Genomic DNA, 114,256 nt, shown 5'->3' with positions numbered 1-114,256 from the left:
GGGCGTCAACCAGTGGTTCGGGTGGGCAGTCCGGAGCATTGGGTGGTGGATCCTCCGGCGGAGGTTCGGGTGGTTCGGGAGGACTGCTTGCGAACGCGCGCGGCGGCGGGGGTGAGGAGAACCCAGGCGGCGAGTCGATCCAGGCCGATACGGCGACGAACTCGCTGGTGGTCACGGCGCCAGAGCCGGTGTACGAGAGCATCCGCAACGTGATCAGCCAGCTCGACGTGCGGCGTGAGCAGGTCTACCTGGAGGCGATGATTGTCGAAATGACCGCGACGGACGCGGCCAATCTGGGGGTGCAGTGGCAGGGGGCATTGCAGTCAAGCAACGGCACCAACTCGCTGATCGGCGGTACCAACTTCAATACGTCGACAAGCCAGGGGATTGTGAACCTGACGGCAAGCGGTCAGACCATCGGGCAGAACCTGTCGACGGCCGCGACCACGACGCTCCTGAATAACGGCATCAACATCGGTCTGCTGCACAACTTCGGCAAGTTCTTCGGCCTCGGTGCGCTGGTGCAGGCGCTGGCGACCGTGAGCAACGCGAGCATCCTCTCGTCGCCGAACCTCATCACGCTCGACAACGAAGAGGCGCGGATCGTGGTCGGTTCGAACGTGCCCATCGAGAACGGTTCGGTGTCTACTGCGACTTCTAGCACGTCGGGGCTTGCCGCATTCAACACGTTTGACCGCGAGGACGTGGGCATCGTGCTGCACGTGAAGCCGCAGATCGCGAAAAGCGGCGTCATCAAATTGCAGATCTACTCGGAAGACTCGTCGGTCGATCCGACCTCCGTCAACAACAATGGAGGCGTCACCATCATCAAACGCTCCGTGGAGTCGACGGTGCTCTCCGACGACGGGGAGATCATTGTTCTCGGCGGCCTGATCCAGGATGACTACTCGGACGGCAACAACAAGGTGCCTTGGCTCGGCGACATTCCGGTGATCGGGTCGCTTTTCCGGGCCGAGAACAAGAGCCGCACGAAAACCAACGTGATGGTGTTCCTGCGGCCGGTGATCATCCGCGACGCGACGACCCAGGCGGACATTTCGCAGAGCCGCTACAACGATGTTCGCCAGCAGATGTCGGGATTCCAGTCGGATAACCGGATCGAGCGGGATCATGATTCGCCAACGTTGCCGCCGGCGCCGCCGGGACCGCAGCAGGGTGTTCCCGCCGCCGAGGGCATCTTCGATCTGAACCGGATGACGCGCCAGAGGGTGGCCGGTGCGGCATCGGGCGTTCCGGCATCAGGCGCGCCTGCACCGGATGAGCCGCAAGGAACAGCAGCCCCGGGCATAACAGGCGGCGCGGCGAGCACCCTCGTGCCTGCGGACAGCGGCGCGACCTTGCCGGCGCAGCCGGTGCCGCAAACCGCACCAGCACCGCAGCCGCCGACATTGGTGCCCGATGCCTCACAGCCGGCGAACGTCAACCGGATGCAGCCATGACAGGTTCGGTGATCGCCATGAATGGAGCGCGTACGACGCAGCCATCCCCACCGCCGCCGATCCCGGTGGCGCGGTCCTCACCGTCGCCCGAATCAGTGCGGTTGCTGCCGTATGGGTTCGCCCGGCTGGGGCAGATCCTGATCGCGGATCGTCGCGAGCAGGAGTGCGAGGTATGGGTGAGCGAGCGTACGCCGGTCCCGGCACTCGCGGAAGTGGCGCGCACCTTCGGTCGGCTGGTGATCGTGCGGGTGCCCGCGGAGGAACTGGCCCAGGCCATCAACTCGGCGTATTCACGGGGGGATGGCACCGCCGCGCAGGTGGTCGGTGAGGTCGAGGGGGAGGTGGATCTTTCTCGCCTGATGCAGGACCTGCCAGAGGTGGAAGACCTGCTCGAATCGGAGGACGACGCGCCGATCATCCGCATGATCAACGCGCTGCTTACGCAGGCGGCGCGCGAGGGTGCGTCGGACATCCACATTGAGCCGTTCGAGAATGCGTCGGTGGTGCGCTTTCGTGTGGACGGCACGCTGCGCGATGTGGTGCGTCCAAAGAAGGCGCTGCATGGCGCGCTGATCTCCCGCATCAAGATCATGGCGCAGCTCGACATCGCAGAAAAGCGCCTGCCGCAGGACGGCCGCATCACCCTGCGCGTGGGTGGCCGTGCGGTCGATGTGCGTGTCTCCACGCTGCCGACGGGGCACGGGGAACGGGCGGTACTTCGGCTGCTGGAAAAGGACGCGCAGCGTCTGAATCTCGAGCGTCTGGGCATGGCAGCCGACACGCTTGTGCAGTTCGACAGGCTGATTGGTCGCCCACACGGCATCGTGCTGGTGACGGGGCCAACCGGCTCGGGCAAGACCACCACGCTCTATGCATCGATGTCGCGCCTCGAGACCGCGACGACCAACATCATGACGGTGGAAGACCCGATCGAATACGACCTGTCGGGCATCGGCCAGACGCAGGTCAACGAGCGGATCGGCATGACCTTCGCACGCGCGCTGCGCTCGATCCTGCGGCAGGACCCGGACATCATCATGATCGGCGAAATCCGGGATCTGGAAACCGCGCAGATCGCGGTGCAGGCATCGCTTACAGGCCACCTCGTACTCGCGACGCTGCACACAAACGATGCGGCCTCGGCCGTTACACGGTTGACGGACATGGGTGTGGAGCCCTATCTGCTCGCATCCTCGCTGCTGGGCGTCCTCGCGCAGCGACTGGTGCGGTGTCTGTGTTCGGCGTGCAAAGAGTCGCGTGTCGAGGGCGGCATCACGACCTGGCATCCGGTCGGCTGTGAGAAATGCGGCCGTTCCGGCTACGCGGGCCGGCGGGGCGTGTATGAACTGCTTCTGATGGACGGGGAAATCAGTCCACTGATTCACCGCAACGCCTCGGACGCCGAGATCCTGGCGGCCGGCCGCGCGGCCGGAATGCGTACGTTGCGGGAAGACGCGAACCGCTGGCTCGAATCGGGGCTGACCTCGCTCGAAGAAGTGCTGCGCGTCACAGGTGGGGACTGACATGCCTGCATTCCGGTACGAAGCGATCGATTCAGCGGGCAAGACGAAGAAGGGCGTGCTGGACGCCGACAGCGCGCGGGCCGGGCGGGGGCAACTGCGCGCCCAGGGTCTCACGCCACTGCTGGTCGAGCCGGCTTCAAGCCGCATGCGTGGCGAGCGCAGCCAGCGCCTGTCCATGGGGCGCCGGCTCTCGCAGCGCGAGCAGGCCATCCTCACGCGCCAGCTCGCGAGCCTGCTGATCGCGGGGTTGCCGCTTGATGAGACGCTTTCGGTCCTCACCGAACAGGCGGAGCGCGACTACATCCGGGAGCTGATGGCATCGATCCGGGCGGAGGTGGTCGGCGGGCACTCGTTTGCGAATGCACTGAGTGAGCATCCGCGCGATTTCCCGGAAATCTACCGGGCACTGGTGGCGGCCGGCGAACATACAGGCAAGCTCGGTATCGTGTTGTCGCGGCTGGCCGACTACATTGAGCAAAGCAATGGCCTGCGACAGAAGATCATGCTGGCGTTCACGTACCCGGCGGTGGTGACCTGCATTGCGTTCGGCATCGTGACATTCCTGCTGAGCTACGTCGTCCCGCAGGTGGCCAACGTATTCACGAGCACCAAACAGCAGTTGCCGCTCCTGACGGTACTGATGCTTGCACTGTCGGGGTACGTTCGGCACTGGTGGTGGGCGACGGTCGTTGGCGTCGCCGTGCTCGTCTGGATCATACGAAAGATCCTTGCGCAGTCCGGGCCGCGGCTTGCGTTTGACCGATGGGTGCTCACTGCGCCTCTTTTTGGAAAACTCGTGCGTGGCTACAACACCGTGCGCTTTGCGAGCACGCTCGGTATTCTCACCGCGGCCGGCGTTCCGATCCTGCGCGCATTACAGGCAGCAGCCGATACGCTGAGCAACAACGCGATGCGCGGCAACATTGACGATGCGATCGTCCGTGTGCGCGAAGGCACGTCGCTCTCGCGGGCGCTCGGCAATACGAAGACGTTTCCACCGGTCCTTGTTCACCTGATCCGCTCGGGCGAAGCAACGGGCGATGTGACGACGATGCTCGACCGCGCATCGGAAGGCGAGTCGCGGGAACTCGAGCGCCGGACCATGTTTCTCACGAGCCTGCTGGAGCCGCTGCTGATTCTCGCGATGGGCGGGATAGTGCTCGTGATCGTACTGGCTGTGATGATGCCGATCATCGAGCTGAATAACCTGGTGCAGTGATGAGCGCGGCGCGTCCGTCCGTGCACGAGTGGTCACGCGCAGCAAGCGCAGAGGGGATCCGCGGGACGGCCAGGTTTTCAGTGCATGAATGCACTCGGGCTCTGCGCGGCGGGAAGAGCGATTTCACGCTGGATGCCGTTGCGCTCGACGATGATCGAGTGGGCGCGAACCTCATGCAGGGTGGTGGCGTCGGCGACGGCGCCGTTCAGTCGTACGACGTGTGTGGCGCCGTCGCCGACACTGATGATGGCGGCGGCATGCTTCGGGTCGAATGCGAGGATGCCGAGCAGTTGCACCTGGTCGTGACGACCGCGGTCCGGTTCTGCACCGAACAGGGTGGCGCCAGCAGATGCGTCGATGGAGGGTGGCGGGGCGGGTCGTGCGGGCGCTTGTGGTGCGGGCGTATGGAAGATCCACGTCCACCAGGCGAGCACGGCGACGAACAGCACGATGGCGGCGATGGCAGCGAGTGTGGGCGGCGACTGGAACCGGGTGATGAAGGAACGGAACATGGTATGGGCCTGTTTGTAAGTGGTGGCGACCTGATCGGCAGTATGTCGCAGGGCGTGGCGTCTGTTGAATTCAATACCCCCAATTTTTGACGGAATGGTGAATCGATGCTGACTGATCTGAACAGGCTGACGATGCAGCGCCACAACGCCCGCTTGCGGCAGCGCCTGCAGCGAGGTTTTACGCTGATTGAAGTGATGGTCGTGATCGCGATTCTGGGTATCCTGGCCGCGCTCATCGTGCCGAAGATCATGAGCCGGCCGGACGAGGCTCGGCGTGTCGCAGCGAAGCAGGACATCGGCGCGGTTATGCAGGCACTGAACCTGTACCGGCTCGACAACGGTCGGTTTCCAAACCAGGATCAGGGTCTGCAAGCGCTGGTCCAGAAACCGACCGTGGACCCGGTGCCGAACAACTGGAAGGACGGCGGCTATCTGGAACGGCTCCCGAACGATCCGTGGGGCAATCCGTACCAGTACCTGAACCCGGGCGTGCATGGCGCGATCGACGTTTTCAGCTATGGCTCGGACGGCAAGGCGGGTGGGGAGGGCAATGATGCGGACATTGGGTCTTGGCAGTGAAGGCCTGCGTACCGGAGTCCGGCGACAGGGCGGCTTCACGCTGCTTGAAATGCTGGTGGTGCTGGTGATTGCGGGCATCCTGATTTCGATGGTGGAGCTGGCACCGACTGGCAACCGCCGCACGAACCTGGCCGAAGAAGCGCAGCGGCTGGCGACCATGCTTGAGTCCGCGGATGACGAGGCGCAGATCCGGTCAGCGCAGATCGCCTGGGAACCGGGCGATGGCGGATACAGGTTCTATCAGCGCGCGGAGAACGGAGCATGGCGACCGCTTTCAGATGACGTGCTCAAGCCGCACAACTGGGGCGCGAGCGTGACGGGTGTGGCGATCCACTACACCGGCAGCGGCGACAGCGTCTCGCGCGTCGTGTTTGGCGACGAGAATATTGACGTGCCCGTGACGGTGACGCTCTATTCGGGAGATGCGCAAATGCTGGTGGTCGGAACTGGCATTGGTAGCTTCGAGGTCCGGCGGCCATGACAACGGGCGCATTGAGGCACGTGCCCGCTTCCACGCGGTCAGACGGGCGACGATCGATGCCCGCAATCAACCAGGGCGGAGCCGGTCCATGTCGACGCTGATCGTGCTGTTGCCATCGGGCAATCCGGTCGTCGGGGAGAGCGCCGGCGCGAGGGATATGCCCTTCGCGGTATTCGGGCGCAGGGGCGAGCTGGAAGGGTCCGGCTGGTCGGGTCTTGAGGCACTGCCGAAGGCGGACGCGACCGTACTGATCGTGGCCGCGCGCGACACGCTGCTGCTCAACGTGAAGCTTCCACCCGTGACGGGTCCACGGCTCGAGCGCCTGTTGCCCAACGCTGTCGAGGAACATCTGATCCAGGACGCGCAACGCAGTCACATTGCGATCGATCCCTTGCCCTTTGCGTCGGGGGAACGATGCGTCGCGGTGCTGGATCGCGAATGGTTCGCCGGGGTCATCGAGCGGTTCAGTGCGGCCGGTCATCGCGGGCTGCGCGCGGTGCCGCTGACGCGGTGCATCCCGTTGCATGAAGCGGGCTCGAATATTGGGGAAGATAGCGCGTCTGCTGTCTCTCCGGTCGATGGGTCGCCGGCGAATGAAGCGCCGCTGGATGCTGCGGTGAAGGATGCGAAGGACGGCATCAGCGAAGCGGTCGGCGACACGGCCGTCGCTCCGGTGGAGGGCGCTGCCGATCTCGCGGTTGCAGCAACGCCCGCCGCGACAGCGCCGGCTGCGACCACGGTGCTGATCGTGGGACGTGAGCCGACGCAGGTATCGCGGATCGCCGCCGGGGAAGGGGATGCTGGCTGGGTGGAACTGGCGGTCAGTCAGGGGGCGCTCGGCTACGGCGTGAGCGTGAGCGCCACGGCGCTCGAGACGACGCTTTCGGGGATGGCGGAAGGTGAACTGCTTGCTGTTTATGATCTCGCCGTAGGGCAAGACGGTTCGGGGGTGCGCGAAGCGCCGCACATTGCAGCATGCCCAACCGGGATCGAAATACTTCCCTGGGAGCGCGTTGCCCGCGAAGCCCTCGCCTGCCGCTTCAATCTCTGCCAGTTCGCCTTCGCGCGTGCCGGGCGCGTGCGCCCAGGTGAGGGCGGGCTCAAGCGCTGGAGGGTAGCATTGGGGTTTGCGGGCGCAGCCTTGGTTGTGTCGGTCGTCGCCGTGAATGTGCAGTGGTTTCAGCTGCGTCACCGGCGCGACGCAATCAACGCGGAGATGACACGACTGGTGAAAGAGGCGCTCCCCGGGGCGACGGTCGTGCTTGATCCGCATGAGCAAATGGCGGCGGAACTGTCGCGCATGCGCCAGGCAGGTGGTGAGCTGCGTTCCGATGATTTTCTGGCGCTTGCTGCGGCGCTTTCGCGAGCATTGCCGCCCGTGCCGTCGGCGGCGCTCGCGGGGCTGGACTATAGCGATGGGGCGCTTGACGTCACCTTCAAGCCGGGCACCGAAATGGATGAGGACGCACTCACGCGCCGCCTGGCGGCGCAGGGGCTGTCAGCACTGGAGGACAACGGTAAATGGACGCTCAAGTCCGCGCGGCCTGGGCCGCGCTGAAAGAATGGTTCGGGACGCGGGCGCCTCGCGAACAGCGCCTGCTGGTGGGCGCGGCGATCGTGTTCATGGCCGTGCTCATCTACAGCGTACTGTGGGAGCCTGCGTTTGACGGTCGGGCGCAAATTGCCGGGAACCTGCCGCAACTTGAAATCCAGCTCGCCGAAGTTCGGGCAGAGGCCGAGCAGGTTCGGCGCCTGCGTGGCGCTGAGGCGGTACGCTCGCCCGCAGGTGCTGGCCTGCGCGACGCGCTGTCCGCGTCGCTTCTCACAGCGGGCGTCGCCAATGCGCAGTTGACCGTGATAGGCAAGGGCGTACAGGTCGACGTGAAAGGTGCACCCTTCAACGCATGGATGATCTGGCTCGACGCGGTGCGTCGGACAGCCCACGTGCGTGTGGTCAATATCCATGTGACGGCGGATACCCAACTGGGGCATGCGAGCGTGTCCGCCACCCTGCAGCCGGCCGCAGGATAGCGACACTGAGTGGTAGCGTGCTGATCATCCGGGGTTCGCCGGCCGTTGGCTCTCGCTTGCAGTCTGGCTTCGTAACGACTGCGCCGCTCAACGGCCCGGTAGCCTTTGCCCCGGGAATCCATGTGGCTCGTCAGAGGGAGGGCAGCGGGCCCCTTGCCTGTGAGCATCGCGCTTCGGGGTGGGAAGTACTGCGCCGCGCCATTCAGTGCGGCGCACGTGCGCGGAACTGAATTGTTGCGACCAGCCACCCATGCCAATCAACGACGTGCTTAGGAGCCCGGTCCCGTGGCGGACGACGCTCAAACCTGATTCGTGAGATTGGCCGGATTTGAGACGCGAACTAAATTGGGCTGGCTGGACGTTAAGATCAGCCTGTTTTGCGCCTGTCGCGTGGGGCTGCTGCGTGGGGCTGCTTTAAGGGCCCACGCCGTGTCAACAAGGACGCCGCTTCGGCTCAGCGCGAAAAGCGACGGCTTAGATTGCGCTATATCGGCCTCGTGGCACCTCGGGCGGGGTAGCGAGACGTCCTGAAACCCAGTGATTTTGCGTCTTGACACGGGATCGGCCAATCCGCCGTTGGTCTATCGTAAAACCGTGGTCGCTCGAACTGCCGTAGCACCCGAAAAAGCGGAACGTCGTCACGGCTTCGCATTGAAGCGGCGCTCGGATATGATCGTTGTCAACCGACCCCCGGGGCAGAGACATGATGGCGCGTGAACAGATTGTGGAGCGGCACATACAGCTTTGCTGGGGCTTCGCTCGTACGGCGCTCGTGAAGCGGGTGATGCATGAAGTCCTGCCGCAGACCCGCATCGATTTCTGGCGAATCATCCAGGGCGGGACACTGGACCTCGCCGTGATCGAGTGGTGCAAGCTGTTCGGCAACCGTGACGAAGACACCCACTGGAGCCGACTGATACCCGAGGCCGGGCATGACAAGTTCCGAACCGGCTTGCGCGCCGCTGTGGGGATGAACGAAGCCGAGTGGGATACATACTGGCAGTCAATGGTGGACTACCGTAACGAGGTCGCAGCGCATCACGATCTGGACCCAGGCAACGCACATTACCCCTCGCTCGATGCTGCGCTGGAGGCGGTCTATCACTACCACAATTCGTATCTCTTTTCCGAGTGGGCGGTCGTCAACCCGCAGACCAGGTACCCGGCCGACATGCGAGAGTTTGCGAACGGGTATCAAGAGGAACTACGAAGGGCTGCAGAGGTGGCCACCGACGCAACTAGGTCACTGGAACCGGGCAGAGCGGGATGAGTAATGACGAATGGGTAGTAGAGCAGTCGGAAATTTTTGGATAACGATATGTCAGTGCGCGAGCAATATTGGTTACACGTCCCACTCGAGACTACACCAGGCATGCTGCTTGACGCTCCCCCTGACGGGTTCGTCACCGCGCTGGGCCGAAAGGCGCGACTACTCGAGCGAGAACCATACATGTCGTTCATCTCGACGAGCGCGATGGTGATCAAGCAGTGGCTCCTGTTCGACCCCTTGTGCGAACTGGAAGCGCGAAGCCTGCTCGCCGACTTGCGAGCGCGAATCCCCGTTCTTTCGATGAACATGGGCGCCGACTTCCGCATTCCCGTCCACGAATGCCATGTATCTTCGCTGGCAACCTATGATGGCTCTGTTCCAACACTGATCCCGGCTCACCTGACACCAGCTCCGGAGTGGACCGATCCTATGGGGTCATGCAACTGGAAGGCAAAGGAAGTGCTGGAAGAAACGCTTGAGAACTGCCCTTCTGTGACCGATGCGAGGGTTCTCGCCGCCTTGGACCTGTTCATCGCATCCCAGTACGACGTTCTGCCGCGCTCGCTCTTTCTGGCGAAACTGACGATCCTCGATGCGCTGGCGACTCCTGCGAAACGCGACGCGGTCACAACGGCCTGGATCGGCGAGAAGCTCGCCGAAGCTGAAGCGTTCCGCGACCCGGGGCTGTTGAGTGCCCTGCGCAACCTGAAGTTTGAGTCTCACACGGCCGCGATACGGACGCTCGTGAGGCGAGCCGTAGTGTCGCTGGGTGGGACTCAAAACGAAGCAGAACGACAGGCGGCGGCCACGGGAAAGCTGTACGCGGCTCGATCCAGACTGTCACACGCCGGCACCGCCGTGGATGTGGAACTGGACCTGGGAGGAGCGACGCAGCTCACGCGGCTCGTTCTCAATGCGGTAGTTGGAAACCCTCCGATTCTCGATGTCGTCGGCGGCGAGGAGGCAAGCACAACGGGTGGGCTGCGGCAACGCAAGCAATGGATCGCTGAATCCGAGGCGGCGATTCGTTCCGTAGAGCCGGCCGGTGCTGCCGTCGTGGATGCCATTCGGCGTCCCCTGATACTTGGCCGACATGGCGCGCTTGTCGCACGGCTCGCTGACGGTAGTTCGTGGTACATCGGCCCTGGCACCGCGCGGCGGCTTTCCGACGAGGAAGCTGCCCAATGGGAAACATCGCCTGAAGCGTTCCAGTGAAACGGTGAAATTGGTCATCGGTCTTGCTACCTCCCACGCTTGATTATCCTCAAGAGGGCCGTTTTCAGGCCGCAAACCGGTCAAAGCGGCATATTAGTGGCCAATGCAGTTCGAAAGCGGCGTGAGAGCGAGCCGACACTGAGCGGCTGTTCAGGGCGGTGTGCCGCCGATCGTAGCCATTCGAGGTTCAAGCGGGGCATGCCACTTGCATCGATCATGCGTTTGGCCACTCACGGACTTCGGTTCAGGCTTCCACATAGACGTCGGAATCTCGGCGTTGATCACGGCATAGCGGTCACGCGCGCGCGGGTAGTACCAGTTGGGTTGGCGACCTCAGACGACTGACGCGCTTTGCGTGGCGATGTGCCGTCATCCGGTGGATACGTGTGTGTGTCCCGCGCTGCGGGCGACGTGATGTGGTCGTCTGCTGACGAGCGCAGGACGGGGCGAGCGCAGCTTTCGCACCAGGGCGCGCATGGGATGCAGGACATTGCGTGCGGCCGTCGGCGAGGTTGGGAACACAGTCCCGGATGCGCGTGGGCGCGTTGCAGCATCGCTGGGCAGCTCACGGCTGGGCGACGAGGCTGGGCGACGAGACGTGACGCACCTGTCTATAGGGTGATGTTTCGACAGGAGCCGGGCCATAGTGTGCCAGCGGACCACCATGCAGCGCGGCGTGGCGCTTCGTGAACCATCGTGGAGCGGCATCGACGTAGTTTTTGCGCGACGCACATCATTTTCTAATGCTCATAAAACAACCGCAGCTTCTGTGGAGCTTAGGACATCGAGAGATTATCCCGATTTGTTTTTGGAATAAAAACGAAAACCAGAAACAGCGTCTGCGAGGCCGCTCAGGAAGCACGTCACGGGATTATATTGATACCTGGAATCATAATATGTGACATGTAACAGACGATAAGAATTGCATTTTTTGATATTTAAAAAACTTAATCACAAGTGTGAAAGAGCTGTGACGCGAATCGCAGATTCGCGTCATCAAATCGTATACCCGACAAGGCTTGGCAGGATTTCGACAGTTTCATCTTCAGTGAAGCAGTATGATTCTTCGGGTGAAAGATGGCATTTAATAATTGGTAACATTGTGTGAAGAGCGAGTCTGCGGGATGGGCAAGGGTAAATCGTCACCCCTCCACAAAATCGGGTTGTGCAATCAGGGGTGTGAATATAAACTTGGCCATTCAATAAAGGCTTAATACGTTTATGCAGTTTGGGATCCGGCGTTACACAGTGGCGCCGGTGATCGCGTATGCAGTCAGACACGAGGGGATCAGACGTGAAGCACATCGAAATTCATCACCCGGTTCAAAAGACGTTGACGGAGTTCATCCGGGACCCCGTTGCCATGGGCAAAGAGTGCGAGGGGCATCCGGTTGTGCTCCTGCGCAGGAACGAACCGTTGATGTGCCTGCTTTCAATGGAACACTGGGGCAGCCTCGTACGGGAACTCGACGGGTACCGGCAGGAACTGGTCATCCGGCAGACGGAGGGGCGAGAGGTGAACGAAGAGCGCGGATGCGACTGTATCGGCTGACGTCTGAGGCCGACCGGTCAGGACAGCTTCAGCTTGCGAGCCGGTGCACCCAGATGACCGATGTCCAGCTGAAATCGCCGATGCCGTAGCGGGCGATCAGAGTATCGATACGGGTATTGATCCGCGCCGAATGGATTCGGCAGTGCACGATGAAGTAGCCGCTGTTCACGCCGGCAAGCGCCCCGGACGGAAGGCCGGTCGTGGTGGTCGCCGACGTGGAGCCCGCTGTCAGAACGGGCGCCAGAACGAGTGCGATGTCCATCGCGCTGTTGAAGTAAGCCGTACTGCGTCGTTGGGTCAGCATTTGCGCCTGCTCGTCTGAAAGGGCCGGTATGGCGGCAACGAGCGCCGGCGCTGGCGCGGTATTGGCGTTCACCAGTGTGTAGTCTGGCAGGACAGTAACGAAGTTCGACAGGATTCTTACGGTATCCTTATCATATCCGGGTACCCGGACCAGATCCTCGACGGACACCAGTTGCAGCGGCCAGCTTTCACCTCCGCCGATGCCGCGCGAGAGCAGGATGTAGTCTGCCGTCGTCTGTGCGAGCGCGGGACTCAGAGACAAATCGCTGAGCAGGCGTCGGTATGCCAGTACGCCGGAACCGTCGACCTGATAAGGCTGGCTCGGTCCGGGCCGGGAGACGAGGTCCATGACATTGAACTTGGCCTGCGCGTCCTCGACCTGCCCCGAGATGTAGGCGTCGGCGAGATCGCCATTGACTGCGATCGCCTCGCGCGGCAGAAAGTCCGCGAGCTGCACATCGCGCACGGGGCTGGACCATTGCTGGCCGTAAAATGCGACATTCGATGTGGCGGCCTGTTCGCGCAGCGCCGCTCTCGCCCATTCCACTGCGGCGCGTTCTACCCACATCATTTCCGTGTTCAGTCGCTGGTTGCTCACGTCGCGCACGGCCACCAGCTCGCGCCACACGACGCTCGCGGCGAGCGCCGCTACCAGCGCGACCACCAGCAACGCCGTCACGATCGCAATGCCCCGCTCGCGTGTAGCGCCTGGGCGCGGATACCGCATGTGGTGAGGACATTTCGCACTGCGCATCGCTGTTCCATCCCGTCTGGACGATGAACGGGATCGTACATCGCAGGCGCTCGTTCGTAGAGCATACAAGTTGAACTTTTCGTGACACGTATCACCGATTGCAGTCGCCAAAGGGACACGCACACGCACTACGATGCTGCCTTGTCGTCTGATACGTATAAATGTTGGTTCAGACATCGGGGGGGCGGTTACGGTTCCCTCACCAGATTCACCGTTTCGTTATATCTGCGTTGCACTCTCTTCCGGCGACATGCATCCACCGGTATGGTTTGTAAAGTGGACTGCCACCTGTGGCAGCGGGAAACTCATTTTTATTTACGATTCGTTGTACTTAGGATATGTCAGTCGCGATCGCGATGCGATGGGTGCATGACGCTGTGTATAAATCTTCCAGCCGTGCGTTACGGAGCTGGATCACCATTGAGCAAAGGGGAGTGGCGCAATGACGCCAATGCTTCACGGGGGAAGGATCAGGCGACGGCGGCACTGGGTCGGAGTAGTGCTGGTGGGCGGCGTCGCGCTGGCAGGTACTGCGCAGGCGCAGACGGCTGTACCGGATGCGGTGGGCGCACGCTCTTCTGCCGCTGGCGGTTCATCCGGGACATTCGACGTGAACGAATACATCGTACGGGGCAATACGGCGCTGCAGTCCATAGACGTGGAGAAGGCCGTGTACCCGTTTGAGGGACCTGGCAAAACGCTCGGCGACGTGAATGCCGCGCGCGATGCGCTCCAGAAAGTCTATCAGGACCGGGGTTTCCAGTCGGTTGTCGTGGAACTGCCCCAGCAGCATGTGACCAACGGTGTGATCGTGCTGCAGGTAGTGGAGGCGAAGGTGGGGCGACTGCGCGTGGACGGCGCGAAGTATTACTCGCCGCAGAATATCCGCGAGGCGGTCCCGGCGCTGGCAGAGGGTGGCGTGCCGGACTTTACGGCTGCGCAGCAGCAGTTGACCGATCTCAACAAGTCTCCCGACCGGCAGGTGATTCCGATACTGAAGCCGGGCGTGCTCCCGCAGACGGTCGACGTTGACCTCAAGGTCGACGACCACAATCCAGCGCATGGCAGCCTCGAAGTGAACAACGATCAGAGCCCCGATACATCGGTTCTGCGCACGGTGGCATCGGTCAGCTACTCGAACCTGTGGCAGCTCGGGCACGTGATCTCGGGTAGCTTCCTGCTCGCGCCACAACACCCGCAGGACGCCGAGGTCTATTCATTCTCCTATCTGGCGCCACTTCAGGGCACCAACTGGAGCCTGCTGGCAACGGCCTATCACTCGAACAGCAACGTCGCGTCGGTGGGTGGCACGAACGTGCTGGGTAAAGGGACGTCATTCGGGTTGACCGCGATCTATGCGTTGCCTTCGACCGACACGTATTCGCAGTCGGTGAGTATCGAGATCGATCATAAGCACTTCGACGAGAACGACACGATCGCAGGTCAGACATCCTCGGCGCCGCTGACCTACATCCCGATCACGTTTGCCTATAACGGGCAACTCAATCGTAAGAATTCGCAGACCTCATTCTCCGCATCGGTGACGACCGATATCCGCGGCATTGGCAGTGATGCGGACGCTTTCGACAACAAGCGTTTCAACGCGACCGCGGACTTTGTCTATGGAAAATTCGACGTCAATCACACGCAGGACTTCGATCACGATATCCAGTTGAACGGGCACGTCTCCGCGCAGTTCGCCAACTCGCCGCTCGTATCGAGTGAGCAGTTCGCCGCGGGCGGCATCAATACGGTACGAGGCTATCTCGAAGCAGAAGACACCGCCGACAGCGGTGTGATTGGCTCGGTTGAACTGCGCAGTCCATCGATCGCAAAGTACATCGGCAGCGCGGTCAATGAATGGCGCTTCCACGCGTTTGTCGATGCGGCGCATCTCTGGTTGCTCAGTCCTTTGCCGGAGCAGACGTCGGACTTCACCATGATTTCCGCGGGGCTGGGCACACGGTTCCAGGTTTTCAAATACACGAGCGCGGATCTGGAAATGGCGTTTCCGCTGAGGTCGGGAACCTTTACCCGGGCATATAACCCGCGGTTCGATTTCTACGTACGAGCGAGTTTCTGACGGTTTTTACATGTTGCGCCGGCGCCTCGTGATCGCGCTGGCCTATCGGGGGAGTGGATTGTGAAGCGAGCTTTTTTTCTTGTACTGACGGCAGCGTTCATGTGGCTGCCAGGTGTCGCCAACGCGTGGTGGCAGAACGACTGGTCGTACCGCAAGGCCATTACGATCGACACGAGCCCGAAGGGTGCCAATGTGGCGGAGTCGGCCGGCCGGGTGCCGCTGCTCATCCGCCTCCATTCAGGCAACTTCCAGTTCGACGGGCTCGAGGACAACGGCGCCGATATCCGCTTTGTCGGCGCCGACGACAAGACGCCGCTGAACTACCACATCGAGCAGTATGACCCGGTGCTTGGCGTCGCGCTGATCTGGGTCGACGTCCCACAGTTCCCCGCGGGTGCGGCGCAATCGATCTGGATGTACTACGGCAACAAGAAGGCCCCGGACGGCGGCAAGGCAGCCGAGACGTTTGATCCTGACTACACGGTGGTCTACCACTTCAACGATGCGGGTGGCACACCGTCCAAGGACCTGACCGCATACGGCAACAACGCCCAGAACGCCCCGGCACGCATCGTCGAAGACGGCATTATCGGCAAGGCCGCGCAGTTCAATGGCACGACGCCGATCAACCTGGCCGCGACCCCCTCGCTTGCGATTCCCGCCGGCGGCAACTTCACGTTCAGCGACTGGGTGAAGCCGAGCGCACTCGCACCGAACTCATTGCTCTACGGTCGCCGCGATGGCGCCAATGCGCTATTGATCGGTCTGGATAATGGCGTGCCGTTCGCGGAGGTTGACGGCGGTGCCACGCCAGCCCGCACGCCGGCGGGCCAGCCGGTGGCAGCCGGCCAATGGAGCGACATCGTTGTCACCGCTGATGGCAAGAACCTGACGCTCTATGTGGGTGGCAAGCAGTACGCTCAGGTCGCAGCGGTGTTGCCGGCGCTCAATGCGCCGGTGGCGATTGGCGGCGACGTGGCGAATGCACCGGCGGGCTTCGCCGGATTCTCCGGCGAGATGGACGAGTTGCGCCTCTCGAAGGTCGCACGCTCGCCCACCCTGATTGCGCTCGACGCGCTGAGCGAGGGTTCGGAATCGAAACTGGTCGCCTACGGCGCAGACGAGAAGCAGTCGGGCTTCGGCTTTGGCTACTTCGGCGTGATCGTCAAGTCGGTGACGATTGACGCCTGGGTCGTGATCGGGATCCTGCTGCTCATGGCCTTCATCTCGTGGGTCGTGATGTGGAACAAGGCGACCTATGTGGGTCAGGTCGACAAGGCCAATGGTTTCTTCGTCCGGCGCTTCCGTGAAGTGGCGGGCAAGCACCTGGTGGGACTTGCTCACACGGATGAGAAGACCGATGAGGGCCGCCGTCTGCGCCAGTCGTCGCTGTACCGGCTCTATCGGGTGGGCGTCGCAGAAATCCACAGTCGGGTAGAGAGTAATGGACGCACGGTGATCACGACGGAATCGATCGAAGCGATTCGCGCCACTATGGATGCCACGTTGGTGCGTGAGAACCAGCGACTGTCGAAGTCGATGGTGCTGCTCACGATTGCTATCTCGGGCGGACCGTTCCTCGGTCTTCTGGGGACGGTGGTCGGCGTGATGATCACGTTCGCTGCGATCGCCGCCGCCGGTGACGTCAACGTGAACGCTATCGCGCCGGGTATTGCCGCCGCACTGCTCGCCACGGTCACGGGCCTGTTCGTCGCGATCCCGGCCCTCTTTGGCTACAACTACCTGCTCATCCGCAACAAGAACGTCACCGCGAACATGCAGGTGTTTGTCGACGAGTTCGTCACGCGACTGGCCGAGGCGCATCGCAGCCCCGACCATTCGCTGGCTGCCGAGTAACGCGATAACGGGGAGCCAAAGCCATGCAGGTTCAGGACGACGAGAAGCCGTACGACGACATCAACATCACGCCGATGCTGGATCTGGCGTACGTGCTGCTGATCATTTTCATCATCATGACGACCGCCTCGGTGCAGGGCATTAAGGTCGACCTGCCGAAGGCAAGTTCCTCGGCGAGTATGGCGAAACCGCAGACGAAGGCGATCACCGTGTCCGATTCCGGCCAGATCTATCTGGATGCATACCCGGTGTCCATGGACGAGCTGGAGAACCGGCTGCGCACGATCAAGGCGACAACGCCGGACGTGCCGATCGTGCTCAAGGGCGATTCGACGGTCGCATACCAGAAGGTGATGGACGTGCTCGATCTGTTGCGGCGCCTTGACCTGTCGCAGGTGGGACTCGTGACCGGCAAGGGACCGAAGGGCAGCTAGGTGACCACCATGGAAATGACCTACGACAACGGGCACGGTGACGATCCACAGCACGGGTGGCGTCGCTGGATCAGACCGGCGATTGCGGTGCTCGTGCTGCTCGGTGTTGCTGCGGCGATCTGGCATTTCGCGAGCGACACGGCGGGCGTGAAGCGTGTTGAGGCGCCGCAGGTGACGACGGTCATTCCCCTGCCGCCGCCTCCGCCGCCCCCGCCCCCACAGCAGAAGCCGCCCCCGGAAAAAATCCAGGAACAGGTAAAGACGCCGGTGGAGAAGCCGACGGTGGCGCCGAAGCCGTCCGAGACGCCGAAGCCATCGGACAACCAGCCGAAGCAGATGACGATGAACGCACCGGCGCAGGCCGGTACGGACAGCTTCAACATCGGTGCCGGCGACGGCGGCGGGATGGTGGGCAGCGGCGGAGGCGGCCAGTTCGGCAACTCGACCTACCGGCAGTACATGGCGTACCTGCTGCAGCAGACCGTCGAGCATGACAAGCGGGTGCAGGACGCAGGCGGTGCACATTTCACGGGGAGTCTGAACCTGTGGATGGAGCCTTCCGGACGGATCACGAGGGTGACGGTTGCGCAGTCCACCGGCGATGAAAAGCTCGACGCCGCGGTGGTGAGTGCGGTGGAGGCGCTGGGTAAGGTGGACGAACCGCCGCCGCCATCGGCGAGCTACCCGGTGCTTGTCAGATTAGAGGGGCGCCATCCGGGTTGAAGCGGACCGGGACAGGTCAGCCAGACGGAAAGTGCCAGTAAAAATTCAGCGGTCAAGTGGAGAATCGGGAATGATCCGGAAGATAAATAGACGGGGTGGTGGCGGGATTGGCGGAGGACACCATTTTCGACGAACGCGAAGCAGCCTCGCGGTGCTCATGGCAGTCATGGGCTTCGCGGGCGCGGCCCATGCGCAGTCGCTCGAGACCCAGGCGGCCGACGCGGCTGCTGCCGGGAAGGTCTCGGGGGCTGCGGACGCTACGGCACCGAGCGAGAGCACGGTGATCAACCTGATCAACCTGCTGGTCAAGCGCGGGGTGCTCACGAAGCAGAATGCGCAGGACCTGATCGCCGAAGCGCAGAACGAGGCGACGCAGGCCAGGGTCGCGCAGTCGAGGGCGGTTGCGGCGGCACCGGTCGGGGGGGCAGCGGTCGTGAATGCACCGACGCAACCGGGTGATGTGGCCGTGCCGTATGTGCCGCAGGTCGTGCGCGATCAGATCCGCGACCAGGTCAAGCAGGAAGTGGTCGCGCAGGCGAAGGCCGAGAACTGGGCGCAACCCAATACGTTTCCGGACTGGGTTTCGCGCATCCACCTGAACGGCGACATTCGTGTACGGGACCAGTTCGATTTCTTCTCGCCGCGCAACGCACCGCTCACGAATTTTGCCGCGATCAATTCGGGTAGTCCCTTCGACATCAATCCGAATACGAATACGACCGTGCCTCCCCAGGTCAACACCCAGCACGACCGCGACAATGAGCTGAGTATCCGGGCGCGGCTGGGCGTCGTCGCGGATATCTCGAGCCAGCTCACGGCGGGCCTGCAGCTCGCGAGCGGCAACGACGATGGTCCGGTCTCGACGACGAGCCTGCTTGGCGGCGGTTTTGCCAAAAACAATATCTGGCTGAACCAGGCCTACCTGAAGTACCAGCCGGTGCCATGGCTGAACGTGACCGCAGGCCGCTTCGACAACCCGTTCTTTTCCTCGGATCTCGTGTTCTCGAACGACCTTGAGTTCGACGGTATCGCGGCGAACTTCCGCCATCTGATGCCTGGGCGGGACGACGTCACGCTGTTCGGTACGGTGGGCGCATTTCCGATCCAGTACAGCTCGGACGGCTTCCTTGCGGAGAATGGCGATACGCCCGGTGGCACCACGAAGTGGATGCTGGGCGCCCAGCTGGGTGCCGAATGGAAGATCAACGAGGCCAACAAGCTCAAGGGAGCGGTGGCCTACTACGACTTCATGAACCTGCAGGGGCAACTGTCGTCACCGTGCGCGCTGTACCTCGGTGCCGCGAGCTGCGGCACGGACAATGACGCACCGGCATTCATGCAGAAGGGCAACACGCTCATCGCGCTGCGCAACATTGTGCAGAACCCGAACCTCGCCCCTGGCACCACCCCTGAGCCGGAGCTTTTCGGTCTTGCCTACAACTATCGGATCTTCGACACGAAGCTTGAATGGGACACGAAGCTGACCGAGCGCTACAAGCTGCGCCTTGATGGCGAGTTCGTGCGCAATCTCGCGTACAACCGCAGCGCCGCGCTCAACGCAGCGTCGCTGCCGGTCAACAACTTCAACAGCACTGCGTCGAACCCGACAGCGGCCGACTACCGAAGCGGCGCGAATGGTTTCATGTTCAAGGCGACGATTGGCGATCCGGATACCGTCGAGAAGGGCCAGTGGAACTTCTCGGTCACCTACAAGTACCTGGAGCCGGATGCCGTGCTGGATGCGTTCACCGATCCTGACTTCGATCTCGGTGGGACAAACGCGAAGGGCTACATCATCGGAGCGCAGTACGCCGTGGCGAAGAATGCCTGGCTGCAGGCACGCTGGTTGAGCGCACGGGAAGTGTATGGGCCGCCGCTGTCGATCGACGTGCTGCAGCTTGAAATGAACGCACGGTTCTGATGGGGACAGCCATGAATGTGCGTCATTTCATTGTCGTCACGGGCGTCCTTGCCGGATGCCTCCTGATGGGCACGGATACGGCCTCTGCGCAGAGCATCGAGGATCGTCTGCGTTCGCAGTTGCGCGATACCGCGCAACAGTTGCATCAGCTCCAGGACAACCAGGGGCCGTTGCAGGCCCAGGTCACCCAGGCGCAGCAGGAGCGTGACAAGGCGCAGGCCGATCTGAAACAGGCACAGGCCGATCTTGCCGCGGCGCAGGGCAAATCCAGTGCACAGGTCGCAGCCGAGCGCTCGCTTGCTGCTGAGAAAGCGAGTCATGCCCAGGACGACCAGCAGCTCGCGAAGTACAAGTCGGCCTATGAGGATCTTCTCACCCTGTCGCGTTCGCGCGATGCCGAGCGTACGCAGTTGCAGACGTCGCTCAAGACCCAGCAGACGCAGTTGCAGACATGCGAGGCGAAGAACGCACAGCTCTATCAGGTCGGCCACGACGTGCTGGACGCCTATGAGCATGTCGGGCTGGGCACGGTTCTGAAGACGCGTGAGCCGTTCGCGCAGCGCACACGTGTGAAGTACGACCAGATCGCTCAGGACTATGGCGATCAGCTTTACGCCGGCAAGTTCGACGCACGGGTAGTTCCAGCCTCGGCGGCTGCGGCAGCGTCCGCGCCGGCGACGACGAAATAGCGCTGCGTGTAGTGGCCGCGTGTACGGCTACGTGAAAGCGCGTGGCTTGATGGGTCCAGCGGGATCCGAATTGCAAACTGAGAAGAGGGTACGGACATGGCAGCAAAACAGACGGAAACCACGAAGGGCGCGGACGAGGCGGCCGGTGTCGCGTCACTCCCGGTCGTTGAACCGGCGATGGTGGAATCGGTGAGCGTGGACGACGTCGCGGAACTCTTCAAGGCGGCCGGATACCGGATCACGCCGGCTGAACAGAACGGCCGGGTGCAGCTGATGAGCGCGAGTCAGGGCATCGGCTTCGCCGTGCGCTTCGGCAACCCGGTCGCCAACGCGGAGGACCGGTTCATCGACTACACGCTCAGTTGCGTCATGCAGGTGCAGGGCGAATTACCGCCGGAAGTGGTCGCGTCATGGGGCCGCACGAAACGGTTTGCGCGGCTGTCGGCGCAGGGTCAGTTCCTTGTGCTCGAGATGGACGTGGTCGTCGCGGGCGGTGTCAGCCCGCGTCATCTGAGTTCGCTGATCGAGCTGTGGGATCGTCTGATCCAGGAATTCCTGCTGCATCTGCGCAACCGTCCGGCGATGGCCGCATCGGCGCAGCAGGCAGCGGCCGACGAGGCGGGCAAGGGCGACGGCGCCACGCTGCAATGATGTCGTGTGCTGGTCCCGTTGCCATCGTGCCGCTCATTGGGCAACACCGACGGCGTTCGCGTGGTGCGGATGTGCAGCTCGGCCGGGCGGATCCTGCCCGGCCGTCGTGGCAGCACCCGCGCATCGTTCGCATGCAAACGCTTACGCGTCAGTTTCAGGCGGCGTTCGATCGTAGCGATCGGCTGGTGCGGCAGTGCGAAGCATTTTTTGAGGTGCGTGGCGTGTGGGGGCGCGATGCGGAAGATATGCGGCCGCGGCTCACCGTGAAGGCCTGGACGGACTGGACAGGCTGTGTCGATCGGGTCGAATTCGCAGGGCTGCGCGCGGTGTCGGACGATGCGTTGCGTGCGGTACTGCTGGCACGCCCGGTTGAGGCAGGCCTGCCAGATCGGGCGCGGCATGAACCGGTGTGGATCGGATTGCGTCTGGTCGGCGCGGGCTGGTCACCGGGTTGATATGAACAGGAGAGCGTCGTGGAGAAACTGAACACGCTATGGCGTCGACTGACTCTCGTGCGCGCGAGAGGGGCGCCAGGCGATGTCACACATGAGGTCACGCATGACCGGAGCTCCGGCAGTCCGCTGGGCCGGACCCGGCTAGGGCGGGTTCTGCTTGCGTGGATGGCGTTGTCGGGGACGTCGGGCGCGCAGGCGCAGCCAGTTTCCGCCGACCAGGCGCCGCAGGCCTGGGTCGTCTATGCGCAGCGGGTTTCGCTTTGCTTCCAGACTGCGCTTGCGAGTGACGATGCGCGAGCGCAGCGCTTCAACACGTTTTTTCAGCGCTGGGCCGATGCGTCGGTGAACCCGTCGTTGAACCCGCTTCCCGCGAGCAGCGCGGATGCGGACCATGGCACGGCGCCACCTGAGCCCGTACTGAAGGTGAGGGTATGGCTGGATCACGATGGGCGCGTGACGCGCATCGGGCTCGATCCATTCGGCGACGACGAAGCAGTGGCGTCCCTGCGCAGCCTTCTGCTTTCGCAGACGGTGGGTGCGCCACTGCCGCGTGGGATGAAACAGCCTGTGGTGGTGCGTCTGGCAGCAGGGGCGCAACTGTGACGGATGCTGGGGGGCAACGGCGATGGTCCGGTTGCCCGACATGAACGTTGGAACTGGCGGGAGTGTGCAGGATGAAAAAAGTGACGAGGGTGATGTTGCTGGCTGGGCTGATTGGAAGCGCTTCGTGCGGAGCCTGGGCGCAGAGCGATGTGATCGCGAGTGCGGGACAGGTATCGGTCACGCAGTCGGATATTGAAAAGCTGGTCAAGCCGCTGAGCGCCGAGAACCGCGAGCGGCTGGCAGCCGATCCGTCGAGGCTGGACCAGGTGGTCCGGGCGAACCTGGCTGAGAAGGCCGCGCTTGCTGAGGCCAAGGCGAAGGGGTGGGACAAGCAGCCCCAGGTGCAGGCCATGATCGAGCAGGCGCAGCGCGAGGTGATCATACGCAGCTATGTGACATCTGTGGCGGCCGTGCCCTCGGATTATCCGTCGGACCAGCAGATCCAGGACGCGTATGACAGCAACCCTGGCCAGTTTACTGCGCCGCGCATGGTGCACCTGGCGCAGATCTACATCGCGCTGCCGCCGGGTGGCGATGCCGCGGCGGCCGAGCGCACGCGAAAACAGGCGGCGGATATCGCAAAGCAGGCACATGCGGGTGGCGCCGACTTTGCGGCGCTGGCGCACGCGAAGTCCGACGACAAACCCGGTGCCGCGAATGGCGGCGACATGGGCTTTCTGCCCGAATCCGGACTGCTGCCGGAGGTTCGTACGGCGGTGGACAAGATGAAATCCGGTGATGTGTCCGGCCCGATTGAAACGCGTGATGGCTTTCACGTGATCCGGCTGGTGGACTCGCATGCACCGGGCCTGCGCCCGCTTGCCGAGGTAAAGGAACAGATCCGCACCGCACTGCGGCAGCAGAAACAGCAGCAGGACGCCCAGGCGTACATGCAGAAGCTGGCGGGTTCGGCACCGATCAACGAGGACGCACTGAGGAAAGCGCTGTCCACAGCGCAGTGAGCGAGGTGAACTATTACGCGGGATAGACAGGAGAAGCCGCCGCACCCGCTCGACGAGGGCTATATCGAGGCTTACGCCTCGGCGGCGCGGGGCAAACCGGACGACGAGGAGCCGCTGCAGAGATTTATATGTCCACTGTGCGAGGGGGTGCTGGTCCCGGAAGGGCATCGTCACGGACATCAGTATTTCAGGCATGAGAACAGTGCTGACGCCGAGCGGTGTCCGCTCACGACGTCGAACTATGAGCTTGCCGGGATGTCGGTCGGGCATGCGCGGGACCCGGTGGAGCGGGAGCACCGGACTCGCTTTCTCGAGCACTGGCAACGTCATTACCGGATCGCGAAGGCGGAGGCACCGTTTCTGGACATCGAACGCTTTACCCGTCTGATCGCGTACGCGGATGTCGTGAATCTCTGGTCATATCCGCAGCTTGATGAGCACGATATTCCCTACGTGCTGCTCGTGATGGCCGGGTTCATGACCGTGCATCGCAAGGGCGCCGAGACGACGCGTGAGCGCTTCTGGTTCGAGGGGAACGTGCGTCGCGCGGAGGATTTGTGGAAGACCGGGCGTAAGGCCAGGGCGCGGCTTTTCAAGATCGTGTATCGCGATCCGTCGCGCACCCCGTTTCCAGTTGGTGCGGACGTCCTGCGCTGGCAGCTGGTCGAACGGGTGTCGCGTGTCGCCGATGCCGGTGCGCCTCGCGTGAGCCGCCCGGAGATCCGGGAGTTTGAGCTGTTCATGGAGCGCCACGAGGCCTGGCGGCGCGATCGCGGCAAGCAGTGAATGGAGGGCAAATGAATGCAGATGCGCAGTGCAATGACGGGCGGCGGTCCGCGGCGAATAGGTGGAGGCGGCGGTGCAGACGCGTCCTGTACGGGCTGCTCGTGTTGATGCTGCCTGCCGCCAGCATGGCCCAGTCTGCGCCTGAGGCGGCAAAGGCGGTGACGGCTGCGACGCCCTCGAAGCAGGTGTGCGTCGATGCGGAAGTCGATGGCGAGCGGGCGCTCTCATACGACTGCCTGAACCAGCAACTGGCACCGGCTGCGGTCGCGGGCGGTGCTGTGGCGCCCAATGCCGCGCAGGCGTTGGCGACGGCGCCGTCGAACCGCGTTGGCACGTTTAACTATTCGGCCGAGAGCATCCGCTTTGGTTCGAACTGGGGCAAGTCGGTTTTCCCGCAGCGACCGGCGCCGGTGCAGCCGGTCCCGTTGCGGTGAACAGCAAGGGAGATGACGCGGACGTGGGACAGCAGATTGTACTCGTGGGTCGTGTGGCCGAGCGCGGGGTAGGTGGATATGGTGGCGCGCCGGCTAACGATGCGGGGTGCGATGGTGTGTGCGCCGGTTCGCTGACGCACAGGGATGCAATCGCTCCGTGCGAGATCCCGATGGCGGCCGAGGACGGCGTGGCCGATCTCGTCGCCGGGTCGGCTCACGCGCAGGCGTGCACGCGGTGGAGCGCAGTACACCGGCCTCCCGGAAACGTCATGGGGCCGGTGCGCCCGCGCAGCGGCATCCCGTTCGCCAGGTACCGCGATGTGGTTTTGTGGGACGAACTGTGAGTGCGAACGCGTGAGCTATCCGGGACCGCTTGCCGTGCGTAGCGAGGTGCGTCCGGGGTGCGTTTTTCGATAGAAACCAACGGGGAAGACTGATGATGACCATGAACAGAGCCTTGATCGCGGCAGCAATCGGAACCATCGTGACGCTGTCGGCACATGCCGCAGATATCACGGGCGCAGGTAGCACCTTCGCCGCGCCGATCTATGAGAAATGGGCCGACGCATACCAGAAGTCCGGGGGCGGACACGTCAACTATCAGGGCATCGGTTCGTCGGGGGGTATCAAGCAGATCATCGCGAAGACGGTCGACTTTGCCGGTTCGGACGTGCCGTTGACCGACGAGGAACTGGCGAAGGACGGTCTGTTCCAGTTCCCGACGGTGGTGGGTGGTGTGGTGGCCGCGGTGAACCTGCCGGGCATCCAGCCGGGCCAGCTGGTTCTGTCGGGCTCCGTGCTGGGCGACATCTATCTCGGCCAGCTCACGAAGTGGAACGATCCGGCAATCGTCGCGCTGAACCCGAAGCTGAAGCTTCCGGATACCGACATTGCCGTGGTGCGTCGTGCCGACGGTTCGGGGACGAGTTTCATCTGGACGAACTATCTGTCGAAGGTGAACCCGCAGTGGAGGGCGAAGGTGGGTGAAGGCGCAACGGTCAGTTGGCCGACCGGTACGGGTGGCAAGGGCAATGACGGCGTCGCCGCATTTATCCAGCGCCTGCCAGGTGCGATCGGCTACGTGGAGTGGGCGTATGCGAAGCAGAATCACATGACGTATGTTGGGCTGAAGAATGCGGCGGGCGCAACGGTCGAGCCGGGTACCGACACGTTCAAGGCGGCCGCTGCCAGCGCGCAGTGGCAGAAGACGTTTTACCAGATCCTGACCGATGAGCCGGGCCGCAATGCGTGGCCGGTGGTGGGCGGCACTTTTGTGTTGCTGCACACGACGCAGGACAGTGCGGAGAAGGGAGCCGCGACCCTGAAATTCTTCGACTGGGCATTCCGCAATGGCGAGCAGGCGGCCGATGATCTCGACTACGTTTCCCTGCCGGCTTCGGTTCTCAGCACGATCCGCGCGCAATGGAAGACGAAGGTCAGGGATGCGTCGGGCAAGGCGGTGCTGCCATGAACGCAGGCCACGAGGATTGATCCAGGCGGGCCGCACGCGAGGGCATTGCAGCACGCATGTGTGCCGTGACCGTGAGGTGGCCGCCAGGTGGCGTGACGCCGGGGTGCCTTGGACTGGGCCCGAGGGCAACCCGTGTTTCGTGACACGTTTGAGAGGTGGAACGATGCAGAACCGGACTGAGTTTGAGATGTACGCGAGGGGTGAGAATTTCGATCTCACAAGGCGCGGCGATGGGTATCAAAACGCGGTAACTGAGGGTGCCTGGCGGCAATGTCAGGCGCAGATACAGACAAACAATGCGCGCGTTCGGTATGCGTGGGGCTATGTGCTGGGCGATGGAGTGTGGCGGTACCAGCGCGAATGGTCTCCAGGCGCCCAGATGTATCCCGTCTATGAGCTGTCGCCTCAGGTGATGAAGGCTCTGGAAAGGGACAGTGGCATCTGATCCAGGCATGGCGTTTGGCGCACCGCTGGCGGCGTATCGGTCCTTGCGGAGCTGGAGCCCGCCGCGTTCGATCTCATCGGAGTCTTGCTACGCCGGGGGAAACCGCGATCCGGGTGTATCCCGGGCGCGGTACAAGGCGATGTTTAGGCACGTGGGTGGCGAGGGGACCGGTTGTGGGGGCCCAGCGTCATGATCCGTGCGACGGTGTGGCACGGCGGTGGATGAAGTCAATGAATGGGAGCAGGGGTGAATACCACGCTGCATCCGCTCGACGAGCGATGCGTCAGCGTCAATGCGCGCCTGGCGGCATATATGAGTGACGACGGTGCCAGCAGTCCGGCCGGCAAGGCTGGCTCGCGGTGTCCTGTCTGCGATGGTGCACTCGAGCAGGCAGGGGAGGATGGCGAGCCGCACAGGTTGGTGCACAGGTTTCGCGAGGACGCGACGCGGTGTCCGCTCACCACGCCTTCTTACCAGCCGGACGGGATAGGTGTTCACCAGCAGCGCGACGTGCGGCTCCTGGCTGCGCATCGCGATATATTTTTGCGCCACTGGTCGCTGCATTTCCAGGTGATGCGCAGGGCGGTCCCCGCGCTGACGATACAGCGGTTTGTGCATCTGATTGAGTACGCGGATGTGCTGAACCTGTGGTCGTACCCCGAGCTTGACGAGCGGGATGTTCCGTACGTGCTGCTGGTGATGGCGGGGTTCATCCGGCAGGTGCCGCAGCCCGCAGGGGATGAGGACGACGCGGAGGGCGAAGTGACATGGGTGCGGTTCTGGTTTGATAGCAGTGTGTCCGATGAGGGCGACCTCTGGCTGCAGGGCCGAGCGCGCCCGCAGCTGTTCAGGCTGATTTACCGTGACCCTGAGCTGACGCCGTTTCCTACCGGCGCCGAAGTATTGCAGTGGGAGACCGTGGTGCGCGATGAAGCATTTCTCGATAACCCGGTCGCATCGGTCGCATCGGTGAGCCGCGCGGACATGCAGGCATTTCATCGTTTCATGGGGATGTCACCTGGGCGTGACGGGCGGCTGATGGATGGTCGCGGTGCAGCCTGGTTCTGAGTCAATCCGCGGTGGACGGTGGCGGGTTCACGCTGGCAGGGAAAACGGCTGCCGCGTTCATGCGGGCGTCGCTCTGCGCAGGCAATAATGGCGCCTTCGTGATTGTATTGGTTGGAAAGGTGATATGTCGAAGCAGGTGTTTGAGCATGGAAAGTACTGGTTGAACTGTGAACCGTTGTGTATGCCCGATGGCCGGTTTTGCGCGATGGTCGTGGTGACGAGCAGGGCGAATGGCTCGTTTGTTACGAGCCGCAGGTTTCCCGACCCGGAGCGTTTTGACGGGCCGGATGCCGCAGTCGCGCACGCCAGGCGATGGGCTGGAGACTGGATCAATCGCTTTGGTTGAGAACACCGGCCGGTGCAGATGCCGTCTGTGGCGTGCGGCAGACGGTAGCCCCCGGGCAGGGAATCACTGAAGGTTGGAGCAGGCATGAAGTATTGCGACAGGACAGGGTTGAGAACGATGGTGCTGGCCGGAGTACTGGCCTGCCTCCAGATACAGGGAGGGCATGCAGGATGGTCCGCCGGCTTCGTCGCGTCCGCGATCGGCCAGGAGGTTGTCGCGACAGCGCCGCAGATGACGGTGCCGAATTTTGCGGCCCTGGTGAGGCGCTATGGGCCCGCGGTCGTCAATATCAGTGTGACGCATGAGGTCACGCAGATGGGTATCCAGTTGCCCCCGGGCGTTGCACCGGGCAATCCGCTCGCGCCGTTTCTCGCGAGACGCGTGATCGGCAATCGAGAGGAAGTGAGCCTGGGCTCCGGGTTCATCGTGAGTTCGGACGGCTACATCCTGACGAACCGGCATGTCGTGGGCGATGCTGCGTCGGTCGATGTGAAGCTCACGGACAAACGCGAGTTCAAGGGCAAGGTGATCGGCAGTGATGCGCTGTCCGACGTTGCGCTGGTGAAGATCGATGCGAGCGATTTGCCCGTGGTCGTGACGGGCAACCCGGATCGCACCGAGGTCGGCGACTGGGTGATGGCGATCGGCTCGCCCTACGGCTTTGCCAACACGGTGACGTCCGGTATTGTCAGTGCGAAGTCGCGTTCACTGCCAGGCGAAGCGTACATCCCGTTCATCCAGACCGACGTTCCGATCAATCCGGGCAATTCCGGTGGACCGCTGTTCGATCTGGCGGGGCGCGTCATCGGGATCAACTCGACGATTTACTCGAGGACGGGTGGATATCAGGGACTGTCGTTCGCGATCCCGATCGACATCGCGCTGGACGTGAAGAACCAGTTGCTGAAGAGCGGTCAGGTGACGCGCGGCAAGCTGGGGGTGTCGCTGCAGGAAGTCAGCCAGTCGCTCGCGCATTCGTTCGGATTGTCCAGGCCGGACGGAGCGCTGATCGTTTCGGTCGAGGCCGATGGGCCGGCGGCGCAGGCCGGGCTTCAGCCGGGCGACGTGGTGCTGGCGGTGAATGGTCGTGAGGTGGGGGATTCGGCCGACCTGCTCACGATGGTCGCAAAGATCCGTCCGGGTCAGACGGCGGATCTGACGGTATGGCGCTCGGGCACGGCGACTCATATGGACGTGACGGTGGGACAGCTGGAGAGCAGCAGCGCTTCGACGGGCATGGCCCAGACGCCGCCACGCCTGGGCGTGACGGTGCGCCCGCTCACGCCACAGGAGCAGCAGAAGCTGGGGGTTGATCACGGGCTGCTGGTCCAGCAGGTGACGGGTCGCGCGGCCACGATCGGGCTGAAGGTCGGCGATGTTGTGCTGTCGGTGAACGGCACGCCGGTCACGACGATCGACGAACTGGCCGAACAGTTGCGACAGGCGGCGGGCAATGCGGCACTGCTGATCCAGCGTGGCACGACACGGCAGTACCTGCCGATCGACCTGAGTTCGTCAAACGGGTGAGCGTAGCGCGATGAAGGGTATGTGCCGATGTCTGGCGAATGACGCGAGAGGTTGGGAGGCGATCTGGCCGGGAGGCGGGACTGCCTGGCATCGTCGGCAGGAACCCGGGTGCGGTGGAGGATGCCCTCCGCTTGATGTGCCGGTTGGCGCAGAGGGGAGAAGGCGGGAATCACGGTGCCTGTCTCACTGCTGCGCGGTGTGCTGTGCCTCGAGCCCACTCCGTATCCATCGTTTCAGATAGCAGGTCCTTCACTTTTGGGGAAAGACAATGCCTGATCAGACTGCCGTGCATGCGAGGCAGGTTTCGGAGGAACACCCGGGGATGTTGTTGCCGTGTGTGAGCCCCGCCTCGTTCTGGGCGCCACAACATATCGTGCCATCGGCATGGCTGGAGCATGCACCGTTTGGGTTCTGGCTGATGGACGCCCTGCGGCCTCGTGTTTTGGTTGAACTGGGTACGCATGCCGGTTTTTCGTTTCTCGCCCTGTGCCAGGCTGTCGAGCGGCTCAGGCTGCCTACTGCCTGTTATGCCGTTGATACATGGCTAGGCGACGAACACGCGGGTTTTTACGGTGAGGACATATTTCAGAATCTGTCCGGCATCCAGGCCCGGCACTATGCCGGATTTTCGCAACTGATCCGGGCGCGCTTTGACGAGGCGCGCGCGTATTTTTCTGATGGTGAGATCGATCTGCTTCATATCGACGGACGGCACCACTACGAGGACGTTGTGGAGGATTACTCCACCTGGTTGCCGAAGCTATCGGAGCAGGCCATCGTGCTGTTCCACGATATCAACGTCCGGGAACGGGGCTTCGGTGTCTGGCGCCTGTGGGAGGATCTGAGGGAAAAGCATCCCTCCTTCGAGTTCATCCATGGCCATGGTCTGGGGGTGCTGTGTCCCGGACCGAGTGTGCCGCCCGGGGTGCGTCCTCTGTTTGCGGCCAGTGAGGACGTGGGCGTGCAGATACGGCATCTGCATGCCCGGCTGGGTGCCGCAATTTCGCCCCAGTTTAAGCTGGAGCAGACGCTTGTTGAACTGGGTGGACGGGTTCAGGTTTTGCAACAGCAACTTGACGCGCAGCAGCAGAGCGAATCGGACCTGCGTACCCTGTTGTACGAAATGGAAAAAATGGCCTGCTTTCGAAATGATGCGGTGGCCAGCCAGCAGACAGTCAACCAGTTACAGGCTGACCTGTCGGCTATCGGCATTAGGTTTTCATCCGCACGCGACGAACTCGGGGCGATCCGGGCCAGTACCACATGGCGCATCCTCGGCATTGTCCGGTCTGTCGGCACGCATATTCCGCTGCCGGTACGACGTCAGTTGCGGCGCGGTTTAAAGGCGCTATGGTGGGCTGCCACGCCGTATCGCATGCCGGCGAGAATCGGCTTCCTGCGCGCGCGTGGGGCACAGCGGGCACACTGATTCTGGCCGCAACTGGCGGTGGTTGACCAAAACGAAGAGGCGGATTGAAGCGGATTGACGCGGATGAAACGGAATCGGAATGAACGATGGTTGCTGCCCCTGCGTCTGCTGGCGGGTAACGCGGCACTGTTGATCGAGCGCGGTACGACACGGCAATAGCCGTCGATCGACCTGGGCCCGTCGAGTGGGTAAGCCGCGCGGTGGGCCCAAAGAGGGCGGTGCTAAGTCCAGCAAGGCGGGTTATGGCGCGGTGCATGGGGGCAGTGCTTACGACTCACGATGACAGAACAGGAAGGGTGATGGAACAGCTTGTTAGTCCTCCTGAAAGGGTCGACGATTTTTATCGCGCGTTCGAAGATGTATTCCGCGGTCCGCGCGAACTCATCAAGAGCCGGCTGGCCGTGTATTTGCCATTCGTCGAACCGCTACTGTCTCACTTTAGCGGAGCGACGACCCTGGATCTGGGCTGCGGCCGCGGGGAGTGGCTCGAACTGATGCGCGAAATCGGGTTTAAGGCCCGAGGCGTCGATCTGGACGAGAACATGCTGACAGCGTGTCATCGGGCCGGACTGAACGTCGAAAACCGGGATGCACTGGAAGCGCTGCGGGCACTGCCTGATGAGTGTCTGGCGATTGTTTCTGCGTTTCACGTCGTCGAGCACATCGGCTTTGACGATCTTCGCACACTGGTCTCTGAGGCCAAACGCGTATTGTTGCCTGGCGGCCTTCTGGTACTGGAGACACCTAATCCGGAAAACATCGTGGTCGCCAGCCGGAAATTCTATCTGGATCCCAGCCACTTCAAGCCGATTCCGTCTGAACTGCTGGGGTTTGTCGCGCAGTATTCAGGCTTCGCACGCGTAAGAGCAATAGGACTTCAGGAAAACGAGGCGATAAGGAGTCCTAATGAACCGGTGAACCTGATGCAGGTTCTGGATGGCGTGAGTCCGGACTATGCCGTCGTGGCACAGAAGGCTGGCCCCGACGCTGTTTTCGAATGTAATGCCGAAGCCTTTCGGGCCGAGTATGGCCTGACGCTTCATGCATTGACCGAGCGTTATTCGAGCGAGCGGGAGGAGCGGACCCGATCGATCGAGCTTCGCGCGCAGCAGCTGGAGGCTTCCCTGCATTGGGTTGCGGTGACTGCGGCATGGGCCGTGACGGATCAGTTCGGAGTGAAAGTGCGGGAAGTGGAAGCAACGGCGCAGCGTGCAGAAGCGCGCTCTTGCGAGACCCGTTCGCAACTTGAGGCTCTGTATGGCAGCGCCTCGTGGCGCATCACCGCGCCGCTGCGGCGCGCTGAAGATACGGTACGTCATCGTTACGCCCAGGCCCAGAGCGGCGTCAGCCTGTTGCTTCAACATGCGGCGCTCTACGTGGGGCGTCGACCGCGTCTGAAGCGCGCCACATCAAGGGTGCTTGGGTTGACGCCCGGGTTGAAGGCGAGGTTGCAGAAGTCCGTTAAGGGCGTAGCCGCGCCAGAGATTTCGGCGCAGGACGATTCTCACGGAAGCAACAGGTAATTGCGCGGGGCTGATGGCCCGAGATGGGAGGTTGCACGCATTTACTGAACGGCTGTTTTACGGACCTGGGTCGCGCTTGATCGATCGGTGCAGGGTCGCGTAAAAGCGCTTGCGGCGCAGCGGGATGTCCGGCGAGCTGGTGACGGTTGACCAGAAAGGAGAGGCAGTTTGAAACGCATGAAATGGTATCGGATTGAACGATGGATGCTGTGCGTTTGCCTGCTGGGGGGTAACGCGCAGGCCGATCCTCCGGCGAGCCGGCCTGCAGCGGCGAGTGGCGCCTCGGGCACCAGCCATAGAGGATGCCCAGGCGTTAAGCAGGGCGCCTCGACGTTTCCCTACGACTGTCTGAACCGCAAGCTCGCCCCCAGGCCCGTCGCACGGGCGGCCAGCAGTGCAGGGAATCCGGCAGAGGGTCTGGTGACCCAGCCGCCGAACCGCACAGGTGCGCCCCCGGTGCGATAGTGCGGGACCATGCCCGGCGGGATGGACGGGGATAGGAAACGGTGGCGGGCATAGGCCAGCGACTGACTGGCTGGGGAGAACGGGGGACGTGTGGTCAGTGTGTCAGGTGTTGGGATTCACTTTGACTCACGGCGCGTATTGCCTGTCATACACGCCGGGGCAGACATTCGCAGGACGGTATGGCGCGACGGTCGTGATCATGCGGTGGGATAGGCATGGTGTGGTCTCAAGGAATGCGTGGCGGCTAAAGCCGGTCATGTGGTTGTTCATGCCCGCCATGTTTGTGGCGGTATGGACGCACTACGACTGGCTGACGCACTGCGACTGGCTGGGAACGGTACGGGAGCGGCTTGTGCCGACTGTAGAGGCGAGGGTGCCCGGATACCCGCTCGATGCGGCGAGACCGGAAACGCACGATGCCAGCGCGCTGCAGCCGCACGATGTCGTCCCCAGCGGGACCCGCGCGGCTGCTCGGGCCCGAGGCGGCGGCCAGCGAGCACCTGATGGCTGGGCAGGCCTCGATGAGGGCGTCGGGCATCCGGGTCTCGCCCGACAGGGTGGTGGCGTTCACGCGCAGGCACTGCCCCGTAGGGATGATGCCGGCGAGGTTACACGCGTGACGGGGCGCAGCGCGTTGGCCAGACGCAGCGCTGCATTGATTTACCGGTAAGCGACGTGCGCTCCAACGGTGGTCGCCGACGACGGCAATGGACAGAGCGGGGAAAGGCATGAGGAAAAGTGGAAAGTGGAGCGGTTTTGCGGCCGGGCTATTCGGGCTGGTGCTGAGCTGGACGGTGCCGGCGTGGGGACAGGCGAGTGCGATTCCCGAGCCGTGGATCGCGTACGCGCAGCTCGTGGGCCACCAGTTCCAGGTCTGGCTCGAGGCGGACGACGATACCGCGAACCAGTTGCACGGGTACCTGGAGAACCGGATCCTGAACGCGAAAGGCGATGCGCCACCACCGGCCATCGTGATCCGCGCGTGGATCGATCCATCGGGGCAGGTCAGCAGGGTCGATTTTGATTCGCTTGGAGATCCGAAGGCTGACGCGATCCTGCGCCAGTTGCTGACGACTCATCCAATCACCGAGCCGCCGCCGTCCGACATGCGGCAGCCCTTGCGTGTCAGATTGCACCTGGAGGCCAACCCGGATGCGCAGGCGCCCGCAAGCGGATTCTGCGGCGCGCGGGAGGGGTGCCCGGAGGAGCAGGCAGGATGAGACGGCGGGCTGCTACGGCGTTGGTCATTGCGGTGCTGACGGCGATCGCAATGTCGGGGGCGGCAGGGCAGACGACGCGCGAGCCTGTGATGATTGCTCCGTCGAAGAAGATCGATGCGTTCGCGCTCGAATCGAACGCGACGGGTGTCTTTGTGAACGATACCGACGTGCTGACTGCGCGGCATGTGGTTGAGAGCTGCCAGTCGCTGTTCGTGATCAAGGATGGTCAGGTTGCGCGGGCGACGGTCAAGGCGGTGAGCCCCGACCACGACCTCGCGGTGATCACCAGCAGGATCAGGCCCCTGCTTGCGGCAAGCTTTGCGAAAACGGACGACGTGAGCGCTTCTCAACCCGTATTTGCCGCAGGTTATGAAGTGCTGGGGCATATGACCGATCGGGCGGACACGATGTACAACGCGTTTACGCGCGACCGGCCTGCCGGATCTGCTGGGGAGTTTACGCTGATCTCCTCGGCGACCAACGGGGCAAGTGGGAGTCCGGTGCTTGACCAGGGAGGGCTCGTGGTGGGACTGGTGACCGAGCGGGCCAGCGCATCGGGCGATGATCCGCGAGCCTATGTGACGCGCTCCGGCGCGGCCAGCTACGTGATTGCGGTGTCGGGCGATCCGATCAAGGCGTTTCTCAGGGCGAGTCAGGTTCCGTTCAGCGAAACCGATATGGCACAGCTCGAACCGATGCAGGCACACGCGCCACGCGCGGCGACGGTGGAGGCGGGTGTGTTATGCGGTGGCTGACGGAGTGCGCGAGGCGCGCTCGCCGGACTGGCGGCAACGTTCCTGTGCGTAGCCTGCTGAAGAGGAACCAGGGGAATGGATATGAGAAGCTGCTGGTGCGGAAACGCCGGATTAACGCCATTCAACGCGCAATGTAGCGCATGCGGTGCGCTGGTTTGGACGGCCCGGGATGTCCGCCGATGAACCGCAGGTTCATAACGACGACACCGACTTCTACGGAGCCGGCTTCATTGTCGGATCGATTGGCGCGCGGCGAACAGATAGAGAAACTGACGAGGCTGATGCTCGAATCCGGGGATGACCGTAGCAAGCGGGCCGGGCAGACCGAGACGTTGACGAACCTGCAGAAAGAATCCGAAGCCGATCGTGCGGATCGGACCCGGCAAATCGAAACGTTGACTGCGATGGTCCGCGAGGCGCAGACATCCGGGGTTGTACCCGATGAAGGGTTGAGCGTCACCCCGAATGATGACAGACGTTGTTGCGGCTGCTTCGCGCAACCGTTTCTCCGCTTTTCTGCGCGATCTACGCACGCGGCTCAGGTAAGCCATCTTATGGAGGACATGCAAGATGATACTTCTCGGCGCAGGAATAGGCTTTCTTGTGGGGGTCCTGTTGATGCATTGTCTTGTTCGTACGCACCTGGCGACAGGTGCCGGTGTCGTTGCGGGCAGTGCGGCTGGCGCGACGTTTGGCGTCCATTCGTCGATGGCCGACGCGTGGCGCAATGCCGGCGTGCGTCGTGCAGAAGGCGACCAACGCACGCAGGAAATCGATCTCCAGTGGGAGCCCGGCCGGGCCGTACCGTTCATGTCAGATCCTCTGACACCGCCGGCTCAGGCTGGAATTTTTCGTCCGCGACGGGCGCGCCGCGCCGTGGCGCCGCTGGAACGTGCCGGGCGAGACGGGTTTATGAGTGCGGCGCGCCTGCGTCGGCGGCACGGTTCGACCGCTCGGGACAACACTCGCGCCATTGCGTCCGGTCGGTGGGTAGCGCACGAAAACACCAGATAGGTGCGCGCGTCAGCGGGCCGAATTCCGGATGGGTTCGGAGCCGGCAATCTGAATGGGATACGCCTGCGCATACGGTTGTTGGTTGAATGCTGCCATGACGGAGATCTGGCGGGAGCGACTGCGGACAATCGGATGGATTGTATCCGGCGTCCTGCTGATCGCATGCCTGTATCTACTACTCTCGAACGTCTCGCTGACCGGCGCCGTGCCGCGACGGCCCGACAGGACGTCCGTCACCCTGTTGCCACCACCTGCACCTGCGCCATTAACGCCCTCGCGTCCGCCAGTCAGGCGAAGCTTGCAGCAAACGAAAGGCGTGACCCGGGTCGGGCAAGCCCCAACGCGCACGGCCAGGCCGCTGCCAACCCGGCCGGCGCCCAAAGCACTTGCGCCCGCGGTAGCCCGGCCGTTGACGATAGATACACCCCCCGAGCCGAGTTCCTACCATGTCCCCCAAGGCGCCAATGAGGGATTCGTCATTGGCGGTGGCGGTGACGGAGGCAATGGCGGCGGAGGTGATGGCGCAGGCGGATGCAACGCCGTCAATGCCAGGTTCTATCCCACCATGATCAACTCACAGCTACGGAGCGTGTTCACACGTAACGAGAAAACGGATAACCGCACATTCCAGGTCGAGGCTCAGCTCTGGTTCGACTCGACGGGACACGTGCAACGAGCCCGGCTCACCGGCTCGACCGGTGACACCAGCCTTGATGCGGATATCTCGCACCTGCTCGGCGACGTCAATATCGGTGAGAGCGTTCCTCAATGTTTTCAACCAGCGACGGTCTGGGTGAGCCAGCCATGGAACGATTTGATCGCGCCCGGTGAAAAGCAAACCAGTCAGAAGAAGGTGGGATCGAGGGATGTTCTGATATGGCGAACTACACCGCGACAATGATGGTGTGTCTCGTGGAGAAAGGCACGTCCTTGAATCCCGAAGAGACAACGATTTCAACTCTGATTGGCGAGGTGCGTGACTGGATGCCTCATCGCAGAGCGAGCGTGGCGCGTGGCCAGCGACGCGCCGACCGCCGTAACGGCGGGCCCAGATCCCGGCGGCGTGGCGTTGCGCGCGCCATATGGGTGCCGCGCGTTCCGCGCGTAATCGTCGGGACAACGGGGCGGCACAACGCCGCCGCTCTCCAGTCAGTCCCTGCACGCGTTCGGCTTACTGGGACAGCTTCTGACGATCGGCTATACTGAATGTGTCACTGAAACAGCAGTGACCCGGGGTGACAGCCGGAATGCCAAAGGCGGACGACCGCCGCTGCGCGGTTTTTTTACGTCCGCACATCAAGAGCCTGCTTCAATGGTCGGGCCTTGGTGGGGGTGCGTTCGCGCACGCCGGTTTCCTTTGGCGCCGGTCTGTCAACCTCGCCTTGTGCCCGGCCACCTCGTTTGACAGCGGGGTGGCGGGTCTTAACCCAGCCAAAGGAGGCGCCATGCGTGCCGTGATATCTGCTCGCCCCGAGCAAACGTGTGTTTCGAACATCACCCCTGAAGTCATAAGCAACGTCTTGCGTTCAGTTGCGCCACTGCCGGTACGGAGGTGAGCCATGTTCACAAGGCGCAGTGGAACTGGTCTCACCGACAGGGAAGAATTGGTTGAGTTGATTGATCTGGCGCGCGGCCAGTTCGCGCATGCCAGCTGGTCGTTTGCCGATCTCGGTGCGATCTTCGATGCGATCGAAGCCGCAACCGCGAGCGGATCGCTGGCGAGCCGGCTCGCGCATCTCGGTTCGAACGTGTGCGAAGACCGCGATAACGAGTTCGACCGGTGGCGGTCTGAATATGGCAAACACGTCGAGCACTTCTGTGCAGTGCCCAGAGCGGCAAAGGGACGGCGTCGTGACCGGGACAAAAATCGATAGCCGGCAGCGCTCGGAGCAGGCCGCCTTGTAGCGGGGATGCGGGTGTGATCCACCGTCAGCACAAAACTTGTGGGACGATGTCAGGGCGCCTCGCTGGATTGCGGTCGCACCGTGCTGCCCACCCGGCAAGAGCTGTCCGGTCGCTGCGTATTCTCTCGCAGGGGGCGTCGTCGTGGTGCCCGCCTGCTGTTTTTCGTCCAGGCATCGTTAGCGCACCGGCAACCGGGGTCTCTCGTAGCTGCCTCGTGAGGGGGCTCGAGGACAGGGCTGCAAACGGTTCGCCCTTTAGTCAGCCGGGCGTGATCACGCGCGCTGCACCGAAGCGCAGTTGGTGAAAAATCGTCGGGTTCAGGACGCTGTTTTCTTCGTGCGCTTTTTCGCGGGGGACCGGGTTTCCGTGACCATGGTGATGGCTTCATCCAGCAGTCTTTCGAGCGCGTCCTGCTGCACGGCGGTGAGTGCCAGAAGCTTTTCGTGAATCCGTACTGCGCGGTCGGCCGGCGCCGTACCTGCTTCGCCAAAGAAGTCCACCAGCCTGCAACCGAGAAGAGTGGCCAACTGGCTGAGTCGCTCAAGACTTGGCGCGGAGACGCCACGCTCTATGTGGGAGAGCGACGCCTGAGCGAGGCCGGCCGCCTCGGAGAGCTGTTCCTGCGTAAGCCCCCGGGCACGGCGTCTCTTTGCAATTGCCTGGCCGACTGCGAGGGCGAGCTCCCGCTGTTCGCCGTTGTGGTCCTCCACCGGTACCCCCTCAAGCAAAGTACCGGAGTGTGCGTTTTCGTCATCAGTCGAAGAAGAACTTAATACTGATAATATGTGTAAAACGATATGAATATCGGTGTTATGTTGCCTGGGCATCTGTGAAACAGGTATCGCTGGGCCGTTTCTCCTTCGCCCCCGCACTCGCCACAAGGCAGGAATGCCGGCGTTTGCGTTCCGCAAACCCGGGATGTAATGGGTGGACTTGTCCAGGAGCGTCCAGGCAGAGCGACCGATGCGAGCCAACCCATGTTATTCACGATATGGCGTATGCGTCTGGGAGTCTGAACCCGGGCGTTCGGCCGACACGTACCACAACGGTGTTCGGAACCCTCCTCGTGAGCGTGCAAAAGTGGTGGCTCGAATGATGTCCTCCTTCATGCAGCGTCTGCGCGATGCCTGGAAGTAACGTATGTGTGGCCTTCGTGTCGCCCACTCACCCCCCGGTGAGGAGTAAGGATGGAGCGCAGGGCGGCACGGACCAAATATAGGCAGGAGGTCTTTGGTCCGCCGGTTCAATGCAGGCGCCAGTGTGTCGCCTGCCCTTTTACGGGACTTCCTTTGCGGTCGGCGGGGCGGTCCAGTCTCCGGACTCGGGTCGCTGGGTAATCCGTTCGAGGGGCTGTGCTGCCTGAGTTTCCACGAGTCCGCAAATGAGCTCAGCAAACGGCACAATATTTCCGTACGTGCTGGCCTGCTCGAGGGCTGCGAGGTATTGTTTTCGCGACTGCACGGTCACGATGGTCCACGGGTATCCGCCGGTCGTGAGCAGGGCGTTCATGAGAAAGCGACTGAGACGACCATTGCCATCCATATAGGGATGAATGAATACGAATATGAAGTGACCCAACACCGCGCGCACGCCCGGATGCACCTCGGTGGCCAGTAGCTCGAAAAGCGTTGGCATGCACTGTCGCACCGCTTCGGCAGACAAAGGCACATGCAGGGCGTTGCGGATAAAAACCTGGCTATTCCTGTAGCCTGCGAGGTCTTCGGGCTTGAGGATACCGGCGGCGACACTCGGGGAAAACAACGTCACGTACCATTGAAAGAAGTCTTTTTGCAGGGATTCCGCCGCATTTTCGGAGTTTTCGACAACCTGGGCGATCAGCGCGCGCACGCGCTTGTGCGTCTCCTCATACCCCTTCGCCGCCATTGCCTCCTGTGTCTGCCTGTCCTCAGGATTGGTGAGCGGGCTCCAATCTCCGGCGCGTACCTTTTCGATGAGCGCTGCACTTACGCGGTAGCCTTCGATGGAAAGCGAGTGATAAGCGTCGGCGACGTACCGTGCGCTGATATCACGAATAAGCGCGTCCACGTCGGTGGGGGCCTGGCGCGGTATGTCGGCGAAGCGGGCGACCACTGGCTCTCGCATGCTCGCCCACATCGCCCTGATACGCTGCACATATGGCGATTCGTCAAGGCGTCCTGCAATAGTCGCCAACGGCTTCTCGAAAGGATTTACCTCGGTGACAACGTAGCCGGCCGCCTTGAGCGTCGCAATCAAATTGTCCGCATCGCCCGCACGTCCAACCACCCGCAATGCCCCGGCCATCCGCCCACTGATGACGCTATGACCACCGACGAGCAGTGCGGCGATGAGGTCGGTGAGGTCAACCTGTCGCAGCACTATTTGAGCCGCGAGCGGTTGTTTTTCGAAAAATGCCGGGCCAACCCTGACGAGTGCTTCGGCCACTGAAATCAACAATAGCCCGGTGGGGCTGGTGGTACGCCGTGTTGCAAGTGCTCCCCGCTTTACCTGGTAGAGGAATACCGAACAGCCATGAGGCAGCTGCAATAGCTGGTTATTGGCTTTCAGGGCGTGAATGACAATCTGTTTGCCGACGCTTGTGTAGCCGCTGTGCCGAAGGAGCGAGAGCTCCGGGCTCACCTCCCAGTCGCGGCCGAAACGGCCCGTCGCGTACGCCGCGATGAACGCTTCCATGTTCGCATACCAGTGCGTGGAGTCTCCCTCGCCATCCGTCGGGTTGTTTGGCAGGTACCAGCCAGGGCTAATAAACTTGAGGAGATTTGCCTTGACGAGACGCTCCCGATGCACGCGTGTAAGCTCAGGATGAGCACTCGCCCGGAAGACCGTTATGCCTTGGTCCTGAAGTCCCTTCAGCACCGACAGCGATGCTGCCAATTTCTCGTTGGGCGTTGCCATAGTGGCCTGTCCAGAGTATCGCAATAGTTTGATGCCACACTATAGCAATAGTTTGATGCTCTGTCGGCGCAATAGTTTAATGCTGTCTGTCCGCAATAGCCTGATCGCAATAGCCTGATGCATTGACGGACTTGCGCTGGAGGGGCCGAGGCCCTGGACGTGGATTCTGCCCTTGGCCAAACCAGGCCGCCCGGCGGGCGTCTTCCGCGACCAGTCGGCGCTAGCGCACCGCACCGACGGACCGTTTGACTGCATATCATCAGGCTTCCAGTCCGGGCGTGCGTCTTCTACTTTCTGCCGTGTCCTGGACCATGGAGATCGCCTCGTCGATCATCCTTTCGAGCGACTCCTGTTGCGCGGGCGTGAGAGCGGCGAGTTTCTTGTGAATGCGCATCGCCCGATCGGCTGGACCAGTGGCAGCCTCGTCAATCAGATCGGTGAGGCGGCAGCCGAGAATCCCGGCGAACTGTGCGATCCGCTCGAGGCTTGGGGCGACGGTGCCCCGTTCGATGTGTGAAAGGGACGCCTGCGCAAGCCCCGCGGCCTCCGAGAACTGGTCCTGTGTGAGGCCACGCGCCTTGCGGCGCACGGCGATGGTCCTGCCAACCGCCCTGACCAGCTTCCTGTTCTTCTGCTCCTGATCCACCGCCCGTCCTACTTTCGACTGCAAAGCAGGGAGTGTGCTTTTACGGGAGTACTTGAAGAAGTACCTTATACATAATAATATGTGTAAAACGATATGGAGATTGATCGTTCGTGCATTGTGATCGTCCGGCGTGGGGTGCGGTTTTCCTGTAATTCCCCGGCTTTTCAGGCTGCCCGTTCGAGCTTCGCGGGAACACCGTTCGCGCGTGGGTGTGTTGCTGCGCGGGGTGGAGTCGCACGATGTCTGGGCGGGAGTGCGCGATGGACGACACCGTAGACAGAAGGTACGCGGTCCAGCGACCCGACTGGACGCAGGCGGTCGTGACCGTGTGGCCTGTTGCGCCACTCGACATGTCGGGGATGATTTCGGTCGCATGCACATGCTGCGCCACAGTCTTCGTTGCGTTCATCGTCACGGCGGACGTGGGGATCGTTGTGTCGGCGCTCTGGGCGTTTTATCTGGGCTGGCTATTTCTCTGGGGCAGGCACAACCGGGGACGGAGGGTGTTGCAGCTGACCGTGAGTCCGGTGGCAATTGTTTGTATGAGGCGTGGTGTACCCGTGGAGAGTATCGCGGTCGGGTCGATCGTCCGGATCTACCTAAGCGCCCCGGGTGCGAAGGAGATCGATGTTCACCCGTGGCGGGTGGGACGGGTCGATCCGGGCAGTCGCATTGCAACAGGACGCTCTGTTGCCGGGCGCTCGTGGCAGATGATGGTGGAAGGGGACGACGGCGCCAGACACTGTATGGCCGGTGGCATGGTGCTGACGGTTGCGTTGACGGTGGCGAAGGCAATCTGCGCCGCCGCGCCGATGTAGATCGGTGGATCTTGGGATGGCTTTCGGGGTTCCGCGATCCTCGGAATTTTTGGAACCCGCTCGCCGGCTGATGTCCGGCGAGTTTTTTTACTGGTCAGGACAAACGGGGCCGTGGCGGGGCAGATCAATGTGTGGCGGATGACGGCGAGCTGCCCGTCCGGCTACGCGGCATTTATCGGGGGCGGGCAGTGATGAACGATCGACTGGGTGAAGACAGAATGGCAACGTACCAGGAATTGCTGGCGACAAAGGCAGAACTGGAGCGGCGGATCATGCAGGCGCGCGAGCTCGAGATTGCACAGGTCATTGATGCGATCCACCAGCAGATGGCTGAGTATGGGATCACGATCAACGACATCCAGGATGACAACCAGCGACGTATCGGAAAGAGGCGCCGTCGACCAGCGAAATACCGGGATCCACAGACCGGTTCGACGTGGTCCGGGCGTGGCCGGCCGCCTCTGTGGTTCGACAGGCAGAAGGAAGAGATGTTTGTCATCCGGTGAAGTGAAAAACTGTTGGGGACCTGTGAGGAGGCTGCTCACGTCGCCGCAGCGAACGAACTTTTCGCCATGATGATGGCAGGCGTGTGTCCCCGGGCAAACACCCGCAATGAAAGTCGGATATCAGCCAGCGCACCCGCGGTGTGGCGGCTGCGCGCGTGTGTGACAAGCGCACGGGTCGACATCGCCTGCTCTCGCCGTAGCAATGTGCGCAGGCAAGGCAAATGTGGGAGGTGGAGCGGCTGGAAACAGTCGCTGCCAGGCTGAACGTGCGTCCCGGCACGCTTCGCCGCAGCGTGCCCGCACCACTCATTCATCGGCGTCCTTGCCCGCGCCCATCAAAGCAGATCTCACCCCAGGTCATCCTGAAATGCTGGCGCCCGTCTGGCCGACGTGCTGTACGACCCGCACTGGCTGATCGTCGATGTTACGGGTGGAGAGGAGCACGGCTGGACGGCGTCAAGCTGCCGTCGTGCATGGAACTGGACCAATACGTGCCCCGCGTGGCGACGCTGGTCGCCTGTGCTGGCAGTGCTTCGTGCGTCATCTTTACAGCATCCGGACTGAGGCGTCCGCGTGCCGGCAATGTTCATGGACCGGATCGTCTCGCGTAACACCGGGACCGGGTGGTCGTCGGCCTTACGCGGGACCTGCTAGTTCTTGCGTCACGTCCGTTATGGTCAGTGCCGGTGCTCAGGCGAGGTATGCCGAACAGCGCGATGTTGGCGCGGCGAGCGGTGATGCTGCTGGCGGTGAACGGTGCGAGCGCTGTTGTCGTCGCGATGCACCGGTTCAGCGAAGCTAAGGGTTGGAGCCGTGAGCGTTATCAGCAGCACACACGCCAGAACGACTTGCCTGTTCATATATTTCTCCAGCAGAGGGAAGGGGGTGGGGCCGCCTGGCTAGTCGTGATCGTGGTCATGCCCCTGGTCGTGGCCCTCGTGGTAATCGCCGCCACCGCGGTGGTCATCGTCCCTGCCTGGGAAAAAGCATCCGCTCAGACTGCTCGTAAGCGACAGCGCAATCAAAATCCAGATCAGTGTTCGCTTCGTCATGACTATTCCTTTGTGTTCGTTTCTATCCGGCCAATGTGAGGTCAGTCCCGGGGCGTGCAATTTCGCAGGTGCCCGGGATTCCTGATCCCGGTTGTCGGGGCTTGCGAGACCTCACGGGGTGTAACTGCAGCAATTACTGGTCCATGGTGTACGTGATGGTCCCGGACAGGCAGTGTAGTTCATACGGGGTTCGCGGCCAGTGAGGAGGACACGCCGCATATCGGTGTGTTCGTTTATGCACTCCACGACTATCGCAGGGTCCGGGATGCAACAGGCGCTCAGGCGGGAGTTTGCGATACCTGTCCTCGCGCGATGGATGCGGTCATCGCCGTCGCTGGGTGAGCGGGATGGCATTTGCCGGATCGGCGCACGGCAGCGGCCCCGATTCGGGACCCGTGGTGTTCGGATCGGACCGTAACCCGGTGCATTCCGGTGTCCAGGCGCGCCGGTGTTTCAATCAGACAGGATGCGGTTTTGGTAGTCCCATGGCGAGCGCTGCACCTCCGACGATCAGCAGGACGGCTAGCAGCAGGCTCCATGATGGGTCCGTATAGCCGAAGACGATGAGTAGCAGCGTGGAGAGTAGCGGTGTCAGATACGAGAGGGCACCAAGCAGGGTGAGCATGCCGTGCTTGGTTGCGTGGTCCCAGAACAGGAACGCCGCACCGACAGGACCCAGGCCGATTAGAAGGAGTACTGATGATTCGAGACTCGTCGGCCAGACTGTATTTTCCAGCAGGAAATGGCATGCCGCGCCCGCGATGGCGACTGCACCGCAGACGCCGACAACCATTGCGCTTGGGACGTGACCGAACTGTCGGTTGGCGATGGAATAGCCGGACCATATGATCGCGCACAAAAGCGCTGCCATGTAGCCCGTCAAGGCCAGGACACCGGTGCCGGTGGCTGCGGGCGCCGATCTGGCGAGCAGAAGTATCACGGCTGTGCCGACCAGGCCGCAGAGCGCGCCGGCAAGGTGGCGCACGCTCAGTCGCTCTCCCGATCCGGTTGCGGAAAACAGCACGACAAGCAGAGGCCACAGGTAGGCGATGAGGCTTGCCGTGGCTGGAGACACGGTACCGAGCGCATAAAAGTAAAGGGCGTGATATCCAAAGATCGCTCCGAAGGCGACCAGCCACGCCTTCTTTTCCTGACGCAATAGCCGGAGTGCTGCCGGGCCGCGCGCTGCAAGAAAGAGGAGGCCACCCAGGAAGGCGGCGCTGAAGGTCACCGCAAGGATCTCGAACGGTGGGAGGCATTTGACTGTGACCGTCAGGGCTGGCAATGCACCCCATAGTGCAAGCGCCAGCACGCCGATGAGGGTCGCCTTGAGGGTGGTCTGTCGGTCAGCGCCGTGGGTCATGGATCACGTCCGCAGAAAAAGTCGTGTCATGCGGCGGGCGCCGTGCACGAAGCGCGATTACGGCCGCCGCACAGACAAAGGCAGCGGGCTTTACACTGCGGACGATAAAATAAAGGGCGATGCCGTTTAAGTCCATATTTTTATCGCAGGTGCGATGACATGCATGATGATTTAATAGCAACGAGAAACACGGATTCGGGTCAAGAAATATTCACGATGCGGGTTTGCGAAGGGGCTAGCATGGTAATTCGCACCGCAACGATATTGCCCCGAGCGAAAATTCCGGGGTACTACCGGGGTGGCATCAGGCGTCTTCCTGACATGTACGTCCGCAGTAGGGCCTTGTAGGCGGCCTCGTCTTTCGGGCAGGGCCGCACGCCCGCTGCGACTGCGTAATCCGGCGCGAATGAGCCTCGAAAGTATTCCGAGGGTTGATGCGTGAGCCCGGCGGGATTTCGTTGTTTTTGATAAAAGCGGCCGAACGCCCCGTGAGGTTAAATCGCCATGGCATTTCCGAATCGGCCTATCGCTTTTGTTCTGGCTGCGAGTAATCATGGCAGCATGATTGTCAATCGCAACGATTACCATATGGTCGACGCAAGAAACGGATATGGCGTCGGATTCCAGATATTGGGTAATTCGTGTTTCGATCAGAATGAAATCCAGTTCGCACTGGTGCTGCTTGATTGTCGCCGGAAGCATTTCGGCGATGGCATCGTCGCGATCGATGGTGGGGCGAATATCGGTGTGCATTCCGTTGAGTGGGCGCGTCACATGTACGGCTGGGGGTCTGTCCTGGGGTTCGAGGCACAGGAGATTGTGTATTACGCGCTCGCCGGCAACATTGCGGTCAACAATTGCCTGAACGCACGGGTGAGGCTCTCCGCGCTCGGCGAGTTTCCGGGCGAACTGGTTGTCCCGCAACCGGACTACTTCCGTCCGGCAAGTTTTGGAAGTCTGGAACTGCGCCGCCGCGACCGGAACGAGTTTATCGGCCAGACCGTCTCTTATGAGACCACCTCGGGCAACGTTGTTCCGATGATCAATCTCGATTCGCTGCGACTGGCGCGTCTTGATCTGGTGAAGCTCGATGTCGAGGGCATGGAGCTTGAGGTTCTGCGCGGTGCGCGAAGGGTGCTGGAGAGATATCGCCCGGTGATGCTCATTGAAGTCATCAAGTCGGACCGTACCGCCATCGAGGCGTTTCTGATTGACCTTGGCTACCGCACGTTTCCGGCGGGGCTGAATGTGCTTGCCGTGCATTCGACGGATCCGACCCTGGAGCAGATCGCCTGTCGTGATGGAATGACCATGGTGGTGAGCGATTGAGCATGCTGTCCCGGCCGGTTGACTCTTGCGCTGCGCCGGCTTCGGGCGGCAAGCGGCGGCTAGCGCCGTCGATCCCGGTCGACGGGTCAAGGCGATGGGGCTGCGCGGCAAGACAGGCCGCCCGCATTGAATGCAGGCCGCCTTGTGCGCAGTCAGGATGCAATGGATGCGACCGGGTGACGGGAAGCGCTGCAGCCGTCCAGGCAGGGGAACAGGGTGATGAATACGCGGGAAGCACAGATTGAAATTGGGCGTCTCAATTCGCTCGGGATGTCCCGATCCGCAATATTCTCGCGGTTGACCGGCCGGGGCGTGAGGGACAGCAGACTGGCGTGGCTTGTGGCGTCACATGTTGATCCGCGTCGTCGCGCCGGGAACCAGCGACACATCAGGATCGTGATCGCCATTGCGCTCGTGCAGGCGGTCATCGGGTGTCTGCAGGCGTTTGGCATTGGCGAGCAGATTGTGCCCGGCACCGGCTGGGTGACAGGTGCCGTCACGCTCGCTGTCGGACTGCTGTTTGCATGGGGATTTTACAGGAATCAGGCCGGTACCTATAACGCCTACCTGTTGATGGCGATGGTGCAGTTGCCGTTCCAGCTGGACGGCTTCTCGGCCGCTCCCGCCGGGACCACCATTGGGGTGGCCACCGCGCTGGGATTGCTGGCGTATGTGTGGTGGGTGAGAACCCGGGTGTTTCCCGATTTCGCTTTCCTTTCCCCGAGGAGGATCAGGGGCAGCTACATTTTTTCTGAGTGACGGTATTCGATGCTGGCGCACCGGTGAACGATTTGCCCGCGGGGCCGGGCGATGGTGGTCGGCATAAAGTTAAACAGACAAATCCATAAAGGATGGCTCAACATGTTCTGCACGCGTGAGGCGGCTGTCTCGCGTAGGTCGTCTTGCCGGCAACGGCGGGTGATGTCCCCGCCGATTGTTCGTTCGGGGCTGGCACCGCGTTGTCATTGCGCTCGGGCCACTGCCCGGCCGCTTTCTCACAGGTGGTCTGCCGCGAAGGGCCTGAATCATGCACCTCTGCGATGAGCCGGGAGAAGCGTGCGGGCGGCCCATCGACATCGACGAACGAAAGGCCACGCAGCGCGAGGGATTTCAGGCGCTGAAGCGGTACGCGGGTGACATTGTCGCCTGCCTGCCAAACGGCCTCGCAGTGGCAGACGCCGACCTTCGCGTGCTTGGCTTCAACGAGACGTTTCGCATCATGTTCGGGATGCGGAGTGGAGCAGGGTATGTCGGGCGCAGGCTGGACGGCATTGTGCCTCTTATGGGGATACGCGATCAGGCCATGGCGATCCTTGATGGCCGGGCGAGCTCGGCGAGCATGGACTGCGCATTCGGGGAGACATGGTTGCGCATACGGCTGACGGCCATTCGGCCCGCACAGGAAGATGACGAAGAGCAACGGCTACTCGTCATCGCGGAGGACATCACCGGGGAGAAAGCACATGCTGCGCGTGTCGAGCAGCTTGCCTTTTACGACTCCCTCACCGGCTTGCCTAACCGCACGCTCTTCCTGGAGACGTTGCTCGCGACACTGGTGAGCGTCGGGGCAGGTGGCGAGTCGTTAGTGGTGCTGTACATGGATCTGGACCGTTTCAAGGAAATCAACGATACCCAGGGGCACGTCGTGGGCAATCAGGTCCTCCAGGAGATTGCGGACCGCTTCCGTGGCGTGGCACGCGCGGGGGAGATGGTGGCGCGGCTGGGCGGTGACGAATTTGCGATCATTGCACGGAACAGGGGTGTGCAAGGGGCGGTGCATATCGCCCGCCGATTGATCACGCTCGTAGCAGAGCCGCTGGCGTCAGTGGAGCGGACGGTAGGGATCAGCATCGGGCTGGCGGCTTACCCGGAGGACGGACAGACAGCCGACGACCTGGTCAGGCATGCTGATCTGGCGATGTACCGAGCGAAAGCGGCGGGCGGCGGTTATCGTCTCTATCATCCACAGATGAGTGTCAGTATGGACGCACGGGCGCAACTGGCCCGCCCGCCTGGGCGTGAAATCGATGGCAAAAGGCTGGAACTGTACTACCAGCCGCAACTGGATTTGCGTACGGGCGCGTTGATCGGTGTCGAAGCGCAGTTGCGCTGGTTCGACATGGAATCTGGCTGGGTGGATCCCGCCGGGTTGATTGCCGTTGCGGACGAGCGCGGCGGAAGTGGTGCACTCGCCGGCTGGACGATCGAGGCCGCCTGCAACCAGGTGAGGAGCTGGCAGCAGGCCGGGCTTCACTTGCCTGGTCGTCTAGCATTCAACCTGTCGGTGCGACAACTGGAAGACACGGCTACCACTGCCAGGATCGTGTCGGCTGTTGAGTCCGCGGGTCTGACGCCGGCAGCATTCGAAATCGAGCTGACCGGGAGCGGGCGCATCGGCAACGTGAACGAATCGATCGCGATCATGGAGGCACTTAAGGTGGCGGGTTTCACATTCGCCCTTGATGATTTCGGGGGCGCTTACTCGTCATGGACGCATCTGCAGCACCTGCCCGTTGACGGGCTGAAGATTGATACGTCGCTTGTGCGCCAGATACTTGTCGCGGCGCGCGGACGCACGATCGTGTCGGTTTTTGTCGACATGGCGCGATCACTCGGGATCCACGTAGTGGCCTCAGGCGTTGAGGCCCAGGCGCAGGTGCAGGCACTGATTGAACTGGGGTGTACCGAAGCCCAGGGCGGCTGGGTCGGTGAGCCGTTACCGGCCGCTGCTTTCGCGGAAAAATGGCTGAAGGCATCTGCGTGACGTCGGCTTCTGTCACATGTGCTCGCCGGGTAGGCAGCCAGGAGGGAGGGGCGTAACCGGTCGGGCGGGGATGTGGTCACAGAACCGGCTTGCCGGTCCATGAGGATGTCGGGCATCGGCGCGCAGATATTACGCAGGAGGTATGCTCGCCGGGTGCCTCCGTGGATCGGCTTGCCGCAAGGCGGTGTCATGTTCACGCAGGCAAGCCGATTCCGTGACATGGCCGCAGGTTGACGTGAGTCCACGCGTTCGGCCTCGTGCGCGCCACTGGGGTCGCGGTCACCGGGCGGGGGGTAAGGGCGATCGCAGGGAACCTGCAACAAAACGACTCAGGCGGTCGTCTGCCGACAGCACGGCGTGCGCGGGCGCTTTCGCGAGTTGCCGGTCGTGCAGGTTCACGATGGCTTCGAAGAGTGGGTAACCGGCGTCATCGAGCATCCAGATGCCGGTTTCGTAGCCCCAGCGGTTGGCCCGCTCCATGGCATCTTCGGCCTCGTGGAACTGGCTGAATGACGGGGTTCCGTACCCGGCTTCCTGGAGGAAATAGGTCAGGTACATGGCGCGAGCAAGATTGACCAGAAGCTCGGCTGTGCCGGCACCGCGGCGCACGCTGAGAAGCGAGAGATGATATTCAAGCAACAGGTTACGGACGGTAGCCGCAGGCAAAGGCAGCAGCATGGCCCGGTGCGAGGGGTGCGAGGGGTGCGAGGGGTGGCCTTCGATTTGGGCGACTTGCGGGGTTGTGCCATTCGGTGTGGTGTGTGAAGCGATGTTCGGACGTGCGGAGACGTGTTTGGGAGGGTTGGGCGAGGTGCGCGGCGCTATATGGCGGTGGCCAACTGGCAGCCGGGCTGCGCCGCCAGATACTGCCAGCGACGAATTCTACTCGTGGATCATCAGGTGCGGGTTCAGGATCGATGCCACGATGATCGCGGGCGTGTGGCTTGTTCGTCGGCGTGCGGCTAACCGGCTACATTGCTTTTTTGACGTGTCGGCTGAAAGGCCCGGACGGCGCAGCCAGGGGCCCCGGGCAGTTGCCGACGGACGCGGGAGAATACCCGCGCGGCGACCTGGATGAAGTTCGACCTACAGACCTATACAGTGACGGGTGATGGGAACATGGATTTCGATGTCGTGTGTAACGAGCGGGCAGAGTATTCGAATGGTCCCCACGCACATGCGGACGACATGCTGTTCGTGCCGCTCGATGGGGTGTTTTCCGTGTCGTCGGATGGGCGGGCCCGTGCAGATGTTCTGGCGAGCGGAAGTCTCTGGCTGGTCCCCGGTCACAGCGTTCACCAGGTGATGGCCAGTCCCGGGCAGCGGCATCTGTGCTACTACCTGGACATGGGGCGAATGCTCGCAGCGGGCCATACCGATGACGGCGCGTCATTGAGTGATTCTCGCAAATGGGGCGTGTCCTCGTTCCTCATGGACCTGCTGCGGTTGCGGGGGCATCTTGGACGCAAGTCGGTGGGCGCGTCCGGACTGCGGGATAAGGAAGTCGATCAGATGATTCTTCGCGAAGTGGGAAGAATCGTCACATCGGTGCCACCCGCACTGCATGGTGAGCCCGGGGCGGTGGTGCGTGAAGTGAAGTTGTTCATTGCGAACCACCTCGATGCCGATCTGTCGTGTGAGGCGCTCGCGCGCCAGTTTCGTACCAGCGAGCGCACGCTGGCGCGATGGTTTCACTCGGAGCAGGGGCAGCCCATCGCGCAATACGTTCACCAGACCCGTGTGGCGGAAGCCCGACGGTTGCTGGCCTCCACGACACTGACGATTGTGGATATCCAGGGGACCACCGGATTTTCTACGGCCTCGCATTTTGCCTATGCGATGCGCCGGGCGTTTGGCGCATCTCCCCGGCGCCTTCGCGAGGGTGACTGGATCTGGCAGGAATTCGACACTCGGCAGGAATTCGATACTCGGCAGAAATTCGACATGTCTGGCAGTTCTACGACATCGGGTACCAGGCAGGGCGGCTAGCCTGCGGGAGACGCTGGAAGGCCCGGCAGGAGCTGGCTTGAAGGGCCCGCACACGGGCCCAACTGGCCGGTCTTGCTGGGGGTTGTGCTCCGGCGTCGCGAACCGCGCCGGTGGCCATGCTGCTGGCGCTTCCCGATCTCACGCATTCCTTCTCCGCCCGAAAGCACGGAGCCACTGGATACGGAATGTGTCAGGAGGCTTCAGCCATGAACAGCATGAGAAAGATCGTCGACGCCGAGATTGCCCTTGTCTCCAACCCCGACGCCAGGCAGGCGCTGTCCGATTCGTACACGCAGGCCGCGGACGCAGCACAGTCAATCGAGCGCTTTTTCGAGGACTTCACCGCTCGCGCGTGGGGTGATCAGGCCCGGCGCGTGTTTTTCCGGAACTGGCGCAGCCCGGGTACGGGCGCGGCGAGCTTCTGCGCGCTGACCTTCCGCCTGCTCGAGGCTGCGGAAAAGTCTGCGCAGGGCTGGCAGCGCGAGCTGCTCTATCGTTGTGCCACCCGCCTCTCCGAAGTCTCGCATGAAGATGTCGGCATCGGAGGAACCGATCACCAGCGGCTCTACGACGACTTTGCAACCCGCCTGGCGGGTTCCGACGAGTGGAAGCTGGACCGTTATCACATCCCCGGTCTGAAGGCGTTCGTCGGCTTCTCGCGTTATTACAGGCAGAACGGCGACGATCTGGGAAGGGCGATGATCATTTCGTTACCCGAGGAACTGTACAACCACGGCGAGTTCAGTTTCGCGGCGGCGAAGTTCTCGAGATGGCATCGTGACGTGCTGCAACGCCCGGAGCAGTCGTGGAAGGAGGATCTCAAGTTTATTCACGACCATCTGGGCGACACCGAGCGCGGCCACTTCGCGTCGCTCGTTCGTGGCTTCGAGGACTACTGCTCGGCAGTGGCATTCCAACCGGACTGGAGTCTGCTGCGGGAGGCGAACGTCGGTCTCCTGGAAGACATGGCTGAGTACTATCGTGTGCTCTTCAAGCGCCTTGTCGAGGCCGATGCGCGCGACAGGAGCGTGGCACGCGAGCGAGCGATTGCCTGATTGAATACCTATCAAGGCGGGAGACGGCGGTTGATGCATCAGCGCTACCGGTGGTGGATCCTGGGCGTATCCACGCTCACGCAACTGGCCGCGGCCCTGGCAAGCCAGGGCATTGGCGCATGGGGCGTCTATGCCCAGGATGTTTTAGGGCTCTCGGCGCGGCAGATCGGCGCGCTCGCCACGGTGTCGAGCCTGGTGCCGATTGTCGGGCTTGCCCTGATCGGACCGGTACTTGACCGGGTTGGTGAGCGCATGCCGGTTTTCCTCGGCATGCTCGTACTCGCCCTGTCGATGGTGTTGCTCTCGGCTTTCACGGGCTACGGGGCGCTCACCGCTGCGATGCTGCTGATGGGAGCGGGATACAGTCCAATCCAGCCGGGCGGGAGCAAGGCGATCTATCACTGGTTTCCCGCGCAGGAGCGGGGCCTTGCGATGGGCATACGACAGGCGGCCTTGCCGCTGGGCGGCGCGTGCGCGGCGCTTTTTTTCCCGTCGCTGATTTCGCGTGCCGGCTGGTCGGCCGCCCTGGTCATAGCCGCCGGGGTGATCGCTGGCGCCGGGCTGATCTATCTGCTGGTGTTCCGCAACGCACCGGGGGCCGGCCATCGGCAGCGGTGCGCCGCGCCGGTGTGGAGCGCACTGGCCGGGCATTTCCGGGAGCCGGGACTACGGCGCATTGCACTTGTCGGAGCGATGCTCGTCAGCGGGCAGACAGCCGTCTCGGTTTTCTGGGTCCTGTTCGTGCGGCATCGTTTTGGCGTTGCCCCACCAGAGGCGACCTGGTCCCTGTTCGTCGTCCAGATGAGCGGTTCTCTCGCCCGCATCGGGCTCTCGGCGTTGAGTGATCACATCGCTGACGGGCGCCGCCGCGTTGTGCTTTTATGCCTTGCGCTGATGCCGGTCGCGCTGCTGGTTGGAGCACTGCTCCCCGCCTCGTTCCGCGGTTTGCCGGTCGTGGTCTGTTCGGTTGTCACGGGCGTGTTCTGCTTTGGCTGGTATGGGCCGTGGATTATCTGGCTGTCTGAGTCAACCGGCGATGAGAACGTGGGAGAGGTGATCGGCGGCGCCATGGCGATCAATCAGTTGGCGATAGCAGTTACACCCTTCATATTCGGGCTGGTTGCCGATGCGACGGGTACGCCGAGCGCGCCGCTGCTTTGCCTGTGTGGGACGCTCGGAACGTTCTTCGCCTGGAATCACCTCTATCCGGTTTCGCGCAGGGCGAGTCAGCAACGGACGTCCGCAGGTCGGCCAACGGAGTGCTCTGTCGAGACTTCGCCCCGTGGATGATGGTTCGCAAACGAGCGCAGTCGTAGCCCCCAATCCCGTGATCGGAAAGTCGAGCCTGATGGCGATTTCCTCAATACTCAACCGCGGTTACCGACCTTCAGGATTACTGGCCTGCAGCGTTCGCACAAGCTGCAGGGAACATTGCAAAAGGGGAAGCGACTGTAAGCATGTCCGCGCCGCCGTCCGTGTAACTACGCTAATACTGCTCCCCGGAGGGCAGGTCGTTGAGCGCAATCTGGCTACGTTGTGAGGAAAACCGGAATCATGTTGCGCGGCGCCGTGGCAACATCCAGGTACATGCTTTCACGAACGGACGCCCGATGGTGATTCTGCTTATCCGCGACTGCGGTTATCGACCTGCTCTTCGGGATTTCCGGTTTGCAGGAAGTTGGCAAACGCGATCAGTTCTTCCCGTTTTTTCTTCGAGATCCCTCCAAACATAAGGATCAGTCGGGAGAGGTCCCCGTCGTCGGCATAAAAGTATGCGACGGGCACACGCAGGACTTTGGCAAGACGGATCGCAAACGGATAATCAACCTCGTGCACGCCCAGTTCGTACCGGTTAATACGGGTGCTGGCGACGGACGGATCCAGCCCGGCCTCGATGCCGAGCTTTCTCTGCGACAGGCCGGCGTGAAGCCGCGCTTCTTTCAGGCGCGTCCCGAACACAGAAGATTCTGAAGCAGACATGCAGTGATAGCCAGGTACGAGCGAGGCTACGAATATCGTTGCAAATTTACGCACGGCATACTACGATATTCGTAGCATTGCCCGCGTGGTTGGTGACTTGCGCGCGGATCAGGGGGCGCGATGAACGGCGTACAGGCGGGTCTATTCGCCCCGCATGCTGTAGCACAGGCCGATTGGCTACGTCGACGGCGCCGACGAGTTTCAGAACGCGAACGGCCACGGCCGCTTTGAAACGACAGACTTCGGGAGACCCGACCGGCAAGAGCGTGGCTTTGAGCATCCGTTCGCGCTGGCTCGCGGCATTTCGGAGAAGACTGAAACATTCCTGAGCGCAGCCTACGACAGTACCCGGATATGTTTGAAGGCCTATGGTGCCTGGGCAGGGACAGATGGCAGGAAACATCGTGGAAACGCATCGACTCGACCAGAAGCATGTGGCGATCCTTTATCCTTCGGCATGGATAAGAGCCTGGTGCTTTCGCTGCCAGGTGTACGTCGCGTTGGCGACGGGAGAGCTGACCCAGTCGACGTTTGTTGGCGAGGGGAGATCAGGAAGGCAGGCCCGTGACGCGGCGATACGCAAAGCGCAGGAGGCCGTAAAAAGCCACAGGATCAGCTACTAGCCTGACAAGGTACCAACCCGCTGCCGCGACGAGGCGTGTCCACTTACTCCCAGGCGATCTTCGGAGTTACCCCTCACGTCGGCCGTGCTGTCGTGCCTAGCCTCCATCGGTGTGGTCGCCTGTCAGGCGGCGCCTGCTGCTGACCGGCGGGTCCGACCTGGCTGGAGATGGCATGGTGCGGCGCCTCCATGACCAGAAGGACATACAATGGGGCTGTCCGATTGCGCTGGTGGGACAACTGAACTGGGTCGGCGTGTAGCGGCCATCGCCCCAACGGTGGTGTTATTGCGGCGGGAGTTGGTGGCGGGCTATCTACACAGTCTGGAACCGACGACAAGCGGAAATCGTGGAAAGTCGCGGTAATCCCGAGGGATCCGGTTTCTCCGTCAGCGGACTACGGAGATTCCGGGTGACGATAGCAATCAAACGTGAGGCGCAGATCCGCTCCTGCCCCTAACAGGGCAGCGCGTCGAGTTCGCCGCAGTCGAACGGAGCGATCGCATCGTTGCCTCAGATACCCATCACGATACGGGCGTTGCCTGGGCCTGGATCACGCAGACAAGGCGGTTTCCGACAGCGACGACAGATCCATCGGTCATCGATCCGTCGATTACGCACGCCCGGAAAGCGCGACTACGTCAGGACCTGGGCACGAACACACGGCTGAACAGTTGAATCAACGTGTTGCCACCTGGTACGTACCGGCTCGTGAGCGACACCTTGGCAGCGATTTGGGCGTCGGTGCTCAACCACACGCGTTCGCCGCGCGCTAGGCGAATGACGTCGCCTGGCTCGAGCCAGTGGTCGTACGAAGAGATCGACCGGGTGAGCCATAGGCGTGCCTTGTCTGCTCGCAGATCTGAGTCCACAGCGATGCGCCAGGAAACGGTCTGGCCAGGCATCACGCGGAAGTGCACCACCATCTTCGGGGTGACGTCCTCACGGGTGTCGTGATGGGAGGTACCAGCAAAAGCGCGGCACGAGCTTATGGGTTTCATCTTCTTCTCCGTGATGTAAGCCGGCGGACGAAGACACCCAAAAAGCAAAAGGCCCCGTCCTGAGTCGGCGGGGCCTTGCGAAAGCTTAGATCGGTCTCACATCTTTCGCGCGCAATCGCCCCTGAATGCTGCCCACATTGGGCATACATTTCGGCTAATCGGAATCGCGATGAAGGCGGAGGTTTTCATAGACTTGAGTATCGCCACGATGAGCGTGACCTGTCAACATGATTCTTGATCCGGTCGCCGCGCAAAACAGCGGTAGTGGACGCATGCATGCAATGCTCATCCTGACGTAGCTGAACGCTGGCGGGGGTTGCGGCGCAGTGCGCCAACTACGATGCGGCTACCATCGCGCGAGGTGTGGGTCGGGGGCCGACGCGCCCGGCCCATTCAACTGAGATGATCAAGAATCAGCGAATGTTTCCGAGCTGGCAGCGTGTCAGGGGCCGCGGAAACGAGACCAATTTGCTCGCCCGTACGCCATCGCAACTGTGCGCGTTCTTCTCGATCCAGCGAAAGGCTGGCCTCTTCGAAATTCCGGTGTTGCTTTGGTTGCGACGTTATCGCGTCGATGGATTGCAGTGTCGTGACCGAGCGTTGAGCGATCCATAGCCAGTGGTGGACTCGATACCAGGGTGCATCGCTGGGTAGATCCAGCCGTCTGATTTCGGCGAGATGCCCTTCGGGCGAAAAGAAGAGGGAGAGGATTTCGTAAGCAGGAAGCATGGTTCGGTCCTAGCTCGTTATGCAAGTTCGCCTGAGCCCTGATCTGCAGGCTGTATCGCATAGGATTTGGTGTCGTCTGCCAAGCCCTCGTCCGTATCGGGCCCGATGAGGAAGGGCGCCGCCAGGCGAGAGGCTTCAGCCCGAAGGACAGATGCTTATCAGCCGTTTGAGTCGTATCTCGCGCGGCTGTCATGAATGGTTGCGAGATTCGCACGTGCCCATCGTGCCAACTGACGTACGGGCTCTGACAGCGATTGACCTAACGCCGTTAGCGTGTACTCGACCTGCGGCGGGATTGTAGGGTAGACCGTGCGCTCAACCATGCCGTCGCGCTCAAGCATTTTCAGGGTCCGCGTGAGCATTTGTTGTGAGATGCCGCCAACCTGGCGCTTCAATTCGTTGAACCGTCGCGGTCGGTCGCAAAGTGCCACCACCACCTGCATGGTCCATTTGTCCCCCACGCGGTTAAGAACCTCGCTGACCTGATGACAGTCAGGGGGAGCGTCGAGCGGGGCGGGTACTTCCATATGACCTGGTCCTGAAAATATGCGTTCTTGTGGAGTGATGGGCGGTCAACTACATTGCTTCGGTCAACATTCTAGACCGAGTCAAACTCGAACGTCTTTCCGATCGCGTCAATTCAGGAGACCATCATGATTCTCTACCACGCCCCTGGTGCCTGCAGCCTGGCCGACCACATCGCGCTGATCGAGGCAGGACTATCCTACAAGCTTGTCGCTGTCGGTCGAGACAAGCGGACCGACGACGGCCGCGATTTCTGGACGATTAATCCGAAGGGCTATACGCCCGCACTTGAACTCGACGACGGAACCGTCCTGACCGAAAACCTCGCCATTCTCGCCTACGTTGCCCATCTGACGGGCAGACTGCTGCCCGAGGATGGCTTCGGGCGCTGGCGCGCGCTGGAAGCCACTTCTTTCATGACCACCGAGATCCACGGCAACTTCAGGCCGTACTTCTACGATGCACCGCAGGCAGAGAAGGGCACGGCGCGGAAGATACTGGACAGGCGCTTCGCAACCATCGCCGAACAGCTCGACGACAAGCCATTTCTGGTAGGCGAGCGAATGACAATCGCGGACCCTTATCTGTTCGTCATGCTGACATGGGCGGCCATGTTCGGGGTCGAGGTGCCGGAACGGCTTGACGCCTATCTCGCCCGGATGAAGACAGAGCCATCGGTCGTCAAGGCTCTCGCCGAAGAGGGGCTTGCCTGACCAATCCATTTATACTGGAGCGCCAAATGGCCGGGGAAGCTTGCCCGATGGAACACGTAATCTCTGATGTTGAGCAACTGGAAGCGATTTACGGCACGCCGGGTGAACGTGCACTCTGGAAGGAAATCGACTATCTGAATGACGACTATCGTGCCGGCAGGGCGAACGTGTGGACGATGCTTATGCGGACCACGTGCTCGATCTGGTCGAACTGGGTCACGTGCGCAATCGTTATCCGCACGAGTTGTCGGGCGGCATGCAGCAGCGTGTCGCGATTGCGCGCGCGCTCGCGTCGAGACCGCGCTTCCTGTTCATGGACGAACCGTTCAGCGCGGTCGATGCGTTGAGCCGCACGCGCCTGCAGGACATCACGCTCCAGATCGCGACTGAGCTGGCGCTGACGGTCGCGCTGGTGACACACGACATCGACGAGGCGGCCTATCTGGCCGACCGGGTACTGGTACTCGCCCCGCATGGCGTGGGTGTCATCGAGGACCTCGAGATTCGACTGTCGCGTCCGCGCGCGCAAATGGAGACGCGGGAGAGTCCCGAATTTCTCCACTATCGCGGCGTCTTGCTGAACAAGGTTCTGGAGCGTCAATGAGCATAGGGACTAAAACGTCGGGCGGTCGTATTGCATCCCGGCGCACGCTGGCGACGCAGTGGCAGTTGTTCGTGGTACGTCATATCGGCTGGTTCGTCGTCGGGCTGCTGCTCGTTGTCTGGCAGGTGCTGGCCGGTACGGTCCCTGGCCTGGCGCAGGTGCTGCCGCCGGTGGACCGTGTCGTCGCGCGTGCGGCAGAGGTGTTCACGCAGGGTTCGCTGCCCGTGGAACTCGGTGACACACTGGCTGTCATGGCCGTCGGCTATCTGATCGGTAGCGTGGCCGGCATCGTGATGGGTACGCTGATTGGCCGCAGTCGCGCCGCGTATTATCGGTTCGAGCCACTGATCGAGCTGACGCGCCCGATTCCGATTGCTGCGATCGTACCGCTTCTCATGCTGTTTCTCGGACTGGGCGCAGGCCTGAAGATTGGAGCGGTGACGATCACCGCGTTTTTCCCGGTACTGATGAATACCTACGCCGCATTTCGCAGCACACCGCGCACGCTCGACGAGACGGCGCGGACGTTCGGCCTTCCGCCGCTGCAATCGCTGCTGAAGGTTGCGCTGCCACACGCAGTGCCGGCGATCCTGGTCGGCATGCGCCTGTCGCTGGCGATCTCGCTGGTGGTGACGGTCTTCACTGAAATGATCGCGGGCAATAGTGGCGTCGGATATTTCATCCTGAACAGCCAGCAGAACATGTCGATCGTGGATCTATACGTCGGTGTGCTGACACTGGCGATCGTCGGCTATTTACTCAATCGGGCGTTCGTGTTCGCCGAGCGCCGGATTGTTCCGTGGCATATCAGTAACCGCCGACCGGATTGACGGCGGACGGGCTGATTCAGTCAGCCTGTTGTTTCGATCTAATTAATTCGCATATCTAAATAATAAGCGGTGGAATGGCGCGGGGAATTGTGCTGCTCGGCCATGCTTTCAGGACAAGCCATGACAATAAAGAAAATTGCCATAAACATGATGTTTTCCGTGCCCGCAGCGCTAGGGGCAGCGTCCGCTTACGCTCAGTCGAGCGTGACGCTGTACGGTGCGATCGATAATTCAATCCAGTATGCGAGAAGCGGCGGGACGGGTACCGCCCGTCTCGACACGAGCAACGTGTTTCCCTCGAACTGGGGATTTCAGGGGAGCGAAGACATCGGAGGTGGCACCCATGTGATCTTCCGCCTGGAAAATGGCTTTAACGGCAATAACGGGACGACCGCTCAGACCAACAAGATTTTCGGCCGCGAAGCATGGGTCGGCATGGACGGTGTGTTCGGACGGTTTCAGGTCGGGCTCAACAACACGCCGGAGATGTATGGGCTCATTCGCTTCGAAACCGGTCTGCTCGGGCACTGGGACTGGGGGCATGCAGCAAATAACTACGATTTCTTCAATTCGACCAAGGTGGCCAATTCGGTGCTGTACACGTCGCCGAATCTATCTGGGCTTACGATTTCCGCCATGTACGCGGACACGGGGAGCGGTGATTCGACGTCGCCGTCGACGCTTGGGAACGTTGTCTCGGCTGGGCTGTATTATACGCACGGGCCATTTGCGCTCGAGGCCGATTACGAAAGCCAGGTCTACACAACTGCATCGACGTTAGCGGCGAGTTCACCGACGAGCACCGGCAACCATGATCTGTTTGGCGTGTCCTACGACTTTGGGATCGCGAAGATTGACGGTATTGTCGTGATCCACCGCGGGGCGTCGGCGGTTCAGTCGATTAATGCGACGACCTACGCGGTTCCAAATAATATTTATTACGACATTTCTGCTCAGATTCCGACTGGCCCAAGTGGCGCGTTCATGCTTAGTTTCGGCCAGTATAAGAAGCAGGGAAATTCGGATGGCAATTCCACGTCTTATGGGCTGCGATATGACTATCGCTCGTCGAAGGTGACGGGAGTCTATACCGGGGTTGCTGGTGTGAAAAATGGCCGGGATGCGGGTTTTACTGTAAATGGATCGCAGGGGGGGCGGAATTCCTGTCGCTCCGGGTAAGAATGAGCTTGCGTTCATTGCTGGTATCGTTCATATGTTTTGATACTGAAGATAACCTGGACGTTTCTGGGAATCAGGTTTGTTCTTCGATCGATGCAATCATTCAGCGAACGAGCGTGGCAGCAAACGGTTACGCGATCTATGCCAAGTTCGCGCGTAAGCTGTCTTCGGTTCTCACTAGCATCAAAACGACGCCTTAATTCGGCCTGCCGTGGAACTGCGCTCCTCAATCGCGGCTCGGCTATCTGCCGCCCGCACAGCTACGAGATTTGCACGTCCGACAGTCTCAATCCGTTCTTCGCCGGGTTTCGCTCGTTCACAGGAATCATAACGCCGAGTCCAGGACCGCTCGATCTTGCCGGTAGACCGAACGTCATGCTCCGGCTTAGGAAGGGGGCGGAGCCCTACCGGCAGATGTCATCTTGGCAGCCATTCACGTTCGTTGGGAAATTTGAATGCTTCTCATATTGAACGAAAGAATAATATGATTGAGGCTGCGTTGCTGACAACCGCGCTCACAGCGACTGCCTCATCCGTGAGTGTTGGAGTATCCGTGCTCTCCGAAATCGGAGGGTCTGCGACGGAATATGGATAACGTTGAGTTCGCGATGTGAAGGGCGATTGAAGAACGGGCAGCGTCATCGTGAGTTCCTGGTTGTATAAAGGTCGCCTGCCGGGTGGCGGACATGGAGATCTAGTGAGTCGTCTTGTCGTTGTTTCAAACCGTATTGCTGATCCGCGCAAGGCTGCCGCCGGCGGACTGGCTGTGGCTCTGAAGGAGAGCTTGCAACGCACCGGTGGGCTCTGGTTCGGCTGGAGCGGAAAAATTCGCGATGCGCCGGACACATCGGGCGGCCAATCGGATGTTCAACTGCAGGCCTCCGGCAATGTCACGCTGGCCACCATTGACCTGAACCAGCAGGATTACGATACGTACTACCTGGGTTATGCCAACGGCGTGTTGTGGCCGGTCTTTCACTACCGGCTCGATCTCGCGAACTTCGATACACACTTTGCCACGGCATACCGGCGTGTGAACCAGCTCTTTGCCCGCAGGCTGATGGCGCTGCTCAGACCAGATGACGTGATCTGGGTTCACGACTATCACTTGATTCCGCTGGCTGCCGAATTACGGGCAATGGGGTGTGGTAACCGGATAGGGTTCTTCCTGCATATCCCCATGCCGCCGCCGCTCATCATGGCGGCGCTTCCCGAACACGAATGGCTGATGCGCTCGCTGTTTGCCTACGACCTGGTTGGCTTGCAGACTGAAATCGACGTAACCCACTTCACGCATTACGTCGAATCGGAGGCGCATGCACAACGGGTCGGCACAGACGGGTTGCGCGCTTTCAACCGTACGTTGCGTATCGGGGCGTACCCGATCGGCATTGATGTCGACGAATTCACGGCATTGGCCAATGCGAAAGAAGGGCGCGACATGTTCGTGCGGATGCGTGAGGAGTATTCGCGAAGACGGCTTCTCCTTGGTGTCGACCGGCTTGATTACTCGAAGGGCCTGCCGCAGCGGGTCCATGCGTTCCGTGAACTGCTCGCCCACTATCCGGAAAATCACAATAGCGCGACGCTGATCCAGATTGCGTCACCCAGTCGCGGGGACGTCGGGGCGTATGAGGATCTGCGCCGACAGATGGACAGTCTGTGCGGCGCGATTAATGGCGACTATGGTGAGCTGGACTGGATGCCGGTTCGCTACATTCACCGCAACGTGGCGCGCAGACGCCTGCCGGGTCTGTATCGCGCGAGCCGGGTAGCGCTCGTGACGCCACTGCGTGATGGGATGAACCTGGTGGCTAAAGAATTCATCGCGGCGCAGGATCCTGCTGACCCTGGCATGCTGGTGCTCTCGCGTTTCGCCGGGGCTGCGGAACAGTTGAAGGAGGCATTGCTCGTGAACCCGTATGACATACAAGGTACGGCTCACGCCATCCAGAAGGCACTGACGATGCCGCTAGAGGAGCGGGTACGGAGACACGATGCGTTGCTCAGGCGGGTGCGCGAGCAGGACGTGCACTGGTGGTCATCCCGTTTTCTCGATGCGCTGGCGGATACATCGCACGGCGCGGGTGACTGAAGCCGGGTCATTTCTGAAACAGCATTGCCCGGGGCAACGTAGACCGCCATCCGTGCACCCGATTGGCCTCGGGAAGGGAGCGCCGAGTATGGATCTATCGATGTGGCTAACAGAACGGAGGATCAACGTTTGACCAGCGTGTTTGTGAGAAAAATCCGGCTGACGCTGTTTGCCCTACTGGTGTGCTGCGGATCGGGTCCGGCGGTTGCCCAGGAGTTCGGACTCTATACGGGGCCGTTGACCGGAGGCGGACAACATTCGTACTCCTGGGCAATGGATTATCAGGAGGGGTTCGGGAAGTATTTTGCGGGGAGTATTACGTGGCTTAATGAAGGCCATATACCGGGCCACCATCGCGACGGCCACCTCGCCCAATTTTGGGCCCGTCTGCCGCTCGCGAGCCGGCGCCTGGTTTTCGCCGTTGGCGCGGGGCCCTATCGCTATTTCGATACGGTGCCGGCCGAGCAGGGTGCCGCGTATGCCAATACGCATGGCTGGGGGATGGTCTACAGTGCCCGCGCCACGTATTACACGTCGCACCGCTGGACGATGAATCTGCAACTGAACCGGGTTCAGATCGCGGGCGGCCCTTCGACCAGTGCGGTCCTGGCAGGCATCGGATACCAGCTTGATGCCCCGGATACGCCTGGACCACGCGATTACGCGTTGCCACGGCAAGGCTTGGTGACCCAGAACGAGATCACGGCGATGGCTGGAGAAACGATCCTCAACAGCCTGCAATCCCAGAGTTCGGCGGCTGAGGCGATTGAATACCGGCGGGGCATCGGCCGCTTCACTGACGTGACGATCGGCTATCTGCACGAAGGTAATCAGATCGTGGCCCGTCGGGATGGGCTGACGGTACAACTCTGGCTGACGCGGGCGTTCCTGGATGAACGGTTGACGCTCGGTGTAGGCGGAGGCGCCTATGCGGCCATCCATCACGGTGAGGATCCTGATAGCCGTACTACAGGAGACGGCATCCTGTCGGGTATCGTGTCCCTCTCGGCGTCGTACCGGATGAGTCACCATTGGGCCGCGCGCGTGACGTGGAACCGGGTGGTGACACGGTATAGCCGCGACACGGATGTGCTACTCGGTGGCATCGGCTACAGGTTCTGAGGAAGTCTGTGAGTGGCGACGCTGGTGAACGTGATCGATTGAGCGCGCGGTCGATGGAAGCGAAATTGCAGACTGTCGGCGCTGTAGCGTCTATCCGTTGACAGTCGGGAAATCAAAGGCTTTTTAATGCCTTGCTTCTGCAACTGCGCCATTTCGCGTCGCGGTTGTGTTCGCCGGCAAGATGGGAAATCTGTCTGTTCAGCGCGGAGGCGTTGTTGTGCTCAGGTGATATCGCGCCATAATCGCGCTATTCTTCAGGCAGTTAGCGAGTGCTGGTTCATCCAGCCCTGGCCGGATACCGGGGCGCCACAGGTCTCATACAGATAATGATTTCGGTTCAGGACGACATTACGCAGCGGCTCGGGGTGCTGCCCAACCTCTTTCAGTCGGCGCCCGCAGACCCGGAGGCGGTCCGCCGCCTCTGGGCGTTCGCATGTGTGGCCTACCTCGATAATCCGTTGCCGGAACGCTTTAGGGAGCGCCTGTGTGTCTGGTTGTCGCGTTTCTGTGAGGTTCGATATTGTGTGGCGAGGCATGTGGGCTTTCTGGTCTCGCTCGAAAGCGCCGCGAACGAGCCCGGATCGCGCGGCATCGATAGCGTGCTGCCGCTGCTTGACACGGGCCTGCCCAGAGGGGCGACGTTGCGTGAGCATATCGGGCGTTGTGCGGCCTGCAGGGAGCCGTTCGGCACACTGCCGCCCGAGGACCCCGCACTGGAACTTTCGATATTTGCCTGCGCCACACATGTTTTCTTTCAGACGGAAGAGGCAGCCGGCTGTCTCACGGCACTTTCGCGGGCGTTGGGTCACGCGCGAACACAACAGGTCCTCCTGCTGCAGTCGTTCCTGCATCATGAACATGATCTCACCCGCATGCACCCCGAGTTGCTCCTTGACGACGATGTCGAGCAACTGTTGGCGACGTACCCGGAACTCGGACGGCGGCTGTTCGAGGATCCGGAGGTCCGGCTCGTGCAGAGCATCGGCTTTCGGCCGGAAGCCGGAAATATGTTGTGCAACGCGAGTGGGGAGGAGATCACCGAGACGGCAATGCGTTTGAAGCAGGAACTGGACGACAGCCGGCTACTGCACGAGATCAGCAACGAACTGATCCGCGAACAGCAGATCGATGCGCTGTACGGCAAGATCGTCGACGCGGCAACGCGGTTGATGCATTCGCAGTTCGCCACGATGCAGATGGTCGATATGTCTGAGGCGGGTGTCAGGGAGCTTCGGCTGCTGGCACACCATGGCCTCGTCCCTGACGCTGCTGAACGCTGGCGGCATGTCCGCCCGGACTCGGCAACAACGTGCGGTGCCGCGCTCCGGACCGAAAAACGCGTCATGGTGCCCGATGTCGAGCTGTGTGATTTTATCGTCCGTGGCTCCGATCGGCCCACCTTCCTCAGCGCAGGCATCCGCGCCGTTCAGACCACGCCCCTTTGTTCACGCGACGGAACCGTAGTCGGGATGATCTCGACGCACTGGAGTTACCCACACGAACCATGCGGGCGAGAGTTGCGCCTGCTCGACATACTTGCGCGGCAGGCAGCGGATCTGATCGAGCGGACGCGGATCGAGGAGATTGCGAGAAGAAACGATGACCGGCAAGCCTTTTTGCTGAGACTCAGCGACACGTTGCGGCCGCTGGCGGACGACGCTGCGATCCAGGGCGAGGCGGTTCAGATGCTGGGCGAATACCTCGATGTGACGTGGTCGTTTTATTACGAGGTCGAGCCGGGTGGCGAATATGGTGTAGTTCGACAGGACCACGTCCGGGGAGCCGCGCGAAGTGTGGCGGGACGTTACCGTCTGGAAGATACGCCGACCGTCAGCAATGCGTTACGCGCCGGGCGCCCGCTGGCGATTGCGAACGTGACGGCGAGTTCGGTGCTGAGCGATGCTGATCGTGCATTAGCGGCACGACTGTCGATTGGCGCATATCTGTGCGTGCCGCTGGTGAAGCACGGTAATCCGGTTGGCCTCCTGACAGTGGCGGACGTATCGCCAAGGTCATGGACCGCCGACGAGATCGCCCTGGTGGGAGAGGTCGGCGAGCGTACCTGGGTGCAGATCGAGCACGCACGCGCCGAAACATCCCTCATTGCGAGCGAGGGCCGATTGCGCGACGCCGACAGGATGAAGGACCAGTTTCTGGCCACGCTCGCACATGAACTGCGCAACCCGCTTGCGCCTATCCGCAGTGGGCTGGATCTGCTCCGACTAGCCGCTACAGCGACGGATTCGGCACAGGTGCTGGAGATGCTTGAGCGGCAAGTGGATCACATCATCCGTCTCGTGGATGACCTGCTCGAAGTGTCACGGATCACACGCGGCACTATCGAGCTTAAGCGGGAAGCGCTGGATCTCGGATCAGTGCTCAAGGCAGCTGTCGATGCCAGCCTGCCACTAGTCCAGCGGGCTGGACATCGACTGGATCTGAAGCTATCCGATGGAGTAGTTCCGGTGTACGGCGATGCGGTGCGGCTGACCCAGGTGTTCGCCAATCTGCTGAACAATGCTGCGAGGTACACCGATAATGGCGGCAGGATCGAACTCACAGCGCAGTGTGGTGGCGATGCTGTGATGATCAGCGTGAGGGACGACGGAATTGGTCTGGCGCCCGAACAGTTGCCCAGACTTTTCCAGATGTTCGTGCAGGTCGATCCTGGTGCAACCTACGCCCAGGGTGGACTGGGTATCGGCCTGTCGCTCGCACAGCGCCTGGTACAGATGCACGGTGGAAGTATTACAGCCGATAGTCCCGGCCTCGGTTACGGCAGCTGTTTTACGGTGACATTGCCCCTATCGAGTGCGGAAATTGCGCCCATAGTCGCCTCGCGGCATGCCGTATCGGCTGACCTTGGCAATCTGCGTGTGATGATCGTGGATGACAACCAGGACGCTCGGGACAGTCTTGGGATGCTGATCGAATGTTTTGGAGCGGCGGTGCGCATCATGGCCGATGGTGCCTCGGCGCTGGAGGCGATCGACGAGTACCGGCCGGCGGCGGTGTTGCTTGACATCGGGATGCCGACCATGGATGGCTACGAGGTTGCACGTCGTATCCGGGCCGACCCGTGCAACAACGCGATGGCGCTGATCGCGATAACCGGGTGGGGCCAGGCGCAGGACCGGGAACAGACACGTGCCGCGGGCTTTGACCATCATCTCGTCAAGCCAGTCGATCTGACCGTTCTCGAAAAGCTGCTCGCCGATGTGCAGGCGAAGCGCTGGGCGACCACGCACCGTTAGTCCTCGGGCGAGCGGGACTGGCTACCCGTGTGTATAGTTTGCCGTTGACGCAGGTCTTGTCTTGATGCGCCGACCATGAGGATCGCGTTGAGGAGGCCTTCCCTCTTATCTGTAACGTCCCGAAGCACAACTCGACTGGCTCGTGTGCTCATCTCATTCAGTTCTTGATTCAGCCGAACGCGTCGATCGTTATTATCAGTTCGGCCGGTGCCCTCGCGGTCGCTATGTTGCCCGGCGTGGGCTAGTCAAAAGTTTTCAACGCTGGCGCGTCGAGCTGCTGGCGATCGACGACGCGCCGTATTGAGTCGCGACAGCCGGCTCTGGGTCAAGCGAGCCATTGACTGGCAGACCGAAAGAGGTGCGTGTGACGAGTTTGCTGCTGCGTTTCCAGCTGCAATTCGCGGAAGAAGTGCGCTGGCAGTGTCGACTCAGGTACTGTTCCTGACTCGATTTGCGCTGTCTGGGTGGTGGTACGTCCTGGCGCGGACCGACTGCACCGAGACCGACTTCGGTGGCGCTCACGCCTGTAATGAGCGGGATCCCTGCGTACGCCACGTGAATGCGCGTTCGCGGGCGGAGCCGAGGAAGGAGCAGCCGGTGGCTGACTGTCAACGCCGCCCTTTAGATCGATGGACGCGGCGCACAGTCAAGCATTCGGGAGAGAAGACACCGTAACGATGCGCGCCCGACCAGAGAGCGTTTGGCCAGAGTGGAATCGGAGCAATGCCTCATTCGCTCGCGTTTCGACCGTGGAATCGAGGGCCTGTGAGTCCACGCGCCACATTGATTGCCACTCACCTGACGAAGCCGCTCGACATACGCCTGAAACGCGTCGCCACGGTGCGCCTCATTGCCAAGGACGCTGCGGCACCGGAAATCGCGAACGACTTTTCATATGCGGTACGGTGCCACGAGGCACGGTTGCATCTCGGTACTATGAGCCATCCCGTGCGGATGATCGGGCGTTGCCGGAAGGGCTGTCCGAAGCGATGATGGGTGATTCCTTTGTGCCGGACGGGTATGCCGCAAAGACGGCTTGCAGGCGTCGCCAGCGCTTCGCTTCAATTCTGGTTAGGCTTGTCCCGAACGTTAGCGATTCAGCGGAAAGCGGTCCTCCGGGGCCTTACATATTATTCAGGACGTGGTCTCCACGTCCAGGTGTGAGATTGGGGTGAACGTCACAGACAAAGGAGAACAAGTTGGCATATGACGTCAGGGTAACCGCTTTTCGCCACGTTGACGCCTGGCGTGACTCGCCAGCGAACAACAATGAGAGTCGGATATGCACGGGTTTCAACGGAAGACCAAAACCTTGATTTACAGATTATGGCGTTGGAGAAGGCAGGATGCACGCGTCTGTTTTCCGATCATGGCGTTTCGGGGGGACGCTTTTCTCGACCGGGCCTCGACTCGGCGCTCCAGGCGATAACACCTGGTGACACGTTGGTGGTATGGCGGCTTGACCGCCTTGGCCGCTCGCTACGCAAACTGGTCGAACTCGTCGATGAACTGGGCGGCAAGGGCGTTGAGTTTGTGTCGCTGAACGAGTCCATTGACACGACTTCTTCTGGAGGAGTGCTGATGTTCCATATGATGGCCGCTCTCGCGCAGTTCGAGCGTTCGCTGATCAGCGAACGCACTCGAGCGGGGTTGGCTGCGGCGCGCAAGCGCGGTAAAACATTGGGCCGTCGTCGGTTGTTGTCCCCGCAGCAGTGCGACGAGGCGCGGCATCTGCTTGAGATGGAAGGCGCGGACGCTGTCGCCGCCAGATTGAATGTCCATCCGAGTACGCTGCGGCGCAGCCTGCTGTTGGCTCAGGCGGACGCCGACGAGATCTGCGGGTGACGGGAGACGTTGCGGTGTGGTAGCGCGCCGCAACTGACGACAGTCACCGCACGCACTAACGCGATTGGTTTCGGCTGCTTCCCGGCTCGTGACGACGGGAAGCAGCACAGATCTCGTCGAGCAAAGATTTCAGCGGACCGAACGGCTCAAACGCGCATGTCTGAAACGTGGGCCGGAAGTCGCCCGGGACGAACTGGCGGAATCACGTGAGGTCTTCGGGCGAGGAGCGGTGACCGTTCGCCACAACCGACCGATCGTCGAGCCTACGTTGCAGGGTGCGGGGATGGATCTCGAACCGGGCCGCGACAACGGCAAGCGGGCTGGCTGCGAGCAGCACGCCAGCCTCGTCGCACTGGGCCTGCGTGAGAGCGCGACGCCGCCCAAGGTGCTGCCCTCGGGCGCGAGCAGCCGCCATCCCAGCGCGGGTTCGTTCGCTGATCAGCGAACGCTCGAACTGTGCGAGCGCCGCCATGACATGAAATACAAGAACCCCTCCAGAGGAGGTGGTGTTGATGCATTCATTCAGCGATACGAACTCGATATCACGTGCCCCAAGTTCGTCAATCAGTTCTACCAGCTTGCGCAACGTGCGACCGAGCCGGTCAAGCCGCCATACCACCAGCGTGTCGCCTGGCGCGAGGGCTTCCAATGCGCATTTCAGTCCGGGCCTCGAGAACTGTGAACCTGAAATGCCGTGATCAGAAAACAGGCGAGAACATCCTGCTCCCTCCAAAGCTGCAATTTGCAGGTCGAGATTCTGGTCTTCGGTTGAGACCCTTGCATAACCAATTTTCACGGTGACTTTCCTGATTGACGCAACAGCCTTTGCCTCAAGCAAATGAGGTATTTCTGACCGGTTGCGTAGAGCGATTGACAAAAACGTCCGGTTCTGCCAGACTTGAATCTACGGTGATACAGGCGGCATAACCGTCTGATACATAACAGTTTTCTTTCGGGGCGCAGGCGCATGGCAAAAGGGGACGATTTTGCATTCACGATCGGGCATCCGGAGGTTTCTGTGCGTCGTGCTGCATCCGGCGCTGACACCGGCGCTAGCTGCTGGTCATGCCGGATTGGTGTCAGGCATGTGAGGGCGACATGTCGGCGGCCCGATGTCTCTGTTGGCACAGTGGGGAATATCCGCATCCCTGGAACGGGAATGCGGATATGAATGACCACCTCTACCCGTCACCTCAATTGACGGAACTGCTCTCGCGGCTTGGCGTCCGGTCGTCGTCACAGTCAGCACCGGCCGATGCGCTTTGCATTGTCGCTTCCATCTGCAACCTGACTCAGATCGAACACGTTCACGGCGCGACGGTCGCAGCTACGCTGCGGCAGATCGTGCACGAGCGGGCTCGTCAGATCTGCGCATCCGAGCCGGGCATCGTGTCGATGAGTGGCGAACACATCCTTTTCGTCTTTGATATCCAATCGTGGCCCGAATTGTGGGATGGGCTGCGCGCGCCCAGAGTCACTGTCCTTCTTGAGCGGATCCTGTCTTCGCTCGGGGAGAGGCCGATTGAGACACCGGATGGACCCATACTCGCGGTCATTTCCGCAGCGGTCGCTCCGTGGACCGAAGAGCCATTCGACATCGCCGCAGTCGGGTCAAAGGCGATGGCCCACCAGCCAGGAAGTCTCGAGTGGCGAGACGGGTACGTTGCGGACATGAATGTTGCCGCAGCCCTGTTCAATGCTCTGGACGAGGATCGACTGGGTTTCGAATGGGAACCTGTCCGTGACGCGGGCAGCACGGGGCTCACCCGGTACTACGAAGCATTGCTTTGCGAGGCCGACGGCGGAGTTGTCACACGCGTGGGTAGTCTGGTGCCCGCGCTTGAAAGAGTGGGACTCGTGCGCAGGCTTGATCAGTGGGTCGTCGAGTCAGTCATCGATACCTTGCGGCTTAACCGGAACGTGTGCCTCGGCTGCAATGTCTCTGCTCAAAGTGCAAGGCTTGATGCATGGTGGGCGTTCATAGCGACGGCGTTGAGCGAGGAGCCCGACATCGCGTCGAGACTGATTATAGAGATCACGGAGACGGCGCCATTCCACGATATTGCCGCAGCGCGCGATTTTGTTGAGTCGCTCCAGTCACTCGGTTGCCGCGTCGCACTGGATGACGTAGGTGCGGGCCACAGCAGCCTGAGAGCGCTCATTGATCTCGGTGTCGACATCGCCAAGATAGATCATGCGTATGTGCGGCAGACCAGCGAGGACGCAGTGGCGGCCGAGCGTCTGAGGCAACTGATTGGATTGGCGAAAACATGCGCTGCAGATGTGGTCGTTGAGGGCATCGAAAGCGATGAGGATGCGGAAATCTCACGAAAAAGCGGCGCGACATGGCTTCAGGGTTACCTGTTCTCGCGCGCTGGTACGGCTAGCGTGAAACCTTCAGTAGGGCGGATCCGGGATCAACGGTAGACCCAACCGGTTCACCGGGTTGAATGTCGGCAAAAACAATTTGGTTTCGACTACCGCCCTCGGGCCGGCAGACCCAGGCGTGAATCTCCGGGCGGACGCATGCGCGTCTGTGAGTCCGATGGCGCGGAGACCCACGGTAATCGGTTATGCGATCGATGAAAGGAAGAACTGAGATATGTCGACGTACCGGCAGTTACTTGCCAAGAAGGCAGAACTTGAGCTTCAGATCGAAGAGACGCGCAGAGCTGAGATCCGGGAAGTGATAGTGGACATCAAACGCAGGATGCGTGAGTACAACCTCAGCGTCGCGGATCTGGACGAACGAAGTGACCGACGTAAAGCGAAGCCACTGCGCCGGCTGGCTAAATACAGGGATCCCGTTTCGGGCGCAACGTGGTCGGGACGGGGGCGAAGGCCTAACTGGTTTAACGAGAAAGACTCTGATTCCCTGGTCATCCGGTGATGTTTCGCCGCCGAGTGCTGACCGGGACGCGAAGGGGGCATATCGCAAGAATGCGGTGACAGAAAAGAGTAGGGGGTCGGGGATGGATGTGTTTGAGCGTCCTTGCGAAACCGCGCTGAGCGAGGCGGGGACTGTTGCGCAAAGGGGAGGATCTGGGCGCCCTGTTGATGACAGGAATGCTGCGGGCTCCCGAGGCGCACACGGGACTGAGGCGAGGTGCCATTCCGATATGGGTTCGGCGCGGCTATGCGGTACCGGGGAGGCGGAGCCAGCCGTATTGCTCTCGCACGCAGTTGACCCGATGCGATCGATCGGGCGGGGGACTGTCACCAGAGCCATGTCCGTTGCTGCCTGCGCGGAAGTTGCGGTCGCAACCGGAGGGAAGCCACCGTCTGTTCCTCGAACTCGCCGCGGGACGATCGGATTGACCGCGAAGGAGCTTTTCGACCGGCTTTCCTGTGCGAGCGCGCTCGTGGCTCTGTGTCCCCTGCTACTGATGATAGCGCTGGCGGTTAAGGCCTCGTCGCGGGGCCCGGTGCTTTTCACCCAGCGGCGTCGCGGACGGTTGGGGTGCGTATTCATCATCTACAAATTCAGAACGATGCATGTCCACTCGCGAGACGACGGTGCGCTCATTCAGGCGACCCGTCACGACGCGCGAGTCACCGGGCTCGGCCGGTGGTTGCGTCGTACCAGTCTGGATGAACTGCCGCAACTGTTCAACGTGCTCAAGGGCGAGATGTCGGTTGTCGGCCCGCGCCCTCACGCGGTCGAACATGACGACTTCTACGAACCGCTCATTCCTGGGTACAGCGAGCGCCAAAGCGTCAAGCCTGGCATTACGGGATGGGCGCAGATCCATGGGCTCAGGGGAGAGACGGAGCATGTTGAAAAGATGGCAGCGAGGGTCGAGTTCGATCTTTATTACGTCAGGCACTGGTCAATCCTGCTCGATATGCAAATCATTGCGCGCACCGTTCTCGGTGGTCTGGCTGCCAGAAATGCGTACTAGGAATCTGCAGGCCGGAAGACAACCGCGCGCGGGCCACGGTGCGCTAACTGGAAATGCAGGAAAGGGGACGTTGTGAGTTTGATGAAATTCCGTGAGGGCCTGCTCAGCGGCAGCCGCTGTGAGGGTCCGTGGCCTGTGATCGTGCTCGGCGCCGCGTTGTGTGCGTTGCTCGCCGCCTGTGGTGAGGTACCGGGCATGCAAATGGATGACGTGCAGATGGCACGACGGGATCACGGCACCCAGGCGCTATCCTCACGCCCGGTTCCCGTGCTGACCGATATCACGTTAGCGACGATCAACCGCATGTCGAGCGAACTGCGTCAAGCCAATGACAAGGCCGCGGTAGAACTCTCGGGCGCGAATCTTCCCTATACGCTGGGGCCCGCGGACGTGCTGCAGATTACCGTCTGGGACCATCCTGAACTCGCGATCGCCCAGGGCTCGCAGAATCAGACGGCCGCACGGCCATCCGACCCGCCCGCCGGCTTTGTCGTGGACCAGGCCGGAGACATCCAGTTTCCATTTGCGGGGAGCGTGAGCGTCGAAGGTCTGACGCCTGCGCAAATACAGAAGAAGATTGTCGCCGCATTGACGGTGTACTTCCAGGATCCCCAGGTGACGGTGCGGGTCGCTTCATTCCGGTCACGGCAGGTCTACGTCGACGGCGAGGTGCATGCACCAGGAATACAGCTGCTTAACGATGTACCGATGACCTTGGCCGAGGCTATCGGGCGGGCAGGCGGTTTCACGGACAACGCAGATCAGGGGCGTGTGCTGCTCACCCGCAGCGGACAAACGTACGTGCTGGATGTCGCCGTGACGCGCGGCGGCCAGGGCTTTCCAGACCTGACATTGCGGCGGGGCGACATGGTGCGCGTCATGCCGAGGGAGGAGAGCGGCGTCTTCGTGATGGGAGAGGTGAATCGACCCGTGACGGCGGTACCGCGCGAGGACGGACGGCTCATGCTGGCTGACGCGCTATCCCAGGCGGGCAGCTTCAATCCCGGTACGTCCAGTCCCCAGCAGCTTTACGTGATCCGGGGCGTGCAGGAGTCAGGGATGCCGCAGGTCTTTCATCTCGATGCGCGTTCGCCTGTCGCCATGATGCTCGCGAGCCGGTTCCCGCTTGAACCCAATGACATCGTCTACGTCGATGCGAGCGATCTGGTGAGGTTTAACCGTGTCCTGAGCCTGCTCCTGCCGGCGATCGATGCGGGCCTCACAGCGGCCGTGGTGACGAAATGATTGGCTCGGTCCTTACCGTCTGCACAGGCAACCTGTGCCGCAGTCCGATGGCGATGGGGCTACTGGGACAGACGTTGCAGGGTGTGCGTGTCACTTCCGCCGGCGTGCACGCGCAGAACGGCACGCCCGTCGACCCTGTCGCGGCACATCTTCTTCGTGAATGTGGGATTGATCTGTCTGGTCATCGCGCCCGGTGTCTGGACCGCGCAATGCTCGAAGGTGTCGACCTGATCCTTGTGATGGAGCACGTGCATCAACGGCACATTGAGCGCGAATTTCCCACCCTGCGCGGGAAAGTGCATCGGCTGTGGCGTGCGGACGACGTCCCGGACCCCTACGGGAAGGGGCTGGTTGCGTATGAAGAGGTGATGGGGCTCATCGCCGCCAGTGTCGGCGAATGGGCAACGCGGATCAATGCACTTCGGGGGAAGTTGCGTTCGGCGGCGCCGGATGCACGGCCGTCAGGTGGCGCAAGAGAGATGTGACGGTCAATGAAAGATGATGTGAGAGCAATGGCAGGCGGCGCGGGTAGCGATGATCAGATCGATTTGCGCGCAATTGCTGACCTGATGATACAGAACACGAGATCAATCCTGGTCTCGATGCTTGTCATGCTTCTGGTCGGGGCGCTGTACCTGGTCGTGGCAAGCCCGGCTTACCGCGCGGACATCATGGTCCAGGTCGAGGACAGCACCGACGACGCAACGGCGGCGGTCGGAAACGTGATTGGGAGTCTTGCTAGCCTGTTTGACGTCAAGTCGACGGACGACGGGGAGATGCAGATACTGCAGTCGCGTCTGGTCACAGAGCGCGCCGTTGATAACCTCAGGCTGTACATTGAGGCGGGTCCGAAGCGGTTTCCACTCATCGGGAGGTGGATATCGGGCTGGAATCGCAGGCCCGCCGCACCGGGCCTGCTGGGGTGGGGTGGTTATGCGTGGGGCGACGAACGGATCGCGGTATCCAGGTTTGACGTGCCGCGCGAGTGGGAGGACGACAGGTTTTTCGTCACCGCGTTTGATGACAACCGCTTCCTTTTGTCTGGCCCGGACCTGACAGATAACGTGACCGGTCGCGTTGGCGAGCCACTGGTAGTGAAGACGAACGAGGGCCTGGTCACCCTGCAGCTCACGCAGATGCGAGGACGTGCCGGAGTAATGTTCGAACTGGTACGCCACTCGCGCCTGAAGGTCATCAGCGAATTGCAGAAGAAGCTCAAGATTGTCGAAGAGGGTAAAGACCAGTCCGGAGTTATCGGTGTGTCGTACAAGGATGCCGATCCGAACCGGGCTGCGGCGATCATGAACGAGATCGCGTCGAGCTACGTGCAGCAGAACGAGAACCGTCGGGTCGAGACGGCAAACCAGTCGCTTGCGTTTCTCGAGGCGCAGTTGCCGCAAACGCGGCGCGAGCTGGAGGCGTCCGAAGACAGGCTCACCGCATATCAGAATCGCCATAAGGTCATTGACCTCACTGAACAGGCAAAGGCAATTCTGGAGCAGTCCGTTCAGCAGCAGGGGGCACTACTGCAGTTGCAGCAAAAGCGCACGGAGTTGCTGGCTACCCTGTCAGTCCGACATCCGGCTGTCGTAGCGGCGGACCAGCAGATCGAAGAGGCAAGGAAGAGTCTGGCCGGCTTTGACCAGGCCCTGCAGCAGTTGCCCAATGACCAGCAGGGGCTCGTGCGGCTCACGCGCGATGTACGGGTCGATACGGGGCTTTATGTGGGGCTGCTCAACAGCATCCAGCAACTTAGGCTTGCGAGGGCGGGCAGGATCGGCAACGTGCGCCTCGTTGACCGGGCTGTGGTCCCAGAGGAACCGGTGTGGCCGCGCCCGCTCATCGTCATGGCGGTGGCGCTCGTTGCTGGGCCGCTGATTGGCGTGGGATACGTCTTTGTGCGTACCGCGTTGGCGGGGGGACTCCTGACCGACCCGGTTGATGTTGAGCGCGAAACACTGCTCGACGTGGTCGCGGCTATCCCGGAAAGCCGTTCACAGCGACAACTGACGCGTCTGCACGACCGGGGGCTCGGACGCTCGACGTTGCTTACGATCGAGATGCCTAACGATCCGAGCGTTGAAGCATTACGTAGCCTGCGCACGGCTGTCCAGCTCGCCCAGCCCGATCCCAAGGTCAACAACGTCATTCTGGTGACCGGGCCATCGCCGGGGACGGGCAAATCCTTTGTTGCCGCCAATCTGGCGATCCTGCTGGGGCTTGCCAATGAGCGGGTGCTGCTGGTTGATGCCGATCTGCGACGGGGCCAGTTGCGACGCGACTTTGGGATCGCCGGTCCGGGCCTGTCCGACGTGCTGCGGGGTGGGATGCGGCTCGAATCTGCGATTTCGACAGAAGTGAGCGCGAACGTTGATCTGCTTTGCTCAGGGGGCCTTCTTGATCAGGCAGACGATCTGCTGATGAAAGGGCACATCGGCGAGGTCCTTGAGCGTGCCGCCAGAGACTACGACATGGTGGTGGTCGACTCTCCGCCCGTGCTGCCGGTTGCCGATACGACGATCCTGGCGGCGTCTGCGGGCACCGTGCTGCTGGTTGCGAGAGCGGGCGTGACGACTGGTGGTCAGATTCTCGAATCGGCCAAACGTCTGCAACGTTCGGGCGCACTTGTTGGCCGTGTCGTACTGAATGGATTTACGCCGGGTTTGCGGTCCAACGCCTACGGAAACTACGGTGGATATTACCGCCGCGACAGTACTGCGGCGCATACGGTGGAAGTGAGCCGGACGGGAGGGATAGCCAATGAACATGCCTAGGAAGGTTATGGCGGTGTTCGGGACGCGTCCGGAGGCAATCAAGCTCGCGCCGGTAGTGATCCTGTTGCGGGCGAGTGGGATACTTGAATGCAGCGTATGCGTGACGGGACAGCATCGTTCGATGCTCGATCAGGTGCTGGATTATTTCGGTATCACGCCGGATTTTGATCTTGGTGTCATGCAGCCCGGCCAGACGCTGGGCGGTCTTACGGGCCGCATTCTGGACAGACTCGGAGATCTGCTTATGGTCGAGCGGCCGGATGCAGTCATGGTGCATGGCGATACCACGACGACACTGGCTGCATCGCTTGCCGCCTATTACGCGCGCATTCCGGTCGCCCACGTGGAAGCGGGGTTGCGTACAGGCGAGCTCTATTCGCCATGGCCGGAGGAAGGCAACCGGAAGCTGACGGCGGCACTTGCACGATGGCACTTTGCGCCAACGAGCGTCGCACGTCTTAACCTGATGCGCGAGGGGGTGGAAGACGATTGCATCATGGTGACCGGAAACACCGTCATCGATGCGTTGCTGATGGCCGTGCGGCGACTGTCCGACGACGATGCCCTTTCGGCACGGTTGCGCAGGCGCTTTGCTTATCTCGAATCCGGGCGGCGCCTCCTTCTTGTGACGGGCCATCGACGCGAGAACTTTGGACACGGGTTCGAATCGATCTGCGCGGCGCTCGGGCAGATTGCGCACGCGTATCCCGACGTCCAGATCCTGTATCCGGTGCATCTGAATCCCAATGTTCGCGAACCCGTCACCCGCCTGCTCGGAGATATTCCGAATATTTATCTGGAAGAGCCTGCGGGGTATCCAGAGTTCGTGTACCTGATGACGAGGGCCTATCTCGTTATGACCGACTCTGGCGGTGTTCAGGAAGAGGCACCGGCGCTCGGTAAGCCGGTCCTGGTCATGCGCGAGACGACTGAGCGGCCAGAGGCCGTCACTGCCGGGACGGTACGGCTCGTGGGTACGGATACACCGCGCATTGTGGACGAGGTGCGGCGGCTGCTCGATGACCCGGTGGCTTACCAGGCGATGAGCCGTGCGCATAGTCCATATGGAGACGGCCTGGCCAGCGACCGGATCGTATCGGAACTGGTGCGCGCGCTGCATGCGAGCCTTGTATCGACGAACGGCCCGGCAGTGGTCGCGTGATGGAGCGGAAAGGATAAGGATCAGAGTCATGGGATTTGACGTTATTTCCATCATCGGGCTGGGGTACATCGGGTTGCCGACAGCCGCCGCCTTCGCATCACGCCGCAGGCATGTCATCGGCGTCGACATTAACGCTGACACGGTGAGTACGATCAACCACGGCGAAATCCATATTGTCGAGCCGGAGCTCGACATGCTGGTTCACGCCGCAGTGACCGAGGGCTATCTTCGGGCGACGACCGTGATCGAGCCCGCTGACGCCTTCCTGATCGCAGTGCCAACGCCCGTAATGGAAGATCATCGACCGGACATGAGCTACATCGAGGCGGCGAGCCGCGCCGTGGCCGGTGTCCTGAAAGTGGGGGACCTGGTGATACTTGAATCGACCTCGCCCGTGGGCACAACGGAGAAGATGGCGGCCACGCTTGCGGGGCTGAGGCCGGACCTTACGTTTCCGCAGGACGCGGGCGAGGAGTCCGACATTCGCATCGCGCACTGCCCGGAACGGGTATTGCCGGGCCATGTGATCCGGGAGCTCGTCGAAAACGACCGGGTGATCGGCGGGATGACCCGTCGTTGCGCCGAAACTGCGACAGAGCTGTACCAGATCTTTGTACGCGGCGAGTGTGTGCAGACAGACGTACGCACCGCGGAAATGTGCAAGCTCACGGAGAACTCTTTCCGGGATGTAAATATCGCGTTTGCGAACGAACTATCGATCATCTCGGACAGGCTCGATATCAATGTCTGGGAGCTGATACGGCTGGCAAACCGGCATCCGCGTGTAGATATCCTCCAGCCGGGCCCGGGCGTCGGCGGCCATTGCATCGCTGTGGATCCGTGGTTTGTCGTTCACTCTGCGCCTGAAGAAGCACGGCTAATAAGAATGGCGCGACTCGTGAACGACGACAAGCCGAATTACATCATCGAGCGTATCCGCCGGATGGCAGGCCGCTTCAGGGAGCCGGTGATCGCATGTTTCGGACTGACTTTCAAGGCGGATATCGACGATCTGCGGGAAAGTCCTGCCATGACAATCGTGGAGACCCTCGCCAAGGGTGGTTATGGGCGCGTGCTGGCGGTGGAGCCGAACATCGACGAGGTACCCGAGAGCCTCGCGGGCGAGGTCGAGCTGTGCGATGCGACGTCGGCGCTCAATCAGGCCGATATCGTCGCCCTGCTCGTGGACCACCGGGAATTCAGGCGCATTGACCTCCTCAGGCTGCACGAGAAGGTGATCGTGGATACGCGCGGAATCTTTCAGGTGACGCGTTGAACAGACCACTTCCGGCGACGGCAGGCGCTCATCGAACGGGGCTACGGACCATGGTGCTGCATGCAGGCCGACTCGTGGGCGGCAACCTTGTTTATCGGATCGCGTCGGCGTTGCTGACCATTGTGATCGCGAAGCTCGTTACCGCTCAGCAGTACGGCGCGTTTTCGTACGCCCTGGCGGTCGTATCCTTTGCGGGGTATTTCTGTGAACTCGGGCTGCAGAACACCTACCTCAGGGAGGTATCGGGGCGCACGGCCGGCTGGCGCGAATGCACGGTGACGGCGCTTTATATCCGGTGCCTGCTTTTGGTGGTGGTGATCACGACAGGACTCCTGTGGCTAAGATTCGCCGTGGCCGGGAGCGTGTCGCGCGAATGCATCGAATTGATGCTTGTTCCCGCGGTCGCCGGGACGATGCTGACGGTCTGGACGACAGGCGCGATGTTGTCGCGTTCTGACACCAAGGCGGTTTTCGGCACACGCACGCGCGCGGCGCTGGCACAGGTTGCCTGCGTGTCAGCCGGCCTGCTCGTGCCGGTTTCCGCGGCGCAGCGCCCAGGTGCGGTGGCGCTTTCCTACGGCTGTGGCCTGCTGTGTGGCGGCTTTTTCGGCATCCGCTCACTACAGCTTCGTTCACTGCGCGTCAGTGTGCGGCGTGCAAGGTACTTCACCGTTCGCCTGACTGCAGGACTTCACGCCTATCTGCTGTCAGGCTTTCTTTACATTCTGGCACCGAACCTCGGTGTGCTCGTTCTCGGAAAGACTTCGAGCCTCGCGGTGGTCGGTACGTTTGCACTCGCTTCGCGTGTTCCGCAGTTCCTCTACACCATTCCCGGCGCGGTCGGACAGGCTTTCTATCCGGCGTTGTTCGAGGCATATCGTGACCAGCATCTGACAACGTGGGCGGACCTGCTGTTCAGGGAAGCGATCTTCCTGCTCGCAACCGGCCTTGTGCTGTCGACGACCGTGGTCATCACGGCACCGCTCGTCGTACGGATTATCGGTCACGCACACGATCCCGCCTATCAATCCGGGTTGCGCGCAGCGGTGCTCGTCGGCGCGCTCGTGATCCTGATGCAGAGTCTGTCCACACCGCTCGGGCATGCGCTCGAGACGGCCGGTTTGCCGCACCTGAGAACTGTGGGACAGATTGTTTCACAGGGTACAGGTGTGATGCTCTTCGCTCTGCTCGGATCACGTTTCGGCGCCCCGGGTGCGATGGTTGCCGCCGCGACTTCCGAGACGATCGTCTACCTGTCGTGGTTACTGTTGCTGATCCGGTACGTGAAGCCGGCGAGGGTTACGCGCCTGCTCGGTCCGTCGTTCGGGGTGCTCGGATGCGTATCGCTGGCGGGGGCAGGGGTATGGTTGCTGGGATGCACGCAGATATGAAGATCCTGATTGCGTGCCAGCACTTCGCTCCCGAAACCGGTGCGCAGGCGTTGCAGGCCACGAAGGTGGCTGACGCGCTTCACGAAGCAGGTTGCCAGGTGCAGGTGCTTTGCGGGACACAACTTTTGCCTGTGGGATATCGCCGATATCCGGTCATGCACGTGCCCGCGCCGGTCCGGGCGAAGCCGGAAAGCCTGCTGCAACGGATGCGCTGGCGCGCCGGTCATGAGATTGAGTCGGTCCACCGGCGCGCAGCCTGGGTGCGGGAGATGGCCGGGAGGGTGGTGCGACTGGACAGCACATTCAACGCCGATGTTGTGATGACGCAGTCGACGCCGTTTCGTTCACACCTGATCGGCCTGGCACTTCCCAGGTCACTGCGGCAGCGATGGGTCGCGTATTTCAGCGATCTCTGGCCGCTGTCGCTGACACCGTATCCATACCGCACACGGCTCTCAATGGCGCTCAAGCCACTCCAGATGCACGCGTTGCACAGCGTGCTCTCGGCGGCCCGGGGTGTGCTGGTGAGTAGTGGGACGACCGCAGACAGGCTGGTTGACGAATGGCCCGCACATATGCGGCCCGAGTGCTGCGTTGTGCCGCATATCGGTACGCCGGCGCCTGTGGGTCCGCCCGACCCTGCCTTGCTGGAGCGCTATGGCTCTCGCATTGTGCATGTGGGGAAGCTGACGCGCGAGCGCGTCTTTCCTCAACTGATCGACGCTATCCGGCTCTACGGCGCAGAAGGTCGGGGCGACGGTGCCATCTCCGGATTCAGCTTCATTGGCGATGTCGATCCTTCTTTCCGTCTTGCCTGCGTGGACCTGGAGCAGCGGGGGCTTGTCGATTTCACTGACGAGGTGGGGCCGGACGTGGCGCAGGAAATCAGCCGCGCAGCGCGCGGCCTTGCGGTGATCGAGGCCCGCATGGAGGAGAGTCCATTTCTTCCTAGCAAGTTTGCTGACTACGCCACGCTGCGCAAGCCGATCCTGGCCGTCTCGCCGGCGGGACCTGTACGCGATTATCTGGCGCTCAATGGTGGCGGGGTAGCGGTATCGCACGACGCGAAGGAGATCGCTGACGCGATCAGACTCTTCGGCCGCAGCCCTCTTCTGGATGCCGGGAGCGAAACGCTGGCGACGCACTTCAGTGCGCAGTACGTAGCCGGTCGTTACGTGGAAGCGTTCAGGAGACTGATATGAGAATACTGCTCGTGACGAACATGTTTGCCGGGGCGAACCCGCTGCAGCCCGCCCAGGGTGTCTTCGTATCGGAGCAGGTCGATGCGCTGCGCCGTGTTGCCGATACGGAGATCGACGTTGTGGTCGTAAAGGGTTTCGCAAGCCGTCTTTATTACGCGATGTCTCTGCTGACTATCCTTTTCCGCCTGTGTAGCAAGCGGTATGACATCGTTCACTATCACTTCGGGTTGACAGCCTGGTCGGCGCCTCTTGTCCGGTTCCTGGCGAGAAAAAGAATCGTCATTACGCTGCACGGATCGGACGTGTTCGGCCCCCCGATGTTGCGACGGGTGACGAGGATGGCAATCCGCTTTGCTCACGTGTGCATTGCCGTGAGTGAGGAAATCCGGCGCGATGTGACACCACTCGCACGACACTGCGTGACGATCCCGTGCGCAGTCAACGATGCCCTGTTTTGTCCACCCACCGTACGGGTAATAGAGACCGCAAAGATCGTCGTCTTTCCGTCATCCACGCGCCGACCGGAAAAGGACCATGCATTGTTCACCGACGCCATCGAACGCGTGCGTCGCATCGTGCCCTATCCGGTCGCCGAACGTTGCATTGATGGACTGGATCGCGAGGGGGTGCGAGATCTGTTGCAACAGGCGGATGCGCTGGTGATGACATCGCGGCGGGAAGGCTCGCCCCAGTCGATCAAGGAAGCGATGGCGTGCGGGCTGCCGATCGTATCGGTGAACGTGGGCGATGTGGCCCAAGTGCTCAATGGCGTCGAAGGATGTCACGTGGTCCGCGGACGGAATCCGGCCGACATCGCCGGCGCCCTTGGCGAAGTGCTCGCCAGCGGTCAGCGCACGAACGGTCCGGCGCGCCTGGCGGAGCTCGGTTACCTGTCGACGCAGATCGCCGCACGCGTGAGTACCGTGTACCGCCGGGTGGCGCGAGCCGAACCGCCAGAAGCCGCCATGCCAACACCTGGAAAAGACTGACGGGGGGCGCCATGAGGAAAATCGTTCTGTGCCTGGTGCTGTGGTCCCGCGCGATACTCGCGCTCGCGCGCTGTGATTCCTCGACGCCGCACGACTATGAGCTGGTGATGCGCACTGACTGGCAAGACGGCATTCCCGCGTGGGCCGGTGTTCAGGCGCCCACGACGGCGCAGATCTCAGTGAAACAGTCGGCTGTCGCCGGTGGCGCAGTACTTCACGTTGAAGTGAACCGCTCGGACGATTTCGCCGCGGTGGCGAACGGGTCGCCGCGCGCGGAGTTGTCGCTCGGCAGGACCCTTCTCGCGAACGGGACGGACTATCTGCTGATGTGGTCCACATTGCTGCCGGCTGATTTTATGATCGACCGGAAGCAGCCAGAGATCGTCACCCAGATCCACCAGGGCCCGGCATCAGGACCGCCTCCGTTTGCGCTGCTTGTCTACGGGGACCACTATGAGCTGAATGTGCGCACGGATCAGAAAACATCGTTGCGCGTGATCCGGTTCGGTTTGATCGCTGATGATCTTGGCAGGCAGACCTGCTGGCAGTTGCACTACATTCCGGGCGCGGCGGGGCAACACAGCGTCACGGAGCTATACCGGAACGGGCAACCTGTCCTGAGGGAACACGACCTGGGAAACGCCTACGCCGACGACACGGCGGCCTATCTGAAGGTCGGTATCTATAAATGGCTATGGCTGACCTCGCCCAGCGATGTGAGTCACCGCGAAATGGATTTCGGGGATGTGTTTTTATATCAGCGGCGTGGCGGGCTGCTGGCGCTCGGTGCGGGGACGTCGCGATGAGAGCGAAGGGCTACTACCTGACGCTCGTGGCGATGTCGTTCAAGTTTTTGATGGACTTCTTTATTCCCGCCCGTGAGATCACCTTCATTGCATTCAACGGCATGCTCCTGATGCTGGTGATCGTCCTGCGGCCGTCGCTGCACGTGAGCGTTCGTGCGTTGGGCTGGACCCTCGTGACACTGGCCTTTCTCATTCTCGAGCTGTGCAGGCAGCCGGAGAATCCGATCAGCTACAAGCTTCTGACGCTTCCCGTCCTGGCGGTTCTCTTCTACAGTGCGGGCCGAACAATGAGCAGCGACTTGATGGCGCGGCTGTTCAGACTGCTGCTTGGATTCTTCCTGTGCTGTTTCGTGGGGAATTATCTCGTTTCCGCGGCGCTGGGACATATCGAGTCGCGGGAGTTCTGGAACTTCGAATACGCGAATCTGCTCGGCAGTTACGTCCTGATCATGCTGCTACCCGTGAACTATGTACTGTCGCAACGCCGTCGTGTGCCGTTTGCGTCGGGCATCAGGATGCTTTTCGTAGTAGTAGCGTATCTCACGACATCGACGGGGGCGATGGTACTGGCGCTCGCCATCTGCTTCCGGTGGCGCAGGATGTCGCCTGGCAGGCTTATCCTGCTCGGGCTCTCGGTGTGCGCCGTGGCGGGTGCCGGGCTCGCAGCACTTTACGCGTTCAGCCGCCCGGACTACGACAAGATCGTCGCGCCCTTCGTACTGATATTCGGCGGTCGCTGGACACAGCTTGTCCGCTCGGCGCAGAGTGCGGGCGGTATCACGGAGTTTGCAGGTGACCAGCAGGGATCATTCACCTGGCGCATCTACGCGGACCTGGTGTACGGCTTCTATATCGCTCATCAGGAGGCTTGGGACACCCTTTTTGGCAACGGCATCGGTGGCTTTATGGATGTATGGAACGGTGCGATGCCGCATAACGACTTCGTTCTCCTGCTGATTGATTTTGGGGTCGTTTTTCTTGTGCTTGTGATCTTTCATCTGCTTCGTCTGATCCAGTACGTTCGGCGTTACCTCCCTGGATGGCTCTTTGTCGTTATGGCGCTGGTGATACGTTTCGCGTTCGAGAACAACATCTACTCGTACTACGTGATCAGCAATGCCGTGATTTTTGCGAGCCTGGTCATTGGAGCATCGAAGCGCGACGCGCTTCATATCCCGAGACGCAACGGTGCGCGACTGCCAGCACACCTGGCGCGGAGCGGAGGATGAAGCGTATCGAGCTATTTGGCTGCCCCATCGATACCGGCTCGATGCAGGCGAGCATTGATTTCGCGATGGAGCGTCTCGACGCCGGCCTTTTCACGCAGCATGTCGCGATCAATGTGGCCAAGCTGGTGAACCTTCAGACAGACGCGACGCTCGCGGCCTCGGTGCATGCGTGCGAGATGATTGGTGTAGACGGCATGGGTATTGTCTGGGCGGCCAGGTTGCTGGGCCTGGGTATGCCTGAACGGGTGGCGGGCATTGATTTTTTCTGGCGGCTGCTCGGTGAAGCTGCACAGCGCGGCCTACCGGTGTTTCTGCTGGGTGCACGAGCCGACGTTGTCGAGGAAGTGGCAGGGCGTTGCGCGCTGGAGCACCCTGGACTACAGATAGCAGGCTATCACCATGGCTACTTTGCCGATGATGAACCAGCCGTCGTTGAAAGGATCCGGCTGTCCCGCGCCCGGCTGCTGTTCGTGGCGATGCCGTCACCGCGCAAGGAGACGTTCATCGCCCGTTGGCGCGCGGAGCTGGGTGTGGATTTCGTGATGGGTGTGGGGGGGACCTTCGATGTGGTGGCACGAAGGGTGAAACGTGCGCCGCTATGGATGCAGCGCATGGGACTGGAATGGACGTACCGCTTGCTACAGGAGCCGCGGCGCATGTGGAAGCGGTACCTGGTCACGAACACGAGGTTTGCGATCATGGTAGCGGCTAGTGCTCTTGGCAAATACTTGGCTAGGTGGGTACCCCAAGCCAATAGCCGCCAATAGTCCATCACGCGAACAACACAAACATATCCGATCGTTGATGGGCGGCGGCTACATTACGAGCTTCGGACAGGGCGGTTCATTCGACCGATTGCGTGCGTGGCGTTGACCCGAGCGATGATCACGGTGAAGCCTTCCGGTTCGTCCTCAACAGGGGACAGGCTCTCAACGATGGCTTCCATCCGCAAGGGACATCCGGCAATCCGCCCGGGCCGGGTATGTGCCGATGCGATTCGGGTGAAACCGGCAACGCTCCATTTGTCGGCTTCAAACCGGAATTGCGCAGCTTTATGCTCTGGAACGCCGCTGGCGCCGGTTAGCCCAGAAAGTTTCTCGACCTCGCGCCACAGGGGGGCATCCGGAAAATTGATGGACAGCTCCGGATGGCGTTGCAGGTCACGGTCCGTGATGCTGTGCCCATACCGAGCACGATGCGCTCGCGTAATGACCACGACGACGACATGGGGGCGAGGTTCTCCGAGCCATCGGCGTTCAGCGTCACAATCAGGGCGACCGGGGTGCCGTAGTACATGCTGCGCGGCGTGATCTCGATGATTTTCACGATGAGAATTGGCCATCGTTCATACGTCATTCCCGGTTTCGACCAGGACCGGGCAGGGCGCCTGGTCGATCACGGTTCCCGCTGTCGAAGGGTCGGCCCAACGCTGTAACCGCGACAGATGGCGGTGGCCCATGACGATCACATCCGCGTCGATCCGCTTCGCTTCGGTGATGATGGTGTCACCCGGTTGCCCCGCACAGACCCGACCTTCTGCGGCCCATCCCTGGCTTTGCAATCGCTGGACCGCAGCTTCGACAATATGCCCGGCACGCGTGGTCTGGTCGATGGCGGGCGGATAAGTCAGCCCATCCGGCTCGACGCCATCCACGTCGGCAGGCGAGAGCGCGTAGGCGGGGTCAACGACGCACAGGACATGTAGTCGCGATTGGTTCGCCGCCGCAGCACGGACGGCAAGATCGATTACGCGGTCACTCTGTGGTGTGCCGTCGAGAGGCACAAGCAAGGTATGGAACATGATGCGCGCAGGGGCTTGACGATGGCGCCATGTTGCACTGCTCTGACGCAATCGGAAATGCCGCGCCATGCACGGCTATGCTGCACGGGACGCATGGCTCAGTGCAAATATCGTTAGCAAAGGAGACCTATAATTGTCTCCTATGCACTCTCCCGACCTCAATCTCCTATTCGCCCTGGACGTCCTGCTGGAGGAAGGGTCGGTCGTCGGGGCGGCGCGACGGATGAACCTGAGTGCCCCGGCAATGAGCCGCACGCTCGCGCGCATTCGGGAGGCGGTCGGCGACCCGATTCTCGTGAAGGTCGGGCGCAGGATGGTACCGACGCCGCGCGCCCTGGCGCTGCGCGAGCAGGTTCACAGTTCAGTGGAAGGCGCACGCCAGCTCCTGCAACCCGAGCGGGAGGTGGACCTTTCCACCCTGAAGCGAAACTTCAGCCTGCATGCCAACGACGTGTTCATCAGCGCCTTCGGCCAGGTGCTGCTGGGCCGCGTTCGCCGCGAGGCACCCCATGTGCTGCTGCGCTTTTCGCCCGAGAGCGAGTCGGAAGATACGGTGCTCCGCGACGGCAAGGTCGATCTGTACATCAGCGCAATGCGCCCGATGGGTGCGGATGTTCACGTGCAGACCCTGTTCACGACCAAGTTCGTCGGACTGGCGCGCGACGATCACCCCATCTTTCAAGCCGAAATCACTCCGGAGCGCTTCGCCCGCTACGACCAGATCAGTGTGTCGCGCCGTGGGCGCGCGACTGGCCCCATCGACACGGCCCTGCAGGCGCTCGGTCTGTCACGCGAGGTCTCGCTGGTGGTCCCCACCTTTCATTCCGGGGTCTTCATGCTGGGGACGTCCGACCTGATCCTGGCGTTGCCCGAGCACGTGGCCTGGGCCGTCCAGCGCATGGGGATTCGCGCGCGCGCCTTCACCTTGCCGCTTCCGCTCGAGACGGTTGTCATCGTTCAGGGCTGGCACCCTCGCTTCCAGAGCGATGGGGCGCACCAGTGGTTGCGGCGCATTATCCGGGAGGTCTGCACGGTGGGTGTGCCTACCGTGTAGACCCGAGTCTAGCCCAATCCTGTCGTGCGTTTGACGCATGACAGCAGTGCAAACATTTCAATTTTCGGATTGATTTGCCGTCCCTACACTTCCGTCATTCATGCTGAAAACGGAAGATTTGCGGTGAACTCTTTTCGACGTCAGAATGCGAACGGCCACGGTCTCCAGGGAGACCGGCGTGAGTAACGTTGCGGTCGTCTCCATCCCGGCACCTACGCCCACGATAGGCCCAGCACCGGCGGCAGCACCCGCTCTGTTCGGCGCACGTATCCTGACCGGACTGGCCGGCGTGCTGCTCGCCGTCGTTATTGCACAGCTCAACGACCACGTAACCGAAGCGGCCATGCCCGACATTCGCGGCGCGCTGGGCGTGAGCCATGACGACGGCACCTGGTTGAGCACGGTGTACCAGATCACCCAGGTCTCGGCGACGATGTTCGCCCCGTGGTGTTCCGGGACGTTCTCGCTGCGGCGTTTCACGATCGGTGCCGTCGCCGTGTTTGCGCTGCTTGGCATCGTGTTCCCGTTTGCGCCGACGCCTGACATGTTGTTGCTGCTGCGTGCGTTTCAGGGACTGGCTGGCGGCTGCCTGCCGCCCATGCTGATGACGGTCGCACTGCGCTTCCTGCCGCCCGGCATCAAGCTCTACGGTCTGGCGGCCTATGCGCTGACGGCCACCTTCGCGCCGAACCTCGGTTCCCCGCTGGCGGCGCTGTGGACCGAATATGTCGGCTGGCGCTTCCTGTTCTGGCAGATCGTCCCGCTTGCCTTCCTGTCGATCAGCATGATCGCGTGGGGACTGCCACAGGACCCGCTGCGTCTGGAGCGTTTCCGCCAGTTCGACTGGCGTGGTGTGCTGCTTGGCTTTCCGGCCATCGGCATGCTCGTGACGGCACTCCAGCAGGGCACCCGGCTTGGGTGGAGCGACTCGCCGCTGATCTGCCTGCTGTTCGTTGCCGGCTCAGTCATGCTCGCGCTCTTTCTCGTCAACGAATGGTTCCATCCGCTGCCGTTCTTCAAGATCCAGCTGCTCGCGCGTCGCAACCTGACCCACGCGCTGATTACGCTCGGCGGTGTCCTGCTCGTGCTGGTCGCCGTTCCTGGCGTTCCCTCAGGCTATCTGGCCGAGGTGCATGGCTATCGGCCACTTCAGCTCGCACCGCTGGCACTCTGTGTGGCGCTGCCGCAGCTTATCGCGTTACCCGCCGTCGCAGCCCTGTGCAACATCCGCCGTGTCGATTGCCGCTGGGTACTGGCGGCAGGATTGGCGCTGATCGCGCTGTCGTGCATGGCCGGCAGTTTCATGACGTCGGACTGGATACGCGAGAACTTCTACGTCTTGCAGATGCTCCAGATCTTCGCGCAGCCGATGGCGGTGATTCCGCTGCTGATGCTGGCCACCAACGGCATGACGCCGATGGAAGGCCCATTTGCCTCAGCCTGGTTCAACACGGTCAAGGGATTTGCAGTCGTCGTCGGTGCCGGGGTGACGGAGGGCATCACGACGATGCGCGAACATTTCCACTCGAATGTGCTGGTGGACCAGTTGGGTAATCGTCCTTACGTCCTGGACATCATCGGGCATCAGTTGGCAAGCCGGCCGGGACTGGATCATCAGGTGATGCTTGCTCTCGTCGGTGAGCATATCCGGGAGCAGGCGCTGGTTCTCGCTTGCGCGGATGTGTTCCGTCTGATGGCAGTGGTGTCGATTGCGCTCATCGTCCTGATCCCCTTCGTTCCCACCCGTATTTATCCGCCACGCGCTGTGGCAGACGGCGTTTCTCGTTAGAGGTTGGCTTTTCCATGTTCGAATTGATACGCAAAAGGAAACGGTACGTTGCGGTAGTCGTTACCGTCGTCGTGCTTGGCGCTGGAGTGGCGTTGGCTGCGACCCACGTCTGGGCGCCGTCAGCTCAGACCACCGATGATGCCTTCGTCAATGCGGATTTCACCATCGTCGCGCCGCGCGTGGCGGGTCAGGTCAGCGTCCTCGCCGTCGAGGACAACCAGATCGTGCACAAGGGGCAATTGCTGGCCCGGATCGACGATCGCGACTATGCCGCCGCGGTGGCCTCCGCCGAAGCGAACGTGTCGATGGCGAGAGCGGCCATCGACAATGTATCGGCGAGCCTCGCCCAGCAGCAGTCCGTAATCGACCAGGCCAGCGCGGCGCTTGCCGCGACCCGTGCGACCTACGCCTTTGCGCGGGCGGATTTCGATCGCTACGCCGATCTCGCGCGACAGGGGGCGGGCAGTGTCCAGAATGCGCAGCAGGCCCGTTCGCGCATCGACTCGGCCCAGGCCGATGTATCGCGCAACGAGGCCAACCTGAAGGCTGCCAGGCAGCAGGTCACTGTGCTGGAAGCTGAGCACGAGCGCGCCGGGGCAACGCTTCAACATGCCCAGGCCATGCTGGATAGTGCACGCCTGAACCTGTCCTGGACGCGCATCGAAGCACCCATTGACGGCGTGGTTGGGCAGCGGTCGATACGGGTCGGCGCCTACGTGACACCGGGCACCCCGCTGCTTGCAATCGTGCCGTTGCGACAGGCCTATGTGACGGCCAACTTCCAGGAGACCCAGTTGACCGACGTACGGCCCGGACAGGCCGCCGACATCCGGGTCGACACCTGGCCTGGCCATGTCCTGCTCGGGACGGTGGACAGTTTTGCTCCTGCCACTGGCGTGACCTTCGCGGCCATTGCGCCGGATAACGCGACCGGCAATTTCACGAAGGTCGTCCAGCGCATTCCAGTCAAGATCGTGCTGCGTTCGGGACAGCCGATGCTCGCCCAGTTGCGGGTGGGGATGTCGGTCGAGGCGAGCATTCATACACAGGGTGGCAAGGTCGCAACAGGAAGCGAGGTCGCTGCGCAATGAGTCCGATGATCTTTCGGATCGCCCTCGTGGCGGGCATGCTCGGTCTGGCCGGATGCGCCGTTGGCCCCGACTTCCAGCGGCCGTCCGCGGCCTTGCCGGATCACTGGCCGGTCAGTGCGTTGCAGGCAGCGAACGGCAGCGATTCCGATAGTCCCGACGCGAACTGGTGGAGGGTCTTCAACGATGCAGAACTGTCCTCGCTGGTCGGGCGGGTGGCGGCGGCCAACCTCGATGTCAAGGGGGCGACGGCCAGATGGATGCAGGTGCGTGCTGCGCAGCGCATGACGGGGGCAGGCGCCGAACCCTCCGTTGAAGCGTCGGCGTCGTACCAGCATGCGCGGTCCAGTCAGAATGGACTGCTGGATATTTCCGGTCTGGATGGGAAGAAAGATTACAACGTCTGGCAACCCGGTCTCGATGCGTCCTGGGAACTCGATCTTTGGGGGCGCGTGCGCCGCGAAATCGAATCCGCTGACGCTTCCGTGGAGGCGAGTGCCGATCTGCGGCGCGGCGTGTTGTTATCCGTGCTCGCCGAAACCGCGCGCGAGTACATACAACTACGGGGCGTCCAGGCTCAGGAGGTCATCATCCAGCAGAACCTGGGCATCGCCCGTCACAGTCTCCGGTTGACGCAGATCCGGTTTGCCGATGGTGTGGCGACGCATCTGGAAACCGCCGAAGCATCCGCCGAGGTCAGCGCGATCGAGGCGCAATTGCCGGCGCTAGAGAACGACCACGTGCGCCTCGTCAATGCGCTCAGTTACCTGTTGGGCGAGCCGCCGCGTGCGCTGGAGACTGAATTGCAGACCATCGCGCCGATTCCGCCCGTGCCACCTGCGGTTCCGGTCGGGCTGCCGTCCGAACTGGCGGAACGTCGCCCGGATATCCGCGAGGCCGAGGCACGCCTGCATGCGGCAACGGCCGATATCGGCGTGGCAGTGGGCGATTTCTACCCGCGCATCACGCTCTCGGCCAACCTGGGCCTCCAGGCCATGCACTTCGGCGATCTGGATGAATGGAGTTCGCGGATGTTCGGTATCGGTCCGGCGCTCAGCGTGCCGATCTTCGAGGGTGGCCGGCTGAAGGGGCAACTGGCATTGCGCAAGGCACAGCAGCAGGAAGCGATGATTAGTTTCCAGCGCACGGTGCTGGGAGCCTGGCATGAGGTGGACGATGCGATGAGCGACTACGGCACGCGCCAGCAACGCCGCGACAGGCTGGCGGCGACCGTCGATCAGGATCGTATCGCGCTGGATAATGCCAACCGCCAATATGTAGCGGGTGCGACGGATTTCCTTCAGGTGCTGACCGTCCAGCGTGACCTGCTGGCCGCACAGCAGGCATTGGTTGCGAGTTCGACGGACGTCTCCGTGTCCCTCATCGGTTTGTACAAAGCACTCGGCGGCGGTTGGGAGACGGCCTTTCCCGTGGCGGTATCCGTGCCTGCAGGCGTTGCCAACACATCTATCGCGCTCCGGAGCGGGCTGTGAGGTTCTCAATCGGTAGCCACCCCTGTTTCGTTTATGGAGTAATTGACTATGCGTCTCGATGCCCAGGCATTCATCATCCACGACGTTACCCGGTTTCCGTTCGTCGTCTTCAACGAAGACGCGGCGCAACCCGGATATGCGAGTCAATGGGAAAAGGAGATGGTCGCCCTCATGGAGAACGGCCAGCCCTTCGTCGTGGTGTATGACCAGCCTCGCACCGAGGAAAGCCACGAGGATCGCAAGCGCCGCGGTATCTGGCTGAAACACAACAAGGCGGCGCTGGGGCGCGTCTGCAAAGCCCTCATCCGTATCGAGCCTGATGAGGAAGCGCGATGCCAGGCGAGGGCGATGTCCGATATGGCTGTTAGAGCTTTTGGTATTCCCCACGAGGTTGCCGCGACGCGCGATGAAGCACTGAGCATCACGCACCGGTTGACCGACGGCAGCATTTGAAGGCCATTGGGACTTGTTTATCGATACCTCTCGACAAACGGTTAGTCGCTCGCGTGTCCTGATCGCAGGTTCCCGATCGCCTAGTCCAAAACAGGGGATCTGGCAGCTTTCCCAAAGCCTGCGGCTAGCGGCGGGAAGTGTGCGCGAAGCCGAGGCTGGCGCGGCAGATGGTGACGTTCGTATGGCCAACATCCAATACTCGCCCAAGGATCGAGCGCCGTGCTTTCCGTGAACGCACACTATCCGGCGGCCCATCCGACAGACTTCCCAAGACCCGTTCGGTTTCTCGGACCAGTTCCCGCATGAGATCAGCGCCCGGCGCGTCGTACCGGTGACGCGGCCTGTCCCGCCGAAGGCGCGATCACATCGCTTCTGCCGCTCGCGATGGCGGGTTGCCGGAGTTGTGCGGCGAACCAGCTCTGTATCGGATATCGCGGAAGAGAGGCTTCATGTGGGCGCATCGCGTCAATGAACTCATTTCGCATTCCTCTCGCCAGTCGGCCACTAAAGGCTTTGCTGAGGACGGTGTCGCCGACACGCGCGCTGAGCATCTTGCGGCGCAGAGGATCGGCGCGGGATTCGTGACAGGCAAGGAAGGCCGTTCCGACCTGGACGGCGCTTGCACCTGACGCCAGTGCTACCGCGATGCCGTGGCCATCGGCAACGTCTCCGGCGGCGATGACCGGTACACTTGTCCGACGCCTGTATGATCGAGTTCCGGCCAACACAAAGCGCCGCAGATTGGAAAATGTTAGCGACGAAGTCCGGACAGACTTCATAATTGTCGGGTACCAGCAGATCAAGGTCCGCCATGAATTACCGCGTCACATACGAACACAGCCTGGCGAGCGAGCCGGACAAGTTCATTGTCCAGGTGCCCTCGCAGTTGGTGGACAACGTATCGGCAAACGTACCGCGTGCGCTTCTGCCCGAATACATTACGGAGCTTATCCTGCAGCGTTCGCCCGAAATCGGCAAGATCCGGCATCTGCGGATTCTCTGAACAGGCCACTGCAGCAGGCGTTGCCGTCGGACGTGATACCAGCGCTTCAGGTAGTCACAAGGATTTTCCGGCCGAAACACCTCATGACGACGTCCGCCCAAAGGCGGCAAACCATCACACCAGATATCAGCGTCCATGAAGAATTCCTCTCCTGTCGCTCTCGTCACCGGTTCGACTTCCGGTATTGGTGCCGCCATCGCCCGACGACTTTCAGCGGAGGGATTTTCAATCGTTCTTCATTCGCGCAGTTCAGTCGAAGCCGGGCAGGCGATGGCCCGCGAACTCGGTTCGGCCGCATACGTGCAAGCCGATCTGGCCCATGATGCGGACAGGGTGAGGCTCGTGCGCGAAGCGATTGCCGTATGGGGCCGACTGGATGTTCTCGTCAACAATGCCGGCATCAGTCGCGTGATCCCGCACGCGGATCTGGCGGCGGCTACGCCTGACGTCTGGCAGGAACTGCACGAAGTCAATGTCATTGCCCCTTTCCGTCTGGTGACAGAGGCGCAGTCCGCGCTTCGCGATGCTGCCCTGCGAGGCAGGCCTGGCTGCGTCGTGAACGTCAGCTCGCACGCGGGCGTGCGCCCGAAGGGCGCGTCGATTCCTTACGCGGCGACCAAGGCCGCATTAAACCATGTGACCCGGTTGCTCGCGGTTACGCTTGCTCCAGATATCCGCGTGAATGCTGTTGCGCCGGGCCTGGTCGATACACCTCTGACGGCGGACTGGACGCAGGCGCGGCAACTCTGGAAGGAGCGCTCGCCCATGCGCCGTGCAGCAAGCCCTGAAGATATTGCCCAGGCCGTTGCGGTGCTCGTCGCGTCGGACTACCTCACGGGCGAAGTGCTGCTCTCGGATGGCGGGTTGAATCTTGTCTAGAAGGCGCCGCCGACATTGACCAACCGGGAGCAATCCGGTAATCCGCGTGACTGGCGCAAGGCGATGTCCAACGCTCACGCCTTCCGATTCGGTCGTAGCGTCGCCGACGCTTCTTTCAGCATGTCGGCGAAGCGGGTTGCAGCACGAGTTCGACCGGCGCCTTTCGGCCATAGCAGACCAAGTTGCCGGGAAAGTTCGGGGTCCGTCAAGCGCACCAGGTGAATGTCTTCGCAGCCGGCCAGAACCCGCTCCGGGACGATGGTTGCGAGATGCCCTGTGGCCGTGACTGCCAGCAGGGACTCGGCCGTATCCATTTCGACGGCGACCTGCAATTTCGCTCCGGCGCTCCTGAACGTTTCCTCGATCAGGTTGCGTGTCGAGAATTGCTGGCCAAGCAGCGCAAGCGGGACTGAATCAAGTGCCTTCCATCGCACACGGCTTTTCTTCGCGAGAGGGTGGTTGACGCTGACGGCCAGGACAAGCCGTTCCGTAAAGAGGTACTCGGATGCGACTTCGTCTCGCGACGCGGGATGGAATGCTATACCAAGATCGAGTGTGCCGAGTGCGAGCTTTTCCTCCAGTTCCGCCGCCAGAAGATCATGGACTGTGATTCTCACTTTTGGATACTGCTGGTTAAAAGACGAGACCGCTTGAGGCAGAAAGGAAAGCGGGAATACCGGAATGGCGCCGAGGGTGAAGGTCCCACCCTCAAGATCATTGAGTTCATGCACGGCCTGTGTTCCCCGCATCGCCTCGTTGAGCGTGCGCGAAGCATAGTCACGGAAAATACGGCCCGCCTGGGTGAGGCGGATACTGCGGCCCACCCGGTCGAACAGCGCAATGCCGAGTTCGTCTTCAAGTTGACGCAGCGCGTGTGACAGGGTGGACTGCGCAACGAACACCTTTTCAGCGGCGCGTGACAGATTGTTCAGCTCGGCAATGGCCAGAAAATAACGAAGATGCCGTAGTTCCATGTCTCTCCCCGCACAGGTTCATGATCTCGCCGCCGCTACTGGCGCCCGACCGTTATCGGAACGTCATCGTGGCAGGCATGAGGGCATCGACGGGTTAGCCGCATGACATCGTCGAGCAATGAAAGTCGGATACGGCGACGCGTGAGGGCCAGCGATTCGATCGATTACATCGAATGAAATGATCAGATTAATTCATTTTTACGATCATAGGTCTGCGCCTATCATCGGTCCGCCAGCCTGATTTTCGTGCTTCGTGGCGCGGCTCGTGTGTACATGCGGATACGTTGGTGTCACATGGTTAATGTGTTTGGCCGAGATCACCTTGCCTGACGGCCTGTACGCCGTCAGATTACCTTCCGGAGCGTCCGATGAGCGATGTCATTCTGCGGCACAATACCTCTGCACAACTCAAAGAACCCTGGGCGAGAGAATTTTCGGAATCGATTGAGATTCCCGCGGGCGCACGAACCATCACCTTAAGCGGTGTAGGCGCATTGCCGTTGAACCCCGATGCGAAGCCGCACACGATCGGCTATTTTGGTAACACGCGGACGCAAACAAGGAGCGTATTGGAGCAGATCAGCGGGATTCTTGAAGCGAAAAGCTACACGCTCGGCGATGTGGTCGCCATGCAGGCGCTTTTCGTTGCTGATCCGGAAAACGATGGTGAACCGGACTTCGACGGTTTCTCAGGTGTTTACCTCGAATACTTCGGTTTAGCGGCGCAACCGAACCTCCCCACCCGAACTCGTGCGCAGGTAGTGCGGCTTGTAGAGCCGGGCTGGCTGGTTGAAGTGACGGTGACGGCCGCAAAGGTGTTCTAGCGGCGCTATGCTATTTTCTTCGCGGAAGCGCCGGCAGCGCCTGATCTCCTGAGCAGGTGCTCTTCGGTTAGGTCGTGATTCGGACGCCGCAGCTTTTTGCCGCCAAGGTTGCCCCGGCTCACCGGGTAAGATGGGCCGGGGCGTCATTCAACGAACCGTTACAGGCCGGTTAGCGCACGCAGCACGTGACCAGCGATGGCGGGGTTTTCCTTAAGCCGGCGCGTGCTGTAGCCGTACCAGTCCCGGCCGTAAGGTACGTAGATCCGCACGTTGAATCCGAGCCCGAGGAGCCTGTCGCGCAACGGCTCGCATACGCCCAGCAACATCTGGAACTCGAACTTCGTGTTGTCGACTCCCATGTCGCGTGCGAGTGCAATGATCTGGTCGACCAGTTGCGTGTCGTGCGTGGCAATGCCGACGAGCGTACCGGTTTCGAGGCAGCGGGAAACATGACTCAGGAAGTGAGTGTTGATCGCGCGTCGGTCATTCCAGGCTCCGTCCACGAGGTGTGACCGGTCCTCCACATGGATGCCTTTGCAGATGCGCAGGGTATTGCGCTCATGCAGCAGCGGTCCGATGTCCTCATAGGTTCGCCGCAGATAGGCCTGCAAGGCCAGACCGACATTGCCATGGCGCGCCGTCACGCTCCTGAACAGGTCGATCTCTTTTTGCGTGCAGGTGACATCTTCCATGTCGATGCAGACGATGGTCTGGTGACGCCCGGCAGAGTCGAGTATGCGGTCGACGAGGCGTTCACACTGCTGGGCGTCGAGCATCAGTCCGAGCGCGGAAGGTTTGATCGAGATGCCGGCTGACAGCCCGTTGGCCTGGATCGCGTCGAGCACGTCGATGTATTCGTCGGCCATGCGGTCGGCCTGTGCCAGCGTCGAGACAGTTTTCCCCAGCACATCCAGCGTCGTGCTGAAGCCAAGGTTGTTGAGCACCCGAACGCGGGTGACGGCATCGGCAAGCGTATCGCCAGCAATGTAGCGGCGCGAGATTTTCCGAATCGCGGCGCGGGGAATATAGGGGATGGCGTGGGCCGCCAGGGTATCGAGCAGTCGCATGTTGGAATCCAGGACGAAAGGCAGTGAGCTTTGGCCCGATGAACAGCAAGTCAGGGGCAAAGCAAAGCTGCCGGCCCGAACATATCGGGGCCGGCATGAGGCAGCGTTGCGACCGCGTGCATGAATGCACGGCGGCAGCACGGCTGCGCACTTTTAGCTATTCGTCGATGGAGGCCAGGCAGCGGCTTGCATCCGGTTTTCCCTGTTATGTGCTGACGGTTGTGCCCGCAGCGTTGATCGATGGGCAAATCATTGTGATCTTTCGCTGGAGCGCGGCGAAGGATACCCCGGATCTGCGTGAATCGGTCTGCTGCCTGTCTTGGAAGCCTATTCCGGAAAACGAAAGCCGGGGTGCTCCCGAGCAGGGTCGGAGACAGAACCCGGATTCCCGGCAATCGACATGGACGAACACCGATGAAATCAGCGTTTCGAGTGCTGTGATTGCGGCGCCTGGTGTTTTCGATGTTTTCCTGTACGGCAAGCGCGTTGCACTGGCAAATGGGAGTGCCGCGGTTGCCCCGCACTCACGTAGCGCGCGGCTGTCTGGTGCTGGCAAGCTATCTGGCGACAGCATGGGTATCGATACGTTTCGACAAACGGTTAATCGGTCGCGACGCCTGATCCCCGGCTCTCGATCGATGCCATGAGTTGATGGGCGAGCAGATGGGCGTGCGGTGCAAGCGCGGCAAAATCACGCGCGCAAAGATGAAGCCGCCGGGAAGCCCAGGTCTCCGACAGCGGCAAAACCACCAGCCGGGAGCGATGCAATTCCACGGCGCAGACTTCGGGCAGGATCGCGATGCCGATGCCCGCCTCAACCAGCCTGCCGACATCCGCTACATTGCGCAACCGGACCCGATAATCCAGATGGTGGCCCAGGCGTGACGCGCGATCGGCAAGATGCGTTTGCAGCGCTGCGTCCGACAGACCGACGAACGATTCATGCACGATGTCCGCGAAAGCCACGGATGATTGGGCGGAGACGCGATGCCCGTTGCTCGCGACCACGACGAGCTGATCTTCTGCGACTAGGTGCGTTTGCAAGGCCGCCAGATCAGCGATGTCCGCGACGATGCCCAGATCGGCGCGTCCTTCCGCGATGGCCAGCACGATCTCCGCGCTGGGCCGTTCATCGAGATCGACCGAGAGATCTGGGTGGGTGGCCAGGAAACGGCAGAGTTGCTCAGGCAGGAAGGCAGCCAGGGCCGCTGTGTTCGACAGCAGGCGGATACGCCCCTTAAGGCCCGACGCGTAGGTCCGCAACTCGCCGCGCATCTGTTCGACCTGACCGAGGATCAGGCGGGCATGACGGACCAGAGCGTCGCCAGCGGCAGTCGTGCGTACGCCACGCCGCGTGCGTTCCAGCAGCGGAGTACCCAGTGCGGACTCCATACCCGAGATACGCTCGCTCGCCGATGCCAGTGCTAGGTGCATCGCCTGCGCTCCCCGTGTAAGGCTGCCGTGTTCCACCGCCATCAGGAACAGCCGCATATCGATCAGATCAAAGCGCGAGGTAGTCATCTTCGGTTTTGGCGAAAGCTGGCATCGGAGATTCCCGATTGTATCGGCGAAGTCCGCGCCGATATGATCCGTTGCATGACACATTTTATTCTGGTTGCGTGCGCGGGATTGCTGGCCGGAGCGATGAATGCGCTGGCCGGTGGCGGTTCGTTCGTCAGTCTTCCCGCCATGATTGCGGCAGGTGTGCCTTCGGTTCAGGCGAATGCTTCGAGTACCGTGGCCTTGTACCCTGGTGGCCTGGCGAGCGCCTGGGCGTACCGGGATGGGCTCGGACCGGTGGGAACTGTTTCACTTCGGCCGCTGCTCGTGATAACGCTTGCTGGCGGAGTTGTCGGCGCCATCCTGCTGTTGCGTACGCCGGCGAAGACATTCGATTTCGTGCTCCCGTGGCTGCTATTGCTGGCCACACTGGCACTGGGCTTCGGGCGGCAGATCGGTGATTGGTTACGCCGTCGCTGGCAGATCAGGGGCTGGGCCGTGCTGACCGTGCAGTTCGGCCTGGGGATCTAGGGCGGTTATTTCGGAGGCGCGGTCGGTATCATGATGATGGCCGTCTGGGGCCTGCTGGACAGCCGTGATCTGAAGCGTCTGGGCGCGCCGCGCACGCTGCTCGTCAGTGCGGCGAACACGATGGCGGTGTTGATCTTCATCATCGCTCATGCGGTGCGTTGGCCCGAAACGCTTGTGATGCTGATTGCCGCCACACTCGGTGGTTATGGCGGCGCGCTGCTCGGTCGCCGCACCTCGGCTGGCGTTATTCGCACCGGCACGTTGTTTCTCACGGGCTGCATCACCGTCGCGTTCTTCGTCCGGGCATATGGCTCTGGCAGGTAGTTTCGCCGGGGCAGTGTTGAAGGCCTGGACGTTGAGAGGGTAAGAGACTTGCGGGTCGCCAGTGCATGATCCCTCGTCTGCCAGTCTTTCTGCCGGGTGCAACTACCGGTTCATGGCGAGGGTCACGCATTCAGGTGCAATTGTTCGGGATCTGGATCTATGTCCGCCAGAGGCGTTCTACCGCCTTGAGAATCGAGTCGCCGCTGGCAGTCAGGGACGCAGGGCGATGTTTGTCTGCAAGGTTCTGCAGCGAAACGAGCTGACGCTCGAGCAGGGCATCGAGATCGGTGCGATCCAGATGAATCTGGTCGGGCGCATTCCTGACCAGCATCAGGGTCGCGAATTCGTGTGGGCTCAGCATGGTTGACCTCCGCGGAATCACAGCATGGCACCACCACATAGGGGTGCCGGTGGTTCAGGGTGAACCCGGCCGGTGACAGGCGGATGACTCCACGAGGCGACACTCTGGCGCAGGTCGGCCGCTATGGCCCGCTGGCTGGACCGGCTGTCTCGCGACCTTCTTCATGTTCTGGCGGACCCGGTCGCATAAGCCGCTGCTACTGCTCGACATCTTCCACTCACGCTGCTTGACGCTCGCGGTGATCTGGTCGATCTGCATGTTCACGGCTCAGGGGCTGGCGCTTGTCGCGCTGTCCTTTCTGCTGCAGCACACGTATCGTTTCGGCGTGCTGCAGGCAGTCTTATGTCGCGGTACGGCCCGACGGAACACGAAATCGATCCGGTCGCCCTCGGCTGAGAACGGCAAGGGACATTCACTTGCACCGTGATGACCTACGTCCCAATGCCTGCTCATGGAAGGACACCGGACCGTCACTGCAAGCGTTTTTCGTCTGGTCTTCGACATAGCGATCGCCGCTGGCTGACTTGAGGAGCGCCTGCCAGATCGGCCGGACGGAACGGCGAACCCAAGCAGGGTTGCAACGCGGAGTGCGGACCGTTTGCGCATTTGGTTGGGGTAGAGGGAGCAGCCGTCCTGATTTGGCGATGTTCGAGCTTCTTTAACGGGCCGATAACTGCAATGGGTTCATGTAGTCACGGAAGTGCGTTACCTGACCGTCGCGCAGAGTGATAAACCAGACGTAACTGAGCTCCCTTAGCGTGTCGTCCGAAACGCGCCGGTGATGCCCAGTAGCCTCGATGATGAGTTCATTTTCGACTTCACGCACACGAACGTCGCTAAGCGAGCCGAAGCGGATGAGCTTCGGAAGTTGGGCCATATAGGCCGCAATCGCTTCGCGACCTTCCAGCTTGTCAACGCGCCCCTCAGGAGCGAACGGAAACTCGTGGACGGCGTCGGCTGCGTAAATTTTCATCCAACCATCGACGTCTCCTGCTCGAAGTGCCTGGATTGCATTCTCAAACCACGCGGGCAAAGTGGACCTCGGGGTCATGTTTTTCTCCGATAGAATTGGTTAATGATCGCGAATACCCAGAATTCCAGCATATCGGACCATCAGTCCGAAATCAACCATGCACGCCGCGGCCGTCCGTCGATTCCTGCCGCCCTTGTGCTTGCCGCTGCCGAAGGACTCTTCGCTGGCGCCGACTTGCCACGGGCAGTCACAATGGACGCCATAGCGGCCGCAGCGGGCGTGGGAAAAGGAACCCTGTTCCGGGCGTTTGGCAGCCGGGAGGGCCTTCTGGATGCACTGTGGGCTGCGAAGCTTGCAGCCCTGCGCGAAGCGGTGGAAGGAGGGGCGCCGCCCCTTGGACCAGGTGGGGCGGCGCGCGAGCGTGCAGTCTCGTTCCTTGATGCGCTGCTCACATTCAAGCTCGAGAATCGCCATCTTATTCGCGCGCGCGAGATAGCTTCCACCGGGATACGACAGTCAGAACATTACAGGTGGATGCATGGGTTGCTGGCGAGCCTGATGAAGGAAGCCGCGAGGGGAGCGGCAGCGGACGTGGCAGGATATTCGGCGCACGTCTTGCTTGGCGCACTGCACATCGACCTCATCGAGGAGATGCTCGCCACAGGACTCTCGAGTAGCGAGATTCGAAGCGCTCAGGCTGCGCTCGCGCGAGCGGTCATCGACGATGCTCGGCAGCCCTAGTGCAAGCAGAGGCTATGGGGATCTCCGTCTCGTATTACTTGCTGTCGCCTCGAAACGCTCTGTTGACCTGCATCCAGACAGGCTGACGGCAGTTAGCGATAGAATATGGGCGACAGCTCATCTTATCCACGCGCAATTTGGATCAAGGGACATGGCGCGCAGACCGCTTACAAATCCCCGCAAGCAGGCCTCGCAGACGCGATCGCGCGTCATGGTCGATGCGCTTGTTGAGGCGACCGCCCGAATCTTGGTCTGCGACGGTTTCGACAAAGCCAGCACCAACCGAATCGCCGATGTGGCGGGCGCGAGCATCGGCTCTCTTTACCAATACTTTCCTTCCAAGGAAGCGCTCGTTGCCGCCGTCATCGACCGGCACAATAGCCAGATCATGCGGCGCGTGCGCACGGCGCTGTCCGACATCGCTGCGCAGCCGATCGAGAGGGCCGTGCGAAGCCTCGTCGCTGTCGCGGTCGACGCCCACCGCATCAACCCCAAGCTGCGTCGCGTGCTTCGGGAGCAGGTTCCGCACATCGGGCGGCTGGAGAATGTGGAAGTGCTCAACCGTGAAGGCTACGCCCTTTTCCGGGGCTATCTCGAAAGCCGCCGCGACGAGCTGCGTGTCAGGGACCTCGATCTGGCGGCATTTATGTGTGCGACATCGATAGAGACGCTGACCCATACGGCCGTCCTTTACCAAACCGAAACGCCGCGGGACGCCGAGGCGCTTGTTGAGGAAACCACACGCTTCATATCCGGATATCTGCAACCGACGCCGGTTTGATGCCGCGATATTCCTGCGGCGTGGTCATGACGGCGCTGTGACCACGCCTTGAGAACGGTCCGCTTCCGGCTTTCGCGCGAGCAAAGAGCGGCAGGGCCAAAGCCACAGCAGATCGCAGCCTAGGCTCTCGACCGTCAAGCCCGCCTGACGAAGTGTCTCCGCATAGCGGGCCGTATGCAGGAGATCGAAGATCGCGATGCGACCGCCCGGCTTCAACACGCGGATGATTTCGCGCAACGCCTGGTCGCGCCCCTCATGCGACGGGATATTGTGGATCACGGTCATCGAGATGACGGCGTCGAATGCCGCGTCGCCAAAGGGCAACCGTGTGATATCCCCGGTGTTGACTTCGACCCGGTCGGCGACGCCTTCCGCAACCGCGTTGGCCCGCGCCGCGTCCGGATTGTTGCCGGAAAGGTGCGCGGCCCAAATATCGATGCCGACGGCCTTGCCCGTGGTGAGTTTCTTGGCGCAACCGATGATGGCCAAACCCAGGCCAGATCCAGCATCAAGTACGCGTTCATTTCCCGAAAGGTTAAGGGCGTCAACCAGGCGGTCGCGTACGCGCATCTTGCCTACAAGGCTGGACCTGAGCATGACGGCCGCCCAAGCAAACAGAAGCGCCGCGAACAAGGCGGTGCCGATACTCCACGGCGCGGGGATCGGACCTGATCCAGGCCATGCGAGATCGATCAGCGCCGGCAATGTCAGCCAGACGCCGAAAACGATGTACGCGCGAACCACTCTCGGTGCGTCGATGCCATATTTTGCCTGCTGTCTCATGCGTTCGATTCTCCCGGTTTTGCGATTGCCGCCTCGTGCTTCTCGATCTCGGCGGGGGCGCATTGTCAATCGGCCCACGGAAACGATATGCGTGATCGTTCACGCTGCATACTCGCGTTTCCGGGCCGCAGTTCCGCCAGCGCGAACGCTTGGCAAATACCGTAAGAAAGCGGCTCAAAAGCGACCGCGCCTGATCGGGAGCGCCGGTGTCGAAGCGGCTACTCGCATTTGGGATGCGGACATCTCGCGGTTGGCCATGTCACCGCGGCTATCCGAGCGTCTTCCGTTGAGTAGAAAGGGGGTGTCTGCAAATTAGCAAGCGAACGGCTGTGTCGGGTCGGCCTGGGCCAGTTGGCGTCGGACCGTGTTATGCCAAAACCGACCGTCGACGTGAAAGTCCAGTTCGTCGCCAATCCGTACCGGCAGTCGCAAAATCTGAATCCCGGGCGGCCATTGAAGAAGCTCTTCGTACAATTCGGTCTGCACAGCGTCCAGCGATAGGCTCCGGCGATTCGAAAGAATCGATATCGTTCCCGGTGACCGTGGGACCGTGTGCCGATCAGACCGTCGAGCCAATCAAGTATTCGCATCCGTCGGATCCGTTACGGCAGAAGATTTCTCATATCCTGACCGACTATCGCGCGCTCATGTTCGCTGAGCGCGGGGGGCGCTGGCAGAAAACATAGCGTACGCTTCAGGGATTGTTTCCGGTGCGAGAGGGTCGTCCGGATAACTGAGGAAGGCCTCAGACCCGCACTGGCTTCGCATTCGTTCCAACCATGCTGTGCGGCATAATGCACCGACCAGTCCAAAGCGAACTTCGGAGAAGTCGATGCTACTGTCTGAACAAAACGTACTCGTGACCGGTGGCGCGCGCGGGCTTGGTGCGGCGATCACCGAAGCGCTCGCACGCGAAGGCGCCGGCGTCATCATCAACTATCGTCGCAGCGAAGCGCAGGCGAAAGCGCTCGTCGATCGGCTTGGGCCGCGCGTGGTGGCGGTCCAGGCCGATATCACCGATGAGGCGTCGGTCGCGCGTCTCTTCGACGAGGCTCGCGCGAAAAGCGGCCGGCCGGTGCATGCCGTGGTGAACAACGCGCTCGCCGATTTCAGCTTCGATGGCGACGCGCGTCCGAAACTCGGCGATATCGAATGGGCGCGCTTTCAGCAGCAGATCGATGGTGCGCTCAAGGGTGCGCTCTACACGATTCAGGCCGCGTTGCCCGCGATGCGCGCCGCCGGTTTCGGCCGCGTCGTGAATGTCGGGACCAATCTGTTCCAGAATCCCGTCGTGCCATATCACGATTACACGGCGGCAAAAGCGGCATTGCTCGCGCTGACGAGGACCGCATCGAACGATCTCGGACCGGATGGCATCACGGTGAACATGGTGTCGGGTGGCCTGCTGCGCACCACCGATGCCAGCAGCGCGACGCCCGAAGCCGTGTTCGATATGGTCGCGGGATTCACGCCGTTGCGTCGCGTCACGGCGCCCGCCGAGTTCGCCGACGCGGTGCTGTTTTTCCTCTCGCCGTGGGCGCGCGCGGTGACGGGTCAGAATCTGGTTGTCGACGGAGGGCTGGTCAAGGGCTGAGACCCACCGATTTCAGCAGTTATCTCAGCGCCGAGTCGGCCAGTGTCCGCTCTGAAGAGGCTCGACTCCCATGACACGTGTCTGCTTCATCAGCATGCGGATCACAGCGCGGCTCATGCGACCGGGTTGGCGCGCGGTGGGCATGTCAGAGACGTTCAGGGACGCCGTCATCGCGTGAGCACAGTGAACTCGTTGCCGCGGCCCTCACTAATCGGAATCGGCTGCGAGAGATAACCGCTCGCGGGGTTGCGGACATAGGCCAGGTACTCGTTGTCGTGATCGAAGGCGTTTTCCGCCAGGACGGGCGTGCCGGTCTTCAAATGCGGCTCAAGCAGTATCAGCACCGGCAGGTACAGGCTGAACGCACCGTCGAGCAAAACCAGATCGATATCATCGCCGACGTCGGCGAGTGTTTCCCGCGCGTCGCCCACCCGGATGTCGACCAGATCGGCGAGCCCCGCGGACTCAAGGTTGGCGCGTGCGCGTGCCGCCTTGCCGGGTTCCAGCTCGGTGCCGATCAGGTGACCGCCGCCCATGTCGCGTAGCGCCGCGGCCAGGTAGATGGTGGACACGCCCATCGACGTGCCGAACTCGACGATTCGCGTTGCCCCGCGTGCGCGTGCGCACTGGTAAAGAAACCGGCCGTACTCCGGCGCCACGTTCAGGAAGTTGTCGACGTAGCCTCGATAGAAACCGCGCACATCACGGCGTTCCTCGGCGAAGTGCTCGGCGAGACTCTCGGCGATCAATTGCTCGGAGTTCTCGGCATTGCTGAACTGCGCCATCAACGCCCGATCGGCCTGCTCCGCTTCCGTGAAGAGCCGTTGCAGGGTTTCGGCAACGCGTCCGGTGCTCAATGAATTCATGATGTCGTGTATTCCGAAGGAGACGGCTACGGGAAATTCCGCTTGCCGCTTTTCGACATGGTAGGGACCGGCGGCCTTGGCAGCATTGGTAAAAATCGCCAGAATATATGGAATTCATGCCAATCATCAGGACGCCGTCCAGGCCGGCCGGCAATCATGCCGATCCTCAGTGAACTTTCATCTCCCGCCGAGTGGGTGGACCCGGATCTGGTACCTCGCCCGGTGGTGACCATCGGTGCCACCGGTGTCGTGATGGACAGCCTCAGTGAGCAGGAGTCGAGCTTCCATCGTCACCACAAGGAAATGGATTTCCATCGTCATCGCAAGGGCGAGCTTCTGTTGGCGCTCCGTGGGGTGCTCACCTGCGAGGTAGAGGGCGGGTTCTGGATCGTGCCGCCGCAAAGCGCGATCTGGGTCCCGGGCGGCGTCCAACACAAGTTCACTGTCGCCGGCACGATCGAATGCTACGTCGTCTTCATCGACCCAAATGTGGCGTCGAATCTCCCCTCGAACTGCTGCGCGCTCTCCACCACGCCGCTGCTGCGCGAGCTGATGATCCGCTCCGCCAGCCTTCCCATGCTCTACGCGGAGGGTGGCATGGAGTCGCATGTGGTCGCGCTGCTTCTGGATGAAATCGCGGTGGCGCCGATCGGCAACCTTCACCTGCCGATGCCGGTCGATGGCCGGCTCCGCAAGATCGTCGAGATGATCATGGATGATCCTGCCGATCGCGGCACGATGCAGACGTGGGCACGACGTGTGGGGTTGAGCGAACGCACGCTGGCGCGCCTTCTTACTCAGGAGACGGGCATGAGCTTTGGCCGCTGGCGTCAGCAGCTCCACCTCATGCTTTCGGTGAAATGGCTGGGGACCGGGTCTTCGGTCCAGCAGGTCGCGGACCGCCTGGGCTATGAGAGCGCGGGCAGCTTCGTGACCATGTTCCGCAAAGCACTCGGCATATCACCGGGTCGCTATATGGCGGAACTGCGCATGCGACCTACCTGATTGAGCCGGTACGGCCTATGCCCTTAGCCACCGGGTGTAGTCGGGTAGCGTCAGCGAGTTGTGCACCTGGCCCGCGTGATCGCCGCGCGAGGTCTCTCCGGACTGCTGCATCGCTGCGAGCGTGCTGTTGCGGGCATCCAGTTCTTCCTGTGTACGTGGCATGAGAAGGCTCCCGCCCTTCTTTGAGGCGAGCGCCTGTTTCGCTTCCATGAACGGCCGTGCTATCCGTTCATAAGAAGCAACGGCGTCGACCGGATCCGCGTGCGCCGCCAGCTCTCCGGCAAGCACATAGGCGCCAACCAGTGCGAGGCTGGAGCCCTGTCCCGACAGGAACGAGGGTGCGTGAGCAGCGTCGCCGACCAGCGCCACACGGCCGGACGACCAGCGCGGCATATGGATCTCACTGACCGTGTCGAAGAAGAGGTCGTCCGCGCGCTGCATGGCTGCGAGCAGACGAGGAACTTGCCAGCCGCCACGACGGAAAATTTCCGCCGTCCGCTGGCGTTGCTCGTCGAAGCTGGCGTGCTCGGTCTGGTTGCCGCATCGGACGGTTACGCGTATCAGGAATATGTGCTGACACCGAAAGGCGAAGCGCTGTTCCCGGTGATTGTGACCTTGCGGCAATGGGGCGAGGCGAACCTGTTCGCACCCCGCGAAAAGCACTCGCAGCTCATTGACCGGGCAAGCGGCAAACTAGTGCCGAAGTTGATATTGCGCAGTGCCGGCGGTGCGACGCCTGCGCCGGCCGGCACGTTCGTGAAGAAGGCGGTAACACGAACCTAGCGGGTAAGAAGCGTAACGCTATCGGTCGGTGAGGGTCGGTAAGGGATCTTGAGCGCGAGAGGCGGCGGGTAGCGTTCGCTGTTCGACTCCGAGCAGTCCCTGATACGTTTGCGGCCACCTCGGGCATTGAATACAGTGAATCTGTTTGCGCGGAGGGTGGCTGCGATCGGGCGTCGCAGGCGGGCACCCAGGGGCACAGCCGAACGCTAACGCATGCACGTACAAGGATGCCAATCTGGCATCGCAGTCATGACAGTGCATGACTGGTTTCTCGGCCTGGATGGATCCACACTATCGGTGTTCGGTGACGAGGAATCCGGCCCCCGGTGTTTCCGCGTCGCCTGTCTATACGGCCAACCGGCTGTGAACGCAAGCCCGGCTGGCGATCGAATTTACGGAGTCTGAATATGGCAGAGAAACCTACCGTTCTCGTAGTCGGCGCATCGCGCGGACTCGGGTTCGCGCTGGCGGAAGAGTATGTACGCCGCGACTGGAACGTCATCGCGACCGTGCGCGGTTCGTCCACGCAATTGGACGAGTTGAAGTCACGCTATCGCGACAACATCGAAATCGAAAGGGGTATCGAGGTTGCCGATGCGCAGAGCGTCAGGACCTTGCGCGAACGCCTGAGTGGTCGCACGCTCGACGTGCTGTTCGTCAACGCCGGTATCGCCCGGTCCATCGAGAAGACGCCATCGACGGCTACAGAGCGGGACTTCCTTGACATGATGCTCGTCAACGCATTCAGCCCGGTGCGATTGATCGAGATGCTTGAGGATGTCGTTGCGGTTGACGGAACGATCGCGGTCATGTCATCGGAGCTCGGGAGTATCGCGAACAACAACGGTTTCTGGGATCTTTACAGCTCCAGCAAGTCGGCACTCAATATGCTCATGAAGTGCTATCTCGGCCACCGGCCGGACAACCGGCGAGCACTGCTGCTCGTGGCACCCGGTTGGGTGCGAACGGAGATGGGTGGGACTGACGCCATGTTCTCGGTTGATGAAAGCATTCCGCTCGTTGTCGACGTGGTTACCCGGAACCAGGGGAAGATGGGGCTGCGTTTTATCGACCGGTTCGATGAAGTGCTGCCCTGGTAATCGAGAGGCTCGTGCAATCCTGGGCCGGAGTCGGTGCCAGCCTGTCACGGCAGCACCGGCGTTTCATCGTGGGTTGCCCACAAGTGACGAAACGAAGTCCAGAAAGGCGCTGGTCTTGGCCGGCATGTGGTTGCGCGAAGGGTACAGGGCATAGAGCGGAAACCTTTCATCGGTCCAGTCGGGAAACAGGTTCACAAGGCGGCCACTTGCGAGCAGATGCTCAGCGCCAAGTTCCATGACCTGAGCAATGCCGTATCCAGCCAGGCAGATCGAGTGCATCGTGCCCACGTCGTTAGTCATCAACTGCCCCTCGGTAGATGGCACGTACCGTTCGCTCCCGCGATGAAATTCCCACTGAAAAGCGCGCCCGGTTTCCGGATTGCGAAAGTCTATCCTCACGTGCGATGAATCGTGCAATGCGTGGGGATTCTCCGGGCGGCCATATTTCTTCAGATACGAGGGTGCGGCGACCGTTAGCACGCGCGTATCGAGGAGCTTGCGCGCAATCAATGACGACGACCTGGGCTCGCCGAAGCGAATCGCGAGATCGAAGCCGTTCGAGACCATGTCCTCCAACTGATCACGTGTGACCAGATCGAGCTTCAGATCGGGATGAGCTTTTAGGAATTCGCCCAGACGTGGTCCGAGGATCAGGTTCGAGAAAAACGGATGCACGTTCACGCGCAGGTGGCCCCGTACGGCCATCCTGCCGCTGACAGCCGACTCGGCGGCCTCCTCAAGCGCGGAAAGTAGCGGCACGACCTGCTCAAAGAGGCGGCGTCCATCATCGGTCAGCGTGACCGAGCGTGAATGACGGTCGAACAGCCGCACGTCGAGTCGTGCTTCGAGCCGTGCGATTGACCGGCTGACCCCGGGCTGCGACATGTTCAGCGCCTCCGCCGCTGCAGCAAAGCTGCCACTGCTGGCAACTGCGGCGAGGACGCTCATGCCATTCAGTGTTCTTTCATCAAAAGCCATCGACGTGCTCCTGCCTGGGTTCGTGCCCGGATGTTAGAAGAGAGTTTGTTTTGTCAGGTATACGCCGAGGGGATGCCCGCCCCGGCCGCCAGGATCCGTCGTGCAGTCCGCTTGTATCGCCGCTTCACCATACACACCCGGCTTCGACTTTCGCGCTAGGCGGGCTGCGCGACAAGAAACTTTGCAATCTCGCCCGCGAGCGCGTGGTTTGCCGCGTCGGGGACGATCAGGCTGAATTCGACGTGAGGCAGCTTTGGCAGGGCGGTGGTGCCACCCAGCGGCACCAGGTCGGCCGGCACGGCCGACGCGTTCAGACAGGAAAATCCCAGTCCCGCGGACAGGGCGGACTGAAGTCCTGCAACGCCGGATGCGGAATGGGCAATGAAGTATTCGACGCCTGCTTCGTTGAGTCTGGCCAGCATGTAGCGTTGCAATGAGCATGTATCGGGAAGCGCGACCAGAGGGAGGGGACGGCGGGATACCCGTGCGAAGGACGGTGCCGCTACCCATAGCAATGGCTCACGGCGAATCATGAAACTGGCGAACGCATTGCGCACCGTCACGCTTTCTTTCCTGACCCGGTCAGCGACACGCATCGAGAGTCCGATGTCGAAATCGCCGGAGCCTGCATCGAGCTCGATGAGCGCACTCTTTCGCACCGAGACGTGAAGGCGCAGTGACGGATATTGATCGCCGAGCTGCTTCAAGACCTTTGCGATATCGTTGGGGCGGAAATAGTCGGTGACGGCGAGGCGAAGGTCACCCGATAGAGAAAGCCCCTGCATATCGCGGTAGGCCACGTCGTTGAGCAGCAGAAGCTTGCGGGCATGGTCGAGCAGGCGAGAACCCGCGGGCGTCAGCGATGCGCCTTTCTTGCCGCGTACGAACAGCACAAGCCCGCACGACTCCTCGAGTTTGCGGATCTGCTCGCTGACAGCCGACTGGGAACGATACAGCTGTACCGCAGCGGCGGAGAGGCTGCCAGTGTCGGCCACGACGGATAGTGTATTCAGGAGTTCGAGATCGAAGCGGCGCATCGCTATCCATTCATATTTCCGATGGATAAGATCATAACTTCCCGCTTTTTAGATGGAAAGGGCGTCGCGATGATGGGGGCTCCATTTGAACAACGAGGATGCGGATATGCCAGGACTCAGGTTGACGGTATCAGGAGACGGGAATACCGGATTGTCGGATCGCCTCGCAGCGGAACTGACTGCGCTTACCTGCTCGGTACTGGGCAAGGAGCCGGTCAAGACGATGGTGCTTGTCCAGTACGTTCCTCGCGAGCAATGGTTCATTGCCGGCAGTTCGCTCGCTGCGCAGGGGAAAAACTCGTTCCGACTGGAAGTGACCATCACGGAAGAGACCAATACGGAAGAGACCAATACGGAAGAGACCAATACGAAGAGCCAAAAGGCGGAATACCACCGACAGGCGTTCGATCTGCTCTCCACGCTAATCGGAAACGTCCACCCTCACTCCAACGTGCATATCATCGATTGTGCGGCGACGAGCTACGGTTACGGTGGCCTGACGCAGGAATATCGTTACCAGCATGAAGGCGGGACGGGCCGGCACGTCGAACGAAGTTCGTCAGGAGATCGAAAATGATTGCGATGCAACACATCCGTCGTAGCGGGCAAGTCTAAGAAGGTAGCCATCGTGGTGTGCATGCGCATTGTGAGCACGAGGTTCAGGAGCAGCGCGTCATGGGGTGCTCACCCGGCGCGCCAGCGAGAGTATCCAGTGAACCAGTGTCTCGTAAGCGTGAGGTGCGCCAGGGCATAGGGCAATGGAGATCCGCACAGGTTGCCACTGACGGTGAGCACGCGCCCCTCCGGGAAAAGCCTGGGCGACGCGTCCGGGCCAGCCCTGATTCAGTTCTTGATCCAGCCGAACGCATCGACCCGTGTTACCAGTTGAGCCAGTGCTACCGCGGCTGCAATCTTGCCGGGCATTGGCAGGTCGAGAATGTGGCAGCGCTGACTGGTCGACGTGTTGACGATGGACGCTGCGCCGTATTGGGCCGCGACAACGGGCTCGGGGTCAAGCGAGCCATTGACCGCCAGGCTAAAGAGGCTCGCATGACGGGCTTGCTGTTGCGCCTGCACCTGCAATTCGGGGAAGAGATGCTCTGGCAGTGTCGCCTGTATTGTTCCCGGTTCGAACCGGGGCGTCTGGGCGATGGTACCTCCGGGCACTGGAACGACTGCACCGATCCCGACATCGACGGCGCCTGCGGCGATAATGACCCAGATGCCTGCGTACGCCACGTGGATGCAAATCCGCGTGCGTGGACTTGGCTGCAGTACATGTGGCTGACCGTCATTGCCGTCGGCCAGTTCGATGGCGTCCGGAGGGCATCCGAGCATTCCGGAGAGAACCCGGCGTACCGCTGCACGACCCACCAGGTAACGCTTCGCGAGGGCGGAGTTGGGATAGTGTCTTATCCGGTCACGTTCCGCGCGAGAGATCCAGGCTTGTGCGTCCTCGCGCGAAATGGATTGCCATTCGGCGCGAAAACGCCACAGCACCGCATTGCCCGACGTCGGTATCTTCTGGGAGGAGGAAGAGTCGAAGGCAATCGGGTGGGGTATGAAGTCGATTCCGGGTGTCTCGTAAATCGGGTGGCGTTTTGCGCGGCTAGAGGGATGAAGTTTGTATCCCGACGGGTAGGTGATTGCTTTGCGGAGCATCCAGCTTCCTCAGTGCATGTAAGTAACGTCACGATCGCGCACGCGTATTTCGAGGCCGGCCTCAAGCAGATCGATGGCTAGCCAGCGCAGGAGCTTTACAACTCCGCTGACGGCTGGCTGCGGTAGCCATTCACCGAGCAGCCGGACGGCCGCCTGGCTGCGGGTGATCTGCAGCAGGGCGATGGTCTGGAGCAGTAGCGCCTCGTCACCGGCCATGCCGGTTGCGCATCGGCAGCGCAGGTCGAGCGGTCGCAGCGACACCGTCGCCAGTGAGCGCATCACCAGGTCGAAGTGCTCGATGCCATCCGGTCGCAACCCTGTCTTGTGGAGGATCTCACGCCAGTCCCGCTGCCCACGCCGGCCATCGCAGCGCGGACGCAACCACGTGCGGATGGCCGTCAATACCGTCAGTTCGGGTCCGTCAGGTCGTTCAAGCAGTTGTTCGTCGAACGATTCAACGAATTCGGCCCGCTGGGGATGTGGATTCATGACGTTTCCTCGTTGGCGCGGCAGCCTCTGCATCACGTTGGCGCTCGCATTGCTTGCCGGGAGCTCGTGTATTCGCGATTACACGGACGACCGGCCGAGCCATTCACGGACGTGATTGGAGCGCGGTGGCCGCAGAGGCGAGCGCTCATGGGATTTCGGCGATCCGACGAAGAGGAAACCCAGAATCCGGTCTGACGGATCAAAATCGAGGGCAACCTGCAACTGAGGGTCGTATGCGTCTGCCCCGGTGGCCCAGAAACCGCCGTAGCCGAGCGCATGGATCGCGTTGAGCATGTTCATGGCCGCCGCACCGACGGACAGGATCTGCTCGGATTCGGGAATGCCGGTTCCCGAGGAAATGGCAGCGCCCAGCACGATGATCAGCGGTGCCGCATAGGCTTTTTCCCGCCGATGCTCGTGGGCGGACCGGGGCTCGTCCGGTGCGCGTGCAGCCGCGATATCGACGAGCACTTCGCCAAGCTCGGCCCGCGCTTCACCACGGATGAAGGCGAACCGCCAGGGGAACAGGCGGCCGTGATCGGGTGCGCGTACCGCGGCGTCGAATATCAGGTCCAGCTCCGCGTCACTGGGACCGGGCTCGACAAGTGGCCAGTATGACTGGCGCGAGAGCAGGGTGTCGAAGACGGCGCGACGATCTTCCGGGGACAGTGCACCCTGTGCATCCGGTGACGCGGTCTGAGTGGTCGAAGACGTATCCATGAACTCATCCGATGAAATTGGTCACAGAGGATGATGATCAAAAATTCCGCGTTTTGCAAATGATTCTCATTTATTTTTGCATTGCGGACAGTCATCTCCTATCCTGGTGCGAATGATTATCTGGCCGCGGGTGCGGCTCGCGGAGAGAGAGCAAAATGGCGCAGCAGGTGGGGCAACTGGATTCGAACGGGCGTTGGCCTGCGGACGTGGCGGTGTGGCATGTCGCCATGCCGCCGGCCGGTACCTGTGTGAACGGGGCCGTGCTCGATGGAGACGAACGGGAGCGTGCTTTGCGCTATCGACGGCCCGCGGATCGGACGCGCTACGCGGTTACCCGGGCCGTGCTACGCGAGCTGCTCGGCCAGCGGCTAGGCACCGAGCCTGCATCGTTGCGCTTCGCTACGTCGGGCCATGGCCGGCCCGAGCTGTTCGGGATACCGGGCATATCATTCAATGTCTCGCATTCCGGTGACCACGGGTTGATCGCGATCTCACAGGCGAGAGCGGTTGGAATCGATGTTGAATACATCGACCCTTCGCTTGACTGGCGTAAGCGGCTCGGCTGGGCCGTGTCCTCACGCGCGCGCGAGTGAGGCATGATGGTGATGGCGTGTTGAAGTCCGTGTAGATCAAGGGAGATCGTGTCCACGATCGGCGATCGTGGGCACGATCCATCCAAATCTATCCAGATCTACCCGGTTGAGAGTGTGGGCGGGGTGAGGGGTTTCAGTTTGTCAGCCACATTCCAAGGCAGCAATTCGTCGATGCGAGAGATCTTGTGATCAGCGATGTGGGTCAGGACGTATTCCAGGTAGGCACGCGGGTTGATTGCGTTGAGCTTGCACGTCCCGATCAAGCTATACATCGCGGCGGCCCGCTCGCCCCCGCTGTCGGAGCCGACGAACAGATAATTTTTGCGTCCAAGCGCGACACAGCGCAAGGCGTTTTCGGCAAGCACATTGCTTATCTCGGCCCGACCGTCTTCACAGTAGAACGTGAGGGCTGCCCAGTGGTTCAGCGAGTAGTTGATCGCCTTGGCGAGCGCGGA

At 61.6% G+C, this 114,256-nt stretch carries 111 protein-coding genes and 2 pseudogenes (1 of these 113 cut by a window edge); 83 read left to right on the top strand and 30 right to left on the bottom strand.

The genetic code is table 11. From position 1 onward, the window contains the following. The 3 genes in view from gspD to gspF are tightly spaced (at most 17 nt apart) and all read left to right on the top strand, a layout consistent with a single transcriptional unit that may run on beyond the window. A protein-coding gene (gspD, locus tag FQ755_RS08205; protein ID WP_144152988.1) for a type II secretion system secretin GspD crosses the window boundary here: on the top strand, positions 1–1,460 show its 3' portion. Its footprint begins 1,012 nt before the window's first position; only the last 1,460 of its 2,472 coding nucleotides appear in the window; the start codon falls outside the window, past its left edge; the stop codon is at positions 1,458–1,460. A 17-nt stretch (positions 1,461–1,477) separates the two neighbouring features. Continuing rightward, positions 1,478–2,983, top strand: a complete 1,506-nt coding sequence (gspE, locus tag FQ755_RS08200) for a type II secretion system ATPase GspE (protein ID WP_144152986.1) — start codon at positions 1,478–1,480, stop codon at positions 2,981–2,983. A gap of 1 nt (position 2,984) precedes the next feature. Continuing rightward, entirely contained in the window at positions 2,985–4,202 is a 1,218-nt protein-coding gene (gspF, locus tag FQ755_RS08195) for a type II secretion system inner membrane protein GspF (RefSeq protein WP_144152932.1), read from the top strand. Positions 4,203–4,279: 77 nt separating this feature from the next. Here gspF and FQ755_RS08190 read toward each other — a convergent pair whose 3' ends face one another. Continuing rightward, the gene (locus tag FQ755_RS08190) at positions 4,280–4,714 is read right to left on the bottom strand and encodes a type II secretion system protein N (protein WP_144152930.1); all 435 of its coding nucleotides are present in this window, start codon (positions 4,712–4,714) and stop codon (positions 4,280–4,282) included. A 132-nt stretch (positions 4,715–4,846) separates the two neighbouring features. Between FQ755_RS08190 and gspG the strand changes: the two genes are divergently transcribed. The 7 genes from gspG to FQ755_RS08155 all read left to right on the top strand — a co-directional run bounded on the left by gspG (position 4,847) and on the right by FQ755_RS08155 (position 11,842). Then, the gene (gene gspG / locus FQ755_RS08185; protein WP_144152982.1) at positions 4,847–5,293 is read left to right on the top strand and encodes a type II secretion system major pseudopilin GspG; all 447 of its coding nucleotides are present in this window, start codon (positions 4,847–4,849) and stop codon (positions 5,291–5,293) included. Next, entirely contained in the window at positions 5,208–5,774 is a 567-nt protein-coding gene (locus FQ755_RS08180; RefSeq protein ID WP_409937246.1) for a GspH/FimT family pseudopilin, read from the top strand. Before gspG ends, FQ755_RS08180 begins: the two co-directional genes overlap by 86 nt. A gap of 88 nt (positions 5,775–5,862) precedes the next feature. After that, positions 5,863–7,332, top strand: a complete 1,470-nt coding sequence (gspL, locus tag FQ755_RS08175) for a type II secretion system protein GspL (protein ID WP_186308452.1) — start codon at positions 5,863–5,865, stop codon at positions 7,330–7,332. After that, on the top strand, positions 7,296–7,805 hold the full coding sequence (gene gspM, locus FQ755_RS08170; protein ID WP_144152926.1) for a type II secretion system protein GspM: 510 nt from the start codon (positions 7,296–7,298) through the stop codon (positions 7,803–7,805). Before gspL ends, gspM begins: the two co-directional genes overlap by 37 nt. A gap of 703 nt (positions 7,806–8,508) precedes the next feature. Beyond that, positions 8,509–9,075, top strand: coding sequence for a hypothetical protein (locus FQ755_RS08165; RefSeq protein WP_144152924.1), 567 nt, complete (start codon positions 8,509–8,511; stop codon positions 9,073–9,075). Between the two features lie 180 nt (positions 9,076–9,255). Continuing rightward, positions 9,256–10,290, top strand: coding sequence for a hypothetical protein (locus FQ755_RS08160; protein WP_144152922.1), 1,035 nt, complete (start codon positions 9,256–9,258; stop codon positions 10,288–10,290). A 1,294-nt stretch (positions 10,291–11,584) separates the two neighbouring features. Then, on the top strand, positions 11,585–11,842 hold the full coding sequence (locus tag FQ755_RS08155) for a hypothetical protein (protein WP_144152920.1): 258 nt from the start codon (positions 11,585–11,587) through the stop codon (positions 11,840–11,842). A 28-nt stretch (positions 11,843–11,870) separates the two neighbouring features. On the opposite strand, the gene gspK is transcribed toward FQ755_RS08155, so the two are convergent. Continuing rightward, on the bottom strand, positions 11,871–12,872 hold the full coding sequence (gene gspK, locus FQ755_RS08150) for a type II secretion system minor pseudopilin GspK (RefSeq protein WP_144152981.1): 1,002 nt from the start codon (positions 12,870–12,872) through the stop codon (positions 11,871–11,873). 478 nt (positions 12,873–13,350) lie between these two features. Here gspK and FQ755_RS08145 point away from each other — a divergent pair, with 478 nt between their 5' ends. The 21 genes from FQ755_RS08145 (at position 13,351) to FQ755_RS08045 (ending at position 34,746) form a co-directional block, all read left to right on the top strand. Next, on the top strand, positions 13,351–14,982 hold the full coding sequence (locus FQ755_RS08145) for a ShlB/FhaC/HecB family hemolysin secretion/activation protein (RefSeq protein WP_144152979.1): 1,632 nt from the start codon (positions 13,351–13,353) through the stop codon (positions 14,980–14,982). A 99-nt stretch (positions 14,983–15,081) separates the two neighbouring features. Continuing rightward, positions 15,082–16,839, top strand: a complete 1,758-nt coding sequence (locus FQ755_RS08140; protein WP_144152918.1) for a DUF2341 domain-containing protein — start codon at positions 15,082–15,084, stop codon at positions 16,837–16,839. A gap of 23 nt (positions 16,840–16,862) precedes the next feature. Then, on the top strand, positions 16,863–17,273 hold the full coding sequence (locus tag FQ755_RS08135) for an ExbD/TolR family protein (protein ID WP_144152916.1): 411 nt from the start codon (positions 16,863–16,865) through the stop codon (positions 17,271–17,273). Between the two features lie 9 nt (positions 17,274–17,282). Further along, on the top strand, positions 17,283–17,996 hold the full coding sequence (locus FQ755_RS08130) for an energy transducer TonB (RefSeq protein WP_144152914.1): 714 nt from the start codon (positions 17,283–17,285) through the stop codon (positions 17,994–17,996). 70 nt (positions 17,997–18,066) lie between these two features. Further along, a complete protein-coding gene (locus FQ755_RS08125; protein ID WP_144152912.1) occupies positions 18,067–19,917 on the top strand; it encodes a putative porin in 1,851 nt (616 codons plus the stop codon). Between the two features lie 11 nt (positions 19,918–19,928). Next, complete coding sequence (locus FQ755_RS08120) at positions 19,929–20,606, top strand: hypothetical protein (RefSeq protein WP_186308451.1); 678 nt, start codon at positions 19,929–19,931, stop codon at positions 20,604–20,606. Between the two features lie 96 nt (positions 20,607–20,702). Beyond that, positions 20,703–21,257: a YbjN domain-containing protein gene (locus FQ755_RS08115; RefSeq protein ID WP_144152910.1), complete on the top strand. Its 555-nt coding sequence runs from the start codon at positions 20,703–20,705 to the stop codon at positions 21,255–21,257. A gap of 131 nt (positions 21,258–21,388) precedes the next feature. After that, the gene (locus tag FQ755_RS08110; protein WP_144152908.1) at positions 21,389–21,712 is read left to right on the top strand and encodes a hypothetical protein; all 324 of its coding nucleotides are present in this window, start codon (positions 21,389–21,391) and stop codon (positions 21,710–21,712) included. Between the two features lie 18 nt (positions 21,713–21,730). Further along, positions 21,731–22,315, top strand: coding sequence for a hypothetical protein (locus tag FQ755_RS08105; RefSeq protein ID WP_144152906.1), 585 nt, complete (start codon positions 21,731–21,733; stop codon positions 22,313–22,315). A 71-nt stretch (positions 22,316–22,386) separates the two neighbouring features. Beyond that, positions 22,387–23,277: a peptidylprolyl isomerase gene (locus tag FQ755_RS08100; RefSeq protein WP_144152904.1), complete on the top strand. Its 891-nt coding sequence runs from the start codon at positions 22,387–22,389 to the stop codon at positions 23,275–23,277. A 147-nt stretch (positions 23,278–23,424) separates the two neighbouring features. Then, the gene (locus FQ755_RS08095) at positions 23,425–24,063 is read left to right on the top strand and encodes a hypothetical protein (RefSeq protein WP_144152902.1); all 639 of its coding nucleotides are present in this window, start codon (positions 23,425–23,427) and stop codon (positions 24,061–24,063) included. Between the two features lie 125 nt (positions 24,064–24,188). Next, positions 24,189–24,497, top strand: coding sequence for a hypothetical protein (locus FQ755_RS08090; RefSeq protein ID WP_260858419.1), 309 nt, complete (start codon positions 24,189–24,191; stop codon positions 24,495–24,497). A gap of 23 nt (positions 24,498–24,520) precedes the next feature. Further along, the gene (locus FQ755_RS08085) at positions 24,521–24,841 is read left to right on the top strand and encodes a hypothetical protein (RefSeq protein ID WP_144152900.1); all 321 of its coding nucleotides are present in this window, start codon (positions 24,521–24,523) and stop codon (positions 24,839–24,841) included. Between the two features lie 101 nt (positions 24,842–24,942). Continuing rightward, positions 24,943–25,968, top strand: coding sequence for a phosphate ABC transporter substrate-binding protein PstS (gene pstS, locus FQ755_RS08080; RefSeq protein WP_186308450.1), 1,026 nt, complete (start codon positions 24,943–24,945; stop codon positions 25,966–25,968). A gap of 691 nt (positions 25,969–26,659) precedes the next feature. After that, a complete protein-coding gene (locus tag FQ755_RS08075; protein ID WP_144152898.1) occupies positions 26,660–27,481 on the top strand; it encodes a hypothetical protein in 822 nt (273 codons plus the stop codon). A 430-nt stretch (positions 27,482–27,911) separates the two neighbouring features. Beyond that, positions 27,912–29,354 (top strand): Do family serine endopeptidase, encoded by a 1,443-nt coding sequence (locus FQ755_RS08070; RefSeq protein WP_260858418.1) that lies wholly within the window; start codon positions 27,912–27,914, stop codon positions 29,352–29,354. A gap of 268 nt (positions 29,355–29,622) precedes the next feature. Beyond that, the gene (locus FQ755_RS08065; RefSeq protein WP_222105723.1) at positions 29,623–30,783 is read left to right on the top strand and encodes a class I SAM-dependent methyltransferase; all 1,161 of its coding nucleotides are present in this window, start codon (positions 29,623–29,625) and stop codon (positions 30,781–30,783) included. A 299-nt stretch (positions 30,784–31,082) separates the two neighbouring features. Beyond that, entirely contained in the window at positions 31,083–32,306 is a 1,224-nt protein-coding gene (locus FQ755_RS08060; protein WP_186308449.1) for a class I SAM-dependent methyltransferase, read from the top strand. Positions 32,307–33,039: 733 nt separating this feature from the next. Further along, positions 33,040–33,441, top strand: a complete 402-nt coding sequence (locus tag FQ755_RS08055) for a hypothetical protein (protein WP_144152894.1) — start codon at positions 33,040–33,042, stop codon at positions 33,439–33,441. A gap of 58 nt (positions 33,442–33,499) precedes the next feature. Further along, complete coding sequence (locus tag FQ755_RS08050) at positions 33,500–33,991, top strand: YbaB/EbfC family DNA-binding protein (protein WP_144152892.1); 492 nt, start codon at positions 33,500–33,502, stop codon at positions 33,989–33,991. Next, positions 33,988–34,746, top strand: coding sequence for a serine protease (locus tag FQ755_RS08045; RefSeq protein ID WP_144152890.1), 759 nt, complete (start codon positions 33,988–33,990; stop codon positions 34,744–34,746). Before FQ755_RS08050 ends, FQ755_RS08045 begins: the two co-directional genes overlap by 4 nt. Before the next feature lie 227 nt (positions 34,747–34,973). Here FQ755_RS08045 and FQ755_RS08040 read toward each other — a convergent pair whose 3' ends face one another. Then, complete coding sequence (locus FQ755_RS08040; RefSeq protein ID WP_144152888.1) at positions 34,974–35,246, bottom strand: hypothetical protein; 273 nt, start codon at positions 35,244–35,246, stop codon at positions 34,974–34,976. Between the two features lie 1,079 nt (positions 35,247–36,325). Between FQ755_RS08040 and FQ755_RS08035 the strand changes: the two genes are divergently transcribed. Continuing rightward, on the top strand, positions 36,326–36,661 hold the full coding sequence (locus tag FQ755_RS08035; protein WP_144152886.1) for a hypothetical protein: 336 nt from the start codon (positions 36,326–36,328) through the stop codon (positions 36,659–36,661). A 658-nt stretch (positions 36,662–37,319) separates the two neighbouring features. Continuing rightward, complete coding sequence (locus FQ755_RS08030) at positions 37,320–37,634, top strand: hypothetical protein (RefSeq protein ID WP_144152884.1); 315 nt, start codon at positions 37,320–37,322, stop codon at positions 37,632–37,634. Positions 37,635–37,982: 348 nt separating this feature from the next. Here FQ755_RS08030 and FQ755_RS08025 read toward each other — a convergent pair whose 3' ends face one another. From FQ755_RS08025 to FQ755_RS38035, 3 genes are all read right to left on the bottom strand, one after another. After that, positions 37,983–38,375 (bottom strand): helix-turn-helix domain-containing protein, encoded by a 393-nt coding sequence (locus FQ755_RS08025; RefSeq protein ID WP_260858416.1) that lies wholly within the window; start codon positions 38,373–38,375, stop codon positions 37,983–37,985. 565 nt (positions 38,376–38,940) lie between these two features. Further along, on the bottom strand, positions 38,941–40,560 hold the full coding sequence (locus FQ755_RS08020; protein WP_144152880.1) for a Fic family protein: 1,620 nt from the start codon (positions 40,558–40,560) through the stop codon (positions 38,941–38,943). A 259-nt stretch (positions 40,561–40,819) separates the two neighbouring features. Beyond that, positions 40,820–41,206 carry a helix-turn-helix domain-containing protein gene (locus tag FQ755_RS38035; protein WP_260858415.1) on the bottom strand — a complete coding sequence of 129 codons (387 nt, stop codon included), beginning with the start codon at positions 41,204–41,206 and terminating at the stop codon, positions 40,820–40,822. 260 nt (positions 41,207–41,466) lie between these two features. On the opposite strand from FQ755_RS38035, the gene FQ755_RS37225 reads away from it, so the two are divergent. The 3 genes from FQ755_RS37225 (at position 41,467) to FQ755_RS08000 (ending at position 43,621) form a co-directional block, all read left to right on the top strand. Continuing rightward, the gene (locus FQ755_RS37225; protein WP_186308455.1) at positions 41,467–42,024 is read left to right on the top strand and encodes a hypothetical protein; all 558 of its coding nucleotides are present in this window, start codon (positions 41,467–41,469) and stop codon (positions 42,022–42,024) included. Between the two features lie 191 nt (positions 42,025–42,215). Beyond that, positions 42,216–42,530: an H-NS histone family protein gene (locus tag FQ755_RS08005; protein WP_144152874.1), complete on the top strand. Its 315-nt coding sequence runs from the start codon at positions 42,216–42,218 to the stop codon at positions 42,528–42,530. Between the two features lie 701 nt (positions 42,531–43,231). Continuing rightward, the gene (locus FQ755_RS08000; protein WP_144152872.1) at positions 43,232–43,621 is read left to right on the top strand and encodes a hypothetical protein; all 390 of its coding nucleotides are present in this window, start codon (positions 43,232–43,234) and stop codon (positions 43,619–43,621) included. 418 nt (positions 43,622–44,039) lie between these two features. Here the strand turns inward: FQ755_RS08000 and FQ755_RS07995 are convergent, their stop codons facing one another. Further along, positions 44,040–44,945, bottom strand: a complete 906-nt coding sequence (locus FQ755_RS07995) for a DMT family transporter (protein ID WP_144152870.1) — start codon at positions 44,943–44,945, stop codon at positions 44,040–44,042. Between the two features lie 504 nt (positions 44,946–45,449). Here FQ755_RS07995 and FQ755_RS07990 point away from each other — a divergent pair. The 3 genes from FQ755_RS07990 (at position 45,450) to FQ755_RS07980 (ending at position 49,038) form a co-directional block, all read left to right on the top strand. Further along, positions 45,450–46,274, top strand: a complete 825-nt coding sequence (locus tag FQ755_RS07990) for an FkbM family methyltransferase (RefSeq protein WP_144152868.1) — start codon at positions 45,450–45,452, stop codon at positions 46,272–46,274. 219 nt (positions 46,275–46,493) lie between these two features. Continuing rightward, positions 46,494–47,033: a hypothetical protein gene (locus tag FQ755_RS07985; protein WP_144152866.1), complete on the top strand. Its 540-nt coding sequence runs from the start codon at positions 46,494–46,496 to the stop codon at positions 47,031–47,033. Between the two features lie 268 nt (positions 47,034–47,301). Continuing rightward, entirely contained in the window at positions 47,302–49,038 is a 1,737-nt protein-coding gene (locus FQ755_RS07980) for a putative bifunctional diguanylate cyclase/phosphodiesterase (protein ID WP_144152864.1), read from the top strand. A 279-nt stretch (positions 49,039–49,317) separates the two neighbouring features. On the opposite strand, the gene FQ755_RS07975 is transcribed toward FQ755_RS07980, so the two are convergent. Beyond that, positions 49,318–49,716 (bottom strand): hypothetical protein, encoded by a 399-nt coding sequence (locus tag FQ755_RS07975; protein ID WP_144152862.1) that lies wholly within the window; start codon positions 49,714–49,716, stop codon positions 49,318–49,320. A gap of 396 nt (positions 49,717–50,112) precedes the next feature. Between FQ755_RS07975 and FQ755_RS07970 the strand changes: the two genes are divergently transcribed. From FQ755_RS07970 to FQ755_RS07960, 3 genes are all read left to right on the top strand, one after another. Further along, positions 50,113–51,027 carry a helix-turn-helix domain-containing protein gene (locus tag FQ755_RS07970; RefSeq protein ID WP_144152860.1) on the top strand — a complete coding sequence of 305 codons (915 nt, stop codon included), beginning with the start codon at positions 50,113–50,115 and terminating at the stop codon, positions 51,025–51,027. A 116-nt stretch (positions 51,028–51,143) separates the two neighbouring features. Next, on the top strand, positions 51,144–52,082 hold the full coding sequence (locus FQ755_RS07965) for a hypothetical protein (RefSeq protein WP_144152858.1): 939 nt from the start codon (positions 51,144–51,146) through the stop codon (positions 52,080–52,082). 33 nt (positions 52,083–52,115) lie between these two features. Then, positions 52,116–53,372, top strand: coding sequence for an MFS transporter (locus FQ755_RS07960; RefSeq protein WP_144152856.1), 1,257 nt, complete (start codon positions 52,116–52,118; stop codon positions 53,370–53,372). 333 nt (positions 53,373–53,705) lie between these two features. On the opposite strand, the gene FQ755_RS07955 is transcribed toward FQ755_RS07960, so the two are convergent. From FQ755_RS07955 to FQ755_RS07940, 4 genes are all read right to left on the bottom strand, one after another. Then, on the bottom strand, positions 53,706–54,062 hold the full coding sequence (locus tag FQ755_RS07955; RefSeq protein WP_144152854.1) for a helix-turn-helix domain-containing protein: 357 nt from the start codon (positions 54,060–54,062) through the stop codon (positions 53,706–53,708). A gap of 1,261 nt (positions 54,063–55,323) precedes the next feature. Further along, entirely contained in the window at positions 55,324–55,683 is a 360-nt protein-coding gene (locus tag FQ755_RS07950) for a DUF2917 domain-containing protein (protein ID WP_144152852.1), read from the bottom strand. 393 nt (positions 55,684–56,076) lie between these two features. Further along, complete coding sequence (locus FQ755_RS07945; RefSeq protein WP_144152850.1) at positions 56,077–56,412, bottom strand: hypothetical protein; 336 nt, start codon at positions 56,410–56,412, stop codon at positions 56,077–56,079. A 158-nt stretch (positions 56,413–56,570) separates the two neighbouring features. Continuing rightward, the gene (locus FQ755_RS07940; protein ID WP_144152848.1) at positions 56,571–56,939 is read right to left on the bottom strand and encodes a winged helix-turn-helix transcriptional regulator; all 369 of its coding nucleotides are present in this window, start codon (positions 56,937–56,939) and stop codon (positions 56,571–56,573) included. A 126-nt stretch (positions 56,940–57,065) separates the two neighbouring features. On the opposite strand from FQ755_RS07940, the gene FQ755_RS07935 reads away from it, so the two are divergent. The 8 genes from FQ755_RS07935 (at position 57,066) to FQ755_RS07900 (ending at position 68,579) form a co-directional block, all read left to right on the top strand. Next, positions 57,066–57,650, top strand: coding sequence for a glutathione binding-like protein (locus FQ755_RS07935; protein WP_144152846.1), 585 nt, complete (start codon positions 57,066–57,068; stop codon positions 57,648–57,650). A 169-nt stretch (positions 57,651–57,819) separates the two neighbouring features. Then, complete coding sequence (locus tag FQ755_RS38535) at positions 57,820–58,254, top strand: ATP-binding cassette domain-containing protein (protein WP_144152844.1); 435 nt, start codon at positions 57,820–57,822, stop codon at positions 58,252–58,254. After that, entirely contained in the window at positions 58,251–59,084 is an 834-nt protein-coding gene (locus FQ755_RS07925) for an ABC transporter permease (RefSeq protein WP_144152842.1), read from the top strand. Before FQ755_RS38535 ends, FQ755_RS07925 begins: the two co-directional genes overlap by 4 nt. Positions 59,085–59,204: 120 nt before the next feature. Beyond that, the gene (locus FQ755_RS07920) at positions 59,205–60,263 is read left to right on the top strand and encodes a porin (protein WP_186308448.1); all 1,059 of its coding nucleotides are present in this window, start codon (positions 59,205–59,207) and stop codon (positions 60,261–60,263) included. A 697-nt stretch (positions 60,264–60,960) separates the two neighbouring features. Continuing rightward, positions 60,961–62,358 carry an alpha,alpha-trehalose-phosphate synthase (UDP-forming) gene (gene otsA / locus FQ755_RS07915; protein WP_144152967.1) on the top strand — a complete coding sequence of 466 codons (1,398 nt, stop codon included), beginning with the start codon at positions 60,961–60,963 and terminating at the stop codon, positions 62,356–62,358. Between the two features lie 138 nt (positions 62,359–62,496). Further along, complete coding sequence (locus tag FQ755_RS07910; protein WP_409937252.1) at positions 62,497–63,480, top strand: hypothetical protein; 984 nt, start codon at positions 62,497–62,499, stop codon at positions 63,478–63,480. A 326-nt stretch (positions 63,481–63,806) separates the two neighbouring features. Further along, a complete protein-coding gene (locus tag FQ755_RS07905; protein WP_144152838.1) occupies positions 63,807–66,734 on the top strand; it encodes an ATP-binding protein in 2,928 nt (975 codons plus the stop codon). A gap of 1,269 nt (positions 66,735–68,003) precedes the next feature. Then, positions 68,004–68,579, top strand: coding sequence for a recombinase family protein (locus FQ755_RS07900; protein ID WP_144152836.1), 576 nt, complete (start codon positions 68,004–68,006; stop codon positions 68,577–68,579). Positions 68,580–68,781: 202 nt separating this feature from the next. On the opposite strand, the gene FQ755_RS07895 is transcribed toward FQ755_RS07900, so the two are convergent. Beyond that, positions 68,782–69,375 carry a recombinase family protein gene (locus FQ755_RS07895; protein ID WP_144152834.1) on the bottom strand — a complete coding sequence of 198 codons (594 nt, stop codon included), beginning with the start codon at positions 69,373–69,375 and terminating at the stop codon, positions 68,782–68,784. Positions 69,376–69,746: 371 nt separating this feature from the next. Between FQ755_RS07895 and FQ755_RS07890 the strand changes: the two genes are divergently transcribed. The 14 genes and pseudogenes from FQ755_RS07890 (at position 69,747) to FQ755_RS07825 (ending at position 85,322) form a co-directional block, all read left to right on the top strand. Then, the gene (locus FQ755_RS07890; RefSeq protein ID WP_186308447.1) at positions 69,747–71,006 is read left to right on the top strand and encodes an EAL domain-containing protein; all 1,260 of its coding nucleotides are present in this window, start codon (positions 69,747–69,749) and stop codon (positions 71,004–71,006) included. Between the two features lie 175 nt (positions 71,007–71,181). Further along, complete coding sequence (locus FQ755_RS07885) at positions 71,182–71,469, top strand: H-NS histone family protein (protein ID WP_144152830.1); 288 nt, start codon at positions 71,182–71,184, stop codon at positions 71,467–71,469. Positions 71,470–71,893: 424 nt separating this feature from the next. After that, positions 71,894–72,481: pseudogene (locus FQ755_RS07880) on the top strand (exopolysaccharide biosynthesis polyprenyl glycosylphosphotransferase); the annotation flags it as partial. A gap of 135 nt (positions 72,482–72,616) precedes the next feature. Beyond that, positions 72,617–73,726: a polysaccharide biosynthesis/export family protein gene (locus tag FQ755_RS07875; RefSeq protein ID WP_260858408.1), complete on the top strand. Its 1,110-nt coding sequence runs from the start codon at positions 72,617–72,619 to the stop codon at positions 73,724–73,726. After that, positions 73,723–74,211 (top strand): low molecular weight protein-tyrosine-phosphatase, encoded by a 489-nt coding sequence (locus tag FQ755_RS07870; protein ID WP_144152826.1) that lies wholly within the window; start codon positions 73,723–73,725, stop codon positions 74,209–74,211. Before FQ755_RS07875 ends, FQ755_RS07870 begins: the two co-directional genes overlap by 4 nt. Positions 74,212–74,217: 6 nt before the next feature. Beyond that, positions 74,218–76,500 (top strand): GNVR domain-containing protein, encoded by a 2,283-nt coding sequence (locus FQ755_RS07865; protein WP_260858406.1) that lies wholly within the window; start codon positions 74,218–74,220, stop codon positions 76,498–76,500. Beyond that, on the top strand, positions 76,493–77,662 hold the full coding sequence (gene wecB / locus FQ755_RS07860) for a non-hydrolyzing UDP-N-acetylglucosamine 2-epimerase (protein WP_222105725.1): 1,170 nt from the start codon (positions 76,493–76,495) through the stop codon (positions 77,660–77,662). The genes FQ755_RS07865 and wecB overlap by 8 nt, the downstream gene beginning before the upstream one ends. A 28-nt stretch (positions 77,663–77,690) precedes the next feature. Beyond that, positions 77,691–78,938 carry a UDP-N-acetyl-D-mannosamine dehydrogenase gene (gene wecC, locus FQ755_RS07855; RefSeq protein WP_144152821.1) on the top strand — a complete coding sequence of 416 codons (1,248 nt, stop codon included), beginning with the start codon at positions 77,691–77,693 and terminating at the stop codon, positions 78,936–78,938. Positions 78,939–78,988: 50 nt separating this feature from the next. After that, entirely contained in the window at positions 78,989–80,329 is a 1,341-nt protein-coding gene (locus FQ755_RS07850; protein ID WP_144152819.1) for a lipopolysaccharide biosynthesis protein, read from the top strand. Further along, positions 80,326–81,531 (top strand): glycosyltransferase family 4 protein, encoded by a 1,206-nt coding sequence (locus FQ755_RS07845; RefSeq protein WP_144152817.1) that lies wholly within the window; start codon positions 80,326–80,328, stop codon positions 81,529–81,531. The genes FQ755_RS07850 and FQ755_RS07845 overlap by 4 nt, the downstream gene beginning before the upstream one ends. Next, positions 81,528–82,520, top strand: a complete 993-nt coding sequence (locus FQ755_RS07840) for a glycosyltransferase family 4 protein (RefSeq protein ID WP_144152815.1) — start codon at positions 81,528–81,530, stop codon at positions 82,518–82,520. Before FQ755_RS07845 ends, FQ755_RS07840 begins: the two co-directional genes overlap by 4 nt. Positions 82,521–82,531: 11 nt before the next feature. Next, the gene (locus tag FQ755_RS07835) at positions 82,532–83,326 is read left to right on the top strand and encodes a heparin lyase I family protein (RefSeq protein WP_186308445.1); all 795 of its coding nucleotides are present in this window, start codon (positions 82,532–82,534) and stop codon (positions 83,324–83,326) included. Further along, the gene (locus FQ755_RS07830; protein ID WP_144152811.1) at positions 83,323–84,555 is read left to right on the top strand and encodes a hypothetical protein; all 1,233 of its coding nucleotides are present in this window, start codon (positions 83,323–83,325) and stop codon (positions 84,553–84,555) included. Before FQ755_RS07835 ends, FQ755_RS07830 begins: the two co-directional genes overlap by 4 nt. Further along, complete coding sequence (locus FQ755_RS07825; protein ID WP_144152809.1) at positions 84,552–85,322, top strand: WecB/TagA/CpsF family glycosyltransferase; 771 nt, start codon at positions 84,552–84,554, stop codon at positions 85,320–85,322. The genes FQ755_RS07830 and FQ755_RS07825 overlap by 4 nt, the downstream gene beginning before the upstream one ends. A 53-nt stretch (positions 85,323–85,375) precedes the next feature. Here the strand turns inward: FQ755_RS07825 and FQ755_RS07820 are convergent, their stop codons facing one another. Both FQ755_RS07820 and FQ755_RS07815 read right to left on the bottom strand, forming a co-directional pair. Then, positions 85,376–85,897, bottom strand: coding sequence for a hypothetical protein (locus FQ755_RS07820; RefSeq protein ID WP_144152807.1), 522 nt, complete (start codon positions 85,895–85,897; stop codon positions 85,376–85,378). 3 nt (positions 85,898–85,900) lie between these two features. Further along, on the bottom strand, positions 85,901–86,356 hold the full coding sequence (locus tag FQ755_RS07815; protein ID WP_144152805.1) for a universal stress protein: 456 nt from the start codon (positions 86,354–86,356) through the stop codon (positions 85,901–85,903). 142 nt (positions 86,357–86,498) lie between these two features. Between FQ755_RS07815 and FQ755_RS07810 the strand changes: the two genes are divergently transcribed. From FQ755_RS07810 to FQ755_RS07790, 5 genes are all read left to right on the top strand, one after another. Continuing rightward, on the top strand, positions 86,499–87,410 hold the full coding sequence (locus tag FQ755_RS07810; RefSeq protein ID WP_144152803.1) for a LysR family transcriptional regulator: 912 nt from the start codon (positions 86,499–86,501) through the stop codon (positions 87,408–87,410). Between the two features lie 178 nt (positions 87,411–87,588). Next, entirely contained in the window at positions 87,589–89,199 is a 1,611-nt protein-coding gene (locus tag FQ755_RS07805) for an MFS transporter (protein WP_260858405.1), read from the top strand. An 86-nt stretch (positions 89,200–89,285) separates the two neighbouring features. Further along, complete coding sequence (locus FQ755_RS07800) at positions 89,286–90,290, top strand: HlyD family secretion protein (RefSeq protein ID WP_260858426.1); 1,005 nt, start codon at positions 89,286–89,288, stop codon at positions 90,288–90,290. 5 nt (positions 90,291–90,295) lie between these two features. Further along, positions 90,296–91,780, top strand: a complete 1,485-nt coding sequence (locus FQ755_RS07795) for an efflux transporter outer membrane subunit (protein ID WP_260858404.1) — start codon at positions 90,296–90,298, stop codon at positions 91,778–91,780. A gap of 48 nt (positions 91,781–91,828) precedes the next feature. Continuing rightward, a complete protein-coding gene (locus FQ755_RS07790) occupies positions 91,829–92,233 on the top strand; it encodes a hypothetical protein (protein WP_144152795.1) in 405 nt (134 codons plus the stop codon). A gap of 308 nt (positions 92,234–92,541) precedes the next feature. Here FQ755_RS07790 and FQ755_RS38635 read toward each other — a convergent pair whose 3' ends face one another. Beyond that, positions 92,542–93,012 (bottom strand): NAD(P)H-dependent flavin oxidoreductase, encoded by a 471-nt coding sequence (locus FQ755_RS38635; protein ID WP_409937250.1) that lies wholly within the window; start codon positions 93,010–93,012, stop codon positions 92,542–92,544. A 32-nt stretch (positions 93,013–93,044) separates the two neighbouring features. Here FQ755_RS38635 and FQ755_RS07780 point away from each other — a divergent pair, with 32 nt between their 5' ends. Both FQ755_RS07780 and FQ755_RS07775 read left to right on the top strand, forming a co-directional pair. Continuing rightward, the gene (locus FQ755_RS07780; RefSeq protein ID WP_144152791.1) at positions 93,045–93,236 is read left to right on the top strand and encodes a hypothetical protein; all 192 of its coding nucleotides are present in this window, start codon (positions 93,045–93,047) and stop codon (positions 93,234–93,236) included. Between the two features lie 135 nt (positions 93,237–93,371). After that, a complete protein-coding gene (locus FQ755_RS07775) occupies positions 93,372–94,115 on the top strand; it encodes an SDR family NAD(P)-dependent oxidoreductase (RefSeq protein ID WP_144152789.1) in 744 nt (247 codons plus the stop codon). 74 nt (positions 94,116–94,189) lie between these two features. Here FQ755_RS07775 and FQ755_RS07770 read toward each other — a convergent pair whose 3' ends face one another. Beyond that, positions 94,190–95,089, bottom strand: a complete 900-nt coding sequence (locus FQ755_RS07770; protein WP_144152787.1) for a LysR substrate-binding domain-containing protein — start codon at positions 95,087–95,089, stop codon at positions 94,190–94,192. Positions 95,090–95,457: 368 nt separating this feature from the next. Here FQ755_RS07770 and FQ755_RS07765 point away from each other — a divergent pair, with 368 nt between their 5' ends. Continuing rightward, a complete protein-coding gene (locus FQ755_RS07765; RefSeq protein ID WP_144152785.1) occupies positions 95,458–95,913 on the top strand; it encodes a RidA family protein in 456 nt (151 codons plus the stop codon). A 158-nt stretch (positions 95,914–96,071) separates the two neighbouring features. Here FQ755_RS07765 and FQ755_RS07760 read toward each other — a convergent pair whose 3' ends face one another. Next, entirely contained in the window at positions 96,072–96,980 is a 909-nt protein-coding gene (locus FQ755_RS07760; RefSeq protein ID WP_144152783.1) for a proline dehydrogenase family protein, read from the bottom strand. 38 nt (positions 96,981–97,018) lie between these two features. Here FQ755_RS07760 and FQ755_RS07755 point away from each other — a divergent pair, with 38 nt between their 5' ends. After that, positions 97,019–97,627 carry a hypothetical protein gene (locus FQ755_RS07755; protein WP_144152781.1) on the top strand — a complete coding sequence of 203 codons (609 nt, stop codon included), beginning with the start codon at positions 97,019–97,021 and terminating at the stop codon, positions 97,625–97,627. Here the strand turns inward: FQ755_RS07755 and FQ755_RS07750 are convergent. After that, entirely contained in the window at positions 97,581–98,501 is a 921-nt protein-coding gene (locus tag FQ755_RS07750; RefSeq protein WP_144152779.1) for a LysR substrate-binding domain-containing protein, read from the bottom strand. The two genes, FQ755_RS07755 and FQ755_RS07750, sit on opposite strands and share 47 nt — an antisense overlap. A gap of 75 nt (positions 98,502–98,576) precedes the next feature. On the opposite strand from FQ755_RS07750, the pseudogene FQ755_RS07745 reads away from it, so the two are divergent. After that, a pseudogene (locus tag FQ755_RS07745) lies at positions 98,577–99,335 on the top strand (sulfite exporter TauE/SafE family protein). Between the two features lie 157 nt (positions 99,336–99,492). Here FQ755_RS07745 and FQ755_RS07740 read toward each other — a convergent pair. Together FQ755_RS07740 and FQ755_RS07735 are read right to left on the bottom strand one after the other, a co-directional pair. Then, positions 99,493–99,696: a hypothetical protein gene (locus FQ755_RS07740; protein ID WP_144152777.1), complete on the bottom strand. Its 204-nt coding sequence runs from the start codon at positions 99,694–99,696 to the stop codon at positions 99,493–99,495. A gap of 658 nt (positions 99,697–100,354) precedes the next feature. Next, positions 100,355–100,747, bottom strand: coding sequence for a nuclear transport factor 2 family protein (locus FQ755_RS07735; protein WP_144152775.1), 393 nt, complete (start codon positions 100,745–100,747; stop codon positions 100,355–100,357). A 24-nt stretch (positions 100,748–100,771) separates the two neighbouring features. Here FQ755_RS07735 and FQ755_RS07730 point away from each other — a divergent pair, with 24 nt between their 5' ends. Both FQ755_RS07730 and FQ755_RS07725 read left to right on the top strand, forming a co-directional pair. Continuing rightward, entirely contained in the window at positions 100,772–101,410 is a 639-nt protein-coding gene (locus tag FQ755_RS07730) for a TetR/AcrR family transcriptional regulator (RefSeq protein WP_144152773.1), read from the top strand. Between the two features lie 211 nt (positions 101,411–101,621). Next, positions 101,622–102,191, top strand: coding sequence for a TetR/AcrR family transcriptional regulator (locus tag FQ755_RS07725; protein ID WP_260858401.1), 570 nt, complete (start codon positions 101,622–101,624; stop codon positions 102,189–102,191). Positions 102,192–102,215: 24 nt separating this feature from the next. Here FQ755_RS07725 and FQ755_RS07720 read toward each other — a convergent pair whose 3' ends face one another. Then, complete coding sequence (locus FQ755_RS07720; protein ID WP_186308444.1) at positions 102,216–102,974, bottom strand: class I SAM-dependent methyltransferase; 759 nt, start codon at positions 102,972–102,974, stop codon at positions 102,216–102,218. Positions 102,975–103,343: 369 nt separating this feature from the next. Between FQ755_RS07720 and FQ755_RS38020 the strand changes: the two genes are divergently transcribed. Then, positions 103,344–103,475, top strand: a complete 132-nt coding sequence (locus FQ755_RS38020; RefSeq protein ID WP_260858399.1) for a hypothetical protein — start codon at positions 103,344–103,346, stop codon at positions 103,473–103,475. 331 nt (positions 103,476–103,806) lie between these two features. Further along, complete coding sequence (locus tag FQ755_RS07715) at positions 103,807–104,568, top strand: 3-oxoacyl-ACP reductase (RefSeq protein ID WP_144152767.1); 762 nt, start codon at positions 103,807–103,809, stop codon at positions 104,566–104,568. A gap of 167 nt (positions 104,569–104,735) precedes the next feature. Here the strand turns inward: FQ755_RS07715 and FQ755_RS07710 are convergent, their stop codons facing one another. After that, on the bottom strand, positions 104,736–105,434 hold the full coding sequence (locus FQ755_RS07710; RefSeq protein WP_144152765.1) for an O-methyltransferase: 699 nt from the start codon (positions 105,432–105,434) through the stop codon (positions 104,736–104,738). A gap of 156 nt (positions 105,435–105,590) precedes the next feature. Here FQ755_RS07710 and FQ755_RS07705 point away from each other — a divergent pair, with 156 nt between their 5' ends. Continuing rightward, positions 105,591–106,439, top strand: coding sequence for an AraC family transcriptional regulator (locus FQ755_RS07705; RefSeq protein ID WP_144152763.1), 849 nt, complete (start codon positions 105,591–105,593; stop codon positions 106,437–106,439). 15 nt (positions 106,440–106,454) lie between these two features. Here FQ755_RS07705 and FQ755_RS07700 read toward each other — a convergent pair whose 3' ends face one another. Then, entirely contained in the window at positions 106,455–106,832 is a 378-nt protein-coding gene (locus tag FQ755_RS07700) for an FAD-dependent monooxygenase (RefSeq protein WP_222105722.1), read from the bottom strand. Here FQ755_RS07700 and FQ755_RS07695 point away from each other — a divergent pair, their 5' ends adjacent. Both FQ755_RS07695 and FQ755_RS07690 read left to right on the top strand, forming a co-directional pair. Then, a complete protein-coding gene (locus FQ755_RS07695; RefSeq protein ID WP_144152759.1) occupies positions 106,833–107,222 on the top strand; it encodes a winged helix-turn-helix transcriptional regulator in 390 nt (129 codons plus the stop codon). A 407-nt stretch (positions 107,223–107,629) separates the two neighbouring features. Then, complete coding sequence (locus FQ755_RS07690) at positions 107,630–108,322, top strand: SDR family NAD(P)-dependent oxidoreductase (protein WP_144152757.1); 693 nt, start codon at positions 107,630–107,632, stop codon at positions 108,320–108,322. A gap of 63 nt (positions 108,323–108,385) precedes the next feature. Here FQ755_RS07690 and FQ755_RS07685 read toward each other — a convergent pair whose 3' ends face one another. Beyond that, positions 108,386–109,300 (bottom strand): LysR family transcriptional regulator, encoded by a 915-nt coding sequence (locus FQ755_RS07685; protein WP_144152755.1) that lies wholly within the window; start codon positions 109,298–109,300, stop codon positions 108,386–108,388. Positions 109,301–109,455: 155 nt separating this feature from the next. Beyond that, positions 109,456–110,337 (bottom strand): LysR family transcriptional regulator, encoded by an 882-nt coding sequence (locus FQ755_RS07680; RefSeq protein WP_186308443.1) that lies wholly within the window; start codon positions 110,335–110,337, stop codon positions 109,456–109,458. Between the two features lie 85 nt (positions 110,338–110,422). Here FQ755_RS07680 and FQ755_RS07675 point away from each other — a divergent pair, with 85 nt between their 5' ends. Further along, positions 110,423–110,914 (top strand): 4-oxalocrotonate tautomerase family protein, encoded by a 492-nt coding sequence (locus FQ755_RS07675; protein WP_313957433.1) that lies wholly within the window; start codon positions 110,423–110,425, stop codon positions 110,912–110,914. 266 nt (positions 110,915–111,180) lie between these two features. On the opposite strand, the gene FQ755_RS07670 is transcribed toward FQ755_RS07675, so the two are convergent. The 3 genes from FQ755_RS07670 to FQ755_RS07660 form a co-directional block, all read right to left on the bottom strand. Further along, a complete protein-coding gene (locus tag FQ755_RS07670) occupies positions 111,181–111,999 on the bottom strand; it encodes a 4'-phosphopantetheinyl transferase family protein (protein WP_144152751.1) in 819 nt (272 codons plus the stop codon). A 9-nt stretch (positions 112,000–112,008) separates the two neighbouring features. Next, positions 112,009–112,488: a hypothetical protein gene (locus FQ755_RS07665; protein WP_144152748.1), complete on the bottom strand. Its 480-nt coding sequence runs from the start codon at positions 112,486–112,488 to the stop codon at positions 112,009–112,011. A gap of 78 nt (positions 112,489–112,566) precedes the next feature. Continuing rightward, complete coding sequence (locus FQ755_RS07660) at positions 112,567–113,208, bottom strand: nitroreductase (protein WP_144152746.1); 642 nt, start codon at positions 113,206–113,208, stop codon at positions 112,567–112,569. Between the two features lie 155 nt (positions 113,209–113,363). Between FQ755_RS07660 and FQ755_RS07655 the strand changes: the two genes are divergently transcribed. Then, positions 113,364–113,801, top strand: a complete 438-nt coding sequence (locus tag FQ755_RS07655) for a 4'-phosphopantetheinyl transferase family protein (RefSeq protein ID WP_144152744.1) — start codon at positions 113,364–113,366, stop codon at positions 113,799–113,801. Positions 113,802–113,899: 98 nt separating this feature from the next. Here FQ755_RS07655 and FQ755_RS07650 read toward each other — a convergent pair. Then, positions 113,900–114,256: transposase domain-containing protein (locus FQ755_RS07650; RefSeq protein WP_144152742.1), on the bottom strand; the 357-nt coding region annotated here is incomplete at its 5' end.

It is taken from the genome of Paraburkholderia sp. BCC1885, from assembly GCF_900996235.1.
Lineage (GTDB): Bacteria > Pseudomonadota > Gammaproteobacteria > Burkholderiales > Burkholderiaceae > Paraburkholderia.
Note: the sequence above shows the minus strand (reverse complement) of the source record. Positions and strands in the feature narration are given on the sequence as shown.

Coding starts and splice junctions, on each gene's coding strand:
- FQ755_RS07865 (WP_260858406.1), top strand. CDS start 74,218: ATGAAAGATGATGTGAGAGCAATGGCAGGCGGCGCGGGTAGCGATGAT.
- FQ755_RS07775 (WP_144152789.1), top strand. CDS start 93,372: ATGAAGAATTCCTCTCCTGTCGCTCTCGTCACCGGTTCGACTTCCGGT.
- FQ755_RS07905 (WP_144152838.1), top strand. CDS start 63,807: ATGATTTCGGTTCAGGACGACATTACGCAGCGGCTCGGGGTGCTGCCC.
- FQ755_RS07680 (WP_186308443.1), bottom strand. CDS start 110,337: ATGCGCCGCTTCGATCTCGAACTCCTGAATACACTATCCGTCGTGGCC.
- FQ755_RS07825 (WP_144152809.1), top strand. CDS start 84,552: ATGAAGCGTATCGAGCTATTTGGCTGCCCCATCGATACCGGCTCGATG.
- FQ755_RS07995 (WP_144152870.1), bottom strand. CDS start 44,945: ATGACCCACGGCGCTGACCGACAGACCACCCTCAAGGCGACCCTCATC.
- gspM (WP_144152926.1), top strand. CDS start 7,296: ATGGACGCTCAAGTCCGCGCGGCCTGGGCCGCGCTGAAAGAATGGTTC.
- FQ755_RS08050 (WP_144152892.1), top strand. CDS start 33,500: ATGAGGAAAAGTGGAAAGTGGAGCGGTTTTGCGGCCGGGCTATTCGGG.
- FQ755_RS07885 (WP_144152830.1), top strand. CDS start 71,182: ATGTCGACGTACCGGCAGTTACTTGCCAAGAAGGCAGAACTTGAGCTT.
- FQ755_RS07960 (WP_144152856.1), top strand. CDS start 52,116: ATGCATCAGCGCTACCGGTGGTGGATCCTGGGCGTATCCACGCTCACG.
- FQ755_RS07835 (WP_186308445.1), top strand. CDS start 82,532: ATGAGGAAAATCGTTCTGTGCCTGGTGCTGTGGTCCCGCGCGATACTC.
- FQ755_RS07950 (WP_144152852.1), bottom strand. CDS start 55,683: ATGAAACCCATAAGCTCGTGCCGCGCTTTTGCTGGTACCTCCCATCAC.
- FQ755_RS08135 (WP_144152916.1), top strand. CDS start 16,863: ATGCAGGTTCAGGACGACGAGAAGCCGTACGACGACATCAACATCACG.
- FQ755_RS07795 (WP_260858404.1), top strand. CDS start 90,296: ATGATCTTTCGGATCGCCCTCGTGGCGGGCATGCTCGGTCTGGCCGGA.
- FQ755_RS07685 (WP_144152755.1), bottom strand. CDS start 109,300: ATGGCTTTTGATGAAAGAACACTGAATGGCATGAGCGTCCTCGCCGCA.
- FQ755_RS07760 (WP_144152783.1), bottom strand. CDS start 96,980: ATGCGACTGCTCGATACCCTGGCGGCCCACGCCATCCCCTATATTCCC.
- FQ755_RS07985 (WP_144152866.1), top strand. CDS start 46,494: ATGAATACGCGGGAAGCACAGATTGAAATTGGGCGTCTCAATTCGCTC.
- FQ755_RS08055 (WP_144152894.1), top strand. CDS start 33,040: ATGCCCGCCATGTTTGTGGCGGTATGGACGCACTACGACTGGCTGACG.
- gspF (WP_144152932.1), top strand. CDS start 2,985: ATGCCTGCATTCCGGTACGAAGCGATCGATTCAGCGGGCAAGACGAAG.
- FQ755_RS07710 (WP_144152765.1), bottom strand. CDS start 105,434: ATGAATTCATTGAGCACCGGACGCGTTGCCGAAACCCTGCAACGGCTC.
- FQ755_RS08190 (WP_144152930.1), bottom strand. CDS start 4,714: ATGTTCCGTTCCTTCATCACCCGGTTCCAGTCGCCGCCCACACTCGCT.
- FQ755_RS07765 (WP_144152785.1), top strand. CDS start 95,458: ATGAGCGATGTCATTCTGCGGCACAATACCTCTGCACAACTCAAAGAA.
- FQ755_RS07845 (WP_144152817.1), top strand. CDS start 80,326: ATGAAGATCCTGATTGCGTGCCAGCACTTCGCTCCCGAAACCGGTGCG.
- FQ755_RS07730 (WP_144152773.1), top strand. CDS start 100,772: ATGATCGCGAATACCCAGAATTCCAGCATATCGGACCATCAGTCCGAA.
- FQ755_RS07750 (WP_144152779.1), bottom strand. CDS start 98,501: ATGACTACCTCGCGCTTTGATCTGATCGATATGCGGCTGTTCCTGATG.
- FQ755_RS07740 (WP_144152777.1), bottom strand. CDS start 99,696: ATGCTGAGCCCACACGAATTCGCGACCCTGATGCTGGTCAGGAATGCG.
- FQ755_RS08165 (WP_144152924.1), top strand. CDS start 8,509: ATGATGGCGCGTGAACAGATTGTGGAGCGGCACATACAGCTTTGCTGG.
- FQ755_RS07920 (WP_186308448.1), top strand. CDS start 59,205: ATGACAATAAAGAAAATTGCCATAAACATGATGTTTTCCGTGCCCGCA.
- FQ755_RS08000 (WP_144152872.1), top strand. CDS start 43,232: ATGCCGAACAGCGCGATGTTGGCGCGGCGAGCGGTGATGCTGCTGGCG.
- FQ755_RS07720 (WP_186308444.1), bottom strand. CDS start 102,974: ATGAGACAGCAGGCAAAATATGGCATCGACGCACCGAGAGTGGTTCGC.
- FQ755_RS38635 (WP_409937250.1), bottom strand. CDS start 93,012: ATGAAGTCTGTCCGGACTTCGTCGCTAACATTTTCCAATCTGCGGCGC.
- FQ755_RS08125 (WP_144152912.1), top strand. CDS start 18,067: ATGATCCGGAAGATAAATAGACGGGGTGGTGGCGGGATTGGCGGAGGA.
- FQ755_RS08140 (WP_144152918.1), top strand. CDS start 15,082: ATGTGGCTGCCAGGTGTCGCCAACGCGTGGTGGCAGAACGACTGGTCG.
- FQ755_RS08020 (WP_144152880.1), bottom strand. CDS start 40,560: ATGGCAACGCCCAACGAGAAATTGGCAGCATCGCTGTCGGTGCTGAAG.
- wecC (WP_144152821.1), top strand. CDS start 77,691: ATGGGATTTGACGTTATTTCCATCATCGGGCTGGGGTACATCGGGTTG.
- FQ755_RS07690 (WP_144152757.1), top strand. CDS start 107,630: ATGGCAGAGAAACCTACCGTTCTCGTAGTCGGCGCATCGCGCGGACTC.
- FQ755_RS08030 (WP_144152884.1), top strand. CDS start 37,320: ATGTTCACAAGGCGCAGTGGAACTGGTCTCACCGACAGGGAAGAATTG.
- FQ755_RS07955 (WP_144152854.1), bottom strand. CDS start 54,062: ATGTCTGCTTCAGAATCTTCTGTGTTCGGGACGCGCCTGAAAGAAGCG.
- FQ755_RS08065 (WP_222105723.1), top strand. CDS start 29,623: ATGCCTGATCAGACTGCCGTGCATGCGAGGCAGGTTTCGGAGGAACAC.
- FQ755_RS08005 (WP_144152874.1), top strand. CDS start 42,216: ATGAACGATCGACTGGGTGAAGACAGAATGGCAACGTACCAGGAATTG.
- FQ755_RS07755 (WP_144152781.1), top strand. CDS start 97,019: ATGAACAGCAAGTCAGGGGCAAAGCAAAGCTGCCGGCCCGAACATATC.
- FQ755_RS07975 (WP_144152862.1), bottom strand. CDS start 49,716: ATGCTGCTGCCTTTGCCTGCGGCTACCGTCCGTAACCTGTTGCTTGAA.
- FQ755_RS07870 (WP_144152826.1), top strand. CDS start 73,723: ATGATTGGCTCGGTCCTTACCGTCTGCACAGGCAACCTGTGCCGCAGT.
- FQ755_RS07660 (WP_144152746.1), bottom strand. CDS start 113,208: ATGGATACGTCTTCGACCACTCAGACCGCGTCACCGGATGCACAGGGT.
- FQ755_RS38020 (WP_260858399.1), top strand. CDS start 103,344: ATGCCAAAACCGACCGTCGACGTGAAAGTCCAGTTCGTCGCCAATCCG.
- FQ755_RS08180 (WP_409937246.1), top strand. CDS start 5,208: ATGGCGCGATCGACGTTTTCAGCTATGGCTCGGACGGCAAGGCGGGTG.
- FQ755_RS07665 (WP_144152748.1), bottom strand. CDS start 112,488: ATGAATCCACATCCCCAGCGGGCCGAATTCGTTGAATCGTTCGACGAA.
- FQ755_RS07715 (WP_144152767.1), top strand. CDS start 103,807: ATGCTACTGTCTGAACAAAACGTACTCGTGACCGGTGGCGCGCGCGGG.
- FQ755_RS07815 (WP_144152805.1), bottom strand. CDS start 86,356: ATGTTCCATACCTTGCTTGTGCCTCTCGACGGCACACCACAGAGTGAC.
- FQ755_RS08100 (WP_144152904.1), top strand. CDS start 22,387: ATGAAAAAAGTGACGAGGGTGATGTTGCTGGCTGGGCTGATTGGAAGC.
- FQ755_RS07935 (WP_144152846.1), top strand. CDS start 57,066: ATGATTCTCTACCACGCCCCTGGTGCCTGCAGCCTGGCCGACCACATC.
- FQ755_RS08145 (WP_144152979.1), top strand. CDS start 13,351: ATGCTTCACGGGGGAAGGATCAGGCGACGGCGGCACTGGGTCGGAGTA.
- FQ755_RS37225 (WP_186308455.1), top strand. CDS start 41,467: ATGGACGACACCGTAGACAGAAGGTACGCGGTCCAGCGACCCGACTGG.
- gspK (WP_144152981.1), bottom strand. CDS start 12,872: ATGCGGTATCCGCGCCCAGGCGCTACACGCGAGCGGGGCATTGCGATC.
- FQ755_RS08035 (WP_144152886.1), top strand. CDS start 36,326: ATGATCAACTCACAGCTACGGAGCGTGTTCACACGTAACGAGAAAACG.
- FQ755_RS08110 (WP_144152908.1), top strand. CDS start 21,389: ATGCAAACGCTTACGCGTCAGTTTCAGGCGGCGTTCGATCGTAGCGAT.
- pstS (WP_186308450.1), top strand. CDS start 24,943: ATGAACAGAGCCTTGATCGCGGCAGCAATCGGAACCATCGTGACGCTG.
- FQ755_RS08115 (WP_144152910.1), top strand. CDS start 20,703: ATGGCAGCAAAACAGACGGAAACCACGAAGGGCGCGGACGAGGCGGCC.
- FQ755_RS07890 (WP_186308447.1), top strand. CDS start 69,747: ATGAATGACCACCTCTACCCGTCACCTCAATTGACGGAACTGCTCTCG.
- FQ755_RS07670 (WP_144152751.1), bottom strand. CDS start 111,999: ATGCTCCGCAAAGCAATCACCTACCCGTCGGGATACAAACTTCATCCC.
- FQ755_RS07945 (WP_144152850.1), bottom strand. CDS start 56,412: ATGCTTCCTGCTTACGAAATCCTCTCCCTCTTCTTTTCGCCCGAAGGG.
- FQ755_RS07725 (WP_260858401.1), top strand. CDS start 101,622: ATGGTCGATGCGCTTGTTGAGGCGACCGCCCGAATCTTGGTCTGCGAC.
- FQ755_RS08070 (WP_260858418.1), top strand. CDS start 27,912: ATGAAGTATTGCGACAGGACAGGGTTGAGAACGATGGTGCTGGCCGGA.
- FQ755_RS07780 (WP_144152791.1), top strand. CDS start 93,045: ATGAATTACCGCGTCACATACGAACACAGCCTGGCGAGCGAGCCGGAC.
- FQ755_RS07980 (WP_144152864.1), top strand. CDS start 47,302: ATGCACCTCTGCGATGAGCCGGGAGAAGCGTGCGGGCGGCCCATCGAC.
- FQ755_RS07790 (WP_144152795.1), top strand. CDS start 91,829: ATGCGTCTCGATGCCCAGGCATTCATCATCCACGACGTTACCCGGTTT.
- FQ755_RS07770 (WP_144152787.1), bottom strand. CDS start 95,089: ATGGAACTACGGCATCTTCGTTATTTTCTGGCCATTGCCGAGCTGAAC.
- FQ755_RS07735 (WP_144152775.1), bottom strand. CDS start 100,747: ATGACCCCGAGGTCCACTTTGCCCGCGTGGTTTGAGAATGCAATCCAG.
- FQ755_RS07850 (WP_144152819.1), top strand. CDS start 78,989: ATGGTGCTGCATGCAGGCCGACTCGTGGGCGGCAACCTTGTTTATCGG.
- FQ755_RS08045 (WP_144152890.1), top strand. CDS start 33,988: ATGAGACGGCGGGCTGCTACGGCGTTGGTCATTGCGGTGCTGACGGCG.
- FQ755_RS07830 (WP_144152811.1), top strand. CDS start 83,323: ATGAGAGCGAAGGGCTACTACCTGACGCTCGTGGCGATGTCGTTCAAG.
- FQ755_RS07820 (WP_144152807.1), bottom strand. CDS start 85,897: ATGGCCAATTCTCATCGTGAAAATCATCGAGATCACGCCGCGCAGCAT.
- FQ755_RS07655 (WP_144152744.1), top strand. CDS start 113,364: ATGGCGCAGCAGGTGGGGCAACTGGATTCGAACGGGCGTTGGCCTGCG.
- gspG (WP_144152982.1), top strand. CDS start 4,847: ATGCAGCGCCACAACGCCCGCTTGCGGCAGCGCCTGCAGCGAGGTTTT.
- FQ755_RS07810 (WP_144152803.1), top strand. CDS start 86,499: ATGCACTCTCCCGACCTCAATCTCCTATTCGCCCTGGACGTCCTGCTG.
- FQ755_RS08160 (WP_144152922.1), top strand. CDS start 9,256: ATGTCGTTCATCTCGACGAGCGCGATGGTGATCAAGCAGTGGCTCCTG.
- FQ755_RS07965 (WP_144152858.1), top strand. CDS start 51,144: ATGCTGCTGGCGCTTCCCGATCTCACGCATTCCTTCTCCGCCCGAAAG.
- FQ755_RS08120 (WP_186308451.1), top strand. CDS start 19,929: ATGAATGTGCGTCATTTCATTGTCGTCACGGGCGTCCTTGCCGGATGC.
- gspE (WP_144152986.1), top strand. CDS start 1,478: ATGAATGGAGCGCGTACGACGCAGCCATCCCCACCGCCGCCGATCCCG.
- FQ755_RS07990 (WP_144152868.1), top strand. CDS start 45,450: ATGGCATTTCCGAATCGGCCTATCGCTTTTGTTCTGGCTGCGAGTAAT.
- FQ755_RS08130 (WP_144152914.1), top strand. CDS start 17,283: ATGGAAATGACCTACGACAACGGGCACGGTGACGATCCACAGCACGGG.
- FQ755_RS08060 (WP_186308449.1), top strand. CDS start 31,083: ATGGAACAGCTTGTTAGTCCTCCTGAAAGGGTCGACGATTTTTATCGC.
- FQ755_RS07900 (WP_144152836.1), top strand. CDS start 68,004: ATGAGAGTCGGATATGCACGGGTTTCAACGGAAGACCAAAACCTTGAT.
- FQ755_RS07840 (WP_144152815.1), top strand. CDS start 81,528: ATGAGAATACTGCTCGTGACGAACATGTTTGCCGGGGCGAACCCGCTG.
- FQ755_RS07700 (WP_222105722.1), bottom strand. CDS start 106,832: ATGCCGCGCTGGTCGTCCGGCCGTGTGGCGCTGGTCGGCGACGCTGCT.
- FQ755_RS07970 (WP_144152860.1), top strand. CDS start 50,113: ATGAAGTTCGACCTACAGACCTATACAGTGACGGGTGATGGGAACATG.
- FQ755_RS07705 (WP_144152763.1), top strand. CDS start 105,591: ATGCCGATCCTCAGTGAACTTTCATCTCCCGCCGAGTGGGTGGACCCG.
- wecB (WP_222105725.1), top strand. CDS start 76,493: ATGCCTAGGAAGGTTATGGCGGTGTTCGGGACGCGTCCGGAGGCAATC.
- gspL (WP_186308452.1), top strand. CDS start 5,863: ATGTCGACGCTGATCGTGCTGTTGCCATCGGGCAATCCGGTCGTCGGG.
- FQ755_RS07695 (WP_144152759.1), top strand. CDS start 106,833: ATGGATCTCACTGACCGTGTCGAAGAAGAGGTCGTCCGCGCGCTGCAT.
- FQ755_RS08090 (WP_260858419.1), top strand. CDS start 24,189: ATGGCCCAGTCTGCGCCTGAGGCGGCAAAGGCGGTGACGGCTGCGACG.
- FQ755_RS07925 (WP_144152842.1), top strand. CDS start 58,251: ATGAGCATAGGGACTAAAACGTCGGGCGGTCGTATTGCATCCCGGCGC.
- FQ755_RS07940 (WP_144152848.1), bottom strand. CDS start 56,939: ATGGAAGTACCCGCCCCGCTCGACGCTCCCCCTGACTGTCATCAGGTC.